This is a genomic window from Phenylobacterium sp. (genome assembly GCF_004297125.1).
Lineage (GTDB): Bacteria > Pseudomonadota > Alphaproteobacteria > Caulobacterales > Caulobacteraceae > Phenylobacterium.
In genome coordinates this window covers 57,026-167,402 of the sequence record NZ_SCVD01000028.1, presented here as the reverse complement: position 1 = coordinate 167,402, position 110,377 = coordinate 57,026, and the positions used below count along the sequence as shown (strand labels likewise).

The following is a 110,377-nucleotide window of genomic DNA, read 5'->3' as shown; positions in this document are numbered from 1 at the left end:
AACTACCCGGGTCTCGCGGTGATCCTCGAGCGAGCGCCGGACGTGGCCGTGACGTTCAAGTCGAACAGCGCCACCAACATGTTCGCCTCCGTGCGGGCGGGCATCGCCATCGGCTCGATGCCCTGCATCCTGGCCGACATGGATCCGGACCTCATACAGATCTTCCCGCCGGCCCCCGAAAGCCTGTCGTTCACCTGGATCGTCACGCGGCCCGACCTGAAGGACGCGCCAAGGGTGCGCGCCTTCATCGACTTCTTCGCGCCGCGCATCCAGGCCCTGACGCGGGAGTACCGCGAACGCCCGTTGGCGGCGCGGGCCGGCCAACCCTAGTCAGTCGCCTTCAGCTTGCGGTCGAAGAAGTCGAGGGCCTGCATGGCGCGGTGCATGCGGTTGGTCGGCGTCCAGCCCCCGCGGTGGCGCAGGCCGGGGTAGACCATGGTCTCGAACGGCTTGCCCTCAGCCTGCAGGGCGAACAGCACCCGGGTGGAGTGGTCGAAGGTGACGTTGTCGTCCGCCATGCCGTGGACCAGCAGCAGCGAACCGGGCTTCAGGCGGGACAGGCGGGTCACCACCTCGGACTTCGCGTAGCCGTCGGCGTTGTTCTCGGGCGTACCCATGAAGCGCTCGGTGTAGTGGGTGTCGTAGAGCTTCCAGTCGGTGACCGGCGCGCCCGCCACGCCGGCCCTGAACGGGCTGTCCGGGGCGGTGAGCATCAGCAGCGTCATGTAGCCGCCGTAGGACCAGCCGGTGACGCCGATGCGGCTGGCGTCCACGTAGGGCAGGGACTGCAGGTACCTGGCGCCTGCGACCTGATCGTCGACCTCCAGCTGGCCCATCCTGCGGTCGATGGCGGTCTTGAAGGCCACCGAGCGATAGCCGACGCCGCGGTTGTCGAGGCGGAACAGGATGTAGCCGGCGTCCAGCAGGATCTGGTCCTCGGGGGTATGCCAGTTGCCGGCCACGCGGGGGCCGGAGGGGCCGCCGTAGACCTGGACGATCACCGGGTACTTCTTCGACGGATCGAAGCCGGGCGGCGTGCGCAGCGACCACCACAGCGGGCTGCCGTCGGCGGCCTTGATGGTCCCGAACTCCGGCGTGCGCAGGTGGTCGACGTACGGCCAGAACGGATGTCCCGCCTTCAGCGCGTTCTCCTCGATCCAGCGCACGCGGGTCCCGTCGGCGCGGTAGAGGGCGGTCTGCGGCGGGGTCTTCGGGTCCTCGTAGGTTCCGGCGAAGGCGCCGCCCTTGTTGGCCACCGTCACCGTCCACCAGCCGCCGGCCGGGGTCAGGGCCTTGGGCTCGGCCGGTCTGGCGTAGGAGACGGAATAGATCCGGCGCTCTCCGGGGCGGTCCTTGTGGGCGGCGAAGATGACGGACTTGGCGACCTCGTCGACGCCCTCGATCTTCTCCACCGGCCAGTCGCCCTGGGTGACCTGGCGGATCGGCTTGCCGTCGGCGGCGTAGAGATAGAGGTGGCGCCAGCCCGAGCGCTCGGACGACCACAGGAAGGTCCCGTCCTTGAGCGGCTTGAAGTCGTCGCTGAGGTCCACCCAGTGGGGGCTGGTCTCGGTGAGGATCACCTTGCCCTGGCCGGTCTTGGGGTCGACGGCCAGCAGGTCCAGGCGGCGCTGGTCGCGGCTCTCGCGCTGGACGTAGAGGGTCCTGCCGTCCTTCGCCCAGGCGACGCGGGCCAGGTAGATGTCGGCGTTGGCCCCCAGATCCACCTTCACGCGCGCGCCGCCGTCGAGCGGCTGGACGAAGAGATCGACCTTGGCGTTCGGGCGGCCGGGGCGGGGATAGCGCTGGGGCACGACACGGGCGCCGGTGGCGTTGACCTCGGGCCGTTCGACGATGTCGACGCCGGTCTGGTCGACGAAGGCGAGGGCTATGGCCTTGTCGTCCGGGCTCCACCAGTAGCCGGTGGAGCGGTCCATCTCCTCCTGGGCGATGAACTCGGCGGTGGCCCAGCTCTTCAGCTCGGTCCCGCCCTCGGTCAGGGCGCGTTCGCCGCCGCCGGCGGTGGGGGTGACGTAGAGGTTGTCGTCCCGGACGTAGGAGACGAAGCCGCCCTTCGGCGAGATCTTGGCGTCGATTTCGTCGCCGGCGGTCCTGGTGAGCTGGCGGGCCTGTTTCGCCCCCACGTCATAGACCCAGACGTCGCCTTCGACGGGCGCCAGGATCGCCTTGCCCTGGTCGTCCCAGGCGTAGTCCACGACGCCGCGGGTGGCGACGCCGGCCCGCTCGCGCCGCGCCTTCTCGGCCTCGGAGAGTTCGCGCTCCGCCGGGGCCAGCTGCTTGCCGTCCAGCAACAGGCGCGGCTCGCCGCCGGCCACGTCGGCGATCCAGAGGTCGGTGATCGTCAGGTCGTCGGCGCGGGTCTTGATGTAGGTCACCGACTTGCCGTCCGGCGACAGCTTCACGCCGCGAGCACGGGGCCCGGAGATGTCGGGGCTTTCGAAGATCCGCTGGGCGGGAAGCTTTTCGGCCATGGCGGGCGCAACGACGAGCAGGGCCGCAAGCGCGGCGAGGCTGAGTTTCATGGCCGTTGTTGAACAGCCTCGGAGGCGGCTTGGCAATGAGGCGCGCGACGATCGGAACCTTGAACGGCGACGGCCTTCGTGCGAGGTCCCGGCCCATGAGCGAAGACACTTCTCCCGCCCTGCCGGACCGGCTGTCGGTGGACCCCAACAGCCCGTTCTATGACGCCGAGGTCCTGCAGCGGAACGTGGGCGTGCGTTTCAAGGGCCAGGACAAGACCAACGTCGAGGAATACTGCGTCAGCGAGGGCTGGGTGCGGCTGGCCGTCGGCAACTCCAAGGACCGCCACGGCAATCAGCTCACCATGAAGCTGCAGGGCCCGGTCGAGCCCTACTACCGCGAAGGCTGAGCCTTCGGCCGGCGACCTAGTTGTTCAGTCCCCGTCGTCGAGGGGCGGGAGCGGGTCGACCTTCAGCGAGGTGATGCGGGCGCCCTTGCGGGCTTCCACGCGGAAGCGGTGGCGGTGGAAGGTGTAGGTCTGGCCGACCTCCGGGATCGCCTGGGCCTCGTGGATCAGCAGGCCGGCCATCGTGACCGCCTCCTCGTCGGGCAGGTCCCAGTTCATGGCCCGGTTGAGGTCGCGGATGGTGACCGACCCCTCGACGATCACCCCGCCGTCACCGGCCGGCTTGATCCCGGCCGCGACCACGTCGTGCTCGTCCTCGATCTCGCCGACGATCTCCTCAAGGATGTCCTCCAGCGTGACCAGGCCCTGCAGGGCGCCGTACTCGTCCACCACCAGGGCGAAGTGGTTGTGGCGCTTCAGGAAGGCGGCGAGCTGGTCCTTGAGGCTGGTGGTCTCGGGGATGAACCAGGGCTCGCGCAGGATCGCCCGGACGTCGAGGTCGTCGATGCGCCCGTCGGCGTCCGTGATCGCCTGCAGCAGGTCCTTCACATGCAGGATGCCGACGACGTTCTCGGGCTCGCTCAGGTAGATCGGGACCCGGCTGTGCTGGCTGGCCAGGGTCTCGGCCACGATCTCCCGTGGGCTCAGCCCGCCGTCCACCGTCTCCATCGACCGGCGGTGGACCATGACCTCGGAGACATCCATCTCGCCCAGGTCGAGCACACCGCCCAGCATGTAGCGGTCACGGGTCTCCACCAGGCCTTCGGAGTGGTGGTACTCCACCGCGCCGCGGATCTCCTCGTGGGCGGCCAGCACGTCCGTGCCGGCGTCCAGCTTGATGCCGAAGGGCCGGAGCGTCAGGCGCACCACCCACTGGGCGGCCGAGGCGAGCGGGCCGAAGATGCGCACGGTCCAGTAGGTGGGGATGGAGAGCGCCCGAGCCACCTCGTCGGCCCGGGCGATGGCGATGGTCTTGGGCAGGATCTCGGAGAAGATCACCACCAACACGGTCATCACCACGGTGGCGATGATCGGGCCCGCCACCGATCCTTGGGGGAACAGCGACGTCAGCACGGCGGTGGTCAGGGCCGAGGCGAAGATGTTGATGACGTTGTTCGAGAGCAGGATCGCCCCGATCATCGTCTCCTGGTCGCCGATCAGCTTGTTGACCCGGCGGGCCGCGCGGTCGCCGTCGCGCTCGAGCTGGTGCATCCGTCCGCGCGAGGCGGCGGTCATGGAGGTCTCGGCGGCCGAGATCAGCCCCGAGATGCTCAGCAGCAGGACGAGGGTAGGGGCGAGCGCCAGCAGAGTGGCTACGACCATGTTCACAGGGTTGCTCCCTCCGAGAGCAGGAAGTCGCGTACGGCGGCGGCATCCACGTCCTTGGCCACGAAGGCTTCGCCAAGGGCGCGGGCGAGGATGAAGGTGAGGCGGCCCGCCTCGGCCTTCTTGTCCTGGCCCATGTGGGCGACCAGGCGGCCGGCGTCGAACGGGTGGCCGGGGACCTCGGCCAGGGTAGTGGGCAGGCCCGAGGCGGCGATGCCGCGCGTGGCGCGCTGGGCGTCCTGGCCGGTCACCAGCCCCCGGGCGGCGGAGAAGCGGAAGGCCAGCGCCATGCCCGCCCCGACCGCCTCGCCGTGCAGCAGGGCCTCGCCGTAGCCGGTCTCGGATTCCAGGGCGTGGCCGAAGGTGTGGCCGAGGTTCAGCAGCGCGCGGCGGCCCTGCTCGCGTTCGTCCTCGGCGACGATCTCGGCCTTCATCTCGATGGAACGCGCGACGGCCTGGGCGAGCGCCGCCGATTCGCGGGCCAGCACCGCCGCGCCGTTGACTTCCAGCCACTCGAAGAAGCGGAGGTCGCCCAGCAGGCCGTACTTGATGACCTCGGCGTAGCCGGCGCGCATCTCGCGGTCCGGCAGGGTCGACAGCACCCCGAGGTCGGCCAGCACCAGCTTCGGCTGATGGAAGGCGCCCACCAGGTTCTTGCCGCGCGGGGTGTCGATGGCGGTCTTTCCGCCGACCGAGGAGTCGACCTGCGCCAGGAGCGTCGTCGGGATCTGCACGAAGTCGATGCCGCGCTTGTAGATCGCCGCGGCGAAGCCCGCGAGGTCGCCCACCACGCCGCCGCCGAAGGCCGTGACGATGTCGCCACGGTCCAGTTCCAGCGCCAGCAACCGGTCGGAGACGTCGGCCAGGCCTTCGAAGCTCTTGGTCTGCTCCCCTGGCGGCACGATCACCGGCAAGGCCTCGATGCCGGCGGCCCTCAGCGCGGCGGTCAGGCGTTCGCCGTGCAGGCGCCAGACGGTCTCGTCGCTGACCACGGCGGTGCGGCCACGGGTCTGGAACGGCGCGATCAGGCGGCCTGCGGCGTCCAGCAGGCCATCGCCCACCACCACGTCATAGGTCCGGTCGCCGAGGCCGACGGGAATGGTGCGGCTCATTCTGCGGGCTCACCCAGGTGCTTGAACATGGCGTCGATCACCTGGCCCACCGTGATGTGGTGGGCGGTGTCGCCGGTCTCGACCGCGATATCGGCCTCGGCATAGGCGGGGTAGCGCGCCTCGGCCTGGGCGCGCAGGACCTCCAGCGGGTCCTTGCCCGCGAGGAGCGGCCGGCTGTCCTTGCGCCCGACGCGACGCGCCAGCACCTCAAGGTCGGCCTGCAGCCAGATCGACAGGGCGCGCGCCTTGATCAGCGCCCGGGTCTCAGGGTTCATGAAGGCGCCCCCGCCGGTGGCCAGCACGATCGGCGGGCCTTCGAGCAGGCGGGCGATCACCCGTCGCTCGCCGTCGCGGAAAGCCGGCTCGCCCAACTCGGCGAAGATCTCGGGGATCGATCGGCCAGCCGCCGCCTCGACCTCGGCATCCGCGTCGCGGAAGGGCAGGCCCAGCGCGTTCGCCAGGCGGCGGCCCACACTCGACTTGCCGACGCCCATGAGGCCCACAAGCGCGATGGTGCGGCGGCGGAGCGGTTCGTAGCGGTCCATCAACGGCGCAGCCTTTACACGGTCCTAGGTACTCGCGCCAACGCGCGGCCGTGGATAAGCTGTCTCCATGTCGCGTATCGCTCTCTTCGCAGGTCTTCTGATGCTGGCGGCGGCGCCCGCCAGCGCCCAGGTGCAGGTCGTCCAGCTCGCGCCGCCGGACGCCTTCTCGACGCCGGGCCGCGACACCGGCCTGCCCGCCGACCTGTGGCAGGGCACGCCGATCGAGACCGCCCGGGCGGTGCTGCCGCTGCTGGCCGCCAAGCCGCTGTCGCCGGCCTCGGCGTCCCTGGCCCGGCGCGTGCTGGCGACCGGCGCCAAGGGTCCCGAGGGCTCCTCGGGCGACGAGGCCCTGTCCGGGGCCCGCGCCGGCGCCCTGATCGCCCTGGGCGACGTGGCCGCGGCGACCCGGATCCTGGACCGCGCGCCCGGCCTGGACCGTAACGCGGCGCTGTCGCAGGCGGCGGCGGAGACCGCCCTGCTGGCCGGCGACAACGCGCGGGCCTGCAGCATCGCCGAGGGGCTGTCGACGGGACGGGGCGAGGCCTACTGGCTGCGCCTGCGCGCCTTCTGCCAGGCCGAGGCCGGGCAGGGGGCCGAGGCCCAGCTCACCTTCGACCTGGCCCAGGCCCAGGCGCGCGACGCGATCTACGGCCGGCTGATGGGCGCCAAGCTGTCGGGCGCGCCGGGCGGCGCGGCGTCGCTGCGCAACGGGCTCGACCTGGCGCTCTCCAAGAGCCTGGGGCTCGATCTCGCGGCGGCCAAGCCCGCGCCCGCGGTGGCGGCGGCCGCCAGCGGCGCCGATCCCGTGGCGCCCCGTTACGACCTGAGTCTGATCGACGCCCAGATCGGCGGCCTGGGGCAGGCGGTGATCTCCGGCCTGCCGCCCGAGTCCGCGGTCTCGGCCCTGATCGCCGCGGCGGCGGACGCTGCCGATCCGAAGACGAAGCCGCGCCTGCAGGCGGCGGCGGTGCTGCTGGCCTCGCTCGCCAACGACCTTCCCGGACCGGACCGGGCCCGCATTTCGGCCTTCCCCGTGCCCGAGGGCAAGGCGCCGGCGGGCCGCAGCCTGGCCCTGGAGGCCGCCGCCGACAGCCGCCGTGTGGGCGAGGCCGCGCTGCTGGCCCTGTGGACCGCCGCGGACGCCGGCCCGGCCGGCCCGGCCCTGGGCGACCGCGTGCGGATCGTCCGCACCCTGATCCGCGTCGGCTTGGCCGACGATGCGCGGCTGTTCGTGCTCGAGGGACTTGCAGGCCTCAAATGAGCAGCAAGGGCGCCGAGTGGGCCGAGGCGTTCCTGGAGATGATGGCGGTCGAGCGGGCCGCCGCGCACAACACCCTGTCGGCCTACTCGCGCGACCTCACCGACGCGGGCCTCTACCTAGCCGGCCGGGGCCGCAGCCTCGCGGAGGCCAGCGCCGAGGACATCGAGGCCTATTTCGCCGACCTCGGCGTGCGCGGCCTGTCGCCGGCCACCGCGGCGCGGCGGCGCGCGGCGGTGCGCCAGTTCTACCGGTTCGTGCTGGGCGAGGGCTGGCGCGAGGACGATCCGTCCCGCCGGGTCGAGGCGCCGAAGAAGGGCCGGCCCCTGCCCAAGGTTCTGTCGCGCGACGAGATGGACCGTCTGATCGGCGCAGCCGCCGCCCGGGACGGCGCCCAGGGCCTGCGCTTCGGCTGCATGGTGGAGCTGGCCTATGCGTCCGGCCTGCGGATTTCCGAGCTGACCGCCCTGCCGCTGGCGGCCCTGGCGCGCGACCCGGCCTACCTCATCGTCAAGGGCAAGGGCGGAAAGGAACGGCTCGCGCCGCTGAACGATACGGCCCGCGCGGCGGTGAAGGCCTATCTGGCGGTGCGGCCCCGCTTCCTGCCGAAGGGCGACCGGGCGAATCCCTGGCTGTTCCCCTCGCGCGGCAAGGCCGGCCGCCTGACGCCCCGACGCTTCGCCCAGGTGCTGGACGAAGCCGCGGCGGGCGCCGGGATCGATCCGGAGCGCGTCAGCCCGCACGTCCTGCGCCACGCCTTCGCCACCCACCTGCTGGAGGGCGGCGCCGACCTGCGCGTCGTGCAGAAGCTGCTGGGCCACGCCGACATCGCCACCACCCAGATCTATACCCACGTGGCGTCGGATCGCCTCAGCGAGATCGTGCAGACCCGGCATCCGCTGGCGAAGAAGCGGTAGCGCCGTCCCTCCCCATCAAGGGGAGGGAAAGCTCCGTCCTACCCCGTGATGCGATAGCGGCCCTGGTCGTCGGGGCAGACGCGGACATAGCGGATGTCGCGGCCGTAGGCGTCCACCGGCGCGGGGGCCAGGCGGCAGCGGCGGTTCTCATAGTAGTTGTAGTCGTAGCTCGAGGCGTAGCGGTTGCGGCCCTCGCGGTAGGCGACGGTGTCGCTTTCCGAGAAGTACGGGCCGCGGCTGTCGCACTTGTACTTGGCGTTGGCGTTGCCCACCGCGCCGCCGATCACCGCGCCGGCCACACCCCCCAGGACTGCGCCTTCGGTCCGGGCGCCGCGCGAGGCGACCTGCGAACCCAGCACCGCGCCGGCCAGCGCACCGATCACACCGCCCGCCGCCGTGTTGTTGCTGGTGTTGCAGGGGACGTTCGAGGCCACGCTGTTGCGGCCGTAGTAGCCGGCGTAGGGCGGCGCCTCATAGCTGGACCAGGCGGTCTGATCCCAGACCGGGCGGGCGTACATCCGCGCATAGGAGCCCCGGCCGTAACGGCGGTCGTAGATCGCCTGGGCGCGGTTCCATTCCGCGAGGCGCCGCTCGTAATCGCGGCGGGCCTCCGCATAGTTGCGGCGCGTCTCGCGATAGTCCTGGCGGCGGCCCTCGTACTGGGCCTGCTGGTCTTCGTATTGGGAACGCTGGGCGTCGTAGACGTCCTGCTGCCGCTGATACTCGGGCGTCGGGCGATACTGTTGGGCCACGGCTGGCGCGGCGGTGGCGAGGGCCAGCGCAGAGGCCATACCGATCTTCATGACGTGTTTCATCTCTAGGCTCCTGGTCTCCTCGATCACGCCAAACGACTCCCGAGGCTTGACCGTTCCGCTGGCCGGAACCGGGGTCCCGTCTCGCCGCTTGTGAGCTGGGCAGTTCACGCCTACTTTCCGCCGCTTCTTCGGGGCGGCAGCCTCTTTCGAACGGATGCCTGATGGCCGCGCACTACCTCGAGTTCGAGCGCCCGATCGCCGACCTCGAAGCCAAGATCGAGGAGCTCTCCAAACTCTCCGAAACCGCCGGCGGCGGCTCGGACGAGGAGCTGGAGTCCCTGAGGGCGCGGGCGCAGGAGCTGCGCATCGAGGCCTACTCGAATCTCGACGCCTGGCAGAAGACCCAGGTGGCGCGCCATCCGGACCGGCCGCACTTCGTCGACTACGTCGGCGCCCTGATCGACGAGTTCCAGGAGCTCCGCGGCGACCGCAAGTTCGCCGACGACCAGGCGATCATGGGCGGCCTCGGACGGTTCCGCGGGCGCCCAGTGGTCGTGATGGGCCATGAGAAGGGCCGCGACACCGTCACCCGGGTGAAGCACAACTTCGGCTACGCGCGCCCCGAGGGCTACCGCAAGGCTGTGCGGCTGTTCGAGCTGGCCGAGCGCTTCAAGCTGCCGGTGATCAGCTTCGTCGACACGCCGGCCGCCTATCCGGGCATGGCGTCCGAGGAGCGCGGCGTGGCCGAGGCCATCGCGCGCTCCACCGAGAAGGCGCTGATGCTGGAAGTCCCCATGGTGGCCGTGGTCACCGGCGAGGGCGGCTCGGGCGGGGCGCTGGGCATCGCCTGCGGCAGCCGCGTGCTGATCCTGGAGCACGCCATCTATTCGGTGATCCCGCCGGAGGGGGCCAACTCCATCCTGTGGCGCGGCGCCCGCACGCCGGGCGAGGCGGCCAAGGCGATGAAGATCACCGCCCAGGACCTGGTGAAGCTCAAGATCGTCGACCGCATCATCCCCGAACCGGCCGGCGGCGCCCACTCCGACCCGGAAGCCGCCATGGCAGCCGTCGGCGACGCGGTGGAGGAGGAGCTGAAGGGCTTGGACGGCCTCTCGGCCGAGGAGCTGAAGGCCAAGCGCGCCGAGCGCTTCTACGCGATCGGGCGCAGCGGCATCCAGTAGGCTCTCCGGCCCCGCGCTTGCTTGACGTGGGGTATGGGGGTTCAACTGCATCCGAACAATTGTTTGGGAGGATGCCAATGGCGCTCAGGACGCGCTTCACCGAGACCTTCGGGATCGAGCACCCCGTCGTTCAAGGCGGGATGCAGTGGGTGGGCCGCGCCGAGCTGGTGGCCGCGGTGGCCAACGCCGGCGGGCTGGGCTTCATCACCGCCCTGACCCAGCCGACCCCCGACGACCTGCGCCGGGAGATCGAGAAGGCGCGCAAGCTGACCGACAAGCCGTTCGGCGTGAACTTGACCATCCTGCCGGCGATCACTCCGCCGCCCTATGCGGAGTATCGCCAGGCGATCATCGACAGCGGGATCAAGATCGTCGAGACGGCCGGCTACAAGCCGCAGGAGCACGTCGACCACTTCAAGGCGCACGGGGTCAAGGTGATCCACAAATGCACCGCGGTCCGCCACGCGCTGTCGGCCGAGCGGATGGGCGTGGACGCCATCTCGATCGACGGCCTGGAATGCGCGGGCCACCCGGGCGAGGACGACGTCGGCGGCCTGATCCTGATCCCGGCGGCGGCCGACAAGGTGAAGATCCCGATGATCGCCTCCGGCGGCTTCGGCGACGGGCGCGGCCTGGTCGCCGCCCTGGCGCTGGGCGCCGAGGGTATCAACATGGGCACCCGCTTCATGGCCACGGTCGAGAGCCCGATCCACCAGAAGGTGAAGGAGCAGATCGTCGCCAACGACGAGCGGCAGACCAACCTGATCTTCCGGACGATGCACAACACCGCCCGCGTGGCGAAGAACGCCGTCTCCGACGAGGTGGTCCGCATCGAGCGCGCCGGCGGCGCCAAGTTCGAGGACGTGAAGGACCTGGTGGCGGGCGCCCGCGGCAAGGTGGTCTACGAGGCCGGCGATCCGGACTACGGCATCTGGTCCGCGGGCCAGATCCAGGGCCTGATCCACGACATCCCCACCTGCGCCGAGCTGATCCACCGCATCGTCCGCGAGGCCGAGGAAATCATCACCGCCCGCCTGGCCGGCGCGGTGGTGAAGAAGACGCTGCAACCGGCGGAGTAATCGAAGCCTGGTTGTGATGGCTGGGCTGCTCCCGGCCATCACAACCTAGTTCATCCCCGCGCCCGGAATACGAACGGGCCGACGTGGCCCACCGTGTCGTCGAAGACGACCCAGATCTCGCCGCCGGTCGCCTGCCAGCGGCGGGCGAAGGACACATCCTCCCCCATGCTGACGCCTGTGTCGTCGTAGGCGGGGTCGAAACACTGCAGCACGTTGGTCAGGCGCTGGTGCTCGTAGTAGCTGCCGGCCGCGGGGCGGTAGAGCTCGGGGTGGGCATCGCGCAAGGTCTCGAACACCTCGCGCTTGATCAGCATCAGGCCTGTGCCGGTGCGCTTGGCGCGGTAGAAGCCGTTCTTCTCCACGGGCGGCTGTTCCAGCTCCATCACGAAGCTCAGCGAGCGGGCCCAGGCCGCGGCCGGCTCGTCGAACTGTCGCGACATGGCGTGGAAGCGGGGGATGTCGAGGATGCGGTGCGGGCAGACGGCGGAGACGATCGGAGCGTCGAAGTCGATCATCCGCTGGATCAGGTCGGGCGGATAGTCGATGTCGGAGTCTATGAATAGCAGGTGCGTGTGGTCGCTCTCGAGAACGAGGCTGGCCAGGGTGTTTCGAGCCCAGGCGATCAGGGTGCCGCTGGTTGTCTTCCAGTCGAGCTGGCCGGGGAAGGCTTCCCACAGCGACAGCAGGGCTCCGGTGTAGTGGGTCGTGAGCTGGCCGTTGTAGGTCGGCGTCCCCACCAGGATGCGCATCGCGGTCTGCCTCACGAGGTGTGTCTTCCCCGACGGGGCTAGGTTGCTCCGGGGCGAGCGTCAATCGCCCGCGCCGAAAACGAAAAGAGCCGCCGGGCGGACCCGGCGGCTCTCCGTCTCACCTTCGTTCGAGGCCGTCCCGCGAAGGGCGGCCGTCAGACTTAGAAGTTCATGTTCGCGCCGACAAAGAAGAACCGGCCGCGGTTGTCGTACTGCGACGACCCCACGCCCGTGCCCGTGAAGATGGAGTTGTCCGAGATCTTCGGCGGATACTTGTCGAACAGGTTGAGCACGCCCGCGCGGAACGTGATGTCTTCGTTCAGCTTGTAGGTGCCACGCAGGTCATGCCGCCAGTAGTCGCCCGTGTAGTACGGGTCCAACTGGCTCGGCTGGAACGCGTTGTTCGAAATCATCGAGTCGATCCACAGCGTGTTCCAGGTAACCGAAACCCGCTCGTTCGACCAACGGATCGAACCGCTGCCCTTCCACTCCGGCGTCGCGTTGTTGATGGTGTTCGCGAGCTGCGTGAAGGCTTGGCCCGGCAGGCCCTGGAGCTGGAACTGGTACATCCAGGTGGCGTCCAGGCGCAGCGCGATGGCGCCGTAGTCCTTCCCGAACAGGTCTTCGGTCTGGAAGCCGTAGGAGATGGCATAGTCGTAGCCTTCCACCTTCACCTTGGCGACGTTCTGGTTGACCAGAAGCACTTCCGACACGCCGCCGACGACGCCGCTGCCACCGGTGCCGGTGGGGTCGCGACGGATCTGCGCGCAGTACGGGTTGGACGCGTACGCCGTGGTCGTGTCGTCATAGCAGAGCTGGTTGAACAGCGTGTTGATCGGGATCGTGCCGACCTGACCGTCGATGTTGTACTTGAAGAAATCGACGGAAATCTGGAGGTTCGGAACCCAGCGGGGCTGGATCACGACGCCGTATTGATAGGTGTGGGCTTCTTCCGGACCGAGGTCCGGGTTGCCGCCTTGGAGCAGCGCCAGCGACGGACGGCCGGCGCCGAAGTTCGACTGGAAGGTCGCCGAATTCCAGCCCGGGATCGCTGCGGCGCAGGTGACGCGACGGGCGGCCTGCTGGGCGGCGGTGGCCCCACGGAACACAGCGGCGTCGCAGGGGTCGGTGGCAGAGGTCGTGAAGTTCCGGCTTTGCGGCGAGAACAGCTCGATGATGTTCGGCGCCCGCACGGCGGTCGATTCCGACAGGCGGAAGCGCACGTCTTCGACTGGAGCCCAGGTCAGGCCGATCCGGTATTGGTCGGTGCCGCCGATGGTCGAGTAGTCGGACACGCGGCCAGCGGCTTCGATCGAGAGCTCCTCGGCGAACGGCACGTCCTTCAGGATCGGGACGCGGATTTCGCCGTAGGCCTCCTTCACATTGTACTCGCCTTCGCGCGTGCCGATGGAGTTGAAGAACAGCGCGCCGGAGGCGCCCAGGGCGTCCTGCTCGAAGAAGCTGGTTTCCTTGCGGTATTCCGCGCCGAACGCGACGCCGACGGGACCCGCCGGGAGGTCGAACAGTTCGGTCGAGAAATTGATGCCCGCCACCGTCTGCGTGATCTTCTGGTCGGTGGTGGAGATGCCGTTGGTCCAGAGGATCGCTTCACGCGAGGCGCCGTTGACCAAGTCCCAGGGGGTGCAGCCGGCGGCGCGGGCCGCCGCATCGCGGCAGACGACTTGTCCGTTCAACACCACCGCGTCGGTCGCCTGCTGGACGCGGGCGACGTTCGGCACGTTGTAAGAGGTCGTGCGGCCGTCCAGGCGCGAGTACTGGACGTAGCTGTCCATATCGACCTTGCGGCCGAAGGTTTCCCACGATCCCTGGATGCCGCCCGCGACGCGGTACTGGTCGCGCTCGGACTTCACGTCGCGGCCGCCGAACTCCTGCCAGAACTTGCCCACCTGGGCGGTCTGGGCCTGGGTCAGGGTCTTGCCTGCGGCGAGCCATTCGGCGCGCAGCGCGGCCGCCGTCGTGCCGGCGCCGTTCAGGTAGGCATTGTCGCCACGTAGGACGACCGGCATCGTGCCGCCGCCCGCCGCCGACGAGAACGCGGGCTGGAAGATGCCGTAGCCGTTGGCCTTCACGTACGAGGCGTCGACGAACGCCTTGAACGTGTCGGTGATCTTGTAGTCGACATACGTCCGCAGCACGCCCCGGTTCGACTTGCCCTGCAGCGCATTATAGACCGTCGAGTAGAACAGCGCGTCGTCCTGGCAGGTCGGTTGGACGGTCGCGGTGGCGCAGGCGTTCGACAGCCGGACCACATTCGCGGGGTTGCGGACATCGAGCGTCACCGCACGCGCGGTGCCGACGACGTTGCCGCCGATCAACTGGAAGGTGGCGAAAGGCGAGGTGTTCGCTTTCGAATTGGGCAGAATATTCTGGACCGTCACACCGGTGGCGGTGTTACGGCGGATGCCCGGGAACAGTTCGTCCCGGTCCTTCTGCATGATCTTGTCTTGATTGGCGTACTCGCCGCCGATCAGCACGCTCAGGCGATCGTCGAAGAACTTCTTGCCCCAGTTGAAGCCAGCGCGGAACTCCTCGCCGTCGCCTTCCTGGGAGATGCCGCCCTGGATGTCGAGTTCGAGGCCTTCCTGTTCCTTCTTCATGATGAAGTTGACGACGCCGGCGATCGCTTCCGAGCCGTACACGGCCGAGACGCCGCCGGGCACGGTCTCGATGCGCTCAACCATCAGCGAGGGAATGGTGTTCAGGTCGACCGCGGGCGACGAGGCGTCGGAGAACGGCAGGCGGCGGCCATCCATCAGCACCAGGGTGCGGGTGGCGCCCAGGCCGCGGATGTCGGCGCGGGTCTGGCCGGCGAGGAACAGCGTCGACGACGTGTTCTGCTGGTTTTGGTTGGGGTTGATGGACGGCTGGTCCAGCAGGATGTCGCCGATCGAGGTGTTGCCCGACTCGCGGATCGCCTGCGCCGTGACGACGGACAGCGGCTGCGGCGAGGAGAAGGTGTCGCGGCGGATGCGCGAACCGGTGACGACGATCTCGCCCACGTCGACGCCTTCGCCGGCGGTCTGGGCTTGGGCGATGGACGGCGCAGCGAGCAGGCTGGCCGAGGCGGCCGACATGAGCAGCGCGCTTCGAAGCTTGGTGTTCATTTGGACTTTCATTCTTGCGGCCCCCCGGCCTGGACAGGTTCTTTTTCAAGCGCGCCGGGCGGCGCCGACGCTTGTCTCCTCGGGCGCACGATCCCCACGGGCGCCGGCGCATTCGAACGCTGGCGGACGGAAGACCCTACACCTGACGGTGAACCCGATAGCTGTCATGCACGCGACACGTGAGCAACGAAAAGCCGCCACAATCGCGACGAACGGTCGCTAAACATTACGGTTTTTGGATCATGTGCGGCGATGGCGCCACACATGTGGCGATCAGGGGCAAACCTATCCCCCGCCTCCGCAATGTCCCGGAAATGATGCCTCAGGCGACCTGGCGGAGCGCTTCGGCGAGCTCGTCGACCGCGGCCTCGGTCGTGGCCCAGGAACACATGAACCGGACCGAACCGTCCAGGAAGCGGTAGACGAACCAGCCCGCCGCCTGCAGCGCCGCCAGGCGCGCCTCGTCCATCTCCACGAACACCGCGTTGGCCTCGACCGGATGGCTGATTCTGAAGGGCATGGCGTCGGCCAGGCGCCTGGCCATGGCGTTGGCGTGGGCCGCGTGGCGCACGAAGGCGCCGGTCTCCAGCATGCCGATGAAGGGCGCGGCGTAGAACCGGCCCTTGGACGGCAACTGGCCGCCCTGCTTCAGGCGCGCGTCGAAGCGGCGGGCCAGCGACCTGTCGAAAAGCACGATGGCCTCGGTCGGGGTCATGCCGGCCTTGGTTCCGCCGATCACCAGCAGATCGACGCCCAGGTTCTTGATCGCCTTCAGGTCGAACCCGGCGGCCGCCGCATTGGCCAGGCGCGCGCCGTCGAAGTGGACGCCGTAGCCCTTGGTTTTCACCGGGTCGATCAGCGCCTTCAGCGCCGGGGCGGCGTAGACCGTGCCATACTCGGTGGCGTTGGTGACCGACAGCGCGGCCGGGGGCTGCCAGTGCGGCTGATCGGGCGCCGCCAGCGGCGCCCTGAGGCTGGCCGGGTCGATCCGGCCGGAGGCGCCGGGCAGGCCGGCGATCCGCAGGCCGTGGCCGAAGAAGCCAGGGGCGCCGGTCTCGTCGGTGGCCACGTGGGCGTGCTCATGGGCCAGCACCGCCTCGAACGGCCGGCAGAGCGTCGCCAGGCAGATGGCGTTGGCCGCGGTGCCGGAGGTGACGAACCGCACCTCGGCGTCGGCGTCCAGCAGCCCCCGCACCAGATCCGCCGCCCGGGCGCTGACCGTGTCGGTCCCGTAGCCGGACGTGAAGCCACTGTTGTTGGCCGCGATGAGCGCGTCCATCGCTTCCGGAGTGGCGGGGGCGGTGTTGTCGGAAGCGAAGTCGTATCGGGCCATAGCGGGGCTTCTAAGCACTTGGCTCCGCTATCGCTACTTCCAGCCTCGCTCTGGCTTAGTCGTCGTCCCGTGGCCGTCGATCCTCGCGGCCCCCGTCGTTTTTCTCGATCCGACGTTGCTCCTCTTGCCTGCGCGCTTGCTCATTCGCGCGTTCTTGTTGTTCGCGGATGATTTTCATCTCAGGGTCATCGTCTCGTTCAGGAGGCATCAGCGTGTCCGATAAGTCGGTTGATCCGAGCGAGTATGCGGCAGCAAAGGACGGTGTGCTTGAGCTTATCCTGCAGGAGGCGGACAAGCGAGTCTCGGCGCAAGTGCAACTTATGCTCGCTGCAGACAGCCGAGCTTCCGGCATCCTCTCGGGCTGCACGACGCTAGCAGCCGCTGGAATCGGCTTCGCGGTTTCTCAAATTGCCCAACGTCCACCAGTCTTCTGGGCTTCCTTGACGTTTGGGTTGGTTGAGGCGGTGGCTGCGATTTTGGCGCTTTCGGCTCTTTGGCCAACTGAGATTCGGCCGCAGGGCTGGGCACCGGCAATCTTCGCTACTGATCTCAACAAGGAGAAACCCCGTGTACAGGCCGAGATCGCGAAGTTTCTGCAGGATCGGATCGCGCAGAACAGAGCCAGCGCAGACAAGCTGTCTGGCCGCGTTAAGGCAGCGATGTTGTTCGCCTCGCTAGGGCCGTTCACAGGCCTCGCGGCCGCGCTCTGGGCGATCCGTTATGATGGTTGGGCGGTCGCCGTAACCGGCTTGGCGGTCGTCGCGCTTGTGTGGCTCGGCGTTCCGCTTATTCCGGGCGCGGCCAAGGTGAGGCGATAGTAGCGTGCCTGCCTAGGCCTTCTGTTTTGATTCAGGCGTGCTCCCGCCCCCACGCCCGCACCTCGTCCACGAACAGGTCCGGCTCCTCCATCGCCGCGAAGTGGCCGCCGCTGGGCATGTCGGTCCAGCGGACGATGTTGTAGGCGCGTTCGGCGAAGCTGCGGGGCGGGGCCGAGTACAGTGGCTCGCCCGGGAAGTTGGCGAAGGCGGTTGGGGTCTCCAGCCGTTCTCCCGGTGCGAAGGCCAGGCCGCCTTCCTCCACCAGGCCGCGGTAGTACCAGGCGCCCGAGGTGAAGCTGCCGGTCATGACGTAGATCATGATGTTGGTGAGCAGCCGGTCCTTCGGATAGGCCTCGTCCATCGACTTGGCGCTCAGGTCCGACCAGTCGTGGAACCGCTCGGCGATCCAGGCCGCCTGGCCCACCGGGTTGCCGGCGCCCATCCAGGCGATGGACTGCGGCTTGGAGACCTGCAGGCGGAAATAGGCGCCCATCACCTCCATGGCCCCGGCCTGTTTCGTCGCCCAGGCGACCTCGGCGTCGGTCGTCGGCCCGCCGTGCGGGCGGAAGCCCAGCATGTTCAAGTGGATGGCCCGGGCGTGCCGGCCGTGGTCGCGGCCCAGCCAGGAGGTGACCATGGCGCCCCAGTCGCCGCCCTGGGCCAGGTAGCTCTCGTAGCCCAGCACCTGGGTCATCAGGGTGTTGAACAGCCGCGCGGTGGTCCGCTGGCCGATCGGGCGAGCGGGCTTCGAGGAAAAGCCGAAGCCGGGCAGGGATGGGATCACCAGGTCGAAGGCGTCGGCCGGATCACCGCCGAAGCGGGAGGGGAAGGCCAGCTTCTCGATCGCCTGCCAGAACTCGTAGTGCGAGCCCGGCCAGCCATGGGTGACGATCATCGGCCGCCGGCCGCCGGCCTCGCCCACCACGTGCAGGAAGTAGATGTCGTAATCCTCGACCCGGGCGGTGAACTGCGGAAAGCGGTTGAGGTCCGCCATGGCCGCGCGCCAGTCGTAGGCGTCGGTCCAGTGGGCGCAGAGCGCCTTCAGATACCGGGCGTCGCAGCCGTAGGCCCAGCCGTCCGGGACGTCCGGCGCCGGCGGCCAGGGATAGGCCCGCACCTGATCCAGCACCATCGCCACCTGGGCCTCGGTCCAAGTGACCTCGAAGGGTTTGATGTCCGCCACGCCCGTCTCCCAGTTGCCGGTAAGACCCTCGCAGGTTTCCGCGCAGGGGCGTCAAGCGCCGGGTTTGAGCCCCTTGGCCAGCGTCGCGCTGAGCTGGTGGTGCAGGTCGCGGGCGGCGCCCGACGGCAGCTTGCCCGCCATCTCGAGCACGACCACGCCATGGGTGGCGGCCCAGAACATGGCGCCGATCTGCTCGGGGTCGCCCTCCATCTCGCCGGCGGCGATCTGATCCTTGACCCAGGCGGTCTGGGTCTCGTGGGCCCGGCGACCGGCGTCCATCAGCTCAGGATAGGCGTCGTCCATCGGCTGGTTCAGGTCGAACATCAGCTTGTAGGTGTGGGGGTGCTCGAACGCGAAGCGGATGTAGGCGTCCCCCACCGCGGCGGCCTTGGCCCGGGCGCTCCTGGCGCCGCTCCGCGCGGCCTCCAGCGCTGCGGCGAACTGGTTGAAGCCGTTGGTGCGCACGGCGGCCAGGATGTCGTCCTTGTCCGTGAAGTAGCGGTAGGGGGTCATGGGCGAGACGCCTAGCGCCGAGGCCAACTGGCGCATGGTCACCGCGTCCGGCCCCTTCTCGGCGAACAGCCGCTCCGCGGCGGCGCAAAGGCGGTCGCGGAATTCGGCGACATCGGTCTCGGTCAGGACACGCGGCATTCGACTCGTCTGCTGCAGAAAACGCTTGCCAAGGGGTACGTCCTCCCGCACGAATTTACAACGTAAGTTACGCAAGAGAACTTTGGAGGAGCGACCATGGACGGTGATGTGCGCATCAACCCGTATCTGGCGGGGAACTTCGCCCCGGTCCGTTCGGAGGACGACTTCGACCTGACGGTGAAGGGCGAGATCCCGGCCGGCCTGCGCGGGGCGCTGTTCCGCATCGGCCCGAACCCGCAGTTCGAGCCCCGCGACCCGAACCACCACTGGTTCGGCGGCGACGGCATGGTCCACGGCTTCTACGTGGCCGACGGCAAGGTCAGCTATCGCAACCGCTATGTCCGCACGCCCAAGTGGGAGCTGGAGCACGAGCACGGCCGCTCGCTGTTCGGCAGCTTCGGCAACCCGATGACCACCGATCCCCTGGCCATGGGCAACGAGGGCGGCGTCGCCAACACCAACATCGTCTGGCACGCGGGCAAGCTGCTGGCGCTGGAGGAGGGTCACCATCCCTTCGCCATGGACCCCCGCACGCTGGAGTCGAAGGGCTACGACCGCGAGTTCAAGGGCAAGGTCACCGCCCACCCGAAGCTCGACCCCAAGACCGGCGAGATGGTGTGGTTCGCCTATGGCGTGGGCCAGATGCCGCTGTCGGCCGGCATGAGCTGCGGCGTCACGGCGGCGGATGGCTCGCTGGTGCGCCGCCAGGATTTCCAGGCGCCCTTCGCCTGCATGGTCCACGACTTCATGGTCACCGAGAACCACGCGCTGTTTCCGATCCTGCCGCTGACCGCCAGCCTGGAGCGGGCCATGAGCGGCAAGCCGGCCTTCGCCTGGGAGCCGGAGAAGGGCAGCTACGTGGGCGTCATGCGCCGCGACGCCGACGTCTCGACGATCCGCTGGTTCAACACCGAAGCCTGCTACGTCTTCCACCCGCTGAATTCCTGGGAGGAGGACGGCAAGATCTTCTGCGACATGATGCGCTACGACGTCGCCCCGCTGTTCCCCAAGGCCGACGGCTCGCCCGGCGACAAGGCCGCCGCGCGGCTGGTGCGCTGGACCTTCGACCTGAACGGCGCCTCGGACGCGATCAAGGAGACGCCGCTGGACGACCTGGACGGCGAGTTCCCGCGCGTCGATCCGCGGGTCGAGACGCTCAAGCACCGGCACGGCTGGTACGCGGCCGATCCCACCGGCAGCGGCACCATCAAGCAATGCGCCATCGCCCACCTGGATCTCGCCACCGGCAAGCGCCAGCTCTACGAGCTCACGGGCGGGGACCTGACCTCCGAGCCGGTGTTCGTGCCCCGCTCGGCCGACGCGGCCGAGGGCGACGGCTGGCTGACGGCGGTGCTGTGGCGGGCGGGCGAGAACCGCTCGGACCTGGCCGTGTTCGAGGCGCAGGATATCGCCAAGGGCCCCATCGCCATCGCCGAAATGCCGCGCAGGATGCCATTCGGCTTCCACGGCAACTGGGCGGCGATAGACTAGGCGCGGGCCGCGCTGCCGTGGCTCCTCACCCGTAGGGGAAGGGGGACCGCGGCACGCGGTGGAGGGGGAGCCGATAGGCTTCGGCCAAGGAGGCTATGAACATGAACGGCTGGGATCTGCTCGTCGATCTAGGCGACCTGCGGAAGACGACGTTCACGCCCAGCGATCCTGAGGCGCCGCTGGCCGAGGGCGAGGCTCTGCTCGAGATCGAGAGCTTCGCGCTCACCGCCAACAACGTCACCTACGGGGCGGCGGGCGACCAGCTCGGCTACTGGAAGTTCTTCCCTGCGCCCGAGGGCCAGGGGCGGATTCCGGTGTGGGGCTACGCCCGCGTCGTGCGGTCGGCTACGCCCGACGCGCCGGAGGGCCTGCGGCTCTTCGGCTACTGGCCGATGTCCAGCCACACCGTGGCCCGCCTGCAGAAGCGGCCGTCCGGCTATCTGGAGACCTCGCCCCACCGCGCCGAGCTGCCGCCGACCTACAACGCCTACCAGGCCGCCGAACCCGCGGCCGACGACGACTGGCGCTCGCTGCTGCGGCCGCTGTTCATGACCAGCTACCTGATCGACGACCAACTCGCCGAAACGAACCCGAAGACGCTGGTGCTCTCCAGCGCCTCCAGCAAGACGGCCATGGGTCTGGCCTGGCTGGCGCGGAAGCGTGGCGCGAAGGTGATCGGCCTGACCTCGCCGGCCCACGTCGGCCTGCTGCGGCGTTTGGGCCTCTACGACGAGGTCGTCCCCTATGACGCGATCCGCGGCCTGAAGGCCGACGGCCCGGCGGCCTATGTGGATTTCGCCGGGCGCAGCTCGGTCAGCACCGACGTCCATGAGACCTTCGGCGACGCGCTCAAGACCAGCCTGGTCGTCGGCGTCACCCACTGGGAGGCCTTGGGCGGCCCGCCGCAGACCACCGGCCCGGCGCAGGCGTTCTTCTTCGCCCCCGACCGCATCCGCCAGCGGATGAAGGACTGGGGCCCGGCCGAACTCGACGCCCGCTTCCAGGCGGCGCTGAAGGACTTCATCGCCGGTAACGGCTGGCTGACCCTGAAACGCCACACCGGGCCGGAGGCGCTCCAGGCGCTGTACGGCGAGGTCGTGGCCGGCAAGGTGAAGCCCGACGAGGGCCATATCGTCCGGCCCAGGTAGGAGTCCGCGCATCTCCCGGAATACGCGGACGAGCTGGTCTTGCTCAGCTCGAGAATTCCACCGTCTGTAGCGACGCGGGCGTCGTCGGGGCCAGCGTGACCCGCACCCGCAGCGTCCCCCGTTCGCAGGGGAAGCTCAGCATTCCCGACATGGCGTTGTCGGTCGCGATCGGCTCGGCGGCGCGGCAGGCGCCCAGTTTCGCCTTCAGGGCTGCGATCTCGGCGTTGCGGCGAGGCGCGTCGCGATCCAGCAGGACGTTCATGGCCAAGACCTCGCGGGCGGCCAGGACGTCGCCGGCGGCGTAGATCCGCTGGACGGCGGCGGCCATGGCCTGGAGGCCGGCGCTGGGGGGCGTGGCGCGCACGGGGAAGGCGCCGGTCTTGGTCAGGGCGATCGCCGCGTCGCGCACGACCAGCGACACCGGCGCGTAGGTCAGGTTGGAGAAGGCGAAGACGCCCACGCCGCGCTCGGGCAGCATCAGCACGTTGGAGCCGTAGCCCGGCAGGCCGCCGGAGTGGGTGAAGTGCGGGCCCAGTACGCAGTCGGAATAGACGATCGTCCCCATCCCATAGGCCCGGGCCCGGTCGCAGTCGGCCGGGTCGTTGCGATCCTTGCGGCCGGCCACGCCCAGGAAGTTCTGGCCCCGGACGATCTCGCGGATGGTGGAGCGCTTCAGGATGCCGTCCTCGGGCCCGTCGCGCGGCGGCCAGGCGGCGAGCTCCCAGGCCATGTAGCGGGCATAGTCGTTGGCGGTGGTCATCAGCCCGCCCATTGAGCCGAAGGCGCCGGGACCCAGCGCCGGCTCCTCCACCCACTTGGCGTCCTGCCAGCGGTAGCCTACGGCCAGGCGGCCGTTGGGCGCCTTGGCGAGGTCGTAGCCGGTCGAGGCCATGCCCAGGGGCTTCAGGAAGGCGCCGTCGATGTAGTCGGCGTAGTTGCGGCCCGACGCGTTGGTGACCACGCGGCCGGCCAGGGCGTAGCCGAAGTTGGAATATTCGAACGCCATGCCCGGCGCGCGCGAGAAGGGGACGCCCGCGGCCACGAACTTCGTGAATTCCGTCTCCGACATCGGTAGCTGGCGGTCACCCCAGGGGTCGTCGGTGACGAAGCCGGCCGAGTGGGTCAGCAGATCGCGGACGGTGATCTTGGGACTGTCGGTGGTGGGGTACTTCAGGCCCTTGAGTTCCGGGATCACCGTCTCGGCCGGGGCATCGAAGCTGAGCTTGCCCTCGTCACGCAGCTTCAGCGCGGCCAGGGCCGTGAAATTCTTCGACATCGAGGCGATGCGGAAAACCGTGTCGGCGGTCACCGGCGCCTTGGTCGTGGTGTCCTGCACCCCGAACGTCCGCACATAGGCCAGCTTGCCGTCCACGACGACGCCATAGACCAGGCCCGGCGCGTGGCGCTCGGCCATGTAGGTGGCGAACAGCGGGTCCATCTGGGCGAAGGCGGCCGTCTGGGCCGGGGTCTGGGCCGCCGCCGGCGCGGCCGCGCACCACGCCGCCGCCAGCGCCACCTGTTTCAGCCAGCCCATTCGATCCTCCCGAAGCCCTCCGCGATGCGAGGCGGAGGCGCGCCGCAAGTCAAGGGGGGCATGGAGAGGCCGCAATACGCGTTGCAAAAGATTTGTATAAACTTGTTGCGTAATTACTAGATTTCCAAGCGCGGCCTTGGCACATCTCGGACGCTCACGGGGAGTTCAGGAGACCAGTATGCCTACCGTAGATTCCAGTGGCGTCACCTCCAGCGGGCCGCTGCCGATTCCCGGCGTCACCCCGCTGCCGGGCGACGCCATACCCATCCCCATGCCGATCGCGCCCGGCGAGCCCAGCCCCGACGGCGGGCGCCTGCGCATCATCGCCGGGACGGATGGCGACGACCGCCTGGTGCTGGAGGGCCGCGTGGCCTTCGGCGGCGACGGGAACGACACCTTCGTCGTCACCTCGACCCAGGCCGATCTCGAGGGCCCCGAGAACCTCGGGACGATCATGGACTTCCAGGCCGGGGACAGCCTGGACCTCAGCCAGCTGGGCGACAAGGCCGCCGAGCTGGGCCGCACGGCCGACGCCAAGGGCGGCCAACGCGTTTCCATCGACTACGACGGCGACGGCACGGAGGACGGCTATCTGATCGTCCACGAACGCGGCGAGATCGCGCCCGACGACACCGGCGTGGTGTCGCCCCCGTCGGACGGCGAGTTCCACATCCTGCCCTATCCGATGCCGGGCGACGACGGCGTGGTCACCATCCTGCCGTACCCGATGCCGGGCGACGGCGAGGTGGCCATCCTGCCGGGCGCGTTCAGCCTGGACGAGAGCGGTGTGGCCGGCGCGCCGAACCCGGTCATGCACACGATGTCGATCGACTGGATCGTCTAGCGGTTGATTGCCAAGCCTCCCGGCCACGGGCATGTCCTGCGGCCGGGAGGCCTTCCATGACGAAGATGCTGTTGGCTGCCGCGGCGGCCCTGGGACTCGCGGCGCCGGCCTGGGCTGCGGGCCCCGACGTCAACGATCGGCAGGACTACGCCTTTGCCGAGCGGGGCTTCGTCGGCACGCGGGCCGACCCGAAGATCCTCGCCCCCGACGGCCGCGTGGTCTGGGACCTGACCGCCTACGACTTCCTGAAGGGTCCGGCGCCCGCCAGCGTGAACCCCAGCCTCTGGCGCCAGTCCCAACTGCTGGCCAAGAGCGGCCTCTTCGAGGTCACCAAGGGCGTCTGGCAGGTCCGGGGCTTCGACCTCGCGAACGCCACCTTCATCGCTGGCAAGACCGGCTGGATCGTGATCGACCCGCTGACCGCCGCGGAGACGGCCAAGGCCGCGCTCGACCTCGCCAACGGGAAGCTGGGCGCCCGGCCGGTGGTCGCGCTGATCTACACCCACAGCCACGTGGACCATTTCGGCGGTGCGCGGGGGATGGTCGCCCAGGCCGACGTGGACGCCGGCAAGGTCCAGGTGATCGCGCCGCAGGGATTCCTGGAGCATGCCGTCAGCGAGAACATCATCGCCGGGCCCGCCATGCAGCGCCGCGCGACGTTCCAGTTCGGCTCGCTGCTGCCCAAGGGGCCCGAGGGCCTGGTGAACTCCGGCATCGGCATGGCCGTGGCGCCGGGGACCCAGGGGCTGGTCCCGCCCAACGTCGACATCACCAAGAGCGGCCAGGAGCTGACGGTCGACGGCGTGCGGATCCAGTTCCAGCTGACGCCCAACACCGAGGCGCCGGCGGAGATGAACCTCTACTTCCCGGACCTGAAGCTGCTGGACCTGGCCGAGAACGCCAACGCCACGATGCACAATGTCCTGACCCCGCGCGGGGCCCTGGTGCGCGACGCCAAGGAGTGGGCGGCCTATCTCTCGGAATCGATCCGCCTCTACGGCGACCGGACCGACGTCCTGATGACCAGCCACGCGTGGCCGCGGTTCGGCCGCGCCGAGATCGGCGACTATCTCGAGAAGCACCGCGACGCCTACAAGTACCTGCACGACCAGACGGTGCGGCTGATGAACGACGGGCTGCAGGGCGCCGAGATCGCCAACCGCATCAAGCTGCCCGAGGCGCTGGACGCAGAGTGGTACAACCGCGGCTACTACGGGACGATGAGCTTCAATTCGCGGGCGGTCTATCAGCGCTACATGGGCTGGTACGACGCCAACCCCGTGCATCTGGCGCCGCTGGAGCCCGCCGACGAGGCCGCCCGCTATGTGGCGATGATGGGCGGCCCGGCGAAGGTGCTGGCCGCCGCCCAGGCCGCCTACGACAAGGGCGACGACCGCTGGGCGGGCGAGCTGGCCAACCGTCTGGTCTACGCCGACGCCGGCGACACCGCCGCCCGCGAGCTACTGGCCCGGACCTACGACCGCCAGGCCGCCGCCGCCGAGAGCGCGATCTGGCGCAACATGTACCTGACGGGAGCCCTGGAGCTGCGGTCGGGCGTGCGCGCAGGTCCCGGCCAGAGCGCTCCGCTGGACCTGATCCGCAACACGCCGACCCCCATGCTGCTGGACCTTTTGGCCGTGCGCCTGGACCCCGACAAGGCGAAGGACGGTCGGGTCAGCGTGGACCTGGCGTTCCCGGACCGCAACGAGCGGTTCCGGGTGGGGGTGAAGCACGCGGTCCTGACGTACGAGGCCGATCCGAAGGGCGGCCAGGCGGACGGGGTGTTCACACTGCCGCGCTCCCAGTTCCTGGCCGGCGCCCTGGCCGGCGCCGACCTGTCGGGGACGGCGACGGCGGGCGACAGGGCCGCGCTTGCCAAGCTGCTGGCTATGCTCACCCCGCCCAGGGCCGGCTTCCCGATCGTGACGCGTTAGGGCCACTTCCCTCCGACTGGACCGTGACAGCGCCGCTTTCAGCGGTTATGGAGGCTGCATCATGAGCCTGCGCCTCGCCCTCGCCTTGAAGGTAGCCGCCGCCCGTTCGGGGCGTCGCGAGGTCGTGCGCAGCTAGCTGCTCACTCCCGCCGATCCCCGCAAACCCGCGGACGGATCGGCCTCGAGACCCTCCATCCGCACCCTTGATGGAGCTTCCCCGATGACCGCCTGGACCGCCCGCTTCAGTGAACGGATGGCGCATGTCCGCGCCTCCGAGATCCGTGAGCTGCTGAAGCTGCTGGATCAGCCCGACATCCTGTCCTTCGCCGGTGGCATCCCCGATCCGGCGCTGTTCCCGACCGAACGCATCTCGGAGCTCTACGGCGAGGTGCTGGCGCAGTCGGGGCCGCAGGCGCTGCAGTATTCCATCAGCGAAGGCCTGCCGGCGCTGCGCCGCTGGATCGCCGAGCGGATGACCCTGGGCGGCGTTCCCTGCGACGAGGGCAACATCGTCATCACCGCCGGCTCGCAGCAGGCCCTGGACCTGATCGGCAAGCTGTTCCTGAGCCGGGGCGACACGGTCCTGGCCGAGCGGCCGACCTACATGGGCGCCCTGGGCGCCTTCAACGCCTACGAGCCGACCTACGCCGACCTCGACGGCGAGGTCCCGGCCGGGGCCCGCCTGGCCTATCTGGTCCCGGACTTCGCCAACCCTTCGGGCCGCACCATGCCCCGCCGCGAGCGGGAGGCGCTGCTGGATCGGGCCGCCGCCCACGACCTGGTCGTGGTCGAGGACGGGGCCTATCGCGAGCTGCGCTTCGCCGGGACCGACGAGCCGTCGCTGATCGCCCTGGACGTGGCCCGGTCCGGTTCCATCGAGAACGCGCGCACGCTCTTCTGCGGCACCTTCTCCAAGACCCTCTCGCCGGCGCTGCGGCTGGGCTGGGTCTGCGCGCCCAGGGCCGTGATCGACAAGCTGGTGCTGTTGAAGCAGGGCTGCGACCTGCACGTCTCGACGATCAACCAGATGGTCGCCGCCCGCGTGGTCGCCGAGGGATATGACGCCCACCTGGAGCGCCTGCGCGCCCACTACCGCGAGCGGGCCTCGGCGATGCAGACGGCGCTGGCCCGCCACATGCCGATGGGGGTGACCTGGTCGAAGCCGCAGGGCGGCATGTTCGTGTGGCTGCAGCTTCCCGAGGGCCTGGACGGCGCACAACTGCTGGAGGCGGCTCTGGCCGAGGAGCGGGTCGCCTTCGTGCCCGGCGCGCCGTTCTTCGCGGTGGACCCGCAGCCGAACACCCTGCGCCTCAGCTACTCCCTGCCGAGCCCCGCCGAGATCGACGAGGGCGTCCGGCGCCTGTCGCGTGTGATCGAGGCCCGCCTGGCCTCGCGCTATTCCGCCGCTGCCGCAGGCTGAGCGGAGCCTGGTCCTAGACCAGCGCTCCGTGGCAGTGCTTGAACTTCTTGCCCGAGCCGCAGGGGCAGGGAGAGTTGCGGCCGGTGTCCTGCCAGCCGTCGGGCAGGGCGCTGATCGGCAGCGCCTGGCGCTGGTCGGCCGAGATCCCGTCGGGCGTGAAGCCGCGCTCCAGCTCGTTCTCGCCGGTCAGCGGGTCCAGGTGGACCTCGAAGGTCTGCGGCGAGCGGGGCTGCTCCGGCGGCTCTTCGAAGGCGAACTCCACCGTCATCAGCCAGCGGGTGACGTTCTGGCGCAGGTCCAGCAGCAGCTTCTCGAACAGCGAGAAGGCCTCGGTCTTGAACTCGTTCAGCGGATCGCGCTGGCCGTAGCCGCGCAGGCCGATCACCGTGCGCAGGTGGTCGATGTGCATCAGGTGCTCGCGCCACTGCAGGTCGATGGTCTGCAGCAGGAAGCTCTTCTCGATGGTGCGCATGTGCTCGCCGACCATCGTGTTGCGCTCGGCGGCGCGGGCCTCGGCGGCCGCACGGATGCGGTCTTCGATCTCCTCGTTGGCGATGCCTTCCTCGGCGGCCCACTCGGCGATCGGAAGCTGCAGGCCCAGGTACTGCTGCACGTGGGCGTCCAGGCCCTCCACGTCCCACTGCTCGGCATAGGCCTTTGGCGGCAGGTGGCGGTTGACCAGGTCGTTGATCGTATCGGTGCGGAATTCGCCGATGATCTCCTGCAGGTCCGTCGCTTCCATGAACTCCTGGCGCTGCTCGAACACGGCCTTGCGCTGGTCGTTGATGACGTCGTCGTACTTCAGCAGATTCTTGCGGATCTCGTAGTTGCGCTGCTCGACGCGCTTCTGGGCGGTGGCGATGGCGCTGTTCAGCCACTTGTGGGTGATCGCCTCGCCTTCCTGGACGCCGAAGGTGCGCATGATCGAGTCCAGGCGCTCGCCGGCGAAGATGCGCAGGAGGTCGTCCTCGCACGACAGGAAGAACTTCGAGTGGCCCGGGTCGCCCTGGCGGCCCGTCCGGCCGCGGAGCTGGTTGTCGATCCGCCGGCTCTCGTGGCGCTCGGTGCCCAGGACGAAGAGGCCGCCCGAGGCCAGGGCCTGTTCCTTCAGGTCCTTGATGTCGGCTTCGATCTCCGCCTTCTTGTCCAGCGCCTGCTGGGGCGTGACTTCGATGCCGGCGTCGCGCTGGTCTTCGCGCCACTTGGCCAGGCGCATGTCGACGTTGCCGCCCAGCTGGATGTCGGTGCCGCGGCCGGCCATGTTGGTGGCGATGGTCACCGCGCCGGGGATGCCGGCGTCGGCGACGATGCTGGCTTCCTGCTCGTGGAAGCGGGCGTTCAGCACATTGTGCGGGATGCCCTTGATGGTCTTGCCGTCCAGCTCGAAGGTGTGGGCCTTCAGGATCTCCGACAGCGTCTCGGACTTCTCGATCGAGACCGTGCCCACCAGGATCGGCTGCTTGCGGCGGTAGCAGTCCTCGATCAGCAGGGCGACGGCGCGGTTCTTCTCCGCGGCGGTGCGGTAGACCTCGTCGTCGTCGTCGATCCGCTGGACCGGCCGGTTGGTCGGAACCTCGGCGACGTCCATCTTGTAGATGTCGCCGAACTCCTGGGCCTCGGTGGCGGCCGTGCCGGTCATGCCCGAGAGCTTGGAGTAGAGGCGGAAATAGTTCTGGATGGTCACCGAGGCCAGGGTCTGGTTCTCGGGCTGGACGATGGCGCCTTCCTTGGCCTCGATGGCCTGGTGCAGGCCTTCCGACAGGCGGCGGCCGTGCATCATGCGGCCGGTGAACTCGTCGATCAGGATCACTTCGCCGGCGCGGACGATGTAGTCCTTGTCGCGCACGTACATCACGTTGGCGCGGAGCGCCTGGTTGATGTGGTGGACGACCGAGATGTTGGCGGGGTCGTAGAGGCCGGCCGAGTCCTCGGCCAGGTGACCGGCGGCGGCCACCAGCTCCTCGACCTTCTCCGAGCCTTCTTCGGTCAGCATCACCTGACGCTGCTTCTCGTCGTACTCGAAGGTCGTGGTGTCGGTGATCAGCTCCTTCACCACCAGGTCGATGGTCCGGTAGAAGTCGGACCGATCTTCGGTGGGACCCGAGATGATCAGCGGCGTGCGGGCCTCGTCGATCAGGATCGAGTCCACTTCGTCGACGATCGCGAAGTTATGGCTGCGCTGGACCATCTCGGAGACGTCGTAGACCAGGTTGTCGCGCAGATAGTCGAAGCCGAACTCGTTGTTCGTGCCGTAGGTGATGTCGCTGCCGTAGGCTTCCTGGCGCTGGTGCTGGCTGAGGCCGTGCACGATCACGCCGACCGTCAGGCCGAGGAAGCGGTAGACCTGCCCCATCCACTCGCTGTCGCGCTGGGCGAGGTAGTCGTTGACGGTGATGACGTGGACGCCCTTGCCCTCGAGCGCGTTCAGGTACACCGGCGCTGTGGCCACCAGGGTCTTGCCCTCGCCGGTCCGCATCTCGGCGATGCCGCCCCGGTGCAGGATCATCCCGCCGACCAGCTGGACGTCGTAGTGCCGCTGGCCCAGCACCCGCCGGGCGGCCTCGCGGACGACCGCGAAGGCCTCTTCCAGCAGGTCGTCCAGGGTCGCGCCCTTGGCCAGCCGCTCGCGGAATTCCACGGTCTTGGCGCGCAGCTGCTCGTCGGAGAGCGCCTGCATGGCGGGCTCCAGCGCCGTGATCTTGGCCACGCGGGCGCTCATGCCCTTGACCTTGCGGTCGTTGGAAGAACCGAAGAACCGTTGGAAGATGCTCAAAGGGAAACGTCCGTGAGGCGGCGACAGGGCCCTTCGCCCGCCTGGAAAATGCGCTCTTTTGGGGCGGGGGAGACTTAAGTACCTAGCCCCCGCAAGTCAACGCGCGGACCCGCGTCAGCTTGACCGGCCCCGTGGCGCGAGCAGGGTCCGCCCGAAACGAAGAGGCCCTCCCGCGAGGGAGGGCCGATCCATCGCGATGGGACCCGAGCCTAGGCGGCGAAGCTCGCCGTCAGGCGACGCCGCCGGCGCACGACGCCCCCCGCCAGGCCGAAGCCCAGCAGCATCATCGCCCAGGTCGAGGGCTCGGGAACCGCCGCCACGTCGAGCGAGGCGTTGTCGAAATATTGCGAGAAGACACCGCGCGCCGGCGCGAAGTTGCGGGTGGCCTGCAGCGCGATGGTGTGCTGGCCCGCCGCGAGATCAGCCGTGAAGCCGAGCGCGTCGCGCAACGTCGCAGGACCGGAGCCGACCCCGCCGAACGCGTGGCTGTCCATGACGACGCCGTCGAGGATCACGCTCAGCAACCCCAGGTCCGAGGCGCCGCTGGTGCGGGTGTAGAGGGCCGCGATGTCTGCATAGAAGGTCGCCAGGCCGCCCGTGGTGGTGAAGGTCTGGAAGACGCCGCCGCCGGCGCCCGGGGCGCCGAAGCCCTCGATCCGGCCGGCGTTGAGGAACAGCGCGTCCGAAGCGCCGCCGCCCGTCACGTCGAACGACACCACCGATGCGTCCTGCGGCGCCGGCGCGCCGGGCATGCTCGGGAGCTCGGCGATCGTCCCATTGACCGTCGTGTAGGCGGTCCAGCCGGTCAGCCCCAGTTGAAAATCACCGTTCGTGAGAACTTCGGCCGCACTGGCAGGCGCGGCGCCCACAATTGAGATTGTGGCAAAGGATATGGCAGCAATACGCTTAAACAAGACCCCGACTCCTTGTTGGCGGATACAGCAGAGGAATGCCAACATTGCTCGCTATATCCAGATTGAGACCTGGAGCTGTAGTCTTGTAGTGTGACGTGCCGATGAAGCGTTTGGTGCAGCTCGGAGTCGGCCGCCCCCGGTCATCCGGTTCGGGCGGCCAGCAGACCCAAAGAAAAAGCCCCCCGCGCGGGGCGGGGGGCTTTCGACAGGCTTGCTGACGGCCTCGCGGCCGGGCCTTGCCGAGGTCAGTACACCTCGAACAGGCCGGCGCCGCCCATGCCGCCGCCGATGCACATGGAGACCACCACGTGCTTGGCGCCGCGGCGCTTGCCTTCCTGCAGCACGTGGCCCGCCAGGCGCGCGCCGGTCATGCCGAAGGGGTGGCCGATGGCGATGGAGCCGCCGTTGACGTTGTACTTCTCCGGGTCGATGCCCAGCTTGTCGCGGCTGTAGAGGCATTGCGAGGCGAAGGCCTCGTTCAGTTCCCACAGGTCGATGTCGTCCACCTTCAGGCCGTGGCGCTCCAGCAGGCGCGGGATGGCGAAGACCGGGCCGATGCCCATTTCGTCGGGCTCGCAGCCGGCGACGGCCCAGCCCTTGAACACGCCCAGGGGCGAGAGGCCACGGCGCTCGGCTTCCTTGCCCTCCATGATCACCACGGCCGCGGCGCCGTCCGAAAGCTGGGAGGCGTTGCCGGCGGTGATGAACTTGCCTTCGCCCATGACGGGCTGGAGCTTCTGGAGGCCTTCCAGGGTGGTGTCGGGCCGATTGCATTCGTCGCGATCCACCACGTAGTCGACGACCGACTCTTCCTTCGTCTCCTTGTTGACCGTCTTCATCTTGGTCTTCATCGGGACGATTTCGTCGGCGAACTTGTTCGCCTGCTGGGCGGCGGCCATGCGGCGCTGGCTCTCCAGGGAATATTCGTCCTGGTACTCGCGGCTCAGGTTGTAGCGGGCGGCCACGATGTCGGCGGTGTCGATCATCGCCATGAAGATGGCGGGGTGCATCCTGGTCAGCTCGGGGTCGAAGTTGCTCGGGCCCGTGCCCATGTTCGGCATCGAGATCGACTCGACACCGCCGGCCACCACCACCGGCGCGCCGTCGTTGCGGACGTGGTTGGCGGCCATGGCGATGGTCTGCAGGCCCGAGGAGCAGAAGCGGTTCACGGTCACGCCCGACGCCGTCACCGGCAACCCGGCCAGCAGGCCCGCCTGGCGCGCGATGTTGCCGCCGCCGTGGGCGACGTTGCCCATGAACACGTCCTCGATGTCCGCGCCGTCGACGCCCGCCTTGGCCACCGCGTGCTTCACCGCGTGCGCCGCGATGGAGACGGTGGGGGTCATGTTGAAACCACCGCGGCCGGACTTGGCCAGGCCGGTGCGGGCATAGGAAACGACGACGGCTTCGCGCATTTGGAATGATCCTCCCAACGAATGGATTTTTTGAGCCCTCGGTTGGGCGCAACAATACTCGGCCCCAACCTTTGCATCCCAGACTGGAAATGGCTAGGCACGGGCGGCTCTTCTGGGAGCCGTCGCAAGGGATCGCCGCATGGCCTTTGGCCCGTTCCGCACCACCGTGATCGCCGTCGCGCTGGCGCTGAGCGTGGCCGCCTGCGATCGCACGGGCGAGAGCTCGAGCCCGCCCGAACGCGGCGACAAGGCCGTGGCCAAGGTGGACGGCAAGACGGTCTGGGCCTCGGACGTGAAGCGCGAGGCCATCGCCCAGGGCCTGATCGGCGAGGGCGAGCCGCTGGACGCCTCGTCCGACCTGTTCCGCCAGATGATGGACCAGGTGATCGACCAGAAGCTGCTGGCCGCCGAGGCCCAGCGCCGCAAGCTGGACAAGGACCCGCTGGCCCAGCGCCGCCTGACCGCCGCCCAGGACCGGGTGATGGGCGACATGCTGGTCGAGACCACGGTCGCCGACGCCGTCACCGAGGACAACATCCGCGGCCTCTACGAGGAGCAGCAGAAGCTGGCCCGCCGGTCGCAGGAGATCCGCGCCCGCCAGATCGTGCTGGCCACCGCCGCCGAGGTCGAGCAGGTCCGCAAGCTAGTCGCCGCCGGCGCCAGCTTCGAGGCCCTGGCCATGGAGCGGTCCCGAGACGCCGCCACCCGCTTCAACGGCGGCGACCTGGGCTATTTCACCACCGACGTCATGCCCGAGGCGTATGAGGCAGCCCTGAAGGACGCCAAGCCCGGCCAACTCGTCGGTCCGATCGCCGCCCAGGGCGGCTTCGCCCTGGTGAAGGTCGAGGACGTCCGAGAGGAACAGCCGATCGCGCTCGACGCCGCCCGCCCTCAGATCGTCCGTTTCCTGACCTACGACCGCATCCGGGACCTGCTGGAGAAGTTGCGCGCCAAGGCCAAGGTCGAGACCTTGATCAAGGCCGAGCCTGGCGCAGCCAAGCCTGTTCCGCCCGCCGACGCGCCGAAGGCCGCGCCGACGCCTGCGCCCGTCGCCCCGCCCCAGAAGGGATCCGCCAAGTGAGCCGCAAGCCCAAGACTGCAGCGCCGAAGGCCGCGCCCGCCAAGCCGGCGAGCAAGGCGCCCAAGCCCGTGGAGGTGGTCGGCGAGGCCCTCGAACGCGCCCTCGACCCCCTGACCAGCGCCTTGAAGCGCGCCGGGCTGAAGCGCGCCGACAAGGCTGCCCGCGCCTTCGACGACCGCACCGCCGCCCCCGCGCCGGCGCCCGCCGCGGGCAAGGTGGACAAGGCCGCCATGCCGGTCTCGCCCCTGGCCGTGCCGTTCCCGCGCATGAAGCCGATCCGCGGCCTGACCATGGCGACGGGCCGGGCCGGCTTCTACAAGCACGAGCGCGACGACCTCCTGGTGATGAGTTTCCCGGAAGGCGCGAGCTGCGCCGGCGTCTTCACCCGCCACGGCGTGGGCTCCGCGCCGGTGGACTGGTGCAAGCGCCACCTGGAGGCCACCAAGGGCGAGGGCGTCCGCGCCCTGGTGGTCAACGCGGGCTGCGCCAACTCCTTCACCGGCCGGCCGGGGGCCGACGCGGTGCGCCGGGTGGCGGCCACCGTGGGCAAACGCTTCGACTGCCGCCAGCGCGACGTCATGGTGGCCTCCACCGGCGTCATCGGGGTGCTGCTGGACGACGCCAAGATCACCGCCCGCCTGCCCGACCTGGAGCACAAGCTGAGGGCCGACGGGTGGGGCGGCGCTTCCCGCGCGATCATGACCACCGACACCTTCCCGAAGGGCGCCTATGCCGAGGCCGAGGTCGATGGCGTGACCGTCCGGATCGGCGGGATCTGCAAGGGCTCGGGCATGATCGCGCCCGACATGGCGACGATGCTGGCCTTCGTGGTGACGGATGCGGCGATCGCGCCCGGCGCGCTGCAGAACCTCTGCAACCTCTACACCCGCAACACCTTCAACGCCGTGACGGTGGACGGAGACCGTTCCACCAACGACACCCTGCTGCTGTTCGCCACGGGGCAGTCGGGGGCGCCGAAGATCAGCCGCGCGGGCGACCGGCGTCTGGCCGACTTCCGCGACAAGCTGGAACAGGTGCTGATGAACCTGGCCCACCAGCTCGTCCGCGACGGGGAGGGGGCGACCAAGTTCATCAAGATCACCGTGACCGGCGCCGAGAGCGCCGCCTCGGCCCGCAAGATCGCCAAGTCCGTCGCCGACAGCCCGCTGGTGAAGACCGCCTTCGCCGGCGAGGACGCCAACTGGGGCCGCATCGTCATGGCTGTGGGCAAGGCCGACGAGCCGGTGGACCGCGACTCGATGAGCGTGAAGTTCGGCCCCCACTGGGCGGCGCAGGATGGCCTGATCGCGTCGAGCTACGACGAGGCCAAGATGAGCGCCTACATGAAGCGGCAGGAGCTGGAGGTGACGGTGGACGTCGGGATGGGCCGCGCCAGCTCCACCGTCTGGACCTGCGATCTCACCAAGCGGTACGTCGAGATCAACGGGGACTACCGGAGCTAGCGGCCGCGCAGCCGCCCCAGCAGCGCGCGCAGCGGCGCCGTCGCCCGCCAGATCGTCGAACTCTCGATGGCGTCGGCCCGCGCGAGGGCCGCCCGGGCCTGGGCCTGCAGGACCGCGGCGTCCCCGCCGGTCCCGACGTCGTCGGGCAGGGCGATGCGGGCCAGGCTGGCGACGAAGGCGTCGCGCCGCGCGGCCGGGGTCGTCGCCTCCGGCAGCCGCCGCAGGGCGATCAGGAACTCGTCCGCCCCCTGCTCGGTGTGGGCCAGTTCGAAGGGCAGCAGGTCCAGGCGGCTGGCCAGGTCGAGGGCGTCGACAAGGCTCCGGGGGGTGAAGACCCAGCAGTGGGCGTCCAGGTACTCGCCCCCGGTCCGGCGGGCCAGGTCCAGGCCCTGCCTGGCGCGCTCGGTCAGCTCTGCTTCGCCCAGTGGCGGGGCGTCCAGGTCGCGGGTGTCGTAGACGTGGTTGAAGACCTGCCGGGCGTCGGGCCGGCGCAGGCCGCGAACGAAGGCGTCGACGAACTCGCCGCCCGTGCTCACCGGCCGCCGGGCGTCGAAGGTGTGGCGCTTGTCCGGCACGAAGAAGACCGCCAGCCCGCCGTCGGCCAGGACGCTCGCGATCTCGCCCAGCCAGCCGAAGACGTCGGGGACGTGCTCGATCACGTGGCTGGCCAGGACGTAATCGTAGACCCGCGCGCCGCCGACGCAGTCCAACAGGCTCTGCTCGCCCCAGACATGGTCGATCTCGAGGATGCGCGCGGAATCCACCTCGTGGCCGTGGTAGGCCGCCACCAATCCCGCGCGGCTGGCGCGGTCGACGTATTCCACCTGTCCCATCGCCCGCGTGACCATCGGGCGGTCCAGGGGGCCGATCTCCAGTCCGCGCTGACGGGCGGGGTCGATCAGAGCGGCGAGGACCTCAGCGCGATCCATCGGCGGCCTTCCAAGGAGCCCCGCGGCCCGGCGGCTCGCCCAGCCGGTAGTTGGTGAATCGCTTGTCGAACACCGGGCCGTAGAAGGGGTCGGAATCCAGCACCGGGCCCCAGCGGTCGCGCATCGCCTGCACCTCGCGCTGGAACCGCGCCGCCGCCTCGGGCGCCAGGTCGGAGCCGCGGCTCGCGCTCTCGTGGTGGAAGAGCTCCGCGTGAGGCGTCCAGACGATGTCGTAGCCGGCGGCCCGCACCTTCAGGCACAGGTCCACGTCGTTGAACGCCACCGGCAGCGCCTCGGCGTCCATGCCGCCGACCGACCTATAGACGGCCTTGCGGATCGCCAGGCAGGCCGCCGTCACCGCCGAGACGTTGCGAGGCAGCACCAAGTGGCCTTGGTAGCCCGGGTGGTTCGAGCCCGCCCCGGCGTAGAGGTGGCCAGCCACCCGCTGGGGGACGTCGCCGACGCCCAGGACCACGCCGGCGTGCTGCAGGGTCCGGTCGGGATAGTAGAGCTTGGCGCCCACCGCGCCGACGTTCGGCCGCAGGGCGTGGGCGACCATCTCGTCCAGCCAGTCCGGCGCGATCATCGAGATGTCGTTGTTCAGCAGGACCAGCACCTCGCCGCGCGCCTCGGTGGCCGCCAGGTTGTTGAGGGCGGAGAAGTTGAACGGGCCCGGCGCGTCCAGGATGCGCACACGGGGATCCTGCCTCAGCCGATCGAACAGCGCGTGCGTGGCGGGTTCCTCGCTGCCGTTGTCGACGACCAGCAGCTCGAGCGGGTCATAGGCGGTCCTGCGCAGCACGCCTTCGGCGCACTGGGCGACCAGATCGGCGCGGTCGCGGGTAGGGACGATCACGCTGACCAGCGGCTTCGGCGCCGGAATCCCGCGGCGCACGCGCAGCCAGCGCTGGGCGCCCGGTGTGATCTCCACCACCGATCTCGCCTGCCCCGTGCGGCGCAGATGGTCGTCCACGGCGCGGAGCGCCGCGGCCGCGCATTCGTCGGCCCGGGCGCGGGAGAACGAGCCCTGCTTGCCCTGCCAGCGCCAGTGGTAGAGCACCCACGGGATGTGGCGGATGCGGGCCGGGGTGGCGCGCTCGGCGGCGCGCAGCACCAGGTCGTGGTCCTGGGCGCCGTCGAAGCCTTCGCGCAGGCCCCCTAGCTCGCTCAGCAGGCTGCGCCGGATGACGGTGAGGTGGTTCACCGCGTTGACGCCCAGCATCAGCTCGGCGTTCCAATCGGTCTTGTGGTGCGGTTGGGAGCGGCGGCCCTTCTCGTCGATCTTGTCCTCGTCGGAGAAGATCAGGTCGGCGTCGGGATGGGCGTCCAGTTCGGCGGCGACCTCATAGAGCGCACGCTCGGCCAGCAGGTCGTCGTGGTCGAGGAAGGCCACGAAGGCGCCCGTGGCCAGGGCCAGGGCCGAGTTGGTGGCGGCGGCGATGCCGCCGTTGGCCTCGCGCCGCACGATCTTGATGCGCGGATCCTCGGCGGCCAGCGCCGTCAGCGCCCGCCAGGTCGTCTCGCCCGGAGAACCGTCGTCGGCGATGCAGAGCTCCCAGTGCGGATAGAGCTGGGCGCGCACCGAGGACACGGCCTCGTGCAGCAGGAATTCGTCGGAGCGGTAGGCGGTCATCACGACCGAGATCAGCGGCCGCTCCGAGAGGCGGTCGATGTGCGCGCGGATCGCGTCGCGGTCTATGTCGGAGAGTGTGTCGTAGGCCTGGATCCAGTCCCGGTACTCGGCGTCGGTCTGCGCCTCGGGGCCCACCACGCCGCGCACGAAGCGTTCGCCCCAGCGGGTCTTGATCAGCTGGAGCGCGACCTGGTGAACCATCGCATGCACGGGCGGCCAGCGGCGGACGATGCCGAGGGCGGCGGCAGTGGTGGCGCGGAGGCTCGGCGGCATGACTCGCAAAGGATTAGGGCGGACGGCCTGCGCCGTCCGCCCCGTCCTTAGTCATGCTCTAGCGGTTCGACCAGACCCCGGTCGGGCGCGGCGCGGAACTGCCGCCGCCCCCGGCGCCGCTGCGGCTGCCGCCGCCACGGCCGCGGTCGCCGCCACGGCTCGGGCCCTTGAACGCGGGCTTGTCGCCGGCGGAGCGCGCGGGCGCGCCCTCGTGACGACTGCCGCCACCGCCGCCGCCGCCGCCACCGGAGTGGTTGCGGTTACGCTTGGGCGCATGCTGGCCGCGGTGCGGTTGCGAGCCGCGGGTGTCCGCACGCTCGGGCTTGCCGCCGACGTCGGGCATGGCGGCGGTGGCCGCGCCCAGGTGCTTGTCGTTGCGGCGATCGAACGAGGGGATTCGCTGGCGGGTCACCTTCTCGATGTCCTTCAGCAGGTTGCGCTCGTCATCGGCGCAGAAGGCCACGGCCGAGCCGTCCGCGCCGGCGCGGGCCGTACGCCCGATCCGGTGGACGTAGCTTTCCGGCACGTTGGGCAGTTCGTACTGCACGACGTGGCTGACCGCGTCGATGTCGATGCCGCGGGCGGCGATGTCGGTCGCGACCAGGGCGCGGACCTTGCCGGCCTTGAACTCGGCGAGCGCACGTTCGCGCTGGCCCTGGCTCTTGTCGCCGTGGATCGAGACGGCGTCGACGCCGCTCTGCTCAAGGCCTCGGGCCACGCGGTCGGCGCCGCGCTTGGTGCGTGTGAAGACGATCACGCGCTTGAAGCCGGCGTCGTCGAACAGCTCGCCCAGCAGGGCGCGTTTGCGCGACTGCTCCACGAACAGGACGCGCTGGTTGACGCGGTCGACCGTGGTGGCCTGCGGGGTCACCGACACCTTCAGCGGGTTGGGGTTGAGGATCTCGCCCGAGAGCTTCTCGATCTCGCTCGGCATGGTGGCCGAGAAGAACAGGTTCTGGCGCGGCGCCTTGGGCAGGTAGCGGACGATCTTCCGGATCGGAACGATGAAGCCCATGTCCAGCATCTGGTCGGCTTCGTCGAGCACCAGGATCTCGACGCCGTCGAGGGTGATCGACTTCTCGCCCAGGTGGTCCAGCAGGCGGCCGGGGGTGGCCACCAGCACGTCGACGCCACCCGCCATGGCGCGCATCTGGCCGCCGTACTTCACGCCGCCGAACACGACGGCGACGGTGACGCCCATGTGTTTGCCATAGGACTTGAAGCTCTCGCCGATCTGCGTCGCCAGTTCGCGGGTCGGGGCCAGCACCAGCACCCGGGCGCTGCGGCGCGGGGCGTGCTTCTTGTCCTCGCCCAGCCGATGCAGGATCGGCAGGGCGAAGGCGGCGGTCTTGCCGGTGCCGGTCTGGGCGATGCCCAGCAGGTCGCGGCCCGTCATGACGCCGGGGATGGCCTGCGCCTGGATCGGCGTCGGCGTGGTGTAGCCTTCGTCGGCCAGCGCCTTGAGAAGCGGCTTGGCCAGGCCAAGGTCAGTGAATTGGGTCAAAGGATAGTCTTTCGCGTATGCGCCGAACACGACCGTCGCGGGTCTTCCGCGGGTCGCCTGGCGCCGGTCTTTGGAGAAGCGCCCCGCGTGATGGGCGCGTCGGGTGAGAAAACCTCACGGCGCTCGACAGGCTGAGCCCCCAAGGAGGCCCCACGCGGCTGGAACGCAGATGGCGTCCCGAAGAACGCAGGGGGCACATCGGGCTTTAAGCGCCACAAGTCAACCCACACGGTGGGAATCGGCTCTGCCGTGGCCTTTTCGCCGCAGGGCGCTAGGCTCCGCGCAAACCTGGGGATTCCCGTGATGAAGTCGCTCTTCTGCGCGCTGGCGACGGTCCTTCTGCTCGCGGCGCCCGCGGCCGCCAGGCCCTCGCGGACGGATCAGGCCGCCATCGCGGCATACGAGGCCCGCATCGGTGCGGAGGCGGCGGCCAAGCCCCTTGTGGCCCGGATGGCCGAACTCAACATTCCGGGTGTCAGCATCGCCTTCATCGAAAACGGCAGGGTCAAGTGGACGCGGACCTACGGCTTGGCCGAGGCCGGCGCCACGCGCGCCGTCACGCCGACGACGCTCTTCCAGGCCGCGTCGATGAGCAAGGCGCTCGCCGCGGCGGCCGCGCTGCGGATGGTGGAGCAGGGGCGGCTCGATCTCGATGAGGACGTCAACAGCCGGTTGACCGCCTGGAAAGTGCCGGAGAGCCCGTACACGGCCGAGAAGAAGGTGACCCTGCGCCGGCTGTTCAGCCATACGGCGGGGCTCACCGTCAGCGGCTTTCCTGGCTACGCGGCGGGCAAGCCCGTTCCGACCACGGTGCAGATCCTGGACGGCGAACCACCGTCCAACACCCCGGCGGTGCGTTCGTTCGAAGCGCCGGGTGGCCAGTACGCCTACTCTGGGGGCGGCTACACGGTGGCGCAGCTGCTGATGGTCGAGGTGGGCGGCAAGCCCTATCCGGAGCTGCTGCAGGACCTCGTCCTGCGTCCGTCGGGTATGCGGGAATCCACATTCGACCAGCCCTTGCCGGACAGGCTCCTGGCGCGCGCCGCCAACGCGCACGGCGTCCGGGGCCTCGTCCTCGCCGGTGGGCCCCATACCTATCCGGAGTATGCCGCCGCCAGCCTCTGGACCACGCCCTCCGACTACGGCCGGTTCCTGATCGCCCTGCAGAATTCCCACGCCCGGCGGCCGGGCGCGTTGCTGCGTCCGTCCAGCGCCGATGCGATGATGACGCCGGTCGACGCCAACTATGGCCTGGGCCTCGCCCTGGGCCGCTGGGGCGGGCATCCCTTTATCCAGCACGGCGGCGGCAACGCCGGCTTCCAGTGCAACGCCTTTGCCTTTCTCGACGGGAATCGGCAGGGCGTGGTGATCATGACCAACAGTGACACCGGCGGCATGGTCGCGCAGGAGATCATGCGCGCCCTGGTCGCCGCCTACGACTGGGGCGAGCGCGACCCCGCCACCGTGGGCTCTCCGCGCCGCGCGCCCCTCGTCCCGCCGGCGGCCCCGAAATGAAGCGCATGCTCCTAGTCGCCGCCGCGGCCCTGGTGGACGTGGACGGGCGGGTGCTGATCTGCCAGCGGCCGGAGGGCAAGCAGCTCGCCGGCCTCTGGGAGTTTCCCGGCGGCAAGGTCGAGGCCGGCGAGACGCCCGAGGCCTGCCTGATCCGCGAGTTGGACGAGGAACTGGGCATCAAGGTCAGCCACGCCTGCCTGGCGCCGTTCGTCTTCGCCAGCCATGAATACGAGAGCTTCCACCTCCTGATGCCGCTCTACCTGGTGCGGCGCTGGGAGGGGCTGGTGACCAACCGCGAGCACAAGGCCATGGCCTGGGTAAAGCCGAACGATATGGACAGCTACCCGATGCCGCCGGCCGACGGGCCTCTGGTGGCCTGGCTGCGGGACCTGATCTGATGCGGCAGTCGGCCCGGACGCTCACGTTCCAGACGCCGGGCCAGGGCCTCTTCGAGATCACCGGCGACGTCGCCCCTGGGTGCTGGACCAGCGGATGACCACCGGCCTGCTGACCCTCTTCTGCCGCCACACCTCGGCGTCGCTGACGATCCAGGAGAACGCCGACCCCGACGTCCGCCGCGACCTGGAGGACTGGGTCGCCCAGGTGGCGCCCGAAAGCGCCGCCTATCGGCACCAGGACGAGGGGCCGGACGACATGCCCGCCCACCTGCGCGCCATGCTGACGGGCGTGCAGCTCTCCATCCCGCTGATCGGCGGGCGGCTCGCGCTCGGGACCTGGCAAGGGATCTACCTGTTCGAACACCGCCGACGCCCGCAGGATCGTGACGTGGCGCTGCACTTGCTGGGGGAATGACCATGCGCAGCCTGGCGCTCGCCGCGGCCCTGCTCGCCACGCCGGCCCAGGCCGCGTGGAAGCATATCGACCTGCCGAACGGCGAGGCCACCCTGCGCGCCGTCGCGGTCGTCGACGGCCAGCGCTTCCATGTGTCCGGTTCCAAGGGGACGCACGCGGTCACCGAGGATGGCGGCAGGACCTGGCGCAGCGTGGCGCCGGCCGGCGGCGCGGCGCTCGACTTTCGCGGCGTGGCGGCCCCGGACCCGCGGACGGCGATCCTGATGAGCGCCGGTGACGGGCCCGCCGGCCAGGCGCGCCTCTACCGCAGCGCAGACGCCGGCCGGACCTGGACCCTCGCCTTCGAGACCCGGCTGCCGGGCAGCTTTCTGGACGCGGTCGCCTTCCGGGACGGGCGGCGCGGCTTCGTGCTCGGCGATCCGATCGACGGACGCTGGTTCCTGTTGCGGAGCGCCGACGCCGGCAAGACCTGGACCCGCCTGGACGGCCCGTTGGTCGAGCCGGGCGAGGCGGCCTTCGCGGCCAGCAACTCCGCCCTCTTCCTGGGCCCGGGCCGCGAGGTCTGGATCGTCTCCGGCGGACTGCCCAAGGGCCGCATCGCCCATTCGCGGGACGACGGCGAGAGCTGGGACACCGTCGAGGGGCCGCTGGCCGGTTCGGCGACAGCCGGGGTGTTCGGCGGGATGGCGCTCGGGAAGGATCGCGCGGTCGTGGTCGGCGGCGACTACAAGGACGAACTGCGCGCCGGCGAGGCCATCGCCCTGGTCGAAGCGTTCGACGTCTGGACGCCGCCCCATGAAGGAACGCCTCGCCTCATCGAGGGCGTCGGACGCCTCGGCGCCAGGTCCCTGATCGCGGTCGGCCCGCGCGGAACGTCCGTCAGCACCGACGACGGCCAGAGCTGGCGCCAGGTGGATGCCGAAGCCTTCCACGCCATCGCCTGCCGCGCCGGAACCTGCGTCGCCGCGGGCGGCAAGGGGCGCGTCGGGGTGTGGGTGAGGCCCTAGTCCAGGCTGGCCCGGCGCATCTTGGCGGGCTTGGTGGCCTCCACCACGCACTGGCCGGGGTCGGTCATGGCGTGGACGCCCAGGCAATAGATGTCCTCGTAGTGCGTCCCCGCCGCCGCCAGGCACTGGTGGTAGTTGAGCTTGGCGATGCGCAGGCACTGGCCGCTGCGGGGCTCGCTCAGCAGGGAGCGGCCGGCGCCGTCCTGACCCAGCACGCTCAGGGCCGCCAGGGCCACGCCGCGCGACACCACCGGGCTGGTCCCCCCGCGCCGGCCGCCCTCGGCCAGGGCCGCGGTCAGGCGGCCGCGGTCGGCGGGGTCGGCGCGATAGCCGGCCGCTTGCTTCACCGCCGCCAGCCGCTGCGGGCCATTGGTCAGCCGCGCCCGCGACCAGGGCTGGTGCTGCACGCTGTAGGAGGCCTTCTTCACGCGGGCGCCCGCATCGGCGAGCGCTTCGCCGCGGCGGGCGAGGGCGGCGTTGGCGCGCGCGGCGGCGGCCGACGCCCCCGGCAGGTCCATGGCCGCGTCCGGATCGGCGGCCAGCCGGCGCGAGACGTCGCGGCCCTTGGCCCGCACCCCCGCCACGAACGACGGCTCCTGCATGGCGGCGAGCGCGGCATAGGCGATCATGCCGGCCTCCAGCTCCTTGGGCTCGTAGCCGGCCGCCGTGCGCAGGCGTTCGGCGATCTCGCCCGGCCCCGAGAACGAGGCGTCGATGGCGGTGGCCTTGCGCGTATAGGCCTCGAAGGCGCTGGCCCGGCTGGCGAGCGCGCCGTCGACCCCGACGTAGGGGCCCTTCTTCACCGGCTTCTGCGGCGCGGAACTGGTGGCGCAGCCGGCGAGCGCCACGGTGGCGGCCAGGGCCAGGAACTTGAGTTTGTCGACGATCATCTGGACCCCCGCTGAGGAGCCCCCCGCGCCAGTTTCGCGGCCAGATGGTTAGCGGAGTCTTACCTGGCGGCCGGGATCGCGGGCGCCCAGCCCGTCAGGGTCAGGATCTCGAAGGTCGCCGGCACGCGGCCGTCCTCGCCGCCGAAGCGTTCGAAATAGAGCTGGAAGGTGCGTTCCAGCAGGGCGCGCGTGAGTGGTTTCGGATGACGATCCGCCAGCACGCTGGTCTCGCCCATCTGGCGCAGGTCGGCGATCAGCTTCAGGGGGTGCTCGTAGGTCACCGTCACCGAATCCACGTCGCTCACCGGCTGGACGAAGCCCGCCCGCTGCAGCAGGTTAGCCGCGTCCTGGGCGTCGGCGAAGGGCGAGACGCGGCTGCCCGCCCCGCCCAGGATCTCGCTCTCCGCCGCCACCAGCGACTGGCGCAGCTCGGTCAGGGTGGTCCCGCCCAGAAAGGCGCCGATGAACAGCCCGTCCGGCTTCAGCGCCCGGCGGATCTGGATCAGGGCGCCCACCACGTCGTTGGTCCAGTGCAGGCCGAGCGTCGAGACGATCAGGTCCAGGCTGGCGTCGGCGAAGGGCAGGCGTTCCTCGTCCGCCACGACCCGCAGGCCCCCCCGGCCGGCCAGCATCCGGTGCGAGAGGTCAGCCTCGATCAGGGCCCCGACCTTGCCCGGCGCCTCCTGCGCCAGGGCCTCGGCGAAGGCGCCGCCGCGCGCCGAGAGGTCGACGGCCAGCGGGAAGCTGCGCAATATGGGCGCCAGGCGCTCGGCCACGTCCAGGGCGGCCCGGCGCTGCAGGAAGTCCGCGTTCGCGTAAGCCCGGGCCGCGCGGTCCAGGCGCTTGCGGTGCAGGGTGCGGTCGAAGAGGCGAGGGGGCGAGAGATGGTCAGGGCTGGGCATTGAGCGCGGAAGATGGCGAATTCGCCGCCAGTTGGAAGCCCCGAGTCCAGATGGCCTGGCGGGTGGCCCTCGACATGCTGTTCCCGCCGCAATCGCTGGACGGCGGCCCGCGGCCCCTGGCGGGCGGCTTCTCCGCCGGCGCCTGGAGCCGGATCCGCTTCCTGGACGGCCCGGTCTGCGACGGCTGCGGCGCGCCGTTCGAGTTCGATCCCGGCGCCCGCTGCGCCGCCTGCCTCGCCAAGCCCCGGGCCTTCGACGCCGCCCGGGCGGCCTGTCTCTACGACGAGACGTCCCGCGACCCGATCCTGAAGCTGAAGCACGCCGACCGCCTGGACCTGGCCCCGATGTTCGCCCGCTGGCTTTCGAGGAGCGCGCGCGAGCTGATCGAGGAGGCGGACGCCATCGCGCCCGTGCCCCTGCATCCGCTGCGCCTGCTGCGCCGCCGCTACAACCAGGCCGCCGAGATCGCCCGGCCGCTCGCGGCCATGACCGGCACGCCCTACCTGCCCGACGCCCTGGTCCGCCGCCGCGCCACCGCCACCCAGGGCGGCAAGTCCGGCTCGGGGCGCAAGCGCAACGTCGCCGGCGCCTTCGAGGTCCCGGACCCCCGCCGCGTCGAAGGCCTGCGCATCCTGTTGATCGATGACGTTTTGACCACCGGCGCCACCGCGGAAGGCTGTGCGCGGGCGCTCAAGGCGGCGGGCGCGGCCCGCGTCGATTTGGCCGTTGTCGCCAGGGTTCAGGCCGCGGCTGGACTCACCATATGAAGCTGAACCGAGGCGTGTTTCGTTAGAGCCCCATGACCCAACCCGTCACCATCTACACCAAGCCGTTCTGCCCCTACTGCATCCGCGCGCTGACGCTGCTGGAGCAGAAGGGCGTCGAGTTCACCGAAGTCGAGGCGGCCTTCGATGCCGACAAGCGCCAGGAGATGCTCCAGCGCTCCGGCGGTCGCGCGACCTTCCCGCAGATCTTCGTCGGCGACCGCCACATCGGCGGCTGCGACGACATGATGGCCCTGGAACGCGCCGGCGAACTGGACCCGCTGCTCCGGGCGGCGTGATCGGGCTATAGGTCGGGCCATGAAGGTCGGCCTGATCCAAACCCGCACCCCCGCGACCCACGCCGCGGCGCTGGCCCACGTCCTGCCGTTGGTCCGGGAGGCCGCCAGCGGCGGCGCGCGGCTGATCGTGACGCCCGAGGGGACCAACATCCTGCAGAAGGATCGCGAGACCCTGCTGCCGCAGCTCACCCTGCTCGCCGACGATCCGGTGGTGAACGGCCTGCGCGACGCCGCGAAGGACCTCGGCGTCTGGATCGACGTCGGCTCGGCCCTGGTGAAACGCGAGGACGGCAAGGTCGCCAACCGCCAGGTGCTGATCCGGCCGGACGGCTCGATCGCCGCCACCTACGACAAGCTGCACATGTTCGACGTCGACCTGCCCACCGGCGAGACGGCCCGCGAATCTGCGACATATGAGCCGGGCGACCGCGCCGTGGTGGCGGACGTCGACGGCGTGAAGGTGGGCCTGACCATCTGCTACGACCTGCGCTTCCCGGCCCTGCACCGGGCGCTCGCCATAGCCGGGGCCATCGTGATCACCATCCCCGCCGCCTTCACCCGCCCCACGGGCGAGGCCCACTGGGAGGTGCTGATGCGCGCCCGGGCCATCGAGACGGGGTCCTACGTCCTGGCCGCGGCCCAGGGCGGCTTCCACGAAGACGGCCGCGGCACCTACGGCCACTCCCTGGTCGTGGAACCCTGGGGGCAAGTCATTGCAAAACTTGACCATGACGAGCCCGGCGTGCTCTTGGCCGACCTCGATTCCGCCGCGCCGGCCAAGGCGCGGGCGGCCATCCCCGTGCTGACCAACGCGCGGGCCTTCACAGGTCCTTAGAGCTACCGATGATCCGCTACGCCCTCACCTGTGAATACGAACATGAGTTCGAGGGTTGGTTCGCCTCCTCGGCGGACTTCGACGATCAGCAGGGCCGCGGCCTGCTCGACTGCCCCATGTGCGCGTCGAAGATGGTCCGTAAGCAGATCATGGCCCCTGCGGTCACCGGCACGAAGCGCACGGCGCCCCAGGACCCCAGCCCAGCCAAGGTCCAGTCGATGATGATGGAAGCGGCGGGCCGCATCCGGGCCCACGTGGAGGAGAACTTCGACGACGTCGGCGACGGCTTCGCCGCCGAGGCCCGCGCCATCCACGAGGGCAAGGCCGAGGACCGTGGCATCTACGGCCAGGCCACGCCCAAGGAGGTCCGCGACCTGGTCGAGGACGGCGTCCCCGTCGCCCCCCTGCCGCCCGAGCCCCTGAAGAAGTCGGAGCTCAACTAGAAGCTCGAGGTCAGGCCTACCGACATGATGTAGCCCTGGCCCTCGACGCGGCCGTTCAGCCGGGTGGTCGTGGCGGCGGGCGTGCCCGGATAGAAGACCGTGTCGTGGCGCACGTCGCTGGACGCGAAGTCGATGTAGGCGGCCGCCACGTCCAGGGTGAGCCGGTGGTTCAGCTTCGCCGTCGCGCCCGCGCCATAGAGCCAGCGGTCGCCGTCCGGCACCCGGGCGGTGCGCTCGTCGTCGGGGGTGGGCGTCGGATCGTACTGGACGCCGGCGCGCAGGGTCAGGCGGTCGTTCACCGCATAGTCGAGGCCGACGCCGCCCGAGGTCACGTCGTTGTAGTTCTGGGCCAGCGTCTGCGGGCCGCCGGGGGTCTTCACGCGGATGGCGTCGAACTCGCCCCAGCCGATGCGCTGGATCTGGCCGTTCACGGTCAGCCTGTCGGTCAGCGCATAGCGGGCGCCCAGGGTGGCGATCCAGGGGGTGGAGAAACCGGCGGAGCCCGGTGCGTCGACGTTGCCGCCGGCCAGCGGGCCCAGCAGGCCGCCCACGAAGACGTCGCCCTTCAGCTTGTGGTCGATCGAGGACCGATAGCTGGCGCCCAGGGTCAGGCGGTCGAAATGCGCCTGGGCGCCCACGGTCCAACCGAAGTCCCAGCCGTCGCCGCTGAGCTGGGTGACGCCATCCGGCAGCAGGGGCGAAAGGTTCGGCGAGGCGGTTGAGAGCTTGGCGTCGGCGTATTCGGCGCTCACGCCCACGCCCAGGTCGAGCCAGTCGGTCACCTTCATGGCGCCGGTGAGCTGGACGTCGGCGCTGTTCAGGCGCGACTCCAGGGCGTCGTAACGGGCCCAGGCCCCTCGCCGGTACTTGGTGGTGAAGTTGTACGGGGCGGCCATCGAAAGGCCGACGGCGAACCGGTCGCCGAGCGGCGTGGCGATGGCGAAGTTCGGGACCACGCCGTCCTGGATCGGCTTGAACGCCCGGCCCTCGCCGCCAACCGGGATGGTCGCCCCGCCCGGATAGGTGATGGTCGAGCCGGTGTCGGTCACGTCCGCGTCCACCAGCACGGCGTGCGCGCCCACATAGGCCTGGCGCGGCGAGCGGGCGATGGCGGCGGGGTTCCACCACAGCGATTGCACGCCAGTGTCGGCGACCTCGCCGGAATAGGCCCGGCCCGCGCCGCGGACCGACTGTTCCTGCAGGTAGAAGCCCGCGGCCTGGGCGGAGGAAGCGAGGCCGCAAACCGCGGCGCCGGCGAGGATGAGGGGGATGAAGGTGCGCATGGTCGCCCGCAGATAGGTGTGCCGGGCGTGAACCGACAGCTATCCAAAGGTGTTGCCTGGGTCGGGCGCCCGACCCATTGCTTTTCGCGATCCGGGCGCCTTGTGTTGCTTATCGGCCACACTACATCGGCAACATACGGAGGCTGCGCTTGATCAAGGCGGCCGCTGGCTATCCGCCTGAGTAGGGGACCCATGAACATCGATATCTATTCCGATCGCGCCAAGCAGGCGATCCAGTCGGCGCAGAGCCTCGCGCTCGCCCGCCGGCACCAGCAGCTCGCGCCCGAACACATCCTGAAGGTGCTCCTGGAAGAGCGCGACGGCCTGAGCGGCGCCCTGATCCAGAGCGCCGGCGGCCGCCCCGACGAGGTCGACAAGGCCGTCGAGGCGCAGCTCGCCCGCATCCCGAAGGTCGAAGGCGGCTCGGGCCAGCTCTACATGAAGCCCGAGACGGCCCGCGTCTTCGCCGAGGCCGAGGCCGGCGCCAAGGCGGCCGGCGACGCCTTCGTCACCACCGAGCGGCTGCTGATCGCGCTGGCCAAGGAAGGCGGCGACGCGGCCAAGCTGCTGAAGGACGCTGGCGTCACGCCCAAGGGCCTCGAGGACGCCGCCGTGGCGGTCCGCAAGGGCCGCACCGCCGACAGCGCTTCGGCCGAAGAGGGCTACGACGCGCTCAAGCGCTACGCCCGCGACCTGACCCAGGCCGCCCGCGACGGCAAGCTGGACCCGGTGATCGGCCGCGATGAGGAGATCCGCCGCACGATCCAGGTCCTGCAGCGCCGCACCAAGAACAACCCTGTCCTGATCGGCGAACCCGGCGTCGGCAAGACCGCGGTGGTCGAGGGCCTGGCGCAGCGCATCGTCAACGGCGACGTGCCGGAGGGGCTCAAAGACCGCAAGCTGCTGGCGCTCGACATGGGCGCCCTGATCGCCGGCGCGAAGTACCGCGGCGAGTTCGAGGAGCGGCTGAAGGCCGTGCTCAACGAGGTCACCGCCGCCGAGGGCTCGATCATCCTGTTCATCGACGAGATGCACACCCTGGTCGGCGCCGGGAAGTCGGACGGGGCCATGGACGCTTCCAACCTGCTGAAGCCGGCCCTGGCCCGCGGCGAGCTGCACTGCGTCGGCGCGACCACGCTCGACGAGTACCGCAAGCACGTGGAGAAGGACGCCGCCCTGGCCCGCCGCTTCCAGCCGGTGATGGTGGACGAGCCCTCGGTCGAGGACACCATCTCGATCCTGCGCGGCCTGAAGGAGAAGTACGAGGTACACCACGGCGTGCGCATCTCCGACAGCGCCATCGTGGCCGCCGCGACGCTCTCCAACCGCTACATCACCGACCGCTTCCTGCCCGACAAGGCCATCGACCTGATGGACGAGGCCGGCAGCCGGGTGCGGATGGCGGTGGATTCGAAGCCCGAGGAGCTGGACGAGATCGACAGGCGCGTCGTGCAGCTGAAGATCGAGCGCGAGGCCCTGGCCAAGGAACCGGACGCCGCCTCCAAGGCGCGGCTGGTGAAGCTGGAAGAGGAGCTCGCCGAGCTCGAGGCCCAGTCCGCCGAGATGGGCGCGCGCTGGAAGACCGAGAAGGAGAAGGTCTCCTCCGCCGCGCAATCCCGTGAAGCGCTCGACCGGCTGCGCGCCGAACTGGTGGCCGCCCAGCGTCGCGGCGACCTGCAGCGCGCCTCGGAGCTCGCCTACGGCGAGATCCCCGGGCTCGAAAAGCGCCTGGCCGAGGCCGAGGCCGCCGAGGGCCAGGACGAGGCCATGGCCCCCGAGGTCGTGGACGCCGAGCAGATCGCCGCCGTCGTCAGCCGTTGGACCGGGGTCCCGGTCGAGAAGATGCTGGAGGGCGAGCGCGAAAAACTGCTGGCCATGGAAGACGGTCTGCGCAAGCGGGTGGTCGGCCAGGAGGAGGCCCTGCTGGCCGTCTCCGACGCCGTGCGCCGGGCCCGCGCGGGGCTGAAGGACCCGAACCGGCCGATCGGCTCGTTCCTGTTCCTGGGCCCCACGGGCGTCGGCAAGACCGAGCTCACCAAGGCGCTCGCCGAATTCATGTTCGACGACGAGGGGGCGATCACCCGCCTCGACATGAGCGAGTACATGGAGAAGCACTCGGTCAGCCGCATGATCGGCGCGCCCCCCGGCTACGTCGGCTACGACGAAGGCGGAGCGCTCACCGAGAGTGTGCGGCGCAGGCCCTACCAGGTCGTGCTGTTCGACGAGGTCGAGAAGGCCCACCCGGACGTGTTCAACGTGCTGCTGCAGGTGCTCGACGACGGGCGCCTCACGGACGGCCAGGGCCGCACGGTCGATTTCCGCAACGTGCTGATCATCATGACCTCGAACATGGGCGCCGACTATCTGGCCGGCCTGGCCGATGGCGAGGATGTGGAGAAGGCCCGGCCCGCGGTGATGGAGGTCGTGCGCGCCAACTTCCGGCCCGAGTTCCTGAACCGGCTGGATGAGATCATCCTCTTCAAGCGGCTGGGCCGCGGCGAGATGGACAACATCGTCCGTATCCAGCTCCAGCGGGTGGAGAAGCTCCTGGCCGACCGGCGGATGTCGATCACCCTGGACGATGCGGCCCTGCACTGGCTGGGCGAGCGCGGCTACGACCCCGTCTACGGGGCGCGGCCGCTGAAGCGGGTGATCCAGAAGGAGCTGATCGACCCGATCGCCCGCAAGCTGCTGGCCGGAGATCTGGTCGACGGTTCGGTGATCGAGGTCCACGCCAGCGCCGACGGCCTGGAGATCGGCCGCGCGCGGGTGCATTAGCCCCAGTTCATGAGAGCGCCCGCCGGGAAACCGGCGGGCGTTTTGCTACATCGCCAGCGCCACCGTGCGGCCACCGCGCACGACGACCCGCTTCATCAGCGCCACCGTGGGCGCGTCGGGCCGGCCGGCCGGCCGGGCGATGGTGATGGCGTACCAGGCGCCGTCGGGCAGGCCACCGAAGGCGAACTGGTCGGCCTCGTCGCAGGTCGTGCGCTTCACGAACGGGCCGGCGTCGCCCGCCGGTGCGCTCGGCGTCCGGGCGCGAACCTCGTCGGTGGGTAGCGCGGCGCTCTGGGTCGATCCGTAGAGGGCCGCCATCCGGCGGCTGGACCATCGCGTCTCGGGCGTCAGCACCACGGCCGATCCGGCGCAGGTAAAGCGAGCCGCGCCCTGGCGATAGGCGACCCGCCCCGCGATGACGTTGCTGCCCGGACGCTGCGACCAGGCGAAATCCTGGGCCGAGAAGTTGACGCTGCCGGTCACGGGCGGCGGGGGCGGGGGCCGCGAACCGCCTCCGGGCGGCGGCGGGCCCAGGCTGGGTGCGCAGGCGGAGAGCAGGGCGGCGCCGGCGAGGGCGCCCAGGACGGAGAGTCGGGGGGCGGACATGATGCCCACCTTATAGGCGAATGCGGCCAAACCTTGCCATAGCGCCGTCACGATCGCCGACCTAAGCTCAGGCTCCAATTCACCAGGAGACGCTCCGATGGCCCACAAGTTCGAGATCTACAAGGACAAGGCCGGCGAGTTCCGGGTCCGCTTCAAGTACAATTCCGAGACCATCTTCTCGACCGAAGGCTACGCCTCGAAGGCCAGCGCGCAGAACGCCATCGACAGCATCAAGAAGAACGGCCCCGAGGCGCCCACCGAAGACAACAGCTAGTCGTCACCCTTCGGCCGCCCCCGCATCGCCTTCACGCTCGACCGCTTGGTCTTCCCCTCGAGGCGCCGCAGCTTCGAGGCGTAGGTCGGCCTGGTCTTCTTGCGCGGCGGGGGCGGGGGCTTGGCGGCCTCGCGGATCAGGTCCAGCAGGCGCTCCATCGCCGCCTGCCGGTTCATCTCCTGGGACCTGTGTTCCTGAGCCACCAGGACGATGACCCCGTCCATGGTCAGGCGGTTGCCCGACAGCTTGTAGAGCCGGGCCCGAACCGGTTCGGGCAGCGACGGCGACCCGCGCACGTCGAACCGCAGCTCGATGGCGGTCGAGACCTTATTGACGTGCTGCCCGCCGGGGCCGGACGCCCGGACCGCGCGGATCTGCACCTCGTCGTCGTCCAGCCACAGGCTCTGGGTCACCTCGATCGGCATCAACCGAGGCCCTGCGGCAGCCAGCGGTGCCGGGTCTCGCCGCGGACCGCCTGGGTTGGTCCGGGGAAGTCCGGGTCGGCGAACGCGCCCAGCGCCACCGCCACGAGGCCTGGCTTGCGCATCGCCTCCCACCAGACCGTCGAGCCGCAGGCCGGGCAGAAGCGATGCGCCACGTCGAAACCGGTGTCCGACGGCCGCCGGTAGACGGACGCCTCTCCGGCCATCGTCACGGCCTCGGCCGCGAAGAACGCCGCCACGCCGAACGGCCCGCCCGACCGCCGCTGGCATTCGCGGCAATGGCACAGCGACACGCTCTTGGGTTCGCCTCGGCAGACGACCCGAAGTTGTCCGCAGGCGCAGGATGCGGTGCGTTCGATCATGGCCTCCGAATGCCACGGTTCGGCCTAGCCGACGAGAGAGGCGCCGTGCTAAAGCGCCGCCATGCGCGCGTTCGCCATGCAGCTCGTAAACCTTCTTCCGACCGCCTCCGGCGGGCCGGTGAGGGATGTCGTGCGCTAGGCCAAGGCGACCGCAGACCGCAACACCAGCCCCGCCGGGATCCGGACGGGGCTTTTTCTTGAGCTCCGTCCGTCCCCGCCCAGGAGTAAGGACCGATGGACCCACCCGATGATCAGAGCGCGCCGAGGCCTCGCCTGTGACGCCGCTTCCCTTGACCTTTCCGCAAAAAAACGCTTCACACCCCCGGCTTTGCGACGCCGCCGTTGCGCGGATCAGCCGAGTTTCATTGTCTCAGGAGAACGATCATGCGCGTCTACTATGACCGCGACGCCGACATTTCCCGCATCCTGGACAAGAAGATCGCCATCGTAGGCTATGGCTCCCAGGGCCGGGCCCATGCGCTCAATCTCCACGATTCCGGCGCCAAGAACGTCGCCGTGGCCCTGAAGCCCGGCTCGGCCACCGCCAAGAAGGTGGAAGCCGACGGCTTGAAGGTGATGAGCGTCGCCGACGCCGCCAAGTGGGCCGACGTGCTCATGGTGCTGGCCCCCGACGAGCTGCAGCGCGGCATCTACAACGCCGAGATCGCCCCCAACATCCGCGACGGCGCGGCGCTGCTGTTCGCCCACGGCCTGAACGTCCACTTCAACCTCATCGAGCCGGCCGCCGGCATCGACGTGCTGATGGTCGCGCCGAAGGGCCCCGGCCACACCGTGCGCGGCGAGTACCAAAAGGGCGGCGGCGTGCCCTGCCTGATCGCCGTCCATCAGGACGCGACCGGCGGCGCCATGGACCTCGGTCTTGCGTACGCGTCCGCCATCGGCGGCGGCCGTTCGGGCATCATCGAGACCAACTTCCGCGAGGAATGCGAGACCGACCTGTTCGGCGAGCAGGCCGTGCTCTGCGGCGGCCTGGTGGAACTGATCCGCGCGGGCTTCGAGACCCTGGTCGAGGCCGGCTACGCGCCGGAGATGGCCTATTTCGAATGCCTGCACGAGGTGAAGCTGATCGTGGACCTGATCTACGAGGGCGGCATCGCCAACATGAACTACTCGATCTCCAACACCGCGGAGTACGGGGAATACGTGACCGGCCCGCGCATCGTCACCGCCGACACCAAGGCCGAGATGAAGCGCGTGCTGGAGGACATCCAGTCCGGCCGCTTCGTGCGCGACTTCATGCAGGAGAACGCCATCGGCGCCCCCTCCTTCAAGGCCACGCGTCGCCGCGGCTCGGAACACCAGATCGAGGAAGTCGGCCAGCGCCTGCGCGCCATGATGCCCTGGATCACCAAGAACAAGCTGGTCGACACCGCCCGCAACTGACCGCGCAGCGAGTCATCCCCGCGAAGGCGGGGATCCAGCCTCACAAGAGAACGGCCCGGGATCGCTCCCGGGCCGTTTTCCGTTCGCTGACACGACGCCGTCACCGACTCGCTGCAACTTCCCGCCCGGTTTGGCCGTTGCTGTCACAATCGGGAGGGCGGCATGCGTGTGGCGCGGACGATGTTGAAGTTCATGGGCCTGGGCCTGCTGGTCGGCCTCGACCTCCTGCGCCCCAGCCGCGCCGAATACCGCATGCCGGCCCGCTGGCTGGCGCGGTAGCGTCCCGGCGCGAAGGCTGAGGCGCTTTCGCTCCGATTCAGCGCAGACCGCCGCTGGCGACCAGGGTCTCGCCCGTCAGCCAGCGCGCGTCGTCGGACGCTAGGAACACGACTATGTCGGCGATGTCCTGCGGTTGGCCCGCCCGGCCCAGCGGCGTCTGGGCGACCAGGCCCGACGCCATGTCCGAGCCGACGATGCCGGCGCTGTGCGTCCCTTCGGTTTCGACATAGCCGGGATTGACGTTGTTCACCCGGATGCGCCGACCCGCGAGCTCCAGGGCCAGAACGCCGGTGATCGCCTCAACCGCGGCCTTGGTCCCGGTGTAGACCGCCGATTCCGGCGTGGAGAGGCTGGTGATGGCCGAGCCGATGTTGATGATGCTGCCGCCGTCGCCCAGGTGCTTGCCCGCCGCCTGGGTGGTGAGCAGCACCCCCAGCACGTTGATGTCGAACATCTTGCGGTACTGCGCCTCGGTGATGTCGGCCAGCGCCGAGAATTCGTAGACGCCGGAGTTGTTCACCAGGATGTCGAGGCGTCCGTACGCCTTGATCGCCGCATCGACGATCCCTTGCGCCCCGGCCGCCTTGGAGACGTCGCCGCCCACCGCGATGGCCTTGCCGCCGGCCGCGGTGATCTCGGCCACCACGGCGTCGGCGCCGGCCTGGCTGGACGCATAGTTGACGGCGACCGACGCACCCTCGGCGGCCAGCGCCTTGGCGATGGCCGCGCCGATCCCCTTCGAGGCGCCGGTGACGACGGCGACCTTACCCGCGAGCTTGGACATGGTTGGATTCCCTTGAACGAAATGGGGGACCGAAGCGTCCGGCGCCGGGATGGCGGGGTCGCCTTGGTCCAATAGTTCAGGAAATCGGAACTATTGAACTAGCTTTCAAGAGCCCCTACCTTGGAAATGTCATGAGGCCGCTGTTTCACCCCTCGATCGACGATGTCCGGCTGGAGGCGATCCTCCATGCCCTGTCCGATCCCGTGCGCGTGGCCATCTTCGTCGACATCGCCGGGGCGCCCTGCGCACAGACCTGCCAGGCCTTCGCCAGCGTCGGCGACCGCGCCATCCCCAAGTCCTCGCTGTCCCAGCACTTCAAAGTGCTGCGCGAGGCCGGCCTGATCCGCTCCGAACGCCAGGGCGTCGAGATGCGCAACACCTCCCGCTGCCCCGAGATCCAGCAGCGTTTCCCCGGCCTGATCCCAGCGATCATCGAGGCCCATAGGATCGAGGCGGCGGCGAAGGCGGCCTAGCCGCCCGGGGTGGTCCCCGGGCGAGGGGCCCGCTCACTCGGCGGCTTGGGCGGGACGCTCGTGGGACATGGCCGCTTCGCTCAGTTCCACCTGGACGGTCCGCCGGCCGGAGGCCTTCCGCTCGCTGTACCGGTCGACGAGGTAGTCGCTGCGGTCGCGGGTCAGGAGCGTGAACTTGAACAGCTCCTCCATCACGTCGACCACCCGGTCGTAATAGTCCGAGGGCCGCATCCGGCCGTCCTCGTCGAACTCCTGGTAGGCCTTGGCCACCGAGGACTGGTTGGGGATGGTGATCATCCGCATCCAGCGGCCCAGCAGGCGCATCGTGTTCACCGCGTTGAACGACTGCGAGCCGCCCGAGACCTGCATCACCGCCAGGGTCTTGCCCTGGGTCGGCCGGACGCTTCCGATCTCCAGCGGGATCCAGTCGATCTGCGCCTTCATGATCCCGGTGATCGCGCCGTGGCGCTCCGGGCTGGTCCACACCTGGCCCTCGGACCAGGCCGAGAGGTCGCGCAGTTCCTGCACCTTGGGGTGGTCGGCCGTGCAGCTGTCGGGCAGCGGCAGGCCGGCAGGGTCGAACACCTTCGTCTCGGCCCCCATCCGGTCCAGCAGACGCTGGGCCTCGAAGGTCAGGAAGCGGCTGAACGAGCGCTCCCGCAGAGACCCGTAGAGCAACAGGATGCGGGGCGGATGGCGCGTCGCCGTCACGGGCTCCAGCTGGGCCGGCGTCGGCGTGTCGGCGAACTGGGCGGCGAGCGCCGGAAAGTCGGTCACAGGGAACTCCAACGACGTGTCCGGCGGCGTCAGGCCGCCGCGCCACAGGCGGCTTCGGCGGCAAGGCCCGCGCAGCAGGACTCGGTGAGATAGGCGGAGAGCGCGGCGACCCGGTCGTACGCTGCCGTGCAGAGCACCTCGCGGCCGCGGCGGGTCTGGCGGACCAGGCCCGCCCGGGTCAGCGCCGCCAGGTGGTGGGCGAGCGTCGAGGCCGGGATGCCGAGCCGCCGGCCCAGGTCGGTGGCGTTCGCCCCCGCCTCGCCCGCCCGCACCAGCAGGCGGAAGAGGCGAAGGCGCGGCGCGCTTCCCAGGGCGGCGAGGCCGGCGACGGCCTCGTCTTCAAGAAGGTCGGACATGTCCCTCTATCTTTCTAGGGACCTGGAAGCGCAACCCCGCGCCTCAGCAGCAGCTCGCCGCGGGCGTCGCTGCCGCCTCCGCGGGCGCCGGCGCGCCGCAGCAGGCCGACGTTGCTGCATCGGCGCCTGCCGCCGCCGGCGTCAGGTCCGCCTTCTCGTCCTCGCCATAGGTCGTGGCCTCGCCAAAGGTGTAGAAGGTCTCCCACCGCACGCCCGCCGGATCGCGGACCCAGCTCTTGTCGGACCGGGCGTAGCAGCAGGTCGTGGCGGTCTGGTCGAAGGTTTCCGCGCCGGCCGCCTTCAGGCGTCCCGCCAGCACCGCGAGCTCTTCCGAAGTGTCCGTCTGGATGCCGATGTGGTCGACCCCCGGCTCCCGCTCGCGCTCCGAGATGGCGAAGTTCACCCGCGGATCGTCGAGCATCCACTTGGCGTAGTCGTCCTTCACCACGCTGGGCGCCGCCCCGAACAGGGACTCGTAGAACCGGATGGACTGGGCCAGGTCCGGAACGCTCACATGCAGATGCATCCGCTTCATAGCCGTCTCCATAATACTAGGTTCCTGGTTTTCTGGAAATATAGAAGGCGACGCGGATGTCAAGCTTGCAGGCTGCAGGGGAGCGTCATAAATGCGACGCATAATTCCCGTAGGGTAGAAATATGGAAACCAACGACGCCGTCGACGCCATGTCGGCCCTGGCTCACCCGGGGCGCATGAACGCCTTCCGGCTGCTCGTGCAGGCCGGTGCGGGGGGATTGCCGGCGGGCGAGATCGCGTCGCGTCTCGGGATGCCGGCGAGTTCGCTCTCGACCAACCTGAACATCCTCTCCCAGGCGGGGCTGGTGAATTCGCGGCGCGAGAGCCGGTCGATCATCTACTCCGCCGACTACGAGGCGATGCGCACCCTGCTGACCTTCCTGATGGAAGACTGCTGCGCCGGCGTTCCGGAGATCTGCGCCCCGCTGGCCGCGGTCGCCAACAGCTGCTGCAGCCCCGAACCCCCACACGCCTGAGGACCTCATGTCGGACAAGACCTACAACGTGCTCTTCCTCTGCACCGGCAACTCGGCGCGCTCGGTCATCGCCGAGGCGTTGATGAACCGGGAAGGCCGGGGGCGCTTCAAGGCGTACAGCGCCGGCTCCATGCCGACCGGCCGGGTGAACCCGCATACGCGCCCGATCGTCGAGAGCCTGGGCTTCGCGTTCGAGGACTTCCGCTCGAAGTCCTGGGACGAGTTCGCGGCGCCGGGGGCGCCCGCCCTCGATTTCGTCTTCACGGTCTGTGACAACGCCGCCGGCGAGGTCTGTCCGGTGTGGCCGGGGCAGCCCATCACCGCCCACTGGGGCGTGCCGGACCCGGCCGCGGTTCAGGGATCCGAGGCGGAGATCGCCGCCGCCTTCAGCGACACCGCGCGCATGCTCGGCAACCGCATCCGCCTGTTCCTGAACCTGCCGCTGGCCTCCCTCGACAGGATGTCGCTGCAGACCAAGCTGCGTGAGATCGGCCAGAAGGCCGACCACACCAGCTCCGCCCAATGACCACGATCGAACCGCCGGCCGCGTCCGACGGACCCAAGGCCATGTCGCGCTTCGAGCGCTTCCTGACCCTGTGGGTCGCCCTCTGCATCGTCGCGGGCGTCGGCCTCGGCCACCTCTTCCCCACCGTCTTCCAGGCCATCGGCTCCGCCGAGGTCGCCAAGGTGAACCTGCCGGTGGCGGTGCTCATCTGGCTGATGATCATCCCCATGCTGATGAAGGTCGATTTCGGCGCCATGCGCCAGGTCGGCCAGCATTGGCGCGGGATCGGCGTGACCCTGTTCGTCAACTGGGCGGTGAAGCCGTTCTCCATGGCGGCGCTTGGGGCCTTCTTCATCGGCTACCTCTTCCGTCCCTACCTGCCGGCCGGCGAGATCAACAGCTACATCGCCGGGCTGATCATCCTGGCCGCCGCCCCCTGCACGGCGATGGTCTTCGTCTGGAGCAACCTGACCCGGGGCGAGCCCAACTTCACGCTGAGCCAGGTGGCGGTGAACGACGCGATCATGGTGGTGGCGTTCGCGCCCATCGTCGGCCTGCTGCTCGGGCTCTCGGCCATCACCGTGCCGTGGGAGACCCTGCTGCTTTCGGTCGGCCTCTACATCCTCGTGCCCGTGGTCATCGCGCAGCTCCTGCGCGGCGCCCTCCTGAGACGCGGGGGCGAGGCGGCCTTGCAGCGGACCCTGGCCGCGATCGGCCCGGTGTCGCTGACCGCGCTGCTGGCGACCCTGGTGCTGCTGTTCGGCTTCCAGGGCGAGCAGATCATCTCCCAGCCCCTGATCATCGCGATGCTGGCCGTTCCGATCCTCATCCAGGTCTATTTCAACTCCGCGCTCGCCTACCTGCTCAACCGGTTCACCGGCGAGGCCCACTGCGTCGCGGGGCCGTCCGCGCTGATCGGCGCGAGCAACTTCTTCGAACTCGCCGTGGCCGCCGCCATCAGCCTCTTCGGCTTCTCGTCCGGCGCCGCGCTCGCCACGGTCGTCGGCGTCCTGATCGAGGTGCCGGTGATGCTCACGGTGGTCGCGATCGTGAACCGCTCGAAGGGCTGGTACGAGCGCGGCGGCGCCGTTCGCCGGGTGGCGGCGGCCCGGCCGTCCGAAGCCGTGCTCGACCGGAAGCCGGAAAGGTTCGCGAAGGAAGACGGCGAGGTCGCCACCTGACCCCAGGTCGCACCCGACACGGTGCTGCTGCTGGGACCCAGGTCGGGATCCAGCCATGCGGATTTTGGCGCACGCTCCTCAGCTCCCAGGCCGAAGGGGCGAACGTCAGCTATTGAGCCCAGAGCCAATTGGCGAAACCGACCCTAAGCGGAAGTTAGCTTCGACGGCTCAGTGAGAGCCGCTCAAGCGGTACATCAAAGGGCTTCAATGCCACCCGCAGGAGGTCCTGCAAGTCTCGCTCGGGCTCGTGCTGGTCGCGATAGCGGCAAACAACTTCTACCGCGGCGTGGATTTCAGGTGGCGTGAGGTTGGCTGGATTGTTCCAATCTTCGGTCGGCATTGGAGCCACCCTGGTCAGCTCATCCAAGAGTAGGTCCACGTAAGGACTTAGAAGATGCTCGGCGTTGAGTTCCATCTGGAACTTCGCCGCCATTACGAGGCGCGAGAGCACCGGCACGGCCGCTTTGCCGGTCAGCCGGACGCTACCATCGTCCGCGATCTCGATCTCGAACTGCGCCTCGTCGTTGTTCATCTCCAAACAGTGGAGGGAGAAGCGAAAGTCTACAACCCGCGCCTTGCGGACGTCGAAGTTCGAGCTAGGCTTTGGCTGTGAACGTGATCTCCACAGAGTTGCCCGGGGGCTGGCGGTGGGTCGTTGATCCACAAGAACGGCGCTCGTTGGAACTGGAGCTTGCGCGGGAGATGCCGCCCAAGCATCTGCTCTTCGGGCGATCCGCACGGTTGCTCGCCAGACACGAGCGCAGGGACGACTTTCTCTTCCGCGTCGGCGAAAACGAAGTGGCGCAAGTTCACCTCACATGGACCGCCGAGACCGACCCGTTCTTCCCGCACACGGAACTACATCCGTCCCTCGAGGGGTGGGCAAGGACCGGCGGCATCATGAGCTAAGACGTAAGTCACCCTTCCACCCATCTCGGAGCTTCGCAGCGTCCGCCTTCGGCAGAGTTTGGGGGACTTCGGTTTCGAGCGCCTAGCCGATGACCGCTCTCGACCCGTCTGAAACATTGCATCGGAGCCTGTCCGAGCTAGGCTTAGCCATGGCTGCGGGGTTCCTCAGGGCTGTGTTGGTGGGAGCGATGGCGGCCGCTTCGGTCCCTTCGCTGTTTCTTGCCATCTCCGCCGTTTCCGACCGCTGGAGGTCGCCGGACGCCCTCCCTCTGTACGTCCAGATCGGCATTGTCGCAGCCGGCGCCTTAGGACTCGTGACGACCGCCACACTTGTGATCGGTATGCCCGCCGCGCTAGCGCTTCGCCGCTTCGGGACCGAGGGCGCCGCGTCCTATATCACCGTCGGCGCAGTCGGGGGACTGGGCTTCGTCTGGGCGGCTCTATCTCTCGTCATTGGGTCGAGTTCGCCGATCGAGATCCTTGTCTTGGCCGCGCTCAGCGGCGCCGCGACCGGCTACACTTGGTGGCGTTCGCGTCCTCGTGGCGAAACGGGCGCCCAATCCGCGTTCGGGAGCCGTCATGGCAAGGCCTCGCGACCCCGCTCAACGCACCATGACCTCAAGGTCCACAGCTGGCCTCCGGCGCCGGTTCCAGCCGGCGATATCAGCATCCGTCCACTCGGCTTCGTGATGGCCTTGGGTGTCATGGGGATGGCGATCGTGGTCGCGGCTGCGGGCGAAGGTCGGTTCGATCGGCTTCCGCCGCAACAATACTTCCCGACGGCGTTTCGGAACCTCACAACCGTCGTCTGTGCCCGCGACGGCGTGGCCAATGTTGAACAGTTGAGGGGCATCGAGGACTTCGAGGCTGAATGGTATTCGACTCACCTGCGGGCCGCGCAGGAGGCATCGCTCTATCTGGCTTCGCAGGAAGTCGCGTCGCGCGAGACACGAACCTATCGCTTCACCTGGCTGCGGTCTTTTCACGCTCCGGTCGTCGTCCGGATCGATGAGCTTCGCGGCGGTGCAATGCGGCTGACCGCGAAGAAGCTCTCGGGGGCCGGTGGATATGGTCCGGGCCGGGTGGAAGCTCGTGTCGAGCGACTGCTCACGCGCGATGAGGTGTCCAGGCTGAACAAGACGCTCTCGACGGGTCAGGTCCTCGACCTGCCCCCCAGGGACTGCAGCCCTGGCGTGGACGGCGCGAACTGGATCGTGGAAGCCAGTGAACGAGGCAGCTACCGCTACATCAATCGCTGGTCTCCTGAGCGCGGCCCGGTCCGCGACCTGGGCGTCCTCCTCCTCGGTTTCACCGGCTGGCGCCTTGATCCCATCTATTGAGCAACGTCCTTCATCCACCCTTCTCGGACCTTGGAGAAGGTCTGCTTGCGGAAAGCCGTGCTCGCGATGCTAAGCGGACGCGGAGTTCCGGGGGGCACTACGGTTAGGCGGCTCGACGGCCCGCTGAGTCTCACGTCACCTGATCCAGCGTGGAGCCGATGGCGTCGGTCTTGCCCGACTTCGAGGACGCCGGATCGTTCGCGGACTTTTCGCCCGCGTCTTGGGCGTCCTTGGCGGCCTTGTCCTTGAGGTCGTCCAGCCAAGTTTGGCGTGCGTCGGCCGCGCTCTGGAGGATCGTCAGGGCGGCGGCGTTGGCATCCTTGGGCTGGTGATCCGCCTTGTCAGCGGCTTTGGCGGCGGCCTCGCGGTCTTCGCGCATCTTGTCGTTGATCGCCATCAGCGTGTCCAACGCCCGCTCGGCCGGCGTCTTGGAGTCGGGTTGCGCCGATGCGGCCTGACTGGCCATCGCCCGCTCCGCTTGCTCCGCCACCTCGGTGAGATAGGACCTGAACGCATCGACATCAGTATAGCCGTGATCAAAGGCCACCGCGCGTTGGTCGTCGGCGGACAACCGGTCTAGATAGCCGGCTTGGTATCGGGCGAAGGCCGACATGTCGAAGTTGTCGCCGGCGCCACCTGCTGCCCGCCCTGCAGCCGCCATCGCACTCGAGTAGGCGTTCTGGGTGGCGGTGACTTGCTTGGAAAAGCCGCTGTCGAGTGAGAGCCAGTAAAGTACGCCCGTACCTTTTCTGCTGTCGGCGAGTGCGGCGAACTTGGCGTCGGTTGAGGCCATCGGGTCGTTCATGGTCCGGAGCGCATCGACCATCCGTTGAGCCGCCGCACCGGCGGCGCTATGGGCCTGGGCGGGCTGAGCCAGGAAGGGCGGCGGCGCGGCGACCGGCTGGGCCTCGCTGGTCGGCGCGGGCCCGTATTCGGCGAAGTAGGCCTGGGCCCTCTGCGTCCAACTGGCCGTGCCGCGATAGTCGCGCAGGGAAAGCAGATCCACCGTTTGCTGGTCGCCGGCTGTCTGAGCGAGCTGGATTTGCGTATCGAGCCTGCCGGTGGAGCTATCCTTCAGGACGCCGTTATATTCGGTGGTGGCGGCGTAGTGCGGGTCGTTCATCGCCACTTGGAGGGCGCGCATCACGTCGGCATTCGCCTGGAGATTGACGCGATACTCTTCGGGGGTGGTGATGATCGCCCCCTGGTCCCAGGCGAAGGAGAAGACCTCCCGGCGCTCCTGGCTGTATGTAGCCTCGACGCCGACATAGATTTGCTGGTCCACCGCGGACAAGCTGTCGAAGGCGGCCAGCTTCTGCTCATAGACTTTGGCGCCATCGGAGAACCAGGTCGGCGACTGGCTGCTGTCGGCGCCCGCTCCTACGGACCTCATATAGGCGCTCACCTGATCGGCGCGTTGGGAGAAGGCCGAATTGGCTAGATCAACGGCGTATTGCAGGTTCGGATCGGCTTGGCCCTGGCTGGCGGGGCCGTTCAGCAGGGTGTCCTTGACGAATTTATAGGCCGCAAGCTGGTCATCAACCGAGGCAGCGCCCGAGGTGTCGTTCAGGGCCGCGATGGCCTGGTTGAACTGGTCGCGCAGCGCCTGGGCCGGATCGACGGCCAGGGTCGCCTTTGGGGCGGTCACATCGGTTGAATCCGTTAAGCCAGCGGCCAACGCGGCCTTCGCCGCATCGCTAAGGCTAATGACAACGGCGCTATCGGAGGCTTGGACACTGTTCGACGCGGCGGCGTCCTGAGTGGATGCCCCGGAGGCGGACGCTGTCGCAGCGACCGGGGCCTGGGTCATCGTGACAGGGGTTGTGGTCACCGAGATTTGCATGGTCTCGCTCCGAGCAGGCCGGCGCCAGCCACTCGAAACTTTGACGCCTCTGGATTAAGGGCCGCTTACCAAGGCTTCGTCGCAACCACGCCACACCAACCGCGCGCGTGGGCTCAGGGCAACGCTTACCCTGACGGATCAGCTCGGGTTCGAAATTCGAGCCGTACCTCGACGGCCCGCAGCGATCCACGGACGTGAACTCATGCCGAAGCCATAAGACTCCAAACGTCCGTCATCCGCCCGCCGACGACCGCCAGGTCTGCTCGTGGGCATGTTGGTGAAGGTCCGCTTCACGGCGCTGTGCCGGTGACTGTGTCCGCCCCGTCTCAGACTTCCGCCACGTCCGCCTTGGGGCTGCAACCCGCTTATGTCGAACAACTTTGACAATCGGCCGCGTCTCATGTTCTTCTTTTGTTCATGTCCACCGCCGACGACACGAGCGAGCGCCACGGGGCGGTCCTGGCCGAGCTGGCCGAGATCGGCATGGTGATCGCGCGCAGCCTGCGCGACGAGGTCGAGGCGGCCGAAACGCCCGAGGCCAAGGCCCGGGCCGTCGCCGCCTTTCCGAAGATCGCCCGCGCGGTGCGCCAGACCCTGGCGCTCGAGACCCGGTTCCGCCGCGACGCGGCCAAGGACGCGGTCGAGGAACATGAGCGCGTCAACCGCGAGATGGTCAGCCACGTGCGCCGCCGCAAAGCCCAGGTGCGCATGTGGATGCAGCGGGCCATCTGCGAAGAGACCCCCGACGACATCGAGATCGCTGAGGAGCGGCTGTACGACCTCTACGAACGCCTGGACGACGAGGTGCTGGACGAGGACTTCGCCCTGGCGCCCTTCCGGGCCGTGATCACCCACCTCCACCGCGAACTCGGCCTCTCCCCGCCGACCTTCGGCGAGGCGGCCGACCGCCCGCCGCAGCCGGCCTACCACAGCTCCGCCTGACCCCCGCTCCGGCGCGTCAGCGCCGATCCAATCGACCGCAGAAAACACAGAAGACGCAGATCGAGGAACCGGCAGGTCGCCCTGTCGGGCCGCCCTTCTGCGCCTTTCTGCGTTTTGTGCGGTTCGAACGACTGCGCCTGCGGCGCGCTACCCGTCGTCCTGCCCGCGCTTGGCCTTCATCCGGGCGCGGCCGGCCTTGTGGCGGCTGATCCACAGCTTCTTGTTCTCGATCGCCGCGCGGGGGTCCTCCTTGCGGCGTTCGAAGGCCAGTTCCGCCTGCAGCTTCTCGAAGCTCCGCAGCCGGTCGGGATCCAGCTCGCCAGCCTCGATCGCGGCCCGGACGGCGCAGCCCGGCTCCTTGCCGTGGGCGCAGTCGGCGAACCGGCACTGCCCGGCCAGGGCCTCGATGTCGGCGAAGGTCGCGGCCACCCCGGCGTCGGCGTCCCACAGGCCCAGTTCGCGCATCCCCGGCGTGTCCAGGATCAGCGCGCCCGACGCCAGCCGCACCAGCTCGCGGTGGGTGGTGGTGTGGCGCCCGCGCTCGTCGGCTTCGCGGATCTCGCCCGTATCCATCTTCAACTCGCCGGCGAGCGCGTTGAGCAGGGTCGACTTGCCCGCGCCCGACGAGCCCAGCAGCACCGCGGTGCGGCCGGGCTGCAGGTAGGCGTCCAGCGCGTCCAGGCCCTCGTGAGTCTTGGACGACAGGGCCAGCACCGGGGCGCCGAAGGCGATGGCCTCGACCTCGGCCATCCGGTCGGCATAGTCGCCGGCCAGGTCGGCCTTGGTCAGCACGATCACCGGGTCCGCGCCGCTCTCGTAGGTGGTCGCCAGATAGCGCTCCAGCCGGCGCAGGTTCAGGTCGGAGTTCAGCGAGGCCACCAGCAGGGCCACGTCGACGTTGGCCGCCACCACCTGGGCGCCGCCCCGGGGGCCGGAAGCCTTGCGGATGAAGGCGGTCCTGCGGGGCAGGATGTGATGGACGAGCGCGGTGGTCTCGCCGGGTCGCGCCTCGACCGCCACCCAGTCGCCGGCGGTGGGCCGGGTGTCCTCGGCGGTGGCCTTCATGAGGGCGCCGGAGGCCCGGGCGTCCATCTCGCCGTCCGGCGTCACGAGGCGATAGCCGCCGCGCTGCTGCACGACGATGCGGCCGGGGATCAGGCCCTGGCCGGCGAAGGGTTCGAAGTCGGCCTGGAGCGCGTCGGTCCAGCCGTAGTCGGTGAGGGCTGAGGTCAGCAATGGGGATGTCCTTGATGTCGGGAGCCAGTCAGGCGCCGACCGCGGATCATCCCCGTGCGCGGGGATGGGGGGTTGCTAGACAGCAACCGGCGCGGCGACGCAGCGGAGGGCTGCGCGGGCAATGGGCGACATGTGAACCTCTCCTCTGCTGATGGCCTCGCCAGAACGCGGCGGACCTTGGCGGGCGGCCCGCGCCGCGTCAAGAAGGGGCGAGCAAGGAGACCGCCATGGCCGACGTCGAAGTGACCAACAACACCCAGGCGCACCGCTTCGAGGTGAACCTCGATGGCGAGACCGCCTTCGCCGAATACCGCCTGAAGCCCGGCCAGATCATCCTGCCGCACACGGTCGTGCCGCCGGCGTTCGAAGGAAAGGGCGTGGCCGGCGCCTTGGCCCGCCACGCCTTCGGCTACGCCCGCGCCGAAGGCCTGAAGGTGGTTCCCACCTGTCCCTTCATGTCCGCCTGGGTGAAAAAGCACCCCGAGCAGCAGGACATCGTCGATCCGAGCTGCCGGGAAACCTTGGGGATCTAGGGGGCGGCCCAGCCCAACCCCGCCTCGCCGCGCAGGATCGCCTCGACCTGCGGCCGGTGCTTGCCGCCGTCGCGGTCGTGCAACACCAGGGCCGGCAGCAGGCGCAGCGGCGCCTTGCCGGTCTTGATGGCCCGCACCAGCACCCGCTTGGCCGGCTCGTCGGCGAACGGCTGGATCGGCAGGATCTGCACCGACCCCGCCTTGGTCGCCAGCAGGGCCAGCAGGTCGCCCAGCCGGTCGGCGCGGTGGATCACGGTGATGGAGCCGCCTTCCTTCACCGCCTTGGAGAGAAACCCGATCCAGGCTTCCAGCCCGTCGTCCGCCACCCAGGCCGCGCGCCGCTCGGGCGCCGGGCCGCGCAGGCTGTCCGGGTCGTCGAAGAAGGGGGGGTTGGCGAAGGCGGCGTCGAACGGCTCCAGCCCGAGGGCGGAGAACCGCGTGGCGACGTCGCCCTCGATCACCGTCACCCGCTCGCCGAAGCCGTTCAGGTCGATGTTCTCCCGGGCCAGGGCCAGAGCCTTGGGGTCGCGCTCAACGCCGGTGAAACGCGCGTCCGGCCGCCGCGCGGCCGCGGCGAGCAGGGCTCCGCCGGCGCCGCAGCCCGCCTCGAGCACCCGCTGGCCGGGTTTCGCATCGCATGCGGCCGCCAGCAGCGCGGCGTCCAGCCCGGCGCGATAGCCCCGCGTCGGCTGCCGCAGCCGCACGCGCCCGTCCAGCACGGCGTCTTCGGTGGTTGCATCCATTCGGCTGACCTTGGTGTAGAAGGGACTGAACGCATTCAGCCGTGGTCGCTTGACCATGCCCTGTCGCGTCACCATTGTCCCGGCGAATGGCGACCGGTCGGGGCCCGGACGCCGTGGTCGATATAGGAACGCACTACCCTTGGAAGCCGCCCAGGCTATCGCCGCTCCGCCGTCCCTGGACCTGCTGCTGAAGCTCGCGGGCCCGGACATGCGCGCGGTGGACGCCCTCATCCGCGAGCATATGGACAGCCCGGTCCCCGTGATCCCGGCGCTGGCCGACCACCTGATCGCCGGCTCGGCCAAGCGGCTGCGGCCCCTCCTGACCATCGCTGCGGCCCGTCTGTGCGGCGCCCGCGACGACGGCTGCCTGAAGCTGGCGGCGGCGGTCGAGTTCATCCACACCGCCACCCTGCTGCACGACGACGTGGTGGACAGCTCCCAGCTCCGCCGCGGCCGGGTGGCGGCCCACCTGATCTGGGGCGCCCCGGCCAGCGTGCTCGTGGGCGACTTCCTGTTCGCCCGCGCCTTCGAGCTGATGGTCGGCGCCGGTTCGATGCCGGCGCTGGAGATCCTGGCGCGAGCCAGCCGCGTGATCTCCGAGGGCGAGGTCCTGCAGCTCACCCGCAGCCACGACCTGGAGCTCAGCCAGGACGTCTATATCGAGATCATCAAGGCCAAGACCGCCGAACTGTTCGCTGCCGCCGCGGAGGCCGGGGCCGTCTCGGCCGGCGCCCCGCCGGAGCGCTGCCGCGCGATGCGCCGCTTCGGCCAGGAACTGGGCCTGGCCTTCCAGCTCATCGACGACGCCCTGGACTATTCCGGCGACGCCGGGACCCTGGGCAAGAACCCCGGCGACGACTTCCGCGAAGGCAAGGTCACCCTGCCGCTGCTGCTGGCCATGCAGCGGACCGCCGGCTCCGAGCGCGACTTCTGGGTCCGCACCGTCGACCGTCGCGAGCAGCAGGACGGCGACCTGGACCACGCCCGCGACCTGATGCGCGAGACCCGCGCCCTGGACGACACCCTGGCTTTCGCCGCCCGCTACGCTGAGAGCGCCAAGGCCGCCATCGCCGACCACGGCTCCAACACCTGGCGCCCCGCTCTCCAGGACCTCGCGGACTTCGCGGTCATGCGGCGCGCCTGAGCCCGGACGTCGTTCGGAAAGCCGACATAGGAACCTGAGAACGGTTTGTGCGCTCCCTCGCCTCCGAGGGAGTATCAATATGTTCGCAGCCCAGCGTTTGGCCCGTATCGGCCTGTTTTCGCCCGAGTTTCCGGACGCCGAAGCGGTCCACAAGGGCTTGGCGCACTGGAACCGTCGCCGGCTGGCCGTGCAGACGCCCAGCCCCGACTGGTCGGTCGACCTGAACAACGATTTCCGGATGATGCGGATCGAAGGCGCCTTCATCGAGGGCTTCCGCGCCGAGGTCGCGCCGCTGGTGGCGGACGTCCCCTCCGACCCGGATGACTTCATCGCCTGGTTCGAGAAGTTGAAGCTGTCCGGCCCCGGGCAGTACGACCAGCTGTTCGCCTGGCTGGAGACGAGCGCCAGCCTGGAGCAGATCAAGTGGTTCCTGACCCAGGAGGCGGCCGGCGAGGCAGGCTTCGACGACCTCGTGGCCATGACCCAGGTGAAGCTGCCTGCGCGCCCCAAGCTGGAGCTGGCCCGCAACTACTGGGACGAGATGGGCCGCGGCAAGGCGGCCGGCATGCACGGCCCGATGCTGGACCGTACGGTCGAAGGGCTCGGCCTGCAGCCCACCATCGAGGGGACGCTGTGGCAGTCGCTGGCCCTCGCCAACACCATGACGGCGTTCGCCACCACCCGCCGCTACGTCTATCAGTCGATCGGGGCCCTGGGCGTCGTCGAACTGACTGCGCCGACCCGCGTGTCCTGCGTCGACGAGGGCCTGAAGCGCCTCGGCTGCGGGCCGGAGCAGCGCAAGTATTTCGCGCTGCACGCCCAGCTGGACATCGAACATTCGCGGGCCTGGAACGCCGAGGCCCTGGTTCCGCTCGTCCAGGCCGACCCGGGATGCGCGCGGCACATCGCCGAGGGCGCGATGATGCGGCTGATCTGCGGCGAGCAGTGCTTCGAGGCCTATCGCGCGCATCTCTGGGCCCACGCCCATCCGGTGGTCTACGCGGCGGAGTAGGTCAGGCGTCGGCGAACGGGTAGGGCACGGGTCCCGACTTAAACAGGATCACCGGGTTTTCGTCGTAGTCGCCCAGCTCGGTGTCGGCGGTCGCCGAGAACGCCACCACGGCGGGGCGCAGAGGCCCGAGACGCTCGGCCTTGCGGCGCGCCTCCGCGGCGGTCTTGCAGCCCACCTGCTGCTCGGCCTTCAACGACTTCCCACGTCCGGCGACGTAGGACTGGATGATGTAGACGGTTTCCTTTGCCATGCCCCCAGACGCGCCGGTTCGGCGGCGGGGTCAATGGCTGGAGATCAGCCCGGCGAGATCATCTTCTCCGGCCGCACCCACTCGTCGAACTCCTCGTTCGTGAGGTAGCCGCCGCCGACCGCCTCCTCGCGCAGGGTGGTGCCGTTCTTGTGGGCCGCCTTGGCGATCTTGGCGCAGTTGTCGTAGCCCAGCTTGCCGTTCAGCGCGGTGACCAGCATCAGCGAGCGCTCCAGCGCGGCCTTGATGTTGTCCTCGCGGGCCTCGATGCCGGCCACGCAGTTGTCCGTGAACGAGATGGCCGCATCGCCGAGCAGGCGCGACGACTGCAGGAAGTTGTAGGCCATCACCGGGTTGAAGACGTTCAGCTCGAAATGCCCCGAGGCGCCGGCGAAGGTCATGGTGGCCTGGTTCCCGAACACCTGGGCGCAGACCATGGTCAGGGCCTCGCACTGGGTCGGGTTCACCTTGCCCGGCATGATCGACGAGCCGGGCTCGTTCTCGGGCAGCGACAGTTCGCCCAGGCCCGAGCGGGGGCCCGAGCCCAGGAAGCGGATGTCGTTGGCGATCTTGAACAGCGAGGCCGCCACCGTGTTGATCGCGCCGTGGCTGTAGACCATGGCGTCGTGAGCCGCGAGAGCCTCGAACTTGTTGGGCGCGGTGACGAAGGGCAGGCGGGTGATGGCCGCGATCTTCTCGGCCACCAGCTCGGCGAAGCCCACCGGGGCGTTGAGGCCCGTGCCCACCGCCGTTCCACCCTGGGCGAGCTCGTAGAGGCCGGAGAGGCTGTCCTTGATGCGCCGGACGCCGTTGGCGACCTGCTGGCGGTAGCCGCCGAACTCCTGGCCGAGCGTCAGGGGCGTGGCGTCCTGGGTGTGCGTGCGGCCGATCTTGATGATCTTGGCGAAGGCCTGTTCCTTGACCTTCAGGGCCGCGTGCAGGTGCTCCAGCGCCGGCATCAGCTCCTTGGCCACCTGCTCGGCGCAGGCGATGTGCATGGCGGTCGGATAGGTGTCGTTCGACGACTGGCTCATGTTGACGTGGTCGTTGGGATGGACCGGCGTCTTGGAGCCCATCACGCCGCCCATCATCTCGATGGCGCGGTTCGAGATCACCTCGTTGGCGTTCATGTTCGACTGGGTGCCGGAGCCGGTCTGCCACACCACCAGGGGGAAATGGTCGTCCAGCTTCCCGTCGATCACTTCCTGGGCGGCGGCGATGATGTACTTGGCGATCTCGGGATCCAGGCGGCCCAGCTCGGTGTTGGCCTCGGCGGCGGCCCGCTTGACGATACCCAGGGCGCGGATCACCGACTTGGGCTGCTTCTCCCAGCCGATCTTGAAGTTGCCGATGGAGCGCTGCGACTGCGCGCCCCAGTAGCGGTCCGACGCGACCTCGATCGGGCCGAAGGTGTCGGTTTCGGTACGCGTCGCGGTCATCGGGATCCCCTGGCTGTCGGCGGCCAACGGTTTAACTCCCCGGCGGGAGACTGCAAGCCGCCGGGCCGCTATGACGGCTTCGATGGACGAGACCTGGACACAGCATGGCAAGGTGCGCGCTCGCGAGGCCGACGGCCTGCTGGAGGTGACCGTCGATGGCCTGACCACCCAGGCCAAGTACTACAAGCCGCTGATCTACGAGTTCTTCCGCAAGGCCTGGCGCGGCTCGCGGCCCACCTGGGGCGACTTCTCGGTGGAGATCGGGATGGAGTACGTGGGCGAGCCGCCCTGGCTCGACCTCGACAACCTGGCCAAGGCGATCCTGGACGCGATCAAGGGCTACGCCTTCCACGACGACGCCCAGGTAGCGCGGCTGCTGGTGGAGCGCCGGCCCGGCGAGCGCGAGCGGATCACGGTGCTGGTGCGCAAGCTGGGCTGACAAACGAAAACCGGCCGCACCCGAGGGCGCGGCCGGCTTCGGCCCCAGATCGTCCTTGCGGGCGATCTAACGGTATTGCTGCAGGCGCGTCGTCCGCAGGCCGGCCATCCCGTGGCGCTCGATCGAGCGCTGCCAGGACAGGAACTCGTCGTTGGTCAACGAGTAGCGTTCCAGGGCCTCCTCCAGCGTGATCAGCCCACCGCGGACGGCGGCGACCACCTCGGCCTTGCGGCGGATCACCCAGCGACCGGTGTTCGGCGGCGGCAGATCGTTCTTGGTCAGGGGCGCGCCCGTCGGGCCAATCACATAGGATTCGCCGCGGCTATTCGTGCGCGTCTGTTGTTGTTGAAGCATGGGCTTTCTAGCGCCTCACCATCACTGTTCGACGTGAAGCATACCCAACGGCTCCTAACAGCCGCTGAATCGCCTTAGTAAAGAAACGCCTAACCATGGGCTCCCCCGTGTACCATTTTAATACAGTTGAGTTCAGGCAGAAGTTTCTCACGCAGTTAACGGTCAGTACTATCGCTTGATGTTGATAAGTTCTTCTAGCATCTGGTCGGCCGTAGTGATGATCTTTGAGGAAGCCGAGTAGGCTTTCTGGGTCTGGATCAGGCCGGTGAACTCTGCCGACAAGTCGACAGTCGAAGCTTCCAGGCTGGAGGGCGAAATAAGACCCGCGCCGCCGGTGCCGGCGTTCTTGAGCACCATTTCCCCGGCGTCGATGGTCGGCCGGTAGGAGTTGCCGCTCGCCTGGGCCAGGCCGTCCGCGTTCGGGAAGGTGGCGATCGCGATCTTGGCGACCTTGCGGGTTTGGTTGTTGTCGTAGATCGCCGAGACGATCCCGTCCTCGTCCACCTCGATGGCCACCACGTTGCCGGCGCCGGCGCCGTCCTGGCTGATCTGGCCGACGTTGCTGGGCTCGTCGAACTGGCTGACCTTGGTGAGATCGAGCGTGATCGGCTGCGCGGGCAGCCCCAGCGTGGCCGCCCAGTTCACGGTCAGGGCCAGCGCATCGGGCGCGACGCCGCCGACGGTGTTGATCGTGCCGTCGGTGTTGAAGGTGACGGGGATCGGGGCGGCGGGCGTGATCGACGCGGCATCGGCGGCGGGCACCGTCGTCGGCGTCATGGTCCAGTTGTTGACCGAGGTCTGGGTGAAGGACAGGCGTAGGGTGTGCCGCCCGCCCGCCGCATCCACGATGTTGACGTCGATCGGGTCCGGCGCGGTGGGGTTCACCTTGTCGAGGTTGGCGGTAATCCCGACCTTCCCGGTCGGCGAGACGGCGGCGCCCAGGTTCTTGACGTTGATCGAGTCCATCGCCGTCAGGTCGGACGGCGGCGTCACGAAGCTGCCGTCGGACTGGACCGGCCAACCCTGAAGGAAGAGCCCGGAGTCGTTGCGCAGGAAGCCCGCGGGATCGACGCTGAACGAGCCCTGGCGGGTGAACGAGCGCGTGTCGGACGCGGTGAGCCCGGCGCCCTTGTTCGTCACGACGAAGAAGCCGTCGCCCGAGATAGCCAGGTCGGTCGCCGAGCCCGACGATTGGATCAGGCCCTGGGTGCTGACGAACTGGCGGGTGATGCCCTGGACGCCGCCGGCCGAGTATCGGCCCTTCACCGCCTGTGCGGTGACGACGTTGGCGAAATTCACCTGGTTGCGCTTGTAGGCCACCGTGTTGACGTTCGCGATGTTGTCCGAGATCGCCGCCAGGGCGGACGAGTTGGCGACCAACCCGGAAACGCCGGCGAGCAGTGCTGAATTGATGGACATGACTTGGTTCCGTTCTCCTGAAGCGGGTTTCGCGTGCTGCGTGGGTCCGGCCGTCTAGGCCGCCGCTGGAGACGACGTTTTGTCGTCCGAGTTGTCGGTTGAACCGGTGTCCGTGGCCGCCGTGGCGGTCTCCTCGGATTCTTCCGGCTGGCGGATGCTGACGAGCTTGTCCCAGGGGACCTGCGCGCCCTTGATGGTGAGGTAGGTCATGCCGTCCTGCTGTTCGACGCCGGTGACCTTGCCGTCGATGTAGACGTTGGAGGTGACAGCGCTGCCTTCGCTGTCCTTGGCCGTGACCTTGAGGCTGTAGGTTCCGTCCGGCAGGTCGCTGCCGCCGGTGCCCTTGCCGTCCCAGGTCAGCGTGTGCTCGCCGGCCGCGTTGTCGGTGGGGGCGATGGTGCGGACCACGCGGCCCTTGGAGTCGAGGATCTCGAGTTTCACATCCGTGGCGGCGCGATCGAGGCTGTAGCCCCACTCCGCCTTGCCGCCCTTCAGCGCCGCCACGTCGGAGTCGGCGCGGACCTCCTTGCCGATCAGGCTGACGGCGGTGGCCACGCCCGTGCCGGTGTTCGACACCAGCTTCTCGAGCAGGTCGTTGGTCAGGAGCTGCTGCTCCACGCCCGTCATCTGCACCAGCTGCTGGGTGAACTGGGTCGAGTCCATCGGCGACAGCGGGTCCTGGTTCTTCAACTGCGTGGTGAGCAGCGTCAGGAAGGTGTCGAAGTTCTCGGCCAGGCGGGCGCGGCCCGTGCCGCTGGCCGCGGCTGTATTGGTGACGGCGTCGACGGCCATGGTCGTTAGATCCTCACGTCGAGGCCGGCGTTCACACCCCGGCGCAGGCGCAGAGCGCCCTGGTTGGCGGCGTCGGCCGCATCGCCGGCGGTGTCGAGCGCCGCGCGGAACGCCTGGCCTCGGAAGGCGCGGCTCGCGTCGCTCTCGTTCTGCCAGGCTTGGTTCTGCTGTTGCGGCTGGCCGCGGTCGTCCGCGACGTCGAAGCTGATGCCGCCCGATATGTCGAAGCCGGCCTGCTCCAGCGCGCGCTGCAGCTCGGCGGCGCGGGCCTTCACGTCGGCGGCCGCCTGCGGATTGTCGAAGGTCATGCCCGCGGTGATCCGGCCCTGGGCGCCGATCTCGATGTGGACGTCCACCTTGCCCAGCCCATGCGGATCGAGCTGGACGTCAAAGTGGGTGGACTTGCCTTCCAGCTTCTTGACGATCTGGGCGGCGAGATGGGCCACCGTCTCCGGGCCGCCGCGGGCTCCCTGCATCGTGGCGGCGGCCGGTGAGGCGGCCTGCGAGGCGGCGCGGGTCTCGCCCTGCATCATCGCGTCAGGCGATTCCGAGGCGGTCGTCGTCTCGTCCGGCTTGGCCTCGGCGGCCTCGATGGTGGTCGACGCGTCCTTGCCTGCGGCCTGGGCGGCGGCTTGCGCAGCCTTGCCATGGACGGGCTTGTCGACAGCCTCCAGGGGCTTGAGGTCGTCGGACCCTGCGGCCTTTGCGTCGGTCGGAGCCTTGGCCCGCTCGGACCTCGCGGCGCGGCCGTTCGGCGCGGGCGCCGGTGCGGCGTCGGCGCGGGGCGTGAGGCTCGCGGCCATGGCGGTCGTCTCGACGGGCGGCGCCTCCGCGGGCGCCTCGACCGGGGCCTCGACGGCGGCGGCCGGCGCCAGGTCGGGCTGGACGTCGGGCGCCGGGGCCGCGGCGGCCGGCGGCGTGGCGGCGGGGGGCGGGGTCACCGAAGCGGAACTGGCGTTGCGGGCCGGCGGCGCGGCTTGCGAAGCTTGCGGGTGGGCGGGGGCTTCCGGGACCTTGGCGTCGACGGCCGGGGTCCCGTTGTCCGTCGCATTCGCCGCGAGCTCGGCCTGTTCGGCCTTCTCGGCGAGGTGGGCGTTGGGATTGGCGTGCAGGATGGCCGGCGCGGCGGGCGCGCCCTTGGTCTTCTCGCGGCCGAACGCGTGGGGTGCGGTGGCGGTGGCGTCCTGGGCGGCGGTGTTCTTGGTCGTGGTGACGGGCGTCTCGACCGTGGCTGGCTGGGCCGCCACCAGACTTGCCGCAAGCGCCGCCGCCGTGTCGCCGGTGGTGGGCGCGCCGGTGGCCGGCCCGTCGATCGCGGCGTCGGGTTCCACGTCGGCATCGTCCTTGACGCCTTCGGGCGCCGCATCCGCCTTCACGGGTGCGCCGGCAATAGCGGCGGCCGCGGCCGGCTGACCGGGGACCGGGGCCGCGGCGGTGGGGTCGGCTTGCGGGAACAGGGCCGCGAGCAACGCCTCGAAGCCGGCGAGCGGCCCGGCGCCGGCCGCATGGGCGGAGGCGCCGCCGCCCGGCTGGGCGGTGGGAGCGATCGAGGCGATGTTGAGCGCGGACGCGGTCATGGGATGGGGTGACTGGCTTCGATGTGAGGGAAGGCGCGTCCTGCGCCGGGCTCATTCGGATCCCTCCTGAGCAACCCCCGGGCCAGTTTGCCAGTGCGTTGTTTTAATGGAAAAAGTCCGGATATCGCTCTCGGTCTCCAACGATGCCGCGGATGAATTTGCCGGGCCGTCGGCGCGCGGATGGGGCGTTCCCTGCCGCCTTACCAAAACCCTAACCTTGGCCGTGCAGACTGCCGTTGGGCTTCCACCGTCCGAACTGGCGCCGGACTTGCGCCTCCATTCTTGAACTCATCGGGTCCTGAGAGGGCCAAATGTTGAAACTGTTGAAGAATTTCCGGCCTGACGCGAGCGCGTTCACCAATGCCCCGGCAGAATCCGCCGGGTCATGCGTCAGCCTTTGCCGGGCGGAGCCTTAATCGATGTCGCTAACGGCCACACTCCGAACCGCGTCGTCCGGCCTCAACGCTGCGCAGGCCTCGCTGCGCGCGGTCTCGGACAACATCGCCAACGTCAACACGCCCGGCTACGTGCGAAAGACGGTCAACCAGAGTTCCCTGGTGGTCGACGGCGCCGGCATGGGCGTCAAGGTCGACGGCGTTAAGCGCATCACCGACCAGTACCTGCAGATGGCCTCGCTGACCGCGGCGTCGGACGCCGAGCGCTGGGGCGCTGTCTCGCAGTACCTGGACAACGCCCAGAGCCTGTTCGGCGACCCCGGCGCCGACGGCTTCTTCTTCAATCGCCTGGACAAGATCTTCGCCGCCTTCGCCACCGCCGCCGACGACCCGTCCTCGACCCTCCTGCGCAGCCAGGCGCTGTCGAACGTCGAGGACTTCCTGAGCGAAGCCGACCGGATCAACGGCCAGATCGTCGCCCTCGGAGATACGGTCGAGACGCAGATCACGGCCGACGTCGACCGGGCCAACAGCCTGCTGGAGGAGATCAGCAAGCTGAACGCCGATATCAGGCGCGCGAGCGTCGTGGGGGCCGACGCCTCGGGCTCGGAGAACATCCAGAGCCAGCTGCTCGACGAACTGGCCGGCCTTATGAGCGTGCGCGTGTCCCCGCGTGCGGGGGGCGGCGTGGACGTGCGCTCAGCCGAGGGGATCCTGCTCGCCGGCGACGATCCCGCCAAGCTCGTCTACCAATCGACCGACACGACGCCGGGCTATATCACCGCCCAGATCGCCGGCAGCACGTCCACGCCGGCGATCAGCATAAATAGCGGCGAGCTCAAGGGCCTGCTCGAACTGCGCGACGTGGAGCTGCCCAAGATCTACGACCAGTTGGGCGAGTTCGTCAGCAAGGCCGTCGATCAGCTCAACGCCGCCAACAATGACGCCGCCGCCTATCCGGGGCCTGCGAGCATGGTGGGCCGCGACACCGGCCTGGACCTGACCACCGGCGTCACCGGCTTCACGGGTTCCTCGACGATCGCGATCGTCGATCCGCAAGGCCTGATGCAACGCAAGATCGACATCGACTTCACGGCCGGGACCATGTCGGTCAACGGTGCGGCGGGGACGCCGTTCACGCCCGCCACCTTCCTGACCAGCCTGAACACCGCCCTGGGCGGCGCCGGCAGCGCCACCTTCGCCAACGGTGCGCTGACCTTGAACGCCACCGGCGGCAACGGCCTGGCGATCGACGAGGGCACGTCGCAGAAGACCGGGCGCGGCTTCTCGCACTTCTTCGGTCTCAACGACCTCATCAAATCGACGGGCCAGACCAACTACGCCACGGGCCTGACGACCGCGAGCCCGCACGGCTTCACGCCCGGCGACCAGATCAGCCTGCAATTGTCCAGCACCGACGGCCGGCCGCTCAGCACCGTCACGGTGACCGTGCCGGCGGCGGCCAACATGAGTGACCTGCTGGCCTCGCTGAACAGTCCGGCGACCGGGGTGGGCGTCTACGGTTCGTTCGGCCTCGACGCCAGCGGCGTCCTCAGTTTCACGTCGGGCGCGGCGATCGACACCAAGGTCTCGATCCTGACCGACAACACCGAGCGCGGGGCGGGCGGGCCCTCGATCAGCCAGCTCTTCGGCCTGGGCGTCCAGGAACGTTCGACCCGCGCCGGCCGCTTCCAGGTGTCGACGATCTTCAATTCCGACCCCACCAAGATGGCGATGGGCAAGCTGGACACCAGCGCCGCCGTCGGCCAGGTGGCCGTCCGGCCGGGCGACGGCAAGGGCGCGCTGGACCTTTCGAACGCCGGAGAGATCAACACCCTGTTCCAGGCCGCGGGTTCGCTGGGCCAGGTGAACATGACGGTGTCGCGCTACGCGGCCGAGTTCGGCGGGGCCATCGGCCGGGGGGCCGCGTCCGCTGAGACCCGGAAGGCCAGCGCCGAGGCCGTCGCGGCCGAAGCCACCAACCGTCGCCAGTCCGTCGAAGGGGTCAACCTCGACGAGGAACTGGTGAACCTCACCACCTATCAACAAGCGTTCAACGCTTCCGCCCGCATGATCCAGGCCGTCGGCGAATTGTACGACGTCCTGCTCGGCATCGTCTGAGGTAAGCAACCATGGTCACGCGCGTCACCACCTCCGGGAACTACGCCAACGTCCTCACCAACCTGCTTGCCGCCCAGCGCAACCAGATGGAGGCGGGCGACAAGGTCGCCACGCGGAAGAACGGTCAGAACCTCAAGGACTACGCCAAGTCCTCGGAGCTGCTCACGGCCATGCGCTCGGTGCAGACGCGGCTGGGCGTGTTCGAGGAGCAGAACAAGATCCTCACCGACAAGCTGGATACGCAGAACACCGCCCTCACCCGGGTCGCCGACACCGCCCAGGCGGTCCGCCAGATCTTCTCGGAGGCGCTGGCCTCCGGTCGCGCCGACACCCTGGTGGAGGACGTGGAAGCGCAGCTGCGCAACGCGGTCGAGGGCATGAACGCACGCTACGGCGGAAAGTACCTGTTCGCCGGTGGCCAGGTGGACACCCGGCCCGTCACCGTCACGACGCTGTCGGACCTCACGGCCGGCCCGCCGATCGCCAGCTTCTTTAAGAACGACGACTTCAAGGTGACGGCCAAGCTGGACGAGGCGACCACGGTCACGACGGGCATCCTCTCGGACGATCTCGGCACGGACCTGCTCAACGCCTTCAAGACCTTCCAGACCTTCAACCAGGGCGGCTCGGGTCCCTTCACCGGCCAGCTCACGGCGGCGCAGCAGACCTTCCTGGAGGGTGAGCTCGCCAACTGGGACGCTGTCCGGGCCGACGTCACCAACGTCGCCGCCTATAACGGCGTGAACCAGAAGCGCCTCGAGACCGTCGCCGAGGACCTCCAGACCCGGCAGAACTCGCTGGCCGGCATGCTCGGCGATATCACCGACGCCGACATGGCCGAAGCCTCCGCCCAGCTCCAACAGGCGCAGCTCTCCGTGCAGTCGGCGGCCTACGTGTTCCAGGCGCTGCAGGAATCATCCCTCATCAATCTCCTGCGCTAGCCTCGAAAAGCCGCGGCCTAACCGCTACATAGGCCGGCATGAACGCTCCGGTCCTCGTTCCCGACCGCCTCGGCGACGGCCTCATCGAGGCCGCGCGCGACGCCGTGCGGCTGCCGATCGGGACCCGGATCGTGGCCGCGATGTCCGGCGGGGTGGACTCCACCGTTACCGCCGCCCTGCTGGCGCGGGCCGGCTACGACGTGGTCGGCGTGACCTTGCAGCTCTACGACCACGGCGCGGCGATCCAGAAAAAGGGCGCCTGCTGCGCCGGCCAGGACATCCACGACGCGCGCACGGCGGCCGACGCCATCGGCATCCCGCACTACGTCCTCGACTATGAGAGCCGCTTCAAGCAGCAGGTCATTGAGGAGTTCGCCGACAGCTACCTGCGCGGCGAGACGCCCATTCCCTGCATCCGCTGCAATCAGACAGTGAAGTTCCGCGACCTGCTGGACGTGGCCCGCGACCTGGGGGCCGAGGCCATGGCGACCGGCCACTACGTGCGCCGCGAGGTGGGCCCGGCTGGGCCCGAGCTGCACCGCGCGGCGGATCCGGCCCGGGACCAATCCTACTTTCTCTTCGCGACGACTTCGGAGCAGCTCGCCTACCTGCGCTTCCCATTGGGCGCCCTGCCGAAGCCGGCCGTGCGGGCGGCGGCGATGGAGCTGGGCCTGGCGGTGGCCGACAAGCCGGACAGCCAGGACATCTGCTTCGTGCCGGAGGGCCGCTACACCACGGTCATCGACCGCTTGCGCCCGCACGGCGCGGAGCCGGGCGACATCGTACATCAGGACGGCCGCGTGCTGGGCCGTCACGAGGGGGTGACCCGCTACACTATCGGCCAGCGCCGCGGGCTGAACGTGGCCGTGGGCGATCCGTTGTTCGTGGTGAAGATCGACGCCGACCGGCGCCAGGTGATCGTCGGGCCCCGCGAGGCGCTGCTGACCACGGCGCTGACGTTTGGGGAACGAAGCTGGGTCGGCGATGGCGCCTCCATCGAGGCGGCGTGCGACGCCGGCCGGCCGGTGTTGGCCCGCGTTCGCTCCACCCGCGAGCCGGTCCCGGGTAAGCTCGGCCTGGTCGACGGCCAGCCGGGCCTGGTGTTCGACGCGGCCGAGGAGGGCGTGGCGCCCGGCCAGGCCTGCGTGCTCTACGCGCCCGAGGCGCCGACCCGCGTGCTGGGCGGCGGCTTCATCCAGGGCACGGTCCGCAACGTCTGAGGGTGACGCTGCGGACGCTGGTTTTCAGCAACCCGTGAAATTATATCGAGCCCCATGACCCAAACCTCAGATCCCGTCGTCATCGCCAGCTATGCCCGCACGCCGATGGGCGGCTTCCAGGGCGTCCTGTCCGGCGCCAAGGCCACCGAGCTCGGCGCCGCGGCGGTCCGAGCCGCCGTCGAGCGCTCGGGCGCGCCAGGCGAGGTCATCGAGCAGATCATCATGGGCTGTGTCCTGCCCGCCGGCCTCGGCCAGGCGCCGGCGCGCCAGGCGGCCCTGGGCGCGGGGCTGCCCAAGTCGGTCGAGGCGACGACGGTCAACAAGATGTGCGGCTCGGGCATGCAGGCCGCCATCCTGGCGCACGACGCCCTGGCGGCCGGCTCGGTCGACGTGATCGTCGCAGGCGGCATGGAGAGCATGACCAACGCGCCCTACCTGATGACCAAGCACCGCGGCGGCGCGCGGATCGGCCACGACACCATGTACGATCACATGTACTTGGACGGCCTCGAGGACGCCTACGAACACGGCCGCCTGATGGGCTCGTTCGCCGAAGAGACCGCCAAGGCCTACCAGTTCACCCGCGAGGCGCAGGACGAGTACGCCATCGGCTCGCTGACCAAGGCGCGCAACGCCACCGAGACCGGGGCCTTCGCCCGTGAGATCGTCGCGGTCCAGGTCACCGACCGCAAGGGCACGGTCACGGTCGACAAGGACGAGCAGCCGCTGAAGGCCGACCCGGCCAAGATCCCGACGCTCAAGCCTGCCTTCGCCAAGGACGGGACGATCACCGCCGCCAACGCCAGCTCGATCAGCGACGGCGCGGCGGCCCTGGTGATGACCCGCGAGAGCGTGGCGCGGAAACTTGGGATGAAGATCGTGGCCCGGGTCGCCGGCCACGCGGCCCACGCCCACGAGCCCGGCCTGTTCACGACGGCCCCGGTCCCGGCGGTGCAGAAGGCGCTGAAGCGCGCGGGCTGGAGCGTGGACGACGTCGACCTGTTCGAGATCAACGAGGCCTTCGCGGTGGTCGCCATGATCGCCGAGCGCGACCTGGGGATCGACCGGGCCAAGCTCAACGTCAACGGCGGCGCCTGCGCCCTGGGCCATCCGATCGGGGCCTCAGGCGCGCGGATCCTGGCGACCCTGCTTTCCGCGCTGGAAGCGCGCGGTGGGAAGAAGGGCGTGGCCTCGCTGTGCATCGGCGGCGGGGAAGCCACCGCGATGGCGGTGGAGCTGGCCTGACGCAGCATGGATCCCCGGCTCGGCCTTCGCGGCTGCGCCGCTTCGTGGGCCGGGGATGACGCTGCTTACAAGGTCTTCGCCAGGGCCTCGCACTGGTCGGCGCAGATGCCCCAGCCCTCGTGGAAGCCCATCTGCTCGTGCTGGGCCTTCTTCTCGGCGGAGGGGTGGCCGCAACGGGCAAGATAGAGAGTCTTGCCGTCGGGCCGGGCCTCGAAGGTCAGCACGCAGGTCATCATCCCGCCGCCCTCGGCCGGAACCCAGCCCTCGGTGAAGGCGTCGGTGAAGACGATCTTCTCGTTGGGCACGACCTCGAGATAGACGCCCTGGTTCTCGAACTTCTCGCCGTCGGGGCCATACATCACGTTGTTGCTGGCGCCGCCCGGACGCAGGTCCATCTTGGTCACCTCCGCCCGCCAGGGCTTCGGGCAGAACCATTCGGGGAAGCGCTCCGGTGTCGTCCAGACCTTGAAGAGTTGCTCGGGCGTGGCGTCCATGAGGCGTGCCAGCACCAGCTCGTTGTCGTGGTTCGGGGCGATGTCGATCTTGGTAGCCATGTCCATTCTCCTCTGTTGGGCCTAGGACGGCGGAGCCGCCCGGGTCCCGACACGGCCCCGATCATTTTTTGGCGGTCATCGCCTCCATGTTGATCTTCATCCCGCCGGGCAGGGTGATGTCGCCGCCCTTCATGCCGGCGGGACAGGCGCCTTCCCACTTGGCGGTGAGGGTCATCTCGGTCGTCCCGTTGGCCTGGGCCATGGCGGCGCCGGTCGTCGTGCTGGTGGTCTTGACCGTGTAGGCGGAATTGAAGTCGCCGGTGACGGCGCCCTTGGAAACCACGTGGCCCATGTCGCCGCCCAGGTCGCACTCGCTCTCGAAGGCGTAGCCGCCGGGGGCGGCGGCGAAGCTGTTCTTCGAGCACATGTCCTTGCTGACCGCCTGGCCCCAGACGCTCATCTTGGCGTCGGTGTCCTCGTCGATGCAGATCTGCATCGCCTGGGTCGATCCGGAGGACGACACGGTGTGACTCCAAAGGCCGGGCTTGCGCTTGGGCATCGCGACGGGGCCGGCCGTGGCGCTGGCGTTTCCGCCGGAGGCCGAGGCTTCAGCCGCAGGCGACTTGTCTTCCTTCTTCGAGCAGGCCGCGAGGGCGAGGACGCCGACGCCCAGAACCGCAATGACACGCATCTTGATCTCTCCGAACACGTTCCCCAGCTTCCGAGCGTAACGGTCTGAGGAGCCCGATCAATGTCCGAACTGCGCGATACGGGCGAACGCTACGAGATGGACGAGCAGGGCCTGACCTCCTACGCCGACTACCGCAGGACGGACGAGCGGCTCTACATCGACTATGTCTTCAGCCCCGTACCCCTGCGCGGGACAGGCGCCTCCGGGCGGCTGATGCAGGCGGTGGCGGCGGACGCGCGGGCCAAGGACCTGAGGATCACCCCCATCTGCGGCTACGCCGCGGCCTGGCTGCGGCGGAGTTCCGAGTACCGCGACCTGGTGGGGTAGCGCGTCTGCGCGAGCGCGGACGTCAGTCGTTTCAAGACTTGCCAAGCTCCCACGCGTCTCACATAAGAGACGTATGGATGCAATAGTAGATGATTCCTCCGCCAAGCTGGCCCGCCGGATCCTGCTGGAGCGGGAGGCGAGGGGATGGTCGTTGGCGGAGTTGGCCGAGCAGTCGGGGGTCTCGAAGGCGGCGATCAGCAAGATCGAGCGGGCGGAGGTGAGCCCGACGGCGGTGGTGCTGGTGAGGCTCGCCGCTGCATTCGACCTCACGCTGGCCGGACTGTTGGTGCGCGCCGAGGGCGACGCCGGTCGGCTCGCGCGGGCGGCCGACCAGGCGGTGTGGCGCGACCCCGACACTGGCTATGTGCGCCGCCAGATCTACAGCCGACCCGACCATCCGCAGGAGTTGGTGCAGGTGGACCTGCCACCGGGCCGCCAGGTGGAGTTCCCGGCCTCGGCCTATGCGCGCATCCGCCAGGCGATCTGGGTCACCGCGGGCGAACTTGTGGTCCACGAGGGCGCCACGCGCCATGTGCTGCACGCCGGCGACTGCCTCGGTTTCGGCGACCCAGCCCCCGTCGTCATCGCCAACCAGAGCACCCTGCCGTGCTCGTACGTCGTCGCCCTCGTGAGGACCTGAAGACATATGGACGCCGCCCTCGCTTCCCTGATCCTGCGCCAGGATGACCTGTCGAACCCGCAGACCCAGGAGCTGGTGCGGCTGCACCTGGCCGGGATGGCGGACAACTCGCCCCCGGGCCACTGCTTCGCCCTGGACGACTCCGGACTGAAGGCCCCCGGCGTGACGCTGTGGAGCGCTTGGCGCGGCGAGCGCATAGCCGCCATCGGGGCGCTGAAGGCGCTGGACGGCGACGCGGGTGAGATCAAGTCGATGCGCACCCATCCCGACCACCTGCGCCAGGGCGCAGGCGCGGCGATCCTGGACGAGATCATCGCCGAAGCTCGCCGGCGCGGCTACCGCCGCCTCAGCCTGGAGACCGGCAGCGGCGAGGCGTTCGACGCCGCGCTGGCCATGTACCGGGCGCGGGGCTTCAAGTTCGGCGGCGCGTTCTCGGACTACGTCGCCAGCGCGTTCAACCAGTTCATGCACCTGGATCTCTAGAGCCAGGGCGCCGAACGCTCCCGCTCCAGCATGTCTTCGTACGTGGGGCGGGGACGGACGACGGCGAACCGGTCGCCCTTCACCAGGACCTCGGGGACCAGGAGGCGGGAGTTGTACTCGCTGGCCATGGCCGCGCCATAGGCGCCGGCGCTCATGAAGGCCACCAGGTCGCCCGCCTCCAGCGGAGGCAGGACGCGGTCGCGGGTGAAGGTGTCGCCGGTCTCGCAGACCGGGCCCACGACGTCGTAGGTGACGGGGTCGCCCCCGCGCGGACGGACCGGCCGGATGTCGTGGTAGGCGTCGTACATGGCCGGCCGCAGCAGGTCGTTCATGGCCGCGTCCAGCACCAGGAACTTCCGGCCCTCGGGACGCTCATGGACGTGGTTCACCCGGGCGACCAGGACGCCGGCGTTGGCGGCGATCATCCGGCCGGGCTCGAAGGCGAGCTGGACGTCCAGGCCCTTGGTGACGCGGCCGATCATGGCGGCGTAGTCGGCAGGGTCGGGCGGGGTCGGCTGGTTGAAATAGGGCACGCCCAGGCCGCCGCCCAGGTCCAGGCGCTCGACCGACAGGCCCTCGGCCTTCAGGCGCTCGACCAGGCCGCGCATCTTGGTGAAGGCGGCCTCCATGGGGGCCAGGTCGGTGATCTGGCTGCCGATGTGGCAGGCGACGCCGGCCGGGCGGACGCCGGCCATGTTGGAGGCGTTGGCGTAGAGGCGCTCGGCCTCGGAGAAGCTGACGCCGAACTTGTTCTCGGCCTTGCCGGTGGAGATCTTGGCGTGGCCGCCCGCCTCCACGTCGGGGTTCACCCGGATGGCGACCGTGGCGCGCCGGCCCATCTGCTGGGCCACGCGGTTGACCAGGTGCAGCTCGGGCTCGGACTCGATGTTGATCTCGGCGACGCCGGTCTCGACGGCGAAGGCGATCTCGCCCTCGGTCTTGCCGACGCCGGAGAAGACGATGCGCTCGGGCGGCACGCCGGCGGCGAGCGCGCGCCGCACCTCGCCCTCGGAGACCACGTCGGCGCCTGCGCCGAGGTTCGCCAGGGTGCGCAGGACGGCGACGTTGGAGTTGGCCTTCACGGCGAAGGCGATCAGCGGCTCCTTGAGGCCCGCGCCGGTCAGGGCGTCGCGCAGCACGGTGTAGTGCCGCTCCAGGGTGGCCGAGGAATAGACGTAGACCGGCGTCCCCACCGCCTCGGCGATGCGGGAGAGGGGAACGCCTTCACATGCGAGCTCGCCGTCCCGCAGCTCGAAGTGGTTCATCGCGGGTTGGCGTACGGGTCGGGCAGGGCGCTCTGCGGGGCGACTTGGCCCGGGCCGCGGTTGGTGCCGGGAATCGGCAGGGTGCGCGGCGGCGCCGGGTCGGTGGAGCGGTCGCGCGGGTCGACGGTGTCGACGGGGCGCGTCGGGTCCTGCTGGCGCTGGGCGTCGTCGGCGGCGCGGGTCGAGTTGCGCTCGGCCCCGAACAGCGGGCCGGGACGTTCCAGCTGGCCCACCTTGCCGCATCCGGCGAGCCCGGCCGCCACGATCAGTGCGCCGCTGAGGGCGATTAGGTGACGGGTCATGCCAGAGCTTCCTTCCAACGCTTGATCTGCGCCCGGACCTGGTCCGGCGCGGTTCCACCATAACTCCGGCGGCTGGCCACCGAGGCTTCGGGAGTCAGCACATCGTAGATGGACGCGGTGATCCGTCCATCCAAGGCCTGCAGATCGGCGAGGGGCAGGTCGGAGAGGCCGACGCCCAGCGTCTCCGCCCGCTTCACGGCCGCGCCGGTGATATGGTGGGCGTCGCGGAACGGCAGGTTCAATTCGCGCACCAGCCAATCGGCGAGGTCGGTGGCGGTGGAGTAGCCGGCGCCCGCGGCCGCCGCCATCCGCCGGGTGTCGGGCTCCAGGTCGGCGACCATGCCGGCCATGGCCCGCAGGCTGAGCTCCAGGGCGTCGAAGGCCTCGAAGGTGGGGACCTTGTCCTCCTGCATGTCCTTCGAATAGGTCAGCGGCAGCCCCTTCATCACCACGGTGAGCTGGGTGAACGAGCCCAGCAGGCGACCGACCTTGGCGCGCACCAGCTCGGCGGCGTCGGGGTTCTTCTTCTGCGGCATGATCGACGAGCCGGTGGTGAAGGCGTCGCTGAGCTTGATGAAGCCGAACTGCGGCGTCATCCAGATCACGATCTCCTCGGCCAGGCGCGACAGGTGGGTGGCGCAGATCGTGGCGGCGGCCAGGGACTCGAGCGCGAAGTCCCGGTCCGCGACGCTGTCCAGCGAGTTGCCCGTGGGCCGCTCGAAGCCCAGGGCCTTGGCGGTCATGTGCCGGTCGATGGGGAATGGCGATCCCGCCAGCGCGGCGGCCCCGAGAGGGCTCTCGTTCATCCGCGCGCGGGCGTCGGCGAACCGGGCGGCGTCGCGGCCGAACATCTCGACATAGGCCATCAGGTGGTGGCCGAAGGTCACCGGCTGGGCGGGCTGCAGGTGGGTGAAGCCGGGCATCACGGCGTCGGCGTGCGCTTCTGCCTTGGCGAGCAGGGCCTTCTGTAGCGCCTGGATCTGGCCCTGCGTGCGGTCGCACGCGTCGCGGACCCACATGCGGAAGTCGAGCGCCACCTGGTCGTTGCGCGAGCGGGCGGTGTGCAGGCGACCGGCGGCGGGGCCGATCAACTCGCGCAGGCGCGCCTCCACGTTCATGTGGATGTCTTCGTATTCCTCGCGGAACGGAAAGGTCCCGGCCTCGATCTCGGCCAGAATGGTGGCGAGGCCGCCCTGGATCGCCGCCTCGTCCTCGCTTGTAATCACGCCGCGCTTAAGCAACATCGCGGCGTGCGCGCGGGACCCGGCAAGGTCCTGGGCCGCGAGCCGCCTGTCGAAGCCGATGGAGACGTTGATCGCCTGCATCAGCTCGGCGGGCTTATCGGTAAACCTGCCGCCCCACATGGCCTGTCCCGCCTGGGACGGGCGAGCGGGCGGGGCGGAGGAAGAGTCGGTCATATGAGCGAAGGTCCAGCGGCGGAAACGAAGCCCAAGGGCAAGGGACTGGTGTGGGCCCTCTGGGGCGCCGCCCTGGTGGGCGTCGCGGCGGTTGTCTACATCATCGGTTCGTCTTCCACCAAGCCGACGCCGCCGGCGCCCAGCGCTTCGGTCACGGCCACCTCGTTCGCGAGCAAGCTGACCACCCCGACCCAGCCCACGTCGTCGCCCGACTACACCTTCTACGACGGCGACGGGAAGGCGATGAAGCTCGCCGACCTGAAAGGCAAGGTGGTGGTGATGAACATCTGGGCCACCTGGTGCGCGCCGTGCGTCACCGAGATGCCGACCCTGGCCAAGCTGCAGGCGGCCTACGCCGGCAAGCCGGTCGAGGTGGTGACGGTGAGCATCGATTCGGAAAGCTCGGCGGCCAAGGCGCGGATCTTCATCGCCCAGCATTCGCCGCTGAAGTTCTACCACGACCGCGAGATGAAGCTGCCGTTCAAGCTGAGCCCGCCCGCGCCCGGCGCCCCGACGACGGTGATCTACGGCAAGGACGGAATGGAGGTCGCCCGCGTCGCCGGCGAGGCGGACTGGTCCGGGCCGGAGGCTCGGGCGTTGGTGGACAAGGCGCTGGGAAGCTGAGGCGGGCCGCCCGGACCGGTCGCCGCTAATCGACCGTCGGGGCGACGGCCCGCCCGTCCTGGCCAAGCCGCGTCCGCCGCGGAAAGCCCGAGAACCTGCGGACACGGCATGGCTCGGTCAACAGATAGCCGCCGTCGTGCAGGCCGCCGAAGCCCCGCGTCACCATGCCCGTTCGCCTGTCGTAGGCGATCTCGAAATGGCCGAGATAGCTGAGGGTGAGCACGTCCTCGCCGGGCCGATGCTGCAGGTGGCCGAGGGTCGTGCACGGCTCCTCACACCAGAGCTTTCGCGTGGGATCGACGCGATACCTGGCGTGCTCGCACTGAAGGTCGAAGGCCTTGGCCGACGCCGGGCCCGGCAAGGACGCGAACCCCAGGGCGAGGGCCGCCATGTTCAGAAGTCGGTTCATGTCCGCCCGCTGCCTGCTGTGGTCCCAACGTCCATGGCCGCATGCGAGGCTGCGGGCGCCGCTCGGTCAAGGATTGTCCCGGCGCCGGAATCCCCCGTCTGAAGGTCGGCTCCGATGGATGCGCTCAGACATTGCCTCGCATCGCGAGCTGGCTTCATCTTGTGCTTGGGAGGAGATGCAATGTCGTGGCGCGCAGCCCTTTATGCGGCCTGGCTTGGCATGGCGATCACCGGGTTCGGGGCAAGCGCTTCGGCGAGGGCCTTCGACCTTCAGTGCGACGACACCCGGTATCGGATCGATCTGAAGCGCAAAGCCTGGTGCCAGGATGATTGCACGAACATCTGGGGGTTGAGCCATCGGCGTGGCCACGAGCTCGTGCTCTCGAGGCTGTCGCACTTCCTGCTTACGTATGACATGCAGGCGAAGGTCGTCACGCTCTCAGTGGGAGGCTCCGGGGCAGAACCCGAGACCTACCGCGATCGGTGTCGCGTGCTCAGGTTCTCGGGCTTTCCTCCGGGCGGACTCCCAAGCGGTCGATGAAGCGCCGCAGGGCCCCGACGTGTCGAGGCTGGGCGAAAGGCGGCGGAGGCCGGGCCTCGCGGCCGCAGGGGCGAGCTTGAGCTTGGGGCGCAGGGCGATGACACCGCGCCGGAGGCAGGCGGCGAGGGAGCTTGTCGGTTCGACCGACTGAACGAACTAGAGACTGTTCGGGACTTGGATGCACGAGGTTTGGCGGCGGAGATGACGCGGATCAGAGGTCGACGCCGACCTCGACCTCCGCCCCATCGCCCTGCGAACACCACCATCCCGGCCTTCCTCCATCGAGGAGGAATCCTTCCTTCGCGCCCTCAAGCCCTGACAGCCCCTAGGCGAGCACCGCGGCCTTGGCCGCCGCGTCGGCCTGCTGGTTGGTCAGGGTGCGGACCAGGTTGACCAGTGAGCTCCGGACGTCCGGCGCCAGTTTCTCGTAGGCCGTGAGCAGTTCCAGCGCGCCCGGCGTGCGCATCCGGGTGAGCAGGTCCAGGTCCTCGGCGGTTTCCTTGTCGGCCCCGTCGAAGACGTCCATCAGGTCGGTCACGCGGCAGCGCAGCGCCCGGGAAATCTGCACCAGGCGTGAGAACGAGATGCGGTTGGCGCCGTTCTCGTACTTCTGGATCTGCTGGAAGCTGACCCCACATTGTTCGGCAAGCGCCTCCTGCGACATGCCGATCGTCCTGCGCCGAATGCGCACCGCGGCCCCGAGCGCGATGTCCATCGGTTCGGGCGTCTTTGCAGACACCTCAGCCATATTCTCAATCCTTCCTTGTGCGGTGTCCCCGTCCGACACCGCAAGCCCAAGTTGCGACTAAAAGCCTTTGTTGCGGAACTGCAAAGCTTTTTCAGCCCTCGCGGGAGTGTCTTGCAACCGGTGGCCCGCGTGACGAAACGTCGCCGGTCAAGGTCTTGGTAACCGAAGCACCCTGGAAGTGTGGCTGGTAGAGTTGTCAGTCCCGAAGGCCATGCGCGTCATCCAACTGCATCCCCCGTTCGACCACGGCGCCGCGCTCCGGGTTCCCCCGGCGCACGACAAAAAGAACTGGACCGTGCTCTGGCAGTGGCTGGGCGAAGACGCCCAGTCTGTGGCCGAGGCCTCGTCCGCCGTCCAGGTGCGCACGCCGGAAGGCCCGGTGGTCGCTCACAGCGGAGACTGGATCGTGCTCTCGCATTCCGGGTCGTTCCACGTGGCCCACACGCTGCGGCCGATGGACTCCTGATCGCGCAGGCCCGGGCGGTCAGGGACGCCAGGAGATCTTCACGCCCAGCTTGTGGGGCTTCACTTCCATGGCCGGGTTCGGGCGATAGCCCGCCAGCGTCTGGGCGTTCCAGGAGAGCTGGTAACGGACCAGATAGCCGTCGTGGTCCGAGAAGCGGCGCTTCGGGTCGTCCAAGCTGAACATCGTTTCGCTGCGGATCGGCCGCACGCGCACGGCGCCTGGGCTGAAGGCCTGCAGGTCCTGGCTGCGGAGCCACGGCTCGGGCGTGGCGTCCGAGGCGCCCGCGCCGCAACCGGAGTCGGGCTGGCTGCAGAATTCGCCGACCACCGTGTAGGGCCGCTCCAGGGCGTCGAAATAGTAGCGGGTCGGCGAGTTGCGGATGTTGAAGTCGCCGCCCAGCAGCAGCGGGGCGCCGGCCTCGCGGCTGGCCTGCAGGAAGGCCTGGAGTTCGCGGACCTGGCCGTTGTGGGCCGGCAGGGTGCGCGAGCGCGGCGCCATCGAGGCCTTGCGGGAATTCATGTGGGTGTTGACCACGTCGATGGTGGTCGGCAGGCCCTGGGGCGCCAGGCGCACCAGCATGGCGCCCTTGTTGGCCAGGCAGTCGAGGCCGGCGCAGTTGTTGTAGGCGGCGCTCCGGACGTCGACGATCGGGGCATCGCTGAGCACGTGCAGACCGCCGCCCATCAGCTTGCCGACGCCTTCGCCGCGGAACAGGTCGCGGGCGGCCAGCACGCCGCCGGCGAATTTGGTCCGCTCGCTGCGCTCGGGACCCCGGGCCCAGTACCTGTAGCCGCTCTCCTGGAAGAGCCAGGCCACCTCGTCGCGGAAGCCCTCCTGAATCAGCACGACGTCCGGCTGGCGGCCCTCGCGGCGCAGCACGGCCAGTTCGCGGCCGATCTCGCGCAGCGCCTTGCCGCGCCCGAGCGCGAGGGGCCAGGGCAGGCCTCGGATGTTATAGGTCAGGACGCTGATCTCGGCCGTCCCCACGGGCGGCTCGGTCGAGGCGGGCTGAAGCGCCGCCCGGACCGCAGTGCTGCCGGGTCCCATCTCGGCGGCGGGCGCCGAATAGGCGGCTGTGGGGTGGGCGGATTCCAGGTACATCTCTCGCCGCTCCATGACATGCGGCGCTGTTGCTTTGGGAAATCCCCCGATTCCCGCCGACAGCTCACCGCGTTGCTCAAGTGCAGCCCGATGTATTTTCGCTATTGTCCGGGCGAGGGTGGAAATGACCTGCTTCGTTTACCGGCGTGTGACAGTTGGAACGTCGTTTCGCGACTGGCGCTTCTGCCGCACCTGGCCCTCGAGCCGAGGCTGACGCCGGGGCGCCGTTGCCGTGCGGCCCCGCGGCCGACATTGTCGCCCCGAAGCTAAAGGGAGGACGGCGATGGCGGACGGTATCCTGGCGGTCGAGGACCTGGAGGGCGGCGCCCAGCGGCTGACGATGAACCGGCCGGACCGGCTGAACGCCATCAACCACCCGATGGCCGAGGCGCTGCTAGCCTATTTCGAAGGGCTGCGGCGCAACCGCGATGTCCGGGTCGTGATCGTGCGTGGGGCGGGCCGGGCGTTCAGCGCCGGCGCGGACCTCAAGGCCATGGGCAGCCCCGAGGCTCTGCAGGACGGGCCGCGCGGCGACTGGGTGCTGCGCGACCTGATGCGGGCGATGCGGGTCTGCCCCCAGCCGCTGATCGCCACGGTGCGCGGGGCGGCGGCGGGCGGCGGCATGGCCATCGCGCTCAACTGCGACATCATCCTGGCCAGCGAGAGCGCGGCGTTCCACTCGGCCTTCACCGCCATCGGCCTCTCGGGCACGGAGCTGGGCGTGAGCTGGCGGCTGCAGCGGTCGATCGGGATCTCCAAGGCCCGCGAGGTGCTGATGGCCGGCCGGCCGCTGGCGGCCCGGGCGGCGCTGGAGGCGGGCCTGCTCTCGGCGGTCACGCCCGAGGCCGACCTGGACGAGGCGGGCTTGGCCATGGCCCGCGACATGCTGAAGGCCGCGCCCGACGCGCTGCGGCTTTCCAAGCGCTCGATGGACGCCTCGCTGGAACAGCCCAGTTTCGACGCCGCGGTCGAGGCCGAGGAGCGCAGCCAGATGCTGATGATCGTGCGGCGCGGGCGGGAGTAGGCGCGGGCCTCACCGCGCCGCCGCGCACCGCCTTTCATTGCGTTCGACATGTCACCCCTCCACTCAGTGCTGGTGTGACGAGGCGACGGACGGGACGACGAAGCTCACGGTCTTGCCACCGATGACCTTGTGGTCAGGCTGCGCCAGTTCAAGCAGGATCTTGTGCGGTCCGGGGGGCAGGCCGACGACCACCACGGTCTGGTCATCGCTGGCGTCGGCCCAGTGCCAGGGCAGGTCGTCGACGGTGACGTGCAGGTGCCCGGCGCGGGGCGAGACGTCGAGGGCGCCGGGGCCGAAGATCGGCAGGATGCGGAAGTTCTCGGTGCGGTATGGGATGAGGACCGCGCCGGCGGCCAGCCGATGCGGGATCGGCGGTTCGACGATCAGCTTGGGCGGGGGCTCGTTCGCGACCGGCAGGAACGCCGACACCGCGGGTTGAGCCGACGCGGGCTGGATGGCGGCGCTGGTGAGGAGGGCGCCGCCGACGACGGCCGCGGCGAAGGTTTTGATGAGGGTGGTCATGGTGGTCTCTCTTGTGCGGGGGGGTGTTTGGGCGGGTGGCGCGCCGGAGTGGGCGCGCTCCGTGAGAGCCTAGAGCGGCAGGGCCGCGCCGGATTGCTCGGCGGCGAGCCAGGCCGCGTACCAGTCGGGCCAGTTGGCGTCGTGGCCGCCGCCGTTGCGCGCCTCGTGCTCGCCGTGGGCCGCAGCCGCGCGGCGCAGGGCGCCGGCCAGGTCGCCCACGGAGCCGAAGCCGGTCACGCCGCTATCGATGCGGCCCGGGAACCGCGTGGTCACTTCCTGCAGGAGCCAGCTGTTGCCATCCGGGTCGCTGAATGTCGCGAAGGAGGCGTAGCTGCGGCGATCCGGGTCGGGACCGGTTTCGCGGGCTTCGGGATCGAAGCGGTAGCCGCCGTTCTGATCGTGGAAGACCTCGCTGACCTCGACGCCCCTGGCGACCAGCGCGGCGCGGGCCGCGACGATGTCGGAGACCGCGAGGAAGGTCAGCTGCGCCGAACCCGGCGCCGACGGCGAGACGCCTGTTCCGAACAGGATCGAGGCGGCCGAGCCCGGGGGCGTGAGGTGGACGATGCGCGCATCGCCTTCCCGGTGGTCCACGTCCAGGCGCCAGCCCAGCTGCTGGTAGAAGTCGGCGGCGCGGTGGACGTCGGAAACGGGCAGGAGCAGGACTTCGAGCTTGGTGTCGAAGGCGGCCAGGGCCGGGGCGCCGGCGTCCGGGCGGTCGAGGATTCGGGTGGTGGTCATCTGGGTGTTCCCTTGGGTTTGCGATTTAACTCGGTATCGATTTATTCGGTACCGATGCAAATGAGGGAGTGTGGCGGCGGTGTCAACCCCTTCCGATTTAATCGGTAGCGATTTATATAGGCGTCGAACGATCACGAATCTGCGAGATGACGCCCATGACCACCTCCGCCCAGACGGCTGCGCCCCCGGCCGCCGCGCCCCCGGCCGCGAAGACGCCTGGGCTAGACGACTTCCTATGCTTCGCGGTCTATTCGGCCAACCTGGCCTTTGGCCGCGCGTACAAGCCGCTCATCGAGTCGCTGGGGCTCGCGTCCTACACCCAGTTCATCGCCATCGTGGCGCTGTCCGAGGAAGACAACCAAAGCGTCGGCGCGCTGGGCGAGAAGCTGTTCCTGGAATCGAACACGCTGACGCCGATCCTCAAGAAGCTCGAGGCCCTGGGCTACGTCAGCCGCCGCCGCGATCCGGCGGACGAACGCCAGGTCATCGTCAGCCTTACGCCGGAGGGCCGGCGCGTGCGGGAGATGGCGCGTACGCCGCAGGCCAGCCTGCGGATCGACAGCGGCCTGGGGGAAGACTTCCCCGTCGTGCAGAAATTGATGGTCAGGCTGCGGGACAACCTGCTCCGCGCCCTGCGGGGCCAGCAACCCGACTAGATCGAGACCTTGCGCCTAACGGAGCGACAGGAGCTGATCGCCTGCCGCGTTCAGGGTGAAGGTGACCGCCTTGCCCGACTTGGCGGCCTTGACCACGTCCGGCGCCGCCTTGAACGTCATGGTCATCGCGGGCCATTTGAGCGCCGCGATCGGGCCGTGATGCAGCGTGACCGTGCCCGCCTTGGGGTTTACCGCCTTCACGGTTCCCGTGCCCTGGACCGTGCCCGTGACGGCGCTGGCGGCCGTGGCGCCGTGGCCTTCGTGCTGGGCCGCCGCGGGCGCGGCCACCGCCAGGGCGGCGGCGAGGGCGAGGGCGAACTTCATCTCGGACTCCTTGAACGCGAGCGCCCGCCGCAAACCCGGCGGACCGTCCAGGGGATACGCCCCGGCGCCCCGGACCCCTCATCCGGCCTCAAGATCAATCCGTGACCCCGACCTTCCGGCGGGGGAGGACGCCCTCCTCCGCGGCCGCAGGCGGCATTTGCGTGAGGGGCCGGCCCGGCGTGGCGCGTATAGGGAGCGAGCCTCCGTGCCTGTCGTGGGGCGACGCCGAACCTCCGTCCGGGACGAACGATGCAGAATGATGTGAACCGGCGCCACCTGCTGCGCGGCGCGGGCGGGATCGGCGGCAGCCTTGCGGCGAGCGCGCTGTTCCCGGGCTGGGCGCGGAGCGCGACCCCGGGCCTGTCGACGCTGCCGACCCTGTCGGGCGAGGACATCAAGCTGACCGTCGGCCACAGCGCCCTGAAGGTGGACGGCCGCGCCGGTCACGCGGTCACGGTCAATGGGACTGTGCCGGCCCCGCTGATCCGCCTGAAGGAAGGCCAGACTGTGCGGCTGTCGGTGACCAACACCCTGGACGAGGACACCTCGATCCACTGGCACGGCCTGCTTGTGCCGTTCGCCATGGACGGCGTGCCAGGGGTCAGTTTCCCGGGCATCCCGCCGGGCCAGACCTTCGTCTACGAATTCCCGATCCGGCAGAGCGGCACCTATTGGTACCACAGCCATTCCGGCCTGCAGGAGCAGGAGGGCCACTACGGGCCGATCGTGATCGATCCGGCCGGCCCCGATCCGGTCGCCTACGACCGTGAGCATGTGGTGGTGTTGTCGGACTACAGCTTTCTGCACCCCCACCAGATCTTCAGGAAGCTCAAGCAGCAGGGCGGGATCTTCAACTACCAGAAGCAGACCATCGCCGGCCTGCTCGCGGGCAAGGACCAGACACTCCAGGAACGGATGGAGTGGGGCAAGATGCTCATGGATCCGACCGACATCTCCGACGTGACGGGGGCGGTCTACAGGTTCCTGATCAACGGCCATGGTCCGAGCGACAACTGGACCGCGCTGTTCACGCCGGGAGAGCGGGTGCGGCTGCGGTTCATCAACGCCGCGGCCCAGACCATCTTCAACGTGCGCATCCCCGGCCTGAAGCTGACCGTGGTGGCCTCTGACGGTCAGCATGTGCGGCCGGTGGAGGTCGACGAGTTCCAGATCGGCAACGCCGAGACCTACGACGTGATTGTCCAGCCGATGGACGACCGCGCCTTTACGATCGTCTCCGAGGCCGTCGACCGCTCGGGCATGGGCCGGGCGACCCTGGCGCCGCGGCCCGGCATGGCCGCGCCGGTCCCGCCGCTGCGGGCCCGGCCGCTGGGGACCATGAAGGACATGGGCATGGACATGTCGACGCACGCTGGCCACGGCGGCGGCGCGGCGGCCATGCCGGGCATGGACCACGCGGCCATGGGCCACGCGACCGCAGCGCCGGGCATGGCGCCGCCGCGGGCGCGCGGCTCGGACGCCATGGGCGACATGGGCGGCATGGAGATGTCCATGCGCGACCCGCTCAACGCGCCGCAGGTGAAGCTGGGCCCCGGCGTGCAGAGCATCGCGCCGATGCCGGTCGACCGGACGGGCGAGGCCGGCCAGGGCCTGCAGAGCGTGGGTCACCGGGTGCTGGTCTACAAGGACCTGGTCTCGCTGGAGCCCAACCCGGACACCCGGGCGCCGTCACGGGCGATGGAAATCCGCCTCACCGGCAACATGGAACGGTTCACGTGGGGCTTCGACGGCCGGAAGTTCAGCGAGAAGCCTGCGCCCTATACGCTGCGGACGGGCGAGCGGGTGCGCGTGATCCTGGTCAACGACACCATGATGACCCACCCGATCCACCTGCATGGCCACTTCTTCGAGCTCGTCCACGGGCCGGTGGGCCACATGCCGCGCAAGCACACGGTCAACGTCCTGCCAGGTGGGAAGGTGACGTTCGACGTCACGGGGGAGGCCGGCGACTGGGCCTTCCACTGCCACATGCTCTACCACATGCACGCGGGCATGTTCCAAGTGTTCGCCGTGCGGCCCCTCGACGGAGCCGCCGCATGAACCGCCTCCTGATCCTGACGCTCGCCCCCGCCGCGCTCGCGGGCGCCGCCGTCGCGCAGCCCGCGGATCCGCACGCGGGTCACGCCATGCCGGCCGCCCAACCCGCGCCCGATCCCCATGCGGGCCACGCCATGCCCGCGGCCCCGGCGATCGCGGACCCCCACGCCGGCCATGGGCCGCCGGCGCCAAGTCCGACGGGCGCCGACCTGCCCGTGGGCGAGGCTCCGCCACCGACGCCCCCCGCGGTGGCGGCGGCCGACGCCGTCTACGGCGCGGCGAGCATGGAGCGCGCCCGCAAGGTGCTGCGCACCGAGCACGGCGGCGCGCAGGCCTCGCAGCTGATGATCAACCTGGCCGAGGCCGGAATGGGCGACCGAGGCTACCAGTGGGAAGGCGAGGCCTGGTTCGGGGGCGACGAGCACCGCTTCGTACTCAAGTCCGAAGGCGAGGGCGCGCGCGGCCACGGGGTCGAGGAGGCTGAGGTCCAGGCGCTGTATTCGCGTCCGGTCGGCGTCTACACGGACTTTCAGGTCGGGCTGCGCCACGACTTCGAGCCCGGGCCGTCACGCACCTATGCGACGGTGGGCTTCGAGACCCTCATCCCCTACTGGGTGGAGGCGGAGGGCGCGCTGTTCCTGTCGGAGAAGGGGCGCCTTTCCGCGCGGCTCGAGGGCAGCACCGACTATCGGCTGACGCAGCGCCTGGTCCTGCAGCCGCGCGCCGAGCTCAATTTCGCCGCGTCCGACGATGCGCGCCGCGGCGTCGGCGCCGGGCTTTCGGACGCCGAGGTCGGCCTGCGCCTGCGCTACGAGGTGCGCCGAGAGTTCGCGCCCTATGTCGGCGTGGTCTGGTCGCGGAAGTTCGGGGACACGGCGGATTTCGCCCGGTCCGCGGGTGAGGACGTCGAGGACGTCCGCGGCGTCGTGGGCCTGCGCGCCTGGTTCTGAGGCGCGCCGTCACTGGGGCCGGCAGCCGGAGCGACCTTCCCATCATGGGAAGATCAGGGTCGTCATTTTCCGCGTGTTCGGGCCGTCTGTCCGAGTGAATCATCTTTCAGCTTCCAATTGTAGGAAGCTTAGTCGAATTTTCCGTGCTAGAAATTATGCAACGTCATGGCGACCTTACCATGGTTCCCACGCGCAAAGGACGAACCTTGCCAATGATGGGTATGTTTTTCCCACAGAGTTGTTGTCTATAAAGGCGGCATTGACACTGTGATCTGTGTTTTATTTGACAGATTGAAGAAAGCCGAGTTCTCGCGCCTCTGAGGCTCGATCGGGGCATTTCGTTTCGCGCGGCGTGGCTGGAAATCTGGTTTGGCCCCGACGTCTGCGGGATTCCCGCAAATTCGTTCCCGAAAGAGCCGGGTCGATATGTATATACATGGATTGACACCCCCGTCGGGCGGACCGGAAAACTTCGCCACGTCGAACGCGCCGGACCCGGAATTGGGCGGCGGTCGGGGACACCGGGGGTAGTCATGACTCAGATTTCGAAGCGGCTCCTGTTCGCGAGCGCCTGCGTTTCAATGGCGATGGCGACCGGCGCCGCCGCCGCCGCGGAGGGCGCCATCGACGAGGTCGTCGTCACCGGCAGCCGGATCAAGCGGACGGACATCACCGGCGTGGGCCCGGCCACCGTCGTCACCGAGGAAGCCATCGCGCGGACCGGCGCCGCGAATGTGGAAACCATCCTGCAGCGCCTGCCGGCCTCGGCCGGCAACGCCGGCGGGCAGACCAACGCCTACTGGACCGGCAACGGCTACGGCACCGCCCAGGTGAACCTGCGCGGCATGGGCATCAACCGCACCCTGGTGCTGCTGAACGGTCGTCGGGTGGTCTATGGCGGCACCGGCGCCAACAGCGCGGTCGACCTGAACACCATCCCCGCCGCCATCATTGGCCGCATCGACGTGCTGAAGGACGGCGCCTCGGCGATCTACGGCGCCGACGCGGTGGCCGGCGTGGTCAACATCATCACCCGCAACGACTTCGAGGGCGTGCAGGTGACCGGCAAGTACGGCGTCACCGACGAAGGCGACGGCGAGGAGTTCACCGGCGACCTGTTGTGGGGCCTGCGCGGCGAGCGCGGCGGCTTCACGGCGGCGGTGAACTACCAGAAGACCAAGCCGGTCAACATGGCCGACCGCGAACCCTGCGGACTGGGCGAGGTCGGCGGCCAGCTTGTCTGCGTCGGCAGCGCCTCGACGGTCGGCGGCCGCGCGGTGCTGCCGAACGGCCAGCAGATCAACTTCAACCAGACGCCCGGCGGCAACGGCGACTTCTTCGAGCCTTACAGCGCCGCCAAGCACAACTTCAACTCCAACTCGTTCCTGAACGCGGTCAGCGCCATCGAGCGGATCAGCGTGGGCGTGTTCGGCGACTACGACCTCACCGAGGACGTGGAGCTGTTCGGCGAGTTCATGTTCACGAACCGGCAGAGCGACCAGATCGCGACGCCCGGCACCCTGCGCAACCTCGTCATCCCCGCGAACAACCGCACCAACCCCACCGGCCAGCAGATCACCCTGATCCAGCGCCGGCTGGCCGAGCCGGGCCCCCGCCAGTTCTTCCAGGAGACCGACACCTGGCGGCTGGTGGGCGGCCTGCGCGGCAAGTTCGCGGGCGACTGGACCTGGGAGGTCGCGGGCAACTGGGGCAAGACCAAGGGCGTCGACGGCTCCACCAACGTCGCCAACCTGCAGCGCGTCGGCGAGACCCTGGCCGCTTGCCTGCCGGGCGCCACCACGACGGCGCCCTGCGGTGACTATCTGGGCGCGGGCGACCTCACGCCCCAGGTGCTGAACTACATCCTGGCCACCACCCGCGACAACGGGGGCAACGAGCAGAAGAGCGTCACCGCCGACATCACCGGCACGCTCTTCCAGTTGCCGGCCGGCCCGCTGGCGATGGCCGCCGGCGCCGTCTACCGGGAAGAGGTGGGTTACCGGAACCCGGACGCCCTGACGGTGCTGGGCGTCGCCAACACCAACCAGCAGAGCCCGATCCGCGGCGAGGTGAAGACCAAGGAGGCCTATGCGGAGCTCTCCGCGCCGCTGCTGGCGGACATGCCGATGGTCGAACGCCTCGAGCTGAACGGCGCGGCGCGCTACTCCGACTACAATCTGTTCGGCGACAACTGGACCTACAAGCTGGGCCTGGACTGGACCGTGATGTCGGGCCTGCGTCTGCGCGCCACCTACGGCACCGGTTTCCGGATACCGAGCGTGCCGGAGCTGTTCGGCGGCGTGGCCGAGGGCAACCTCACCACCACCGACCCGTGCAGCCGCTACTCGACCAGCGCCAACGCCACGCTGGTCGCCAACTGCCGCGCCTCCGGCGTGCCGGCCGGCTATGTCCAGCTCGGCAACACGGTCCTGACCACAGTGGGGGGCAATCAGAACCTCCAGCCGGAGAAGTCGGAAAACCTGACGCTCGGCGTCGTGTACCAGCCGACCTATGCGCCGGGCCTGTCGATCACGGTCGACTATTTCGACATCCAGATCAAAGACGCCATCCGCAACATCCCGGGCTCCACCAAGCTGTCGGTCTGCTACGCCAGCGCGAACCTGTCGCACCCGTTCTGCTCGCCCACCCAGTTCCGCCGCAGCGCCCTGACCGGCGAGGTGAACTTCCTGTCCTCCCAGCCGACCAACGCGGGCAAGGAGACCATGAAGGGCGTGGACTTCGGCGTGCGCTACGGCTTCGACGTGCGCGGCCTGCAGGCGGACATCGACTGGAACACCACCTACCTCGGCAAGTACGAGGTCATCCCGTTCCTGGGCGCCGACCCGATCGTCTTCGACGGCCGCATCGGCGGCGGCAACGGCGGCTATCCGCACTGGCGCTCCAACGCGGCCTTCACCCTGTCGGACGTCAACTGGAACGCCACCTGGTCCGTGCAGATGATCGGCAAGGCCAAGGACTTCAACGCGGCGCCGAGCGCCATCGGGTCGCGCACCTCAAACGTCTTCTACCACTTCGTCCAGGCCTCCTACCGGTTCACCGAGAAGGCCAGCATCGCCGTCGGCGTCGACAACGTCTTCGACAAGGACGCGCCGTTCATTCAGAGCTGGACCGACGCCAACACCGACACCATGACCTACGACCTCCTGGGTCGCCGGGGCTACGTGCGGCTGCAGTACACCTTCTAGAGCCGCCCCCCGAGAGCGCCGGCTGGGCTTCCCCACTCGCCTGGCCGGCGTTCGACCCGAGACCAAGAGACGACGCATGCGCTGGCCCGCCCTCGCTCGGAAGACCCACAAGTGGCTCGCCCTTCTGGTGGCGATCCAGGCCGTGTTCTGGACGCTGAGCGGCCTCTACATGACCGCGGTCCACATCGACATCATCCACGGCGACCGCCTGGTGAAGGCTCCCCCGAGCGTCCCGATCGACATGACCGGCCTGGTGGAGCCCGCCCACCTGGCGCACCTCGCGCCCGGCCTGCTCGCCGCCCGTCTCGAACGGCAGCTGGGCGAACCGGTCTATGTGGTGGAGACCGAGAGCGGCAAGGCGCTGTTCGACGCGCGGACGGGAGCCAAGCTCTCGCCGCTGACCGAGGCGCAGGCGCGAGCTCGCGCCAGGGCCCTGTTCGCCGAGGACGGCGGGATCGTCAGCGCCGAGCTGCTGACCAAGGCGCCGCTCGAGGTCCAGACCCGGCCGATGCCGCTATGGCGGGTCGAATTCGAAGGCGCCTGGCGGCCCACATTCTACATCTCGCCGTTCACCGGCGAACTGGTGTCGCGCCGGCACGACCTGTGGCGGACCTTCGACTTCGTCTGGATGTTCCACATCATGGACTACGACGACCGCCAGGACGTGAACAACCCGCTGATCCGGGTCTTCACCTGGATGGCCGTGGCCACCGCAGCCACCGGCGGCTGGCTCCTCATCTACAGTTTCCGCCGCAAGCGCCGCGTGCGCAAAGCCGCCGCCTGAGGTCCGCAGATGTTCCTGATCCGCTGGCTTCACAAATGGTTCGGCCTGGTGCTCGGCCTGCAGTTCCTCCTCTGGGCGGCGAGCGGCGCAGTGATGGCGCTGCTGGACCATCACCAGGTGTCGGCGGAGCACGCCATCCTGCCCGTGGCGCGGATCGAGGCGCCCGCGCAGCCGCTGCCGCTGGCCGCGCTCTCCGAAACGGTGGGCGCCCCGATCCTGAAGCTGCAGTTCAAGCCGCTGTTCGACACCTATGTGTACGAGGTGACGACCGCGGCGGGCGTGCAGGTGCTCGAGGCGACGCGCGGAACGCCGATCCCGATCGACGCGGCCAAGGCCAAGGCGCTGGCGGTGGCGCGCTACAGCGGCGCCGAGCCCGTCCGCTCCGTCGAGCGGGTGGACCGCCCGACGCTGGAGACGCGGGATCTCGCCCTGCCGGTGTGGCGCGTGGAGTTCTCCGACAAGGACCGCACCACCCTGCTGGTCTCGGCGACGACCGGCGAGGTGCTGGGCGCCAAGAACGACACCTGGCGGCTCTGGGACATCGCCTGGATGCTGCACATCATGGACTACCAGGAGCGCCAGAGCTTCAACCACCCGCTGATCGTCACGGTGGCCGTCGGCGCGGCCTGGCTGGCCCTGAGCGGCCTGATCCTGCTGTTCCGCAGCTTCCGCCGGGGAGACTTCGCCTGGATCCTGGATCCCTGGGAGCGGCTGGCGGCGCGGCGCCGTGCGCGCCGGCCCACCGCCCGGGCCGGGGCCCATGGCGCGCCGCAGTCCGCGTCGGAGGACGCCGGGTAGGCGCGCCCCCGGTCGTCCCCCAGCCTGTCGCCGCCGGCGCCGGAGTCCCGATGAATCCGCAGCGACGGCGCGCTCGAAGGTGGACGCCAGCGTCGCCCTGGCGGAATCATCGCGCCCTCCCGGTCGCCACGAGCCGTTCCACCGCATGACCGACCTCAAGGACGCGACCCTCCACAAGCGGATCCGCGCCGACATTTCGAAGCGGATCCTCACCGGCGCCTGGCCGCCGGGCCACCGCATCCCCTTCGAGCACGAGCTGATGACCGAGTACGGCTGCTCGCGGATGACGGTGAACAAGGCGCTGGGGCCGCTCGCCGAGTCCGGCCTCATCGTGCGGCGCCGCGGCGCCGGGTCGTTCGTGTCGCGCCCCCGCATCCATTCGGTCGTGCTCGACATCCCCGACATCCCGGCCGAGGTCACCGCGCGGGGCGAGCCCTACGGCTACGACCTGCTCTCGCAGAAGTCCCGGATCTCCAGCCGCCGCGAGATCGAGGAACTGGGCCTGGCGTCGCCCGTCGAAGTGCTGGCGCTGCGTTGCCTGCATCGCGCCAGCGGCCGCCCGTTCGCCCTCGAGGAGCGCCTGATCAATCTCGAGGCGGCGCCCGAGGCGGCGGGCGTCGACTTCGCGCTCACCGCTCCGGGGAGCTGGCTGCTGGGTCACGTGCCGTGGACGGAGGCCGAGCATCGCATCAGCGCCGCCAACGTCCCCAAGGCGACCAGCGCCGCCCTCGGTATCGAACCGATGGCCGCCTGCCTCGTCCTGGAACGGCAGACGTGGCGGGGCGCGGACCGGATCACTCACGTGCGGCTGACGTTCCCGGGCGAGGCCTACGACCTGGTGGCGCGGTTCGCTCCCCAGCCGCACTCGGCCCGCGGCTAGGTCGGGTCGTCGCGGCCAGGTGGGCGCCTGGTCGACGTCAGTCCTCGACGGGGTAGGGCGCCACGTGATGGGCGAAACCCTCCACCCGGTCCTCGACCGGCGCCGCCTGGCGACCGCTGGGCGCCTGGATCGCAGCCCGGAGCGCCGGCGCGCGCGCGCCAAATCCTTTTGCGTCCTTGTAGTCGATGAAGTCGGCGTACCTGGCGTGCGGCGCCGGCGGATCGACAGCGTGCTTGATCGGGCACCAGTACTGCTCGGTTCGGCCGGCGATCTCGCGCGCGTAGGCGAGGACGCCGTTCGCATAGCCGCAGTAGAGGCAGTTCAGTTTCTGCGGGCCGTTCAGATAGGACAGCTTGTGGCGGTCCAGGATCAGGTGTTCCGAACGCCGGACCCTGGGCATCCCCCAGAGGCGGAAGCACATGGCCTGATAGGCGCTGACCGCCGCGTCGAGGAAGGCGATCGGCAGGAGCAGGCCGTAGACGAACGGCACGGAGATCAGGTGACGCGCCAGCGTCGCGAGGTCGGCGGAGCCGTGCCAGGGCGCGCGCAAGGTCGTGGGGTCGGTGTCCATGGGCGGCGTCCTGCATGGCGCGACGCCACGCTCGAACCTGACCGGGCCCGGCCGCGGGCGCCTTGACGAGCGTCAATCGGCGCCGCGTCCAGCGGTTGCGTCAGGTCAAGGCCCGTTCCGGGATGGCGTCGTATCGACCATGGGAGCACCCGCCTCGGAGACCGTGTCCACATGACCGACGCCGCACTCTCGGTGCGCGAGCTGGGCAAGGTCTATTCGACCTCGGCGGGAGACGTGCATGCGCTTCGGGGCGTCGATCTCGAGATCGTCAACGGGGAGACCCTCGTCCTGCTGGGCCCGTCCGGATCGGGCAAGTCGACGCTGCTGAACATCCTGGGCGGCCTGGACCGGGCGACCTCGGGATCGGCGCGGTTCCAGGATCGGGAGCTGACGCGCGCCAGCGACGTGGAGCTCACACGTTACCGGCGCACATCGGTGGGCTTCATCTTCCAGTTCTTCAACCTTGTGCCCAGCCTGACCGCGCGCGAGAACGTGGCGCTGATCACCGAGATCGCCAGCAATCCCATGACGCCGGAAGAAGCCCTGGCGCGGGTCGGGCTCGCCGACCGGTTCGACCACTTTCCGGCGCAGCTCTCCGGCGGCCAGCAGCAGCGCGTGGCGGTGGCGCGCGCGATCGCCAAGCGGCCGCAGCTCCTGTTCTGCGACGAACCCACCGGCTCCCTCGACAGCGAAAGCGGCGTCCAGGTGCTCGAGGCGATCTCAGAGGTCGCGCGCGACGTCGGCACGACGACCATGATCGTGTCCCACAACGCCGACATCGCCGGGATGGCCGACCGGGTGATCCGGTTCCGCGACGGGCGGATCACGGACATCGAGCGCAACGTCGCCAAGCTCGCGCCCCGGGACATGACCTGGTGAAGCCGCTCGATCGCAAGCTCGTGCGCGACCTGTGGCGTCTCAAGTTCCAGATGATGGCGATCGCGCTGCTGATCGCCTGCGGCGTGTCGGTGGCGGTGATGTCGTTCTCGGCCCAGCGGGCGCTGGCGCAGGCCCAGGCGGCCTTCTACGAGGACACCCGGTTCGCCGACGTCTTCGCCCAGGCCAAGCGTGCGCCGCTGTCCCGCCTCCGCGAGCTGGCCCGGATCGAAGGCGTCACCGCGACGGACGGGCGCATCCTGGAAGCCGGATTGATGGACGTGCCGGGGCTCGCGCGCCCCGCCATGGCCCGCCTCATCTCGCTGCCGGACGATGAGGGGCGGGCCCTGAACCGAATTCGCCTGAGCCGCGGTCGCATGCCGGATCCGAGGCGAACGGACGAGGCGGTCGCCCTCAAGACCTTCATGGACGCCGCGGGCGTCCGGCTGGGCGACCGGCTGACCGCCGTGGTGCAGGGCCGGGCCTTCACCTTCACCGTCGTGGGCGCGGTCCTGTCGCCGGAATATGTCTACGTGCCCGCGCCGGAGTCGTTCATGCCGGACGACGCCCACCAGGCGGTCCTCTGGGCGCCGCGGCCGGCGGTCGAGCGCGCGGCCGGCATGAGCGGGGCGTTCAACGCCGTGGCGCTGAAGCTTGCGCCAGGCGCCTCGACGGCGGCGGTGCTGGCGGATGTGGACCGGATCCTGGCGCCATATGGCGGCCGAGCGGCCTATGCGCGCGAGGACCAGGCTTCCCACGCCTTCCTGGCCGCCGAGCTCAAGGAGCTCTCCACCTCCGCCTCGATCCTCCCGCCGATCTTCCTGATCATCGCCGCGGCCCTGGTGCATCTGACGGTGTCTCGGCTGGTGGACGCCGAACGCGAGCAGATCGGCCTGCTCAAGGCCTTCGGCTACCGCGACGGCGAGGCCGCCCGGCCCTACCTGCGGATGGCCATCGCGATCGGTCTCGTGGGGGCGGTCGCGGGGGGGCTGGTGGGCGGCGCGCTGGCCGCCGCCATCGTCGACCAGTACCGCGACTATTTCCGCTTCCCCGTGCTGGCGGTCCGCTTCCACTGGTTGGCGTTCGGGGGCGCCTCCGCCGTGGCGGTGGCGGCGACCGTGGCGGGCTCGGTGGCGGCGGTACGCCGCGCAGCGGGCCTCTCGCCTGCCGTGGCCATGCAACCCCTGCGCCCGGCCACCTACCGCGCCGGCCTGCTGGATCGTCTGGTCCGGGGGGCGGCCATCGACCAGGCGACGCGGGTGATCGTGCGCAACCTGGAGCGTTTCCCGGTCCGCAGCCTGCTGGCGACGCTGGGCCTCGCCGCCGGCCTGACCCTGCTGGTGGGCACCCAGTTCCTGTTCGACAGCCTCGATAAGGTGGTGGACCAGGCCTACTATCGCACCCAGCGCTGGAGCGAGGCGATCGGCTTCGCCGAGCCACGGAGCATCGCGTCGCTCAGCGAGGCGTCGCGCCTGCCGGGGGTGCTTGCCGCCGAGCCGGTCCGCACGGTGGCCGCGCGGTTGCAGGCCAATGGACGCGAGGAGCTGACCCGGATCGTCGGGCTCGAGCCGGACGCGATATTCGATCGGCCGCTGGACGCCCGCGACCGTCGCGTGCCGTTCAAGGGCCGGGGGCTGGTGGTCAGCGAGGCGCTCGCCGACCGTCTGGGACTCGAGGCCGGCGATGAGGTCCGCGTCGAGGTGATCGACGGGCGCGCGCCGGCGACCGTGCTTCCGGTGACCGGCCTGGCGCGCGACTACAGCGGCTTCGCCGCCTACATGGACCGCCGGCGGCTGAACGCGCTGATGGGCGAGGGCGACCTGATCAGCGGCGCGCACCTCCAGCTCGCCGCGGACCGCCGGGCGGCCTTCTACCGGGCGGTGGAGCGGACGCCGCAGGTCGTCGGCGCCTCCTCGCGCGACGAGACGGTCGCGAGCTGGCGGCAGGCCATGGCCGAGGCGTTCCGCGTCACGGTCAGCTTCTATGTCGGGTTCGCCGGCGCCATCGCCTTCGGCGTCGCCTACAACACCAGCCGTATCGCGCTCTCCGAGCGGGCGCGGGACCTAGCCACCCTGCGCGTCCTGGGTTTCGGCGAGGGCGAATGCGCCTACATCCTGGCCGGCGAACTGGCCGTGCTGGCGCTGGTGGCGATCCCGCTTGGCGTGTTCGGCGGACAGGCGCTGGCCCACGGGCTGGTGGCGGCCTATTCGCGCGACGAGGTGCGGCTGCCGGCGGTCATCAGCGCTCGGAGCTACGGCATTTCGCTGCTCGCCTACCTGGTGGCGGTGACCGTGGCCGGCGCCCTCGTGGCGCGCCGCATCTGGGGCTTCGACCTTGTGGCCGTGCTGAAGACGAGGGACTAGCGATGGCCAAGGTCAAATGGGCGAGGTGGGGGCTTGGCGCGCTGGCCGCCGTGGTCGTGGCGGCGATGCTGGCCCTGCTGCTGGCGCCGCGTCCGGTAGCGGTGGACACCGGTGTCGTCCGCCTGGGTCCGATCGCCGACAGCGTCGCCGACCAGGGCGCGGCGCGGGTGCGCGAAGCCTACGTCGTGGCGGCGCCCGTCTCCGGGCGGCTCGAGCGGGTCGACCTGGATGTCGGGGACCGCGTCGTGGCCGGCGCGACCGTGGTCGCGCGCATCCGGCCGGCGAGCGCCGACCTCCTGGACCCGCGGTCGCGAGCCCGGGCGGAGGCGGCCGTCGCGGTCGCGCAATCCGCGGTCGGCGCGGCCCGAGCCGATCAGGATCGCTACGCCGCCGAGGCCGGCAAGGCCGACGCCGACCTGGGCCGCGTGCGCACGCTCGCCGCCCAGGGCTTCGCCGCGCGTCAGGCCCTCGACGCGGCCGAGGCCCAGGCTCGCTCGACGCGCGCGGCGGTGCGCGCAGCGGCCGCGCAACTCGGCGTGCGCCGCTCGGAGCTGGCCGCCGCCCGGTTCGCCCTCTTGGGACCGGAAGCCGAGGGCGGTCGCGCCGTCCCGGTGGTCGCCCCGGCCTCCGGCTATGTCACCCGCGTCCTGCAGGAAAGCGAGCGCACGGTGAGCATGGGCGCGCCGCTGGTGGAAATCGGCGACCAGAGAGGCCTGGAGGCGGCGGTGGAGTTCCTGACCCAGGACGCCGTGCGCATCCGTGAGGGCATGCGGGCCGAGGTGTTCGACTGGGGCGGCGAGGGGAGCCTCCCGGCGATGGTCCGGCGCGTGGAGCCCCAGGGCTTCACCAAGGTGTCCGCCCTGGGCGTCGAAGAGCAGCGGGTGCTGGTGCTGCTGCAGTTCGAAGGGTCTCCTGCCGCGTGGTCGCGGATCGGGCCCGGCTATCGCGTCTGGGGACGTGTGATCCTGCGCCAGGAAGCGCGGGCGGTGAAGGCGCCCCTGGGAGCCCTAGTGCGGGCCGACGGCGGCTGGGCCGTATTCCGCATCGTAGACGGCCGGGCGCGCCTGACGCCTGTCACGGTGGGCGCCATGACCGACCGCGAGGCCGAGATCCGCAAGGGACTCAGCGGCGGCGAGCGCGTCGTGGTGTTCCCCTCCGACAAGGTCGTGGACGGCGTCCGCGTGCGGGCGCGGACGCCCTGACGCCCAAGCAGGCGCAGGCCCGGCGGAGCTTGGCGCGAAGGCCGCGCACAGCGGGCCGTGACGGCGTCCGCCAGCCGACGATTCACGCATCATCTTGTCCAAGATCAAGGACGCCGGATCGCGCCGCGCCCTACTGAAGCTCCTGGCGGAGCCGTTGAGTTATGTTCGTTGTCCTTGCTGTGCGGTCCGTCGCGGTCCCGGTCGCGGTCCCCGCGTGCGAAATGCGTGAGCGCCATGTGTGACGACATCGACCTGCAACTGGGGCGCCGCGTGCGCCGTCGGCGGCGCCTTCTGGGTCTCACGCAGCAGCAGCTCGGGGCATGCTGCGGAGTTCGGTTTCAGCAGATTCAGAAATACGAGACGGCCACCAACAAGATGTCGGCCGGCATGATCGCGCGCCTGGCCCGGGCGCTCGGTGTCGAGGTCGGCTACTTTTACGACGGTCTCGACCTGTCCGGCGGCATGAAGGCGGCGCAGCCGCGGGGCCGAGCCCAAGGCCGGGAGATACTGGCCGGCGCCGACGTCGCATCCGTCTTCCTCGTCGGCAAGGCGGCGCGTGTGATGCGCTGACGGGTTGACCCCGCTCAAGGCGCGTCTGCGACGGGGCCCTAGCCTGCGGGCTCAGGTCGTACCGGAGACTCCGATGACACAGGCCGACTACATCGCGTCCTTCGACGCTCTGGGGCTGGACGACGTGCCGCGGGTGGGCGGGAAGACCGCCTCGCTTGGGGAGCTCCGACAGCTCCTTGAGGGCGCGCAGGTGAGCGTCCCGGACGGGTTTGCGATCACCGCCGCCGCATATCGGGACGCGCTCGCGGCGGCCGGCGCCTGGTCGGAGCTGCGCGACCTGCTCGCCTTCGAGGTGGACGATGTCACCGAGCTCAGCCGCCGCGCCGCGCGGGCGCGCGAGATCGTCTACCAGGCCACGGGCGGCCGCGAGCTGCGGGACCAGATCTTGGGGGCCTACCGCGCGCTGAAGCGATCCTGCGGACCGGACCTCAGCGTGGCGGTGCGGAGTTCGGCCACGGCCGAGGACCTGCCGACCGCCAGCTTCGCCGGCCAGCACGAGAGCTTCCTGCACATCCGCGGCGAGGACGAGCTGGTGGAGGCCTGCCGGCGATGCTTCGCCTCCATCTTCACGGACCGCGCGATCGTCTACCGCGTCAACAACGGCTTCGACCACGCCAAGGTCTTCCTCTCGGTGGCGGTGATGCAGATGGTCCGGTCGGACCATGCGGCGAGCGGGGTGATCTTCACCCTCGACACCGAGAGCGGCTTCCGCGACGTGGTGTTCGTCACCGGCGCCTATGGCCTGGGCGAGAACGTGGTCCAGGGGCGCGTGGACCCCGACGAGTTCTATGTCCACAAGCCGACATTCCGCCAGGGCTTCCGCGGCGTGTTGCGCCGCAGCCTCGGGGCGAAGCAGACCCGCATCGTCTGCGACCCGAAGGGCGACGGCGCCGGCCTGCTGACCCTCCCGGTCTCGCGGGGCGTGCGGGATCGCTATTGTCTAGTCGACGCCGAGGTCCTGGCCCTCGCCGACGTGGCGATCCGCATCGAGGATCACTATTCCCAGCGCGCGGGACGGTCGACGCCCATGGACATCGAATGGGCCAAGGACGAGTCCGACGGCCGGCTCTACGTGGTCCAGGCGCGGCCCGAGACCGTAGCCTCCCAGCGCGGGACGGATATCGAGACCTTCCGGCTGACGGGCTCGGGTGTCGTGCTCGCCACCGGCAAGGCGGTGGGCGAGCGGATCGCCAGCGGCGTGGTCCGGGTCATCCGAGGCTCCGCCGACCTCGCGGCCTTCCAGCCCGGCGAAGTGCTGGTCGCCGAGGCCACCAGTCCCGACTGGGAGCCGGTGATGAAGCGCGCGAGCGCGGTGGTGACCGATCGTGGCGGGCGCACCTGCCACGCGGCGATCGTGGCCCGCGAGCGCGGCGTGCCGGCGGTGGTCGGCGCGGGAGACGCCACGACGCGCCTGACCGACGGAACCTGCGTGACCGTCTCCTGCGCGGAAGGGGACACCGGCCGCGTCTACCAGGGCGACGTCGCCTTCGAGGTGCAACATCTGAAGGCCGCGGACCTGAAGCCGCCGAAGACCCACATCATGCTGAACCTGGCGCAGCCGGACCTGGCGTTCCGCTTCGCCCAGTTGCCCAGCGCGGGCGTCGGACTGGCGCGGCTGGAGTTCGTCATCGGCGAGCAGATCCGCCTACATCCGATGGCGGCGGCCCATCCGGAGCGTGTGGCCTCAGCCCGCGAGCGGGCGGCCATCGGCCGCCTTGCGAAGGGCTACGCCTCGCCCCGGCAGTACTTCGTGGACAAGCTGGCCGAAGGCGCGGGCGTCATCGCCGCGGCCTTCTATCCGCGGCCGGTGATCGTGCGGCTCTCGGACTTCAAGACCAACGAGTACGCCAAGCTGCTGGGCGGCAGGGCCTTCGAGCCCGTGGAGGAGAATCCGATGATCGGGTTCCGGGGCGCCGCGCGGTACGCCCACCCGCTCTACGCCGAGGGCTTCGCCCTGGAATGCGAGGCCCTGGCGCGCGTCCGCAAGTCGCTGGGCCTCACCAACCTCAAGGTGATGGTGCCCTTCTGCCGGCGGGTGGAGGAGGCCGAACGGGTGCTGGCCGCGATGGCCGCCCACGGCCTGAAGCGCGGCGAGGACGGGCTGGAGGTCTACGTGATGTGCGAGATCCCCAACAACGTCATTCAGATCGACGCCTTCGCGAAGCTGTTCGACGGCTTCTCGATCGGGTCCAACGAC

General features: G+C 69.6%; 105 protein-coding genes and 2 pseudogenes (2 of these 107 cut by a window edge). 58 read left to right on the top strand and 49 right to left on the bottom strand.

Annotation, left to right across the window (positions count from 1 at the left end; all coding sequences use genetic code 11):
• Positions 1-330: the 3' portion of a LysR family transcriptional regulator gene (locus tag EPO51_RS20875; protein ID WP_293354194.1), read on the top strand. The gene continues 591 nt to the left of window position 1, outside the view; 330 of the gene's 921 nt are visible here — the last part of the coding sequence; its start codon lies off the left edge, out of view; the stop codon is at positions 328-330.
• On the opposite strand, the gene EPO51_RS20870 is transcribed toward EPO51_RS20875, so the two are convergent.
• Entirely contained in the window at positions 327-2,540 is a 2,214-nt protein-coding gene (locus EPO51_RS20870; protein WP_293354192.1) for a S9 family peptidase, read from the bottom strand. The genes EPO51_RS20875 and EPO51_RS20870 overlap by 4 nt on opposite strands.
• 95 nt (positions 2,541-2,635) lie before the next feature.
• On the opposite strand from EPO51_RS20870, the gene EPO51_RS20865 reads away from it, so the two are divergent.
• Positions 2,636-2,887 (top strand): DUF3297 family protein, encoded by a 252-nt coding sequence (locus tag EPO51_RS20865; protein WP_293354190.1) that lies wholly within the window; start codon positions 2,636-2,638, stop codon positions 2,885-2,887.
• A 24-nt stretch (positions 2,888-2,911) separates the two neighbouring features.
• Here the strand turns inward: EPO51_RS20865 and EPO51_RS20860 are convergent, their stop codons facing one another.
• The 3 genes from EPO51_RS20860 to EPO51_RS20850 are packed head-to-tail and all read right to left on the bottom strand — an operon-like array spanning position 2,912 to position 5,867.
• Complete coding sequence (locus EPO51_RS20860; RefSeq protein WP_293354188.1) at positions 2,912-4,207, bottom strand: HlyC/CorC family transporter; 1,296 nt, start codon at positions 4,205-4,207, stop codon at positions 2,912-2,914.
• Between the two features lie 2 nt (positions 4,208-4,209).
• On the bottom strand, positions 4,210-5,322 hold the full coding sequence (aroB, locus tag EPO51_RS20855) for a 3-dehydroquinate synthase (RefSeq protein ID WP_293354186.1): 1,113 nt from the start codon (positions 5,320-5,322) through the stop codon (positions 4,210-4,212).
• Positions 5,319-5,867: a shikimate kinase gene (locus EPO51_RS20850; protein ID WP_293354185.1), complete on the bottom strand. Its 549-nt coding sequence runs from the start codon at positions 5,865-5,867 to the stop codon at positions 5,319-5,321. Before EPO51_RS20850 ends, aroB begins: the two co-directional genes overlap by 4 nt.
• Positions 5,868-5,934: 67 nt before the next feature.
• On the opposite strand from EPO51_RS20850, the gene EPO51_RS20845 reads away from it, so the two are divergent.
• Positions 5,935-7,128 (top strand): hypothetical protein, encoded by a 1,194-nt coding sequence (locus EPO51_RS20845; RefSeq protein WP_293354183.1) that lies wholly within the window; start codon positions 5,935-5,937, stop codon positions 7,126-7,128.
• Positions 7,125-8,042 carry a site-specific tyrosine recombinase XerD gene (locus EPO51_RS20840; RefSeq protein ID WP_293354181.1) on the top strand — a complete coding sequence of 306 codons (918 nt, stop codon included), beginning with the start codon at positions 7,125-7,127 and terminating at the stop codon, positions 8,040-8,042. The genes EPO51_RS20845 and EPO51_RS20840 overlap by 4 nt, the downstream gene beginning before the upstream one ends.
• A gap of 38 nt (positions 8,043-8,080) precedes the next feature.
• On the opposite strand, the gene EPO51_RS20835 is transcribed toward EPO51_RS20840, so the two are convergent.
• Complete coding sequence (locus EPO51_RS20835) at positions 8,081-8,857, bottom strand: glycine zipper 2TM domain-containing protein (RefSeq protein WP_293354179.1); 777 nt, start codon at positions 8,855-8,857, stop codon at positions 8,081-8,083.
• 161 nt (positions 8,858-9,018) lie between these two features.
• On the opposite strand from EPO51_RS20835, the gene EPO51_RS20830 reads away from it, so the two are divergent.
• Together EPO51_RS20830 and EPO51_RS20825 are read left to right on the top strand one after the other, a co-directional pair.
• Entirely contained in the window at positions 9,019-9,978 is a 960-nt protein-coding gene (locus EPO51_RS20830; protein WP_293354177.1) for an acetyl-CoA carboxylase carboxyltransferase subunit alpha, read from the top strand.
• A 77-nt stretch (positions 9,979-10,055) separates the two neighbouring features.
• Complete coding sequence (locus EPO51_RS20825; RefSeq protein WP_293354175.1) at positions 10,056-11,057, top strand: NAD(P)H-dependent flavin oxidoreductase; 1,002 nt, start codon at positions 10,056-10,058, stop codon at positions 11,055-11,057.
• A 50-nt stretch (positions 11,058-11,107) separates the two neighbouring features.
• On the opposite strand, the gene EPO51_RS20820 is transcribed toward EPO51_RS20825, so the two are convergent.
• The 3 genes from EPO51_RS20820 to EPO51_RS20810 all read right to left on the bottom strand — a co-directional run bounded on the left by EPO51_RS20820 (position 11,108) and on the right by EPO51_RS20810 (position 16,264).
• Complete coding sequence (locus EPO51_RS20820; protein ID WP_293354173.1) at positions 11,108-11,821, bottom strand: glycosyltransferase family 2 protein; 714 nt, start codon at positions 11,819-11,821, stop codon at positions 11,108-11,110.
• Positions 11,822-11,967: 146 nt separating this feature from the next.
• Entirely contained in the window at positions 11,968-14,931 is a 2,964-nt protein-coding gene (locus EPO51_RS20815; protein WP_293354171.1) for a TonB-dependent receptor plug domain-containing protein, read from the bottom strand.
• Between the two features lie 322 nt (positions 14,932-15,253).
• On the bottom strand, positions 15,254-16,264 hold the full coding sequence (locus tag EPO51_RS20810) for a beta-eliminating lyase-related protein (RefSeq protein WP_293354169.1): 1,011 nt from the start codon (positions 16,262-16,264) through the stop codon (positions 15,254-15,256).
• Between the two features lie 212 nt (positions 16,265-16,476).
• Between EPO51_RS20810 and EPO51_RS20805 the strand changes: the two genes are divergently transcribed.
• Positions 16,477-17,082, top strand: coding sequence for a hypothetical protein (locus tag EPO51_RS20805; protein WP_293354167.1), 606 nt, complete (start codon positions 16,477-16,479; stop codon positions 17,080-17,082).
• A 31-nt stretch (positions 17,083-17,113) separates the two neighbouring features.
• Here EPO51_RS20805 and EPO51_RS20800 read toward each other — a convergent pair whose 3' ends face one another.
• Positions 17,114-18,265 (bottom strand): epoxide hydrolase family protein, encoded by a 1,152-nt coding sequence (locus EPO51_RS20800; RefSeq protein WP_293354165.1) that lies wholly within the window; start codon positions 18,263-18,265, stop codon positions 17,114-17,116.
• A gap of 51 nt (positions 18,266-18,316) precedes the next feature.
• Entirely contained in the window at positions 18,317-18,916 is a 600-nt protein-coding gene (locus tag EPO51_RS20795) for a TetR/AcrR family transcriptional regulator (protein ID WP_293354163.1), read from the bottom strand.
• A 96-nt stretch (positions 18,917-19,012) separates the two neighbouring features.
• Between EPO51_RS20795 and EPO51_RS20790 the strand changes: the two genes are divergently transcribed.
• Complete coding sequence (locus EPO51_RS20790) at positions 19,013-20,407, top strand: carotenoid oxygenase family protein (protein ID WP_293354161.1); 1,395 nt, start codon at positions 19,013-19,015, stop codon at positions 20,405-20,407.
• Positions 20,408-20,508: 101 nt separating this feature from the next.
• Entirely contained in the window at positions 20,509-21,555 is a 1,047-nt protein-coding gene (locus EPO51_RS20785) for a DUF2855 family protein (RefSeq protein ID WP_293354159.1), read from the top strand.
• A gap of 43 nt (positions 21,556-21,598) precedes the next feature.
• Here EPO51_RS20785 and EPO51_RS20780 read toward each other — a convergent pair whose 3' ends face one another.
• The gene (locus EPO51_RS20780; protein ID WP_293354157.1) at positions 21,599-23,089 is read right to left on the bottom strand and encodes a serine hydrolase domain-containing protein; all 1,491 of its coding nucleotides are present in this window, start codon (positions 23,087-23,089) and stop codon (positions 21,599-21,601) included.
• Positions 23,090-23,267: 178 nt separating this feature from the next.
• On the opposite strand from EPO51_RS20780, the gene EPO51_RS20775 reads away from it, so the two are divergent.
• From EPO51_RS20775 to EPO51_RS20765, 3 genes are all read left to right on the top strand, one after another.
• The gene (locus EPO51_RS20775) at positions 23,268-23,933 is read left to right on the top strand and encodes a calcium-binding protein (protein ID WP_293354155.1); all 666 of its coding nucleotides are present in this window, start codon (positions 23,268-23,270) and stop codon (positions 23,931-23,933) included.
• A gap of 56 nt (positions 23,934-23,989) precedes the next feature.
• The gene (locus EPO51_RS20770; RefSeq protein WP_293354153.1) at positions 23,990-25,867 is read left to right on the top strand and encodes an alkyl/aryl-sulfatase; all 1,878 of its coding nucleotides are present in this window, start codon (positions 23,990-23,992) and stop codon (positions 25,865-25,867) included.
• Between the two features lie 220 nt (positions 25,868-26,087).
• On the top strand, positions 26,088-27,287 hold the full coding sequence (locus EPO51_RS20765) for an aminotransferase-like domain-containing protein (RefSeq protein ID WP_293354151.1): 1,200 nt from the start codon (positions 26,088-26,090) through the stop codon (positions 27,285-27,287).
• Between the two features lie 13 nt (positions 27,288-27,300).
• On the opposite strand, the gene secA is transcribed toward EPO51_RS20765, so the two are convergent.
• From secA to EPO51_RS20750, 3 genes and pseudogenes are all read right to left on the bottom strand, one after another.
• Complete coding sequence (secA, locus tag EPO51_RS20760) at positions 27,301-30,006, bottom strand: preprotein translocase subunit SecA (RefSeq protein ID WP_465246619.1); 2,706 nt, start codon at positions 30,004-30,006, stop codon at positions 27,301-27,303.
• Between the two features lie 263 nt (positions 30,007-30,269).
• Positions 30,270-30,371: pseudogene (locus EPO51_RS28165) on the bottom strand (PEPxxWA-CTERM sorting domain-containing protein); the annotation flags it as partial.
• Positions 30,372-31,219: 848 nt separating this feature from the next.
• Entirely contained in the window at positions 31,220-32,389 is a 1,170-nt protein-coding gene (locus EPO51_RS20750; protein ID WP_293354145.1) for an acetyl-CoA C-acyltransferase, read from the bottom strand.
• Positions 32,390-32,528: 139 nt separating this feature from the next.
• On the opposite strand from EPO51_RS20750, the gene EPO51_RS20745 reads away from it, so the two are divergent.
• On the top strand, positions 32,529-33,470 hold the full coding sequence (locus EPO51_RS20745; RefSeq protein ID WP_293354144.1) for a peptidylprolyl isomerase: 942 nt from the start codon (positions 32,529-32,531) through the stop codon (positions 33,468-33,470).
• Between the two features lie 251 nt (positions 33,471-33,721).
• Positions 33,722-34,933 carry a bifunctional glutamate N-acetyltransferase/amino-acid acetyltransferase ArgJ gene (gene argJ / locus EPO51_RS20740; RefSeq protein ID WP_465246618.1) on the top strand — a complete coding sequence of 404 codons (1,212 nt, stop codon included), beginning with the start codon at positions 33,722-33,724 and terminating at the stop codon, positions 34,931-34,933.
• Here the strand turns inward: argJ and EPO51_RS20735 are convergent.
• Genes EPO51_RS20735 through EPO51_RS20725 form a run of 3 tightly spaced genes read right to left on the bottom strand, consistent with a single transcriptional unit; the run spans position 34,930 to position 39,272 of the window.
• A complete protein-coding gene (locus EPO51_RS20735; RefSeq protein WP_293354142.1) occupies positions 34,930-35,862 on the bottom strand; it encodes a methyltransferase domain-containing protein in 933 nt (310 codons plus the stop codon). The genes argJ and EPO51_RS20735 overlap by 4 nt on opposite strands.
• A complete protein-coding gene (locus tag EPO51_RS20730) occupies positions 35,849-37,768 on the bottom strand; it encodes a glycosyltransferase family 2 protein (RefSeq protein ID WP_293354140.1) in 1,920 nt (639 codons plus the stop codon). The genes EPO51_RS20735 and EPO51_RS20730 overlap by 14 nt, the downstream gene beginning before the upstream one ends.
• Before the next feature lie 58 nt (positions 37,769-37,826).
• Entirely contained in the window at positions 37,827-39,272 is a 1,446-nt protein-coding gene (locus tag EPO51_RS20725) for a DEAD/DEAH box helicase (protein ID WP_293354138.1), read from the bottom strand.
• 303 nt (positions 39,273-39,575) lie between these two features.
• Here EPO51_RS20725 and EPO51_RS20720 point away from each other — a divergent pair, with 303 nt between their 5' ends.
• The 4 genes from EPO51_RS20720 to EPO51_RS20705 all read left to right on the top strand — a co-directional run bounded on the left by EPO51_RS20720 (position 39,576) and on the right by EPO51_RS20705 (position 42,607).
• Positions 39,576-40,787, top strand: coding sequence for a serine hydrolase domain-containing protein (locus EPO51_RS20720; protein WP_293354136.1), 1,212 nt, complete (start codon positions 39,576-39,578; stop codon positions 40,785-40,787).
• Complete coding sequence (gene mutT / locus EPO51_RS20715; protein ID WP_293354134.1) at positions 40,784-41,185, top strand: 8-oxo-dGTP diphosphatase MutT; 402 nt, start codon at positions 40,784-40,786, stop codon at positions 41,183-41,185. Before EPO51_RS20720 ends, mutT begins: the two co-directional genes overlap by 4 nt.
• A 94-nt stretch (positions 41,186-41,279) precedes the next feature.
• Positions 41,280-41,600 carry a secondary thiamine-phosphate synthase enzyme YjbQ gene (locus tag EPO51_RS20710; RefSeq protein WP_293354132.1) on the top strand — a complete coding sequence of 107 codons (321 nt, stop codon included), beginning with the start codon at positions 41,280-41,282 and terminating at the stop codon, positions 41,598-41,600.
• Between the two features lie 2 nt (positions 41,601-41,602).
• Positions 41,603-42,607: a beta propeller repeat protein gene (locus EPO51_RS20705; RefSeq protein WP_293354130.1), complete on the top strand. Its 1,005-nt coding sequence runs from the start codon at positions 41,603-41,605 to the stop codon at positions 42,605-42,607.
• Here the strand turns inward: EPO51_RS20705 and EPO51_RS20700 are convergent.
• A complete protein-coding gene (locus tag EPO51_RS20700) occupies positions 42,604-43,497 on the bottom strand; it encodes a hypothetical protein (protein WP_293354128.1) in 894 nt (297 codons plus the stop codon). The genes EPO51_RS20705 and EPO51_RS20700 overlap by 4 nt on opposite strands.
• 59 nt (positions 43,498-43,556) lie before the next feature.
• Entirely contained in the window at positions 43,557-44,399 is an 843-nt protein-coding gene (locus EPO51_RS20695) for a methyltransferase domain-containing protein (RefSeq protein WP_293354126.1), read from the bottom strand.
• On the opposite strand from EPO51_RS20695, the gene EPO51_RS20690 reads away from it, so the two are divergent.
• Genes EPO51_RS20690 through EPO51_RS20675 form a run of 4 tightly spaced genes read left to right on the top strand, consistent with a single transcriptional unit; the run spans position 44,399 to position 46,740 of the window.
• Positions 44,399-45,166 carry a phosphoribosyltransferase family protein gene (locus EPO51_RS20690; RefSeq protein ID WP_465246616.1) on the top strand — a complete coding sequence of 256 codons (768 nt, stop codon included), beginning with the start codon at positions 44,399-44,401 and terminating at the stop codon, positions 45,164-45,166. The two genes, EPO51_RS20695 and EPO51_RS20690, sit on opposite strands and share 1 nt — an antisense overlap.
• 32 nt (positions 45,167-45,198) lie before the next feature.
• Positions 45,199-45,462, top strand: coding sequence for a glutaredoxin 3 (gene grxC, locus EPO51_RS20685; RefSeq protein ID WP_293354122.1), 264 nt, complete (start codon positions 45,199-45,201; stop codon positions 45,460-45,462).
• Positions 45,463-45,481: 19 nt separating this feature from the next.
• The gene (locus tag EPO51_RS20680) at positions 45,482-46,297 is read left to right on the top strand and encodes a carbon-nitrogen hydrolase family protein (protein WP_293354120.1); all 816 of its coding nucleotides are present in this window, start codon (positions 45,482-45,484) and stop codon (positions 46,295-46,297) included.
• Between the two features lie 8 nt (positions 46,298-46,305).
• Positions 46,306-46,740: a DUF1178 family protein gene (locus EPO51_RS20675; protein ID WP_293354118.1), complete on the top strand. Its 435-nt coding sequence runs from the start codon at positions 46,306-46,308 to the stop codon at positions 46,738-46,740.
• On the opposite strand, the gene EPO51_RS20670 is transcribed toward EPO51_RS20675, so the two are convergent.
• Positions 46,737-48,023 (bottom strand): OmpP1/FadL family transporter, encoded by a 1,287-nt coding sequence (locus tag EPO51_RS20670; RefSeq protein WP_293354116.1) that lies wholly within the window; start codon positions 48,021-48,023, stop codon positions 46,737-46,739. The two genes, EPO51_RS20675 and EPO51_RS20670, sit on opposite strands and share 4 nt — an antisense overlap.
• A 192-nt stretch (positions 48,024-48,215) precedes the next feature.
• Between EPO51_RS20670 and clpB the strand changes: the two genes are divergently transcribed.
• A complete protein-coding gene (gene clpB / locus EPO51_RS20665; protein WP_293354114.1) occupies positions 48,216-50,801 on the top strand; it encodes an ATP-dependent chaperone ClpB in 2,586 nt (861 codons plus the stop codon).
• Between the two features lie 45 nt (positions 50,802-50,846).
• Here the strand turns inward: clpB and EPO51_RS20660 are convergent, their stop codons facing one another.
• A complete protein-coding gene (locus EPO51_RS20660) occupies positions 50,847-51,407 on the bottom strand; it encodes a hypothetical protein (protein ID WP_293354112.1) in 561 nt (186 codons plus the stop codon).
• Between the two features lie 97 nt (positions 51,408-51,504).
• On the opposite strand from EPO51_RS20660, the gene EPO51_RS20655 reads away from it, so the two are divergent.
• Positions 51,505-51,681 (top strand): YegP family protein, encoded by a 177-nt coding sequence (locus EPO51_RS20655; protein WP_293354110.1) that lies wholly within the window; start codon positions 51,505-51,507, stop codon positions 51,679-51,681.
• On the opposite strand, the gene arfB is transcribed toward EPO51_RS20655, so the two are convergent.
• Together arfB and EPO51_RS20645 are read right to left on the bottom strand one after the other, a co-directional pair.
• Entirely contained in the window at positions 51,678-52,106 is a 429-nt protein-coding gene (gene arfB, locus EPO51_RS20650; protein ID WP_293354108.1) for an alternative ribosome rescue aminoacyl-tRNA hydrolase ArfB, read from the bottom strand. The genes EPO51_RS20655 and arfB overlap by 4 nt on opposite strands.
• Entirely contained in the window at positions 52,106-52,486 is a 381-nt protein-coding gene (locus tag EPO51_RS20645) for a GFA family protein (RefSeq protein ID WP_293354106.1), read from the bottom strand. Before EPO51_RS20645 ends, arfB begins: the two co-directional genes overlap by 1 nt.
• Positions 52,487-52,870: 384 nt before the next feature.
• On the opposite strand from EPO51_RS20645, the gene ilvC reads away from it, so the two are divergent.
• Positions 52,871-53,890: a ketol-acid reductoisomerase gene (gene ilvC / locus EPO51_RS20640; RefSeq protein ID WP_293354104.1), complete on the top strand. Its 1,020-nt coding sequence runs from the start codon at positions 52,871-52,873 to the stop codon at positions 53,888-53,890.
• Positions 53,891-54,206: 316 nt separating this feature from the next.
• On the opposite strand, the gene EPO51_RS20635 is transcribed toward ilvC, so the two are convergent.
• Entirely contained in the window at positions 54,207-54,953 is a 747-nt protein-coding gene (locus tag EPO51_RS20635; RefSeq protein ID WP_293354102.1) for a glucose 1-dehydrogenase, read from the bottom strand.
• A 131-nt stretch (positions 54,954-55,084) separates the two neighbouring features.
• Between EPO51_RS20635 and EPO51_RS20630 the strand changes: the two genes are divergently transcribed.
• Positions 55,085-55,426 (top strand): ArsR/SmtB family transcription factor, encoded by a 342-nt coding sequence (locus EPO51_RS20630; protein WP_293354100.1) that lies wholly within the window; start codon positions 55,085-55,087, stop codon positions 55,424-55,426.
• 33 nt (positions 55,427-55,459) lie between these two features.
• Here the strand turns inward: EPO51_RS20630 and arsH are convergent, their stop codons facing one another.
• Genes arsH through EPO51_RS20615 form a run of 3 tightly spaced genes read right to left on the bottom strand, consistent with a single transcriptional unit; the run spans position 55,460 to position 57,094 of the window.
• The gene (arsH, locus tag EPO51_RS20625; protein ID WP_293354098.1) at positions 55,460-56,203 is read right to left on the bottom strand and encodes an arsenical resistance protein ArsH; all 744 of its coding nucleotides are present in this window, start codon (positions 56,201-56,203) and stop codon (positions 55,460-55,462) included.
• Positions 56,204-56,232: 29 nt separating this feature from the next.
• Positions 56,233-56,559, bottom strand: a complete 327-nt coding sequence (locus EPO51_RS20620; protein ID WP_293354096.1) for an ArsR/SmtB family transcription factor — start codon at positions 56,557-56,559, stop codon at positions 56,233-56,235.
• 43 nt (positions 56,560-56,602) lie between these two features.
• On the bottom strand, positions 56,603-57,094 hold the full coding sequence (locus EPO51_RS20615) for an ArsI/CadI family heavy metal resistance metalloenzyme (RefSeq protein WP_293354094.1): 492 nt from the start codon (positions 57,092-57,094) through the stop codon (positions 56,603-56,605).
• Between the two features lie 122 nt (positions 57,095-57,216).
• On the opposite strand from EPO51_RS20615, the gene EPO51_RS20610 reads away from it, so the two are divergent.
• From EPO51_RS20610 to arsB, 3 genes are read left to right on the top strand one after another with little or no spacing between them, the layout of a single operon-like run.
• Positions 57,217-57,570: an ArsR/SmtB family transcription factor gene (locus tag EPO51_RS20610; protein ID WP_293354092.1), complete on the top strand. Its 354-nt coding sequence runs from the start codon at positions 57,217-57,219 to the stop codon at positions 57,568-57,570.
• 7 nt (positions 57,571-57,577) lie between these two features.
• Positions 57,578-58,096 (top strand): arsenate reductase ArsC, encoded by a 519-nt coding sequence (locus EPO51_RS20605; protein WP_293354090.1) that lies wholly within the window; start codon positions 57,578-57,580, stop codon positions 58,094-58,096.
• A 41-nt stretch (positions 58,097-58,137) separates the two neighbouring features.
• A complete protein-coding gene (arsB, locus tag EPO51_RS20600; protein WP_293354438.1) occupies positions 58,138-59,256 on the top strand; it encodes an ACR3 family arsenite efflux transporter in 1,119 nt (372 codons plus the stop codon).
• A gap of 154 nt (positions 59,257-59,410) precedes the next feature.
• Here the strand turns inward: arsB and EPO51_RS20595 are convergent, their stop codons facing one another.
• Positions 59,411-59,788, bottom strand: coding sequence for a hypothetical protein (locus EPO51_RS20595; RefSeq protein WP_293354088.1), 378 nt, complete (start codon positions 59,786-59,788; stop codon positions 59,411-59,413).
• Positions 59,789-59,865: 77 nt separating this feature from the next.
• Between EPO51_RS20595 and EPO51_RS20590 the strand changes: the two genes are divergently transcribed.
• Both EPO51_RS20590 and EPO51_RS20585 read left to right on the top strand, forming a co-directional pair.
• A complete protein-coding gene (locus EPO51_RS20590) occupies positions 59,866-60,165 on the top strand; it encodes a hypothetical protein (RefSeq protein WP_293354086.1) in 300 nt (99 codons plus the stop codon).
• Between the two features lie 89 nt (positions 60,166-60,254).
• Positions 60,255-61,505, top strand: coding sequence for a hypothetical protein (locus tag EPO51_RS20585; protein WP_293354084.1), 1,251 nt, complete (start codon positions 60,255-60,257; stop codon positions 61,503-61,505).
• Positions 61,506-61,635: 130 nt separating this feature from the next.
• On the opposite strand, the gene EPO51_RS20580 is transcribed toward EPO51_RS20585, so the two are convergent.
• On the bottom strand, positions 61,636-63,348 hold the full coding sequence (locus EPO51_RS20580) for a hypothetical protein (protein ID WP_293354083.1): 1,713 nt from the start codon (positions 63,346-63,348) through the stop codon (positions 61,636-61,638).
• Positions 63,349-63,765: 417 nt separating this feature from the next.
• Here EPO51_RS20580 and EPO51_RS20575 point away from each other — a divergent pair, with 417 nt between their 5' ends.
• Entirely contained in the window at positions 63,766-64,290 is a 525-nt protein-coding gene (locus tag EPO51_RS20575; protein ID WP_293354081.1) for a hypothetical protein, read from the top strand.
• Positions 64,291-64,437: 147 nt separating this feature from the next.
• Here the strand turns inward: EPO51_RS20575 and rsgA are convergent, their stop codons facing one another.
• Entirely contained in the window at positions 64,438-65,526 is a 1,089-nt protein-coding gene (gene rsgA, locus EPO51_RS20570; RefSeq protein ID WP_293354079.1) for a ribosome small subunit-dependent GTPase A, read from the bottom strand.
• Positions 65,527-65,753: 227 nt separating this feature from the next.
• Here rsgA and EPO51_RS20565 point away from each other — a divergent pair, with 227 nt between their 5' ends.
• The gene (locus EPO51_RS20565; RefSeq protein WP_293354077.1) at positions 65,754-66,059 is read left to right on the top strand and encodes a GNAT family N-acetyltransferase; all 306 of its coding nucleotides are present in this window, start codon (positions 65,754-65,756) and stop codon (positions 66,057-66,059) included.
• On the opposite strand, the gene EPO51_RS20560 is transcribed toward EPO51_RS20565, so the two are convergent.
• Positions 66,056-66,802, bottom strand: coding sequence for a tRNA1(Val) (adenine(37)-N6)-methyltransferase (locus tag EPO51_RS20560; RefSeq protein ID WP_293354436.1), 747 nt, complete (start codon positions 66,800-66,802; stop codon positions 66,056-66,058). The two genes, EPO51_RS20565 and EPO51_RS20560, sit on opposite strands and share 4 nt — an antisense overlap.
• Positions 66,803-66,977: 175 nt before the next feature.
• Here EPO51_RS20560 and EPO51_RS20555 point away from each other — a divergent pair, with 175 nt between their 5' ends.
• On the top strand, positions 66,978-67,946 hold the full coding sequence (locus EPO51_RS20555; RefSeq protein ID WP_293354434.1) for a polyprenyl synthetase family protein: 969 nt from the start codon (positions 66,978-66,980) through the stop codon (positions 67,944-67,946).
• 79 nt (positions 67,947-68,025) lie between these two features.
• A complete protein-coding gene (locus EPO51_RS20550) occupies positions 68,026-68,958 on the top strand; it encodes an iron-containing redox enzyme family protein (protein ID WP_293354075.1) in 933 nt (310 codons plus the stop codon).
• Position 68,959: 1 nt separating this feature from the next.
• Here the strand turns inward: EPO51_RS20550 and EPO51_RS20545 are convergent, their stop codons facing one another.
• Both EPO51_RS20545 and fumC read right to left on the bottom strand, forming a co-directional pair.
• Entirely contained in the window at positions 68,960-69,208 is a 249-nt protein-coding gene (locus tag EPO51_RS20545; RefSeq protein WP_293354073.1) for a hypothetical protein, read from the bottom strand.
• Between the two features lie 44 nt (positions 69,209-69,252).
• Positions 69,253-70,644 (bottom strand): class II fumarate hydratase, encoded by a 1,392-nt coding sequence (gene fumC, locus EPO51_RS20540; RefSeq protein WP_293354071.1) that lies wholly within the window; start codon positions 70,642-70,644, stop codon positions 69,253-69,255.
• Between the two features lie 9 nt (positions 70,645-70,653).
• On the opposite strand from fumC, the pseudogene EPO51_RS20535 reads away from it, so the two are divergent.
• A pseudogene (locus EPO51_RS20535) lies at positions 70,654-71,083 on the top strand (RusA family crossover junction endodeoxyribonuclease).
• A gap of 66 nt (positions 71,084-71,149) precedes the next feature.
• On the opposite strand, the gene sciP reads toward EPO51_RS20535, so the two are convergent.
• The 4 genes from sciP to EPO51_RS20515 form a co-directional block, all read right to left on the bottom strand.
• Positions 71,150-71,437, bottom strand: coding sequence for a CtrA inhibitor SciP (gene sciP / locus EPO51_RS20530; RefSeq protein WP_293354069.1), 288 nt, complete (start codon positions 71,435-71,437; stop codon positions 71,150-71,152).
• Positions 71,438-71,605: 168 nt separating this feature from the next.
• A complete protein-coding gene (locus EPO51_RS20525; protein WP_293354067.1) occupies positions 71,606-72,856 on the bottom strand; it encodes a flagellar hook protein FlgE in 1,251 nt (416 codons plus the stop codon).
• A gap of 54 nt (positions 72,857-72,910) precedes the next feature.
• A complete protein-coding gene (locus EPO51_RS20520) occupies positions 72,911-73,648 on the bottom strand; it encodes a flagellar hook assembly protein FlgD (RefSeq protein WP_293354065.1) in 738 nt (245 codons plus the stop codon).
• A gap of 5 nt (positions 73,649-73,653) precedes the next feature.
• Positions 73,654-75,225 carry a flagellar hook-length control protein FliK gene (locus tag EPO51_RS20515; protein WP_293354063.1) on the bottom strand — a complete coding sequence of 524 codons (1,572 nt, stop codon included), beginning with the start codon at positions 75,223-75,225 and terminating at the stop codon, positions 73,654-73,656.
• Positions 75,226-75,644: 419 nt separating this feature from the next.
• Between EPO51_RS20515 and flgK the strand changes: the two genes are divergently transcribed.
• The 4 genes from flgK to EPO51_RS20495 are packed head-to-tail and all read left to right on the top strand — an operon-like array spanning position 75,645 to position 81,147.
• Positions 75,645-77,741, top strand: coding sequence for a flagellar hook-associated protein FlgK (flgK, locus tag EPO51_RS20510; protein WP_293354061.1), 2,097 nt, complete (start codon positions 75,645-75,647; stop codon positions 77,739-77,741).
• A gap of 11 nt (positions 77,742-77,752) precedes the next feature.
• The gene (locus EPO51_RS20505; protein WP_293354059.1) at positions 77,753-78,682 is read left to right on the top strand and encodes a flagellin; all 930 of its coding nucleotides are present in this window, start codon (positions 77,753-77,755) and stop codon (positions 78,680-78,682) included.
• Between the two features lie 38 nt (positions 78,683-78,720).
• Positions 78,721-79,902 carry a tRNA 2-thiouridine(34) synthase MnmA gene (gene mnmA, locus EPO51_RS20500; protein WP_293354057.1) on the top strand — a complete coding sequence of 394 codons (1,182 nt, stop codon included), beginning with the start codon at positions 78,721-78,723 and terminating at the stop codon, positions 79,900-79,902.
• A gap of 54 nt (positions 79,903-79,956) precedes the next feature.
• Entirely contained in the window at positions 79,957-81,147 is a 1,191-nt protein-coding gene (locus EPO51_RS20495) for an acetyl-CoA C-acyltransferase (protein ID WP_293354055.1), read from the top strand.
• Between the two features lie 65 nt (positions 81,148-81,212).
• Here the strand turns inward: EPO51_RS20495 and EPO51_RS20490 are convergent, their stop codons facing one another.
• Positions 81,213-81,701 carry an SRPBCC family protein gene (locus EPO51_RS20490; RefSeq protein ID WP_293354053.1) on the bottom strand — a complete coding sequence of 163 codons (489 nt, stop codon included), beginning with the start codon at positions 81,699-81,701 and terminating at the stop codon, positions 81,213-81,215.
• A 61-nt stretch (positions 81,702-81,762) separates the two neighbouring features.
• Positions 81,763-82,332: a DUF3617 domain-containing protein gene (locus EPO51_RS20485; RefSeq protein WP_293354051.1), complete on the bottom strand. Its 570-nt coding sequence runs from the start codon at positions 82,330-82,332 to the stop codon at positions 81,763-81,765.
• A 60-nt stretch (positions 82,333-82,392) separates the two neighbouring features.
• On the opposite strand from EPO51_RS20485, the gene EPO51_RS20480 reads away from it, so the two are divergent.
• From EPO51_RS20480 to EPO51_RS20470, 3 genes are all read left to right on the top strand, one after another.
• Complete coding sequence (locus tag EPO51_RS20480) at positions 82,393-82,659, top strand: GNAT family N-acetyltransferase (RefSeq protein WP_293354049.1); 267 nt, start codon at positions 82,393-82,395, stop codon at positions 82,657-82,659.
• Between the two features lie 73 nt (positions 82,660-82,732).
• Positions 82,733-83,299 carry a helix-turn-helix domain-containing protein gene (locus EPO51_RS20475; RefSeq protein ID WP_293354047.1) on the top strand — a complete coding sequence of 189 codons (567 nt, stop codon included), beginning with the start codon at positions 82,733-82,735 and terminating at the stop codon, positions 83,297-83,299.
• A gap of 6 nt (positions 83,300-83,305) precedes the next feature.
• Entirely contained in the window at positions 83,306-83,782 is a 477-nt protein-coding gene (locus tag EPO51_RS20470) for a GNAT family N-acetyltransferase (protein WP_293354045.1), read from the top strand.
• Here EPO51_RS20470 and lysA read toward each other — a convergent pair.
• From lysA to argH, 3 genes are read right to left on the bottom strand one after another with little or no spacing between them, the layout of a single operon-like run.
• Positions 83,779-85,047, bottom strand: a complete 1,269-nt coding sequence (gene lysA / locus EPO51_RS20465; protein WP_293354043.1) for a diaminopimelate decarboxylase — start codon at positions 85,045-85,047, stop codon at positions 83,779-83,781. The genes EPO51_RS20470 and lysA overlap by 4 nt on opposite strands.
• Positions 85,044-85,349 carry a hypothetical protein gene (locus EPO51_RS20460; protein ID WP_293354042.1) on the bottom strand — a complete coding sequence of 102 codons (306 nt, stop codon included), beginning with the start codon at positions 85,347-85,349 and terminating at the stop codon, positions 85,044-85,046. Before EPO51_RS20460 ends, lysA begins: the two co-directional genes overlap by 4 nt.
• Complete coding sequence (gene argH / locus EPO51_RS20455; protein WP_293354040.1) at positions 85,346-86,767, bottom strand: argininosuccinate lyase; 1,422 nt, start codon at positions 86,765-86,767, stop codon at positions 85,346-85,348. The genes EPO51_RS20460 and argH overlap by 4 nt, the downstream gene beginning before the upstream one ends.
• On the opposite strand from argH, the gene EPO51_RS20450 reads away from it, so the two are divergent.
• Positions 86,768-87,391 carry a TlpA family protein disulfide reductase gene (locus EPO51_RS20450; RefSeq protein WP_293354038.1) on the top strand — a complete coding sequence of 208 codons (624 nt, stop codon included), beginning with the start codon at positions 86,768-86,770 and terminating at the stop codon, positions 87,389-87,391.
• A gap of 25 nt (positions 87,392-87,416) precedes the next feature.
• On the opposite strand, the gene EPO51_RS20445 is transcribed toward EPO51_RS20450, so the two are convergent.
• A complete protein-coding gene (locus tag EPO51_RS20445; protein ID WP_293354036.1) occupies positions 87,417-87,800 on the bottom strand; it encodes a hypothetical protein in 384 nt (127 codons plus the stop codon).
• 865 nt (positions 87,801-88,665) lie between these two features.
• Positions 88,666-89,088, bottom strand: coding sequence for a helix-turn-helix domain-containing protein (locus EPO51_RS20440; protein WP_293354034.1), 423 nt, complete (start codon positions 89,086-89,088; stop codon positions 88,666-88,668).
• A 211-nt stretch (positions 89,089-89,299) separates the two neighbouring features.
• Between EPO51_RS20440 and EPO51_RS20435 the strand changes: the two genes are divergently transcribed.
• Positions 89,300-89,554 (top strand): hypothetical protein, encoded by a 255-nt coding sequence (locus EPO51_RS20435; RefSeq protein WP_293354032.1) that lies wholly within the window; start codon positions 89,300-89,302, stop codon positions 89,552-89,554.
• Positions 89,555-89,572: 18 nt separating this feature from the next.
• Here EPO51_RS20435 and EPO51_RS20430 read toward each other — a convergent pair whose 3' ends face one another.
• Positions 89,573-90,655 carry an endonuclease/exonuclease/phosphatase family protein gene (locus tag EPO51_RS20430; RefSeq protein ID WP_293354030.1) on the bottom strand — a complete coding sequence of 361 codons (1,083 nt, stop codon included), beginning with the start codon at positions 90,653-90,655 and terminating at the stop codon, positions 89,573-89,575.
• Positions 90,656-90,938: 283 nt separating this feature from the next.
• Between EPO51_RS20430 and EPO51_RS20425 the strand changes: the two genes are divergently transcribed.
• Positions 90,939-91,679 carry an enoyl-CoA hydratase/isomerase family protein gene (locus EPO51_RS20425; protein WP_293354028.1) on the top strand — a complete coding sequence of 247 codons (741 nt, stop codon included), beginning with the start codon at positions 90,939-90,941 and terminating at the stop codon, positions 91,677-91,679.
• Positions 91,680-91,742: 63 nt separating this feature from the next.
• Here the strand turns inward: EPO51_RS20425 and EPO51_RS20420 are convergent, their stop codons facing one another.
• Positions 91,743-92,201, bottom strand: coding sequence for a DUF6130 family protein (locus EPO51_RS20420; RefSeq protein ID WP_293354026.1), 459 nt, complete (start codon positions 92,199-92,201; stop codon positions 91,743-91,745).
• A gap of 69 nt (positions 92,202-92,270) precedes the next feature.
• Positions 92,271-92,942, bottom strand: a complete 672-nt coding sequence (locus EPO51_RS20415; protein WP_293354024.1) for a VOC family protein — start codon at positions 92,940-92,942, stop codon at positions 92,271-92,273.
• A 155-nt stretch (positions 92,943-93,097) separates the two neighbouring features.
• On the opposite strand from EPO51_RS20415, the gene EPO51_RS20410 reads away from it, so the two are divergent.
• The gene (locus tag EPO51_RS20410; protein ID WP_293354022.1) at positions 93,098-93,598 is read left to right on the top strand and encodes a MarR family winged helix-turn-helix transcriptional regulator; all 501 of its coding nucleotides are present in this window, start codon (positions 93,098-93,100) and stop codon (positions 93,596-93,598) included.
• 15 nt (positions 93,599-93,613) lie between these two features.
• Here EPO51_RS20410 and EPO51_RS20405 read toward each other — a convergent pair whose 3' ends face one another.
• Positions 93,614-93,922 (bottom strand): copper-binding protein, encoded by a 309-nt coding sequence (locus tag EPO51_RS20405; RefSeq protein WP_293354020.1) that lies wholly within the window; start codon positions 93,920-93,922, stop codon positions 93,614-93,616.
• A 249-nt stretch (positions 93,923-94,171) separates the two neighbouring features.
• Between EPO51_RS20405 and EPO51_RS20400 the strand changes: the two genes are divergently transcribed.
• From EPO51_RS20400 to hutC, 6 genes are all read left to right on the top strand, one after another.
• On the top strand, positions 94,172-95,983 hold the full coding sequence (locus tag EPO51_RS20400) for a copper resistance system multicopper oxidase (protein ID WP_293354018.1): 1,812 nt from the start codon (positions 94,172-94,174) through the stop codon (positions 95,981-95,983).
• Complete coding sequence (locus tag EPO51_RS20395; protein WP_293354016.1) at positions 95,980-96,930, top strand: copper resistance protein B; 951 nt, start codon at positions 95,980-95,982, stop codon at positions 96,928-96,930. The genes EPO51_RS20400 and EPO51_RS20395 overlap by 4 nt, the downstream gene beginning before the upstream one ends.
• Positions 96,931-97,463: 533 nt before the next feature.
• Positions 97,464-100,136 (top strand): TonB-dependent receptor, encoded by a 2,673-nt coding sequence (locus tag EPO51_RS20390; RefSeq protein WP_293354014.1) that lies wholly within the window; start codon positions 97,464-97,466, stop codon positions 100,134-100,136.
• A 76-nt stretch (positions 100,137-100,212) separates the two neighbouring features.
• Positions 100,213-100,920: a PepSY domain-containing protein gene (locus EPO51_RS20385; protein WP_293354012.1), complete on the top strand. Its 708-nt coding sequence runs from the start codon at positions 100,213-100,215 to the stop codon at positions 100,918-100,920.
• Between the two features lie 9 nt (positions 100,921-100,929).
• The gene (locus EPO51_RS20380; protein ID WP_293354010.1) at positions 100,930-101,718 is read left to right on the top strand and encodes a PepSY domain-containing protein; all 789 of its coding nucleotides are present in this window, start codon (positions 100,930-100,932) and stop codon (positions 101,716-101,718) included.
• 145 nt (positions 101,719-101,863) lie between these two features.
• Positions 101,864-102,598 carry a histidine utilization repressor gene (gene hutC / locus EPO51_RS20375; protein WP_293354009.1) on the top strand — a complete coding sequence of 245 codons (735 nt, stop codon included), beginning with the start codon at positions 101,864-101,866 and terminating at the stop codon, positions 102,596-102,598.
• A 37-nt stretch (positions 102,599-102,635) separates the two neighbouring features.
• Here the strand turns inward: hutC and EPO51_RS20370 are convergent, their stop codons facing one another.
• Positions 102,636-103,169, bottom strand: coding sequence for a hypothetical protein (locus EPO51_RS20370; RefSeq protein WP_293354007.1), 534 nt, complete (start codon positions 103,167-103,169; stop codon positions 102,636-102,638).
• Between the two features lie 171 nt (positions 103,170-103,340).
• Between EPO51_RS20370 and EPO51_RS20365 the strand changes: the two genes are divergently transcribed.
• The 5 genes from EPO51_RS20365 to ppsA form a co-directional block, all read left to right on the top strand.
• Positions 103,341-104,048 (top strand): ABC transporter ATP-binding protein, encoded by a 708-nt coding sequence (locus tag EPO51_RS20365; RefSeq protein ID WP_293354005.1) that lies wholly within the window; start codon positions 103,341-103,343, stop codon positions 104,046-104,048.
• Positions 104,045-106,408, top strand: a complete 2,364-nt coding sequence (locus tag EPO51_RS20360; protein WP_293354003.1) for an ABC transporter permease — start codon at positions 104,045-104,047, stop codon at positions 106,406-106,408. Before EPO51_RS20365 ends, EPO51_RS20360 begins: the two co-directional genes overlap by 4 nt.
• Before the next feature lie 2 nt (positions 106,409-106,410).
• Positions 106,411-107,610, top strand: coding sequence for an efflux RND transporter periplasmic adaptor subunit (locus EPO51_RS20355; protein WP_293354001.1), 1,200 nt, complete (start codon positions 106,411-106,413; stop codon positions 107,608-107,610).
• A gap of 234 nt (positions 107,611-107,844) precedes the next feature.
• Positions 107,845-108,180, top strand: coding sequence for a helix-turn-helix domain-containing protein (locus tag EPO51_RS20350; RefSeq protein WP_293353999.1), 336 nt, complete (start codon positions 107,845-107,847; stop codon positions 108,178-108,180).
• Between the two features lie 73 nt (positions 108,181-108,253).
• Positions 108,254-110,377: the 5' portion of a phosphoenolpyruvate synthase gene (ppsA, locus tag EPO51_RS20345; RefSeq protein WP_293353997.1), read on the top strand. Its footprint extends 321 nt past the window's final position; the window shows 2,124 of its 2,445 coding nt (coding positions 1-2,124); the start codon lies at positions 108,254-108,256; its stop codon lies off the right edge, out of view.

Excerpts from the sequence above, each read along its gene's own strand:
- EPO51_RS20870 (WP_293354192.1), bottom strand. The coding sequence starts at position 2,540 with ATGAAACTCAGCCTCGCCGCGCTTGCGGCCCTGCTCGTCGTTGCGCCC.
- EPO51_RS20865 (WP_293354190.1), top strand. The coding sequence starts at position 2,636 with ATGAGCGAAGACACTTCTCCCGCCCTGCCGGACCGGCTGTCGGTGGAC.
- EPO51_RS20860 (WP_293354188.1), bottom strand. The coding sequence starts at position 4,207 with ATGGTCGTAGCCACTCTGCTGGCGCTCGCCCCTACCCTCGTCCTGCTG.
- aroB (WP_293354186.1), bottom strand. The coding sequence starts at position 5,322 with ATGAGCCGCACCATTCCCGTCGGCCTCGGCGACCGGACCTATGACGTG.
- EPO51_RS20850 (WP_293354185.1), bottom strand. The coding sequence starts at position 5,867 with ATGGACCGCTACGAACCGCTCCGCCGCCGCACCATCGCGCTTGTGGGC.
- EPO51_RS20845 (WP_293354183.1), top strand. The coding sequence starts at position 5,935 with ATGTCGCGTATCGCTCTCTTCGCAGGTCTTCTGATGCTGGCGGCGGCG.
- EPO51_RS20840 (WP_293354181.1), top strand. The coding sequence starts at position 7,125 with ATGAGCAGCAAGGGCGCCGAGTGGGCCGAGGCGTTCCTGGAGATGATG.
- EPO51_RS20835 (WP_293354179.1), bottom strand. The coding sequence starts at position 8,857 with ATGAAACACGTCATGAAGATCGGTATGGCCTCTGCGCTGGCCCTCGCC.
- EPO51_RS20830 (WP_293354177.1), top strand. The coding sequence starts at position 9,019 with ATGGCCGCGCACTACCTCGAGTTCGAGCGCCCGATCGCCGACCTCGAA.
- EPO51_RS20825 (WP_293354175.1), top strand. The coding sequence starts at position 10,056 with ATGGCGCTCAGGACGCGCTTCACCGAGACCTTCGGGATCGAGCACCCC.
- EPO51_RS20815 (WP_293354171.1), bottom strand. The coding sequence starts at position 14,931 with ATGAACACCAAGCTTCGAAGCGCGCTGCTCATGTCGGCCGCCTCGGCC.
- EPO51_RS20810 (WP_293354169.1), bottom strand. The coding sequence starts at position 16,264 with ATGGCCCGATACGACTTCGCTTCCGACAACACCGCCCCCGCCACTCCG.
- EPO51_RS20795 (WP_293354163.1), bottom strand. The coding sequence starts at position 18,916 with ATGCCGCGTGTCCTGACCGAGACCGATGTCGCCGAATTCCGCGACCGC.
- EPO51_RS20790 (WP_293354161.1), top strand. The coding sequence starts at position 19,013 with ATGGACGGTGATGTGCGCATCAACCCGTATCTGGCGGGGAACTTCGCC.
- EPO51_RS20785 (WP_293354159.1), top strand. The coding sequence starts at position 20,509 with ATGAACGGCTGGGATCTGCTCGTCGATCTAGGCGACCTGCGGAAGACG.
- EPO51_RS20780 (WP_293354157.1), bottom strand. The coding sequence starts at position 23,089 with ATGGGCTGGCTGAAACAGGTGGCGCTGGCGGCGGCGTGGTGCGCGGCC.
- EPO51_RS20775 (WP_293354155.1), top strand. The coding sequence starts at position 23,268 with ATGCCTACCGTAGATTCCAGTGGCGTCACCTCCAGCGGGCCGCTGCCG.
- EPO51_RS20770 (WP_293354153.1), top strand. The coding sequence starts at position 23,990 with ATGACGAAGATGCTGTTGGCTGCCGCGGCGGCCCTGGGACTCGCGGCG.
- EPO51_RS20765 (WP_293354151.1), top strand. The coding sequence starts at position 26,088 with ATGACCGCCTGGACCGCCCGCTTCAGTGAACGGATGGCGCATGTCCGC.
- secA (WP_465246619.1), bottom strand. The coding sequence starts at position 30,006 with ATGAGCGCCCGCGTGGCCAAGATCACGGCGCTGGAGCCCGCCATGCAG.
- EPO51_RS20750 (WP_293354145.1), bottom strand. The coding sequence starts at position 32,389 with ATGCGCGAAGCCGTCGTCGTTTCCTATGCCCGCACCGGCCTGGCCAAG.
- EPO51_RS20745 (WP_293354144.1), top strand. The coding sequence starts at position 32,529 with ATGGCCTTTGGCCCGTTCCGCACCACCGTGATCGCCGTCGCGCTGGCG.
- EPO51_RS20735 (WP_293354142.1), bottom strand. The coding sequence starts at position 35,862 with ATGGATCGCGCTGAGGTCCTCGCCGCTCTGATCGACCCCGCCCGTCAG.
- EPO51_RS20730 (WP_293354140.1), bottom strand. The coding sequence starts at position 37,768 with ATGCCGCCGAGCCTCCGCGCCACCACTGCCGCCGCCCTCGGCATCGTC.
- EPO51_RS20720 (WP_293354136.1), top strand. The coding sequence starts at position 39,576 with ATGAAGTCGCTCTTCTGCGCGCTGGCGACGGTCCTTCTGCTCGCGGCG.
- mutT (WP_293354134.1), top strand. The coding sequence starts at position 40,784 with ATGAAGCGCATGCTCCTAGTCGCCGCCGCGGCCCTGGTGGACGTGGAC.
- EPO51_RS20710 (WP_293354132.1), top strand. The coding sequence starts at position 41,280 with ATGACCACCGGCCTGCTGACCCTCTTCTGCCGCCACACCTCGGCGTCG.
- EPO51_RS20705 (WP_293354130.1), top strand. The coding sequence starts at position 41,603 with ATGCGCAGCCTGGCGCTCGCCGCGGCCCTGCTCGCCACGCCGGCCCAG.
- EPO51_RS20700 (WP_293354128.1), bottom strand. The coding sequence starts at position 43,497 with ATGATCGTCGACAAACTCAAGTTCCTGGCCCTGGCCGCCACCGTGGCG.
- EPO51_RS20695 (WP_293354126.1), bottom strand. The coding sequence starts at position 44,399 with ATGCCCAGCCCTGACCATCTCTCGCCCCCTCGCCTCTTCGACCGCACC.
- grxC (WP_293354122.1), top strand. The coding sequence starts at position 45,199 with ATGACCCAACCCGTCACCATCTACACCAAGCCGTTCTGCCCCTACTGC.
- EPO51_RS20680 (WP_293354120.1), top strand. The coding sequence starts at position 45,482 with ATGAAGGTCGGCCTGATCCAAACCCGCACCCCCGCGACCCACGCCGCG.
- EPO51_RS20675 (WP_293354118.1), top strand. The coding sequence starts at position 46,306 with ATGATCCGCTACGCCCTCACCTGTGAATACGAACATGAGTTCGAGGGT.
- EPO51_RS20670 (WP_293354116.1), bottom strand. The coding sequence starts at position 48,023 with ATGCGCACCTTCATCCCCCTCATCCTCGCCGGCGCCGCGGTTTGCGGC.
- clpB (WP_293354114.1), top strand. The coding sequence starts at position 48,216 with ATGAACATCGATATCTATTCCGATCGCGCCAAGCAGGCGATCCAGTCG.
- EPO51_RS20660 (WP_293354112.1), bottom strand. The coding sequence starts at position 51,407 with ATGTCCGCCCCCCGACTCTCCGTCCTGGGCGCCCTCGCCGGCGCCGCC.
- EPO51_RS20655 (WP_293354110.1), top strand. The coding sequence starts at position 51,505 with ATGGCCCACAAGTTCGAGATCTACAAGGACAAGGCCGGCGAGTTCCGG.
- arfB (WP_293354108.1), bottom strand. The coding sequence starts at position 52,106 with ATGCCGATCGAGGTGACCCAGAGCCTGTGGCTGGACGACGACGAGGTG.
- EPO51_RS20645 (WP_293354106.1), bottom strand. The coding sequence starts at position 52,486 with ATGATCGAACGCACCGCATCCTGCGCCTGCGGACAACTTCGGGTCGTC.
- ilvC (WP_293354104.1), top strand. The coding sequence starts at position 52,871 with ATGCGCGTCTACTATGACCGCGACGCCGACATTTCCCGCATCCTGGAC.
- EPO51_RS20635 (WP_293354102.1), bottom strand. The coding sequence starts at position 54,953 with ATGTCCAAGCTCGCGGGTAAGGTCGCCGTCGTCACCGGCGCCTCGAAG.
- EPO51_RS20630 (WP_293354100.1), top strand. The coding sequence starts at position 55,085 with ATGAGGCCGCTGTTTCACCCCTCGATCGACGATGTCCGGCTGGAGGCG.
- EPO51_RS20620 (WP_293354096.1), bottom strand. The coding sequence starts at position 56,559 with ATGTCCGACCTTCTTGAAGACGAGGCCGTCGCCGGCCTCGCCGCCCTG.
- EPO51_RS20615 (WP_293354094.1), bottom strand. The coding sequence starts at position 57,094 with ATGAAGCGGATGCATCTGCATGTGAGCGTTCCGGACCTGGCCCAGTCC.
- EPO51_RS20610 (WP_293354092.1), top strand. The coding sequence starts at position 57,217 with ATGGAAACCAACGACGCCGTCGACGCCATGTCGGCCCTGGCTCACCCG.
- EPO51_RS20605 (WP_293354090.1), top strand. The coding sequence starts at position 57,578 with ATGTCGGACAAGACCTACAACGTGCTCTTCCTCTGCACCGGCAACTCG.
- arsB (WP_293354438.1), top strand. The coding sequence starts at position 58,138 with ATGTCGCGCTTCGAGCGCTTCCTGACCCTGTGGGTCGCCCTCTGCATC.
- EPO51_RS20595 (WP_293354088.1), bottom strand. The coding sequence starts at position 59,788 with ATGAACAACGACGAGGCGCAGTTCGAGATCGAGATCGCGGACGATGGT.
- EPO51_RS20585 (WP_293354084.1), top strand. The coding sequence starts at position 60,255 with ATGACCGCTCTCGACCCGTCTGAAACATTGCATCGGAGCCTGTCCGAG.
- EPO51_RS20580 (WP_293354083.1), bottom strand. The coding sequence starts at position 63,348 with ATGCAAATCTCGGTGACCACAACCCCTGTCACGATGACCCAGGCCCCG.
- EPO51_RS20575 (WP_293354081.1), top strand. The coding sequence starts at position 63,766 with ATGTCCACCGCCGACGACACGAGCGAGCGCCACGGGGCGGTCCTGGCC.
- EPO51_RS20565 (WP_293354077.1), top strand. The coding sequence starts at position 65,754 with ATGGCCGACGTCGAAGTGACCAACAACACCCAGGCGCACCGCTTCGAG.
- EPO51_RS20560 (WP_293354436.1), bottom strand. The coding sequence starts at position 66,802 with ATGGATGCAACCACCGAAGACGCCGTGCTGGACGGGCGCGTGCGGCTG.
- EPO51_RS20550 (WP_293354075.1), top strand. The coding sequence starts at position 68,026 with ATGTTCGCAGCCCAGCGTTTGGCCCGTATCGGCCTGTTTTCGCCCGAG.
- EPO51_RS20545 (WP_293354073.1), bottom strand. The coding sequence starts at position 69,208 with ATGGCAAAGGAAACCGTCTACATCATCCAGTCCTACGTCGCCGGACGT.
- fumC (WP_293354071.1), bottom strand. The coding sequence starts at position 70,644 with ATGACCGCGACGCGTACCGAAACCGACACCTTCGGCCCGATCGAGGTC.
- sciP (WP_293354069.1), bottom strand. The coding sequence starts at position 71,437 with ATGCTTCAACAACAACAGACGCGCACGAATAGCCGCGGCGAATCCTAT.
- EPO51_RS20525 (WP_293354067.1), bottom strand. The coding sequence starts at position 72,856 with ATGTCCATCAATTCAGCACTGCTCGCCGGCGTTTCCGGGTTGGTCGCC.
- EPO51_RS20520 (WP_293354065.1), bottom strand. The coding sequence starts at position 73,648 with ATGGCCGTCGACGCCGTCACCAATACAGCCGCGGCCAGCGGCACGGGC.
- EPO51_RS20515 (WP_293354063.1), bottom strand. The coding sequence starts at position 75,225 with ATGACCGCGTCCGCGCTCAACATCGCCTCGATCGCTCCCACCGCCCAG.
- flgK (WP_293354061.1), top strand. The coding sequence starts at position 75,645 with ATGTCGCTAACGGCCACACTCCGAACCGCGTCGTCCGGCCTCAACGCT.
- EPO51_RS20505 (WP_293354059.1), top strand. The coding sequence starts at position 77,753 with ATGGTCACGCGCGTCACCACCTCCGGGAACTACGCCAACGTCCTCACC.
- mnmA (WP_293354057.1), top strand. The coding sequence starts at position 78,721 with ATGAACGCTCCGGTCCTCGTTCCCGACCGCCTCGGCGACGGCCTCATC.
- EPO51_RS20495 (WP_293354055.1), top strand. The coding sequence starts at position 79,957 with ATGACCCAAACCTCAGATCCCGTCGTCATCGCCAGCTATGCCCGCACG.
- EPO51_RS20490 (WP_293354053.1), bottom strand. The coding sequence starts at position 81,701 with ATGGCTACCAAGATCGACATCGCCCCGAACCACGACAACGAGCTGGTG.
- EPO51_RS20485 (WP_293354051.1), bottom strand. The coding sequence starts at position 82,332 with ATGCGTGTCATTGCGGTTCTGGGCGTCGGCGTCCTCGCCCTCGCGGCC.
- EPO51_RS20480 (WP_293354049.1), top strand. The coding sequence starts at position 82,393 with ATGTCCGAACTGCGCGATACGGGCGAACGCTACGAGATGGACGAGCAG.
- EPO51_RS20475 (WP_293354047.1), top strand. The coding sequence starts at position 82,733 with ATGGATGCAATAGTAGATGATTCCTCCGCCAAGCTGGCCCGCCGGATC.
- EPO51_RS20470 (WP_293354045.1), top strand. The coding sequence starts at position 83,306 with ATGGACGCCGCCCTCGCTTCCCTGATCCTGCGCCAGGATGACCTGTCG.
- lysA (WP_293354043.1), bottom strand. The coding sequence starts at position 85,047 with ATGAACCACTTCGAGCTGCGGGACGGCGAGCTCGCATGTGAAGGCGTT.
- EPO51_RS20460 (WP_293354042.1), bottom strand. The coding sequence starts at position 85,349 with ATGACCCGTCACCTAATCGCCCTCAGCGGCGCACTGATCGTGGCGGCC.
- argH (WP_293354040.1), bottom strand. The coding sequence starts at position 86,767 with ATGACCGACTCTTCCTCCGCCCCGCCCGCTCGCCCGTCCCAGGCGGGA.
- EPO51_RS20450 (WP_293354038.1), top strand. The coding sequence starts at position 86,768 with ATGAGCGAAGGTCCAGCGGCGGAAACGAAGCCCAAGGGCAAGGGACTG.
- EPO51_RS20445 (WP_293354036.1), bottom strand. The coding sequence starts at position 87,800 with ATGAACCGACTTCTGAACATGGCGGCCCTCGCCCTGGGGTTCGCGTCC.
- EPO51_RS20440 (WP_293354034.1), bottom strand. The coding sequence starts at position 89,088 with ATGGCTGAGGTGTCTGCAAAGACGCCCGAACCGATGGACATCGCGCTC.
- EPO51_RS20435 (WP_293354032.1), top strand. The coding sequence starts at position 89,300 with ATGCGCGTCATCCAACTGCATCCCCCGTTCGACCACGGCGCCGCGCTC.
- EPO51_RS20430 (WP_293354030.1), bottom strand. The coding sequence starts at position 90,655 with ATGTACCTGGAATCCGCCCACCCCACAGCCGCCTATTCGGCGCCCGCC.
- EPO51_RS20425 (WP_293354028.1), top strand. The coding sequence starts at position 90,939 with ATGGCGGACGGTATCCTGGCGGTCGAGGACCTGGAGGGCGGCGCCCAG.
- EPO51_RS20420 (WP_293354026.1), bottom strand. The coding sequence starts at position 92,201 with ATGACCACCCTCATCAAAACCTTCGCCGCGGCCGTCGTCGGCGGCGCC.
- EPO51_RS20415 (WP_293354024.1), bottom strand. The coding sequence starts at position 92,942 with ATGACCACCACCCGAATCCTCGACCGCCCGGACGCCGGCGCCCCGGCC.
- EPO51_RS20410 (WP_293354022.1), top strand. The coding sequence starts at position 93,098 with ATGACCACCTCCGCCCAGACGGCTGCGCCCCCGGCCGCCGCGCCCCCG.
- EPO51_RS20405 (WP_293354020.1), bottom strand. The coding sequence starts at position 93,922 with ATGAAGTTCGCCCTCGCCCTCGCCGCCGCCCTGGCGGTGGCCGCGCCC.
- EPO51_RS20400 (WP_293354018.1), top strand. The coding sequence starts at position 94,172 with ATGCAGAATGATGTGAACCGGCGCCACCTGCTGCGCGGCGCGGGCGGG.
- EPO51_RS20395 (WP_293354016.1), top strand. The coding sequence starts at position 95,980 with ATGAACCGCCTCCTGATCCTGACGCTCGCCCCCGCCGCGCTCGCGGGC.
- EPO51_RS20390 (WP_293354014.1), top strand. The coding sequence starts at position 97,464 with ATGACTCAGATTTCGAAGCGGCTCCTGTTCGCGAGCGCCTGCGTTTCA.
- EPO51_RS20385 (WP_293354012.1), top strand. The coding sequence starts at position 100,213 with ATGCGCTGGCCCGCCCTCGCTCGGAAGACCCACAAGTGGCTCGCCCTT.
- EPO51_RS20380 (WP_293354010.1), top strand. The coding sequence starts at position 100,930 with ATGTTCCTGATCCGCTGGCTTCACAAATGGTTCGGCCTGGTGCTCGGC.
- hutC (WP_293354009.1), top strand. The coding sequence starts at position 101,864 with ATGACCGACCTCAAGGACGCGACCCTCCACAAGCGGATCCGCGCCGAC.
- EPO51_RS20370 (WP_293354007.1), bottom strand. The coding sequence starts at position 103,169 with ATGGACACCGACCCCACGACCTTGCGCGCGCCCTGGCACGGCTCCGCC.
- EPO51_RS20365 (WP_293354005.1), top strand. The coding sequence starts at position 103,341 with ATGACCGACGCCGCACTCTCGGTGCGCGAGCTGGGCAAGGTCTATTCG.
- EPO51_RS20355 (WP_293354001.1), top strand. The coding sequence starts at position 106,411 with ATGGCCAAGGTCAAATGGGCGAGGTGGGGGCTTGGCGCGCTGGCCGCC.
- EPO51_RS20350 (WP_293353999.1), top strand. The coding sequence starts at position 107,845 with ATGTGTGACGACATCGACCTGCAACTGGGGCGCCGCGTGCGCCGTCGG.